This window comes from Hymenobacter sp. GOD-10R (assembly GCF_035609205.1).
In the GTDB taxonomy this organism is placed as follows: Bacteria; Bacteroidota; Bacteroidia; order Cytophagales; family Hymenobacteraceae; genus Hymenobacter.
On sequence record NZ_CP141184.1, the window covers coordinates 2,221,545 to 2,336,887 of the forward strand.

Here is a 115,343-nt window from a genome sequence, read left to right on the forward strand (position 1 = left end):
GCGGCGGGCAGGTCGATGGCAGGGTTGTGCAGGTTCATAGCGCAAAGGTAGGAGAGAAGGCAAGGAGGAAGGCCTAGCGCTAGATTAAACTAGCGCTAGGGTTAATAGCTCCCCTCCTTTTTTAAGGAGGGGGTTGGGGGTGGTCTGGCTAGAGCTAGAGAACTAAAGCTAGCCTATCGTTCAACGACAAGAAACCACCCCCAACCCCTCCTTAAAAAAGGAGGGGAGCTTTTTAGTTCTAGTCGAGTTTCTTAGCCAAACAACTCGTACGCTGTGCGAAACGTGTTGCAGTGCGCGTCCACGATGTCGCCGATGCGCTCGGAGTAGCCGCCGCCCATGCTCACGGCTACCGGCAGTTGGTGCTGGCGGCACAGGCCAAGTACGAACGCATCACGCTGGCGGCAGCCCTCTTTTGTGAGGGCTAGCTTGCCGAGCTTATCGGTAGCTAATACATCGACGCCCGCCTGAAAGAAGATGAAATCGGGCTGCACCTGCTCCAAAAGGCTTGGCAGTGTCGCGTGGAGTTGGGCTAGATAAGCCGCATCGCCCATGCCCAGAGGCAGTTCTACATCGAGGTCCGATTGCTCTTTGCGCAGTGGGTAATTGGCGCCGGCGTGCATGGAGAACGTGAACACCCTAGGTTCGTGGCGGAAGATGCTAGCTGTGCCGTCGCCCTGGTGCACGTCCAAATCCACGACCAGTACCTGGCGTGCTAGACCGTGGTGCAGCAGGTGCATGGCCGCAATAGCAATGTCATTGAACACGCAGAACCCCTCGCCGCGGTCTGCAAAGGCATGGTGCGTGCCGCCGGCTAGGTTCAGGGCCACCCCGTCGCGCAGGGCGTGCCGCGCCGATTGCAGCGTGCCGGCGCTGCTGCTCAACGAGCGTAACACCAACCGCTCGCTCTGCGGCAAGCCGAGGCGGCGTACTTCGGCGGGAGAAAGCTGTTGATCACGCACTTTATGCCAATACTCTAGTGTGTGCACGCGTAACAGGTCTTCCTCAGCACACAGGCCGGGGTCGTAGAAGTCGGTGAGCGGCGCGATGCCTTGCCACAACAGCTGCTGATGAATCAGCTCGTACTTAGTGATGGGGAAGCGGTGGCCGGCAGGCAGATCGAGAACGTACCGGTCGGAGGTGGCAAGGCAGGGCATGCGGCAATAAGCAAAACGGCCGGCAGATCAGCGAAGAACCCCGTGCCTGGCTACGATAACAAGCAGACATACGCAGCGAAGCTAGGGAAGGTGGGTGAGCGGCACAGCCAAACCTTTGCCTATAGTAAGCTTCAGGCTGTTTCACTTGCCTGAACGATGTAGAGACGCAACACTTTGCGTCTTGTCGTTGCGGATGTTGTTTGCCTAGGTTACGCTGACCTGGTTGTTCAACGAGGAGACGCAAAGTATTGCGTCTCTACATCGTTTATCCATGCATGAATGAACTCCAACCGCTTTTAGGAGTTGTCCAGAACCGGACAATAGCTGTTCACTTGTGGACGAAGTTAAAAACTGATAATCAATGTAATATGCTGGATGTAAGGTGGTTTAGCGGGTGGCATGGCTATTGGATTACGACCTCTACACGTTCATACTAAAACACCATAAAATGAAATTCTTATTCGCGCTGCTCGTGGTCTGTTTCCTATTCCCACGTTCCGGATGGAGCCAAGAAAAACCTACCCAGATCATGCTACTCGGCTGCGACCATCTGCGGCAGACGTATAAGAAGGATAACCCGAACACCGACGTATTCACGGCCCGTCGGCAGCAGGAACTAGCCGACTTAATTAGTCGCATTCGCAAGTTTCAACCCGACCTGATTGTGGTCGAGCGGGTGCCTGAAGGCCAAGCGGCCCTCGACAGCACCTACGCGCTTTATGTGGCCAACAAACTCCAACTCGCTGATATGGAGGATGGTCGGGGCGAGGAGTATCAACTAGGTTTCGCGCTCGGCAAGCAGCTAGGCCTAAAAAGGATTGTGGGCGTGAATGCGCCCGGCGGCACTTCGCAAAGCATTCTGAGCAATGGCCAAAACATCGACCTCTACAAAGAAGAAGGCGTGCAGATGCGCACCTTCTCCAAAGCCAAGCAAGAAGAGCTAGCTTCTGGGAAGCTGACCCTCACCGAGTATTTCACCTTTCTAAATCAACCCGCTGTTACGCAGATGATTTACCACCTGCGCTACATCACCCCCGCCCGCGTTACCAACGGCCACTTCACCAACCCCGACGCCATGGTGGACACAGCCTTCGTCAACCCCCGCTACATCGGCGCCGAACTGACTTCCGTCTTCAAAAACCGCGACTACAAGATCTACTCCAACATTGTGACCACGCAGATGGCCGAGAAAGCGAAAAGGGTACTGGTGCTTATTGGGGGAGCTCACATTGGCTCCCTACAAAGTATTTTTCGCGATGATCCAGCTTACCAGTTGGTGCCCGCTACTACCTACCTAGGTAAGACGCGCGTGTCAACCAGCGCCGTGCAATAACCCCTTGATTATCGTTGAACGTCACGCTTCGGCAAGCGCATCATGACAAAACTAAAATCATAAATAGGCACACATTTTAAATAGCGAGCAGGGGAGAGTTAATTAGTTATTCTAGAAGAATCCTGTTCGTTTTTGGATTCTGTAATTTACGTTAATAAAAAAAAGTAAAAATATTTTTTGATAGATATTGACTTTAAGAAAATAACCTTTCTATATTTGTCACGTTCAAAGCACAAAACTTAACCAGACTTCTTAGTCAATCCTCGTCATGCGGCGCCACGAATCAAATTTCTGCCCCACGCAAAGTCAGCTGAAGCGCGATGTTCAGCCGGGGTTCGGCGCGTATGAAATGAGGTAGGTTTACCTGATAGAAACCAACCATATGAAACGCCCGAACCCACCAAGGTTCGGGCGTTTTTCTTTTTCCTCTATCCTAAGCAGTTACTTCCATGACGTCTTCTCATCACTCCTCCTTTTGCTTGGCAGCCACATATCCAGCCCAAGTGCTAGGGTCGTGGTGTGACGCCCTGGACCAGCTACGAAAGCCAAACGGCTGGCGAAAACGTAGCTAAGAGTACCGGTTTATTTACGGTTCGTGAATTTCTAAATCGGTTTTATTCTCGGGTTGTATTTTCTGTTTTAATCGTCAGTAAATGACGATGCGGAAAAGTATTGCCTAAAGTTTTTGCTTCGATAATAATTTATTAACGGCAATTAATTCCGCTGGAATTGCCGAACGGATGGTTACACCCTTTTTCTTCTACGGCCATGTACGAAATCTTTAGACTATCATTTAGTAATTCAGCACCTACTTCATTAGCTGATTTATCACATAGCAAACAATCGCGCTCGGATTCGAAAAATAGCCATCCCAACGCCAAACTTGACTCCGTTAAATCGGTCAAGCCACTCAAAACCTAGCCTTTTATTCCGAAGCCTCGCTTCTCTTTACCCGATTACGCTTTCCTGTTATGCGCTTCAACTTCAACTTCCGCAAAAACGAATCGGTGCCGGTGGTTAACCACGAAGGCGCCGCTGCTTACCAGCTTACGCCCCAACTCGAACTGTACGCCGCCGTGGCTACCGCCGCGCTCAGCGACCAGTTTTATGAAAAGGCCGATACGCGGCTGGCACGATTGCGCGAGTTGGTAGCGCAAAACGAGCCCTTATTTGTAGCACAACTGGCGGTGTATGCCCGCGAAAAGCTCTACTTACGCTCGGTCCCTTTGGTGCTGACTGTGGAGCTAGCCCGCCTGCACCGCGGCGATAATCTCGTGAGCCGCCTCGTGGCTCGTGTGGTGCAGCGCCCCGACGAAATCACGGAGTTGCTGGCTTTCTACGCCGTCGCCAATGAGCGCCAAGGCACGAACGGCAAAGCACCCGTGAAAACCCTCAACCGCCTTTCCAAGCAGTTGCAGAAAGGCCTAGCGCTCAGCTTCAACCGCTTCGATGGCTACCAGCTCGCCAAGTACGACCGCGCTGGTCAAGTGCGTCTCCGCGACGCCTTGTTCCTGGTGCACCCCCAAGCTAAAGACGCGGCCCAACAAGCATTGTTCGACCAACTAGTGCGCGGTGAACTCGCCACGCCCTATACCTGGGAAACGGAGCTGTCGGCCCAAGGGCAATAGTCGTTTGCTAGTGCCGCGGAGCGTCAAGCGGTCTTCAAAGCCAAGTGGGAAGAGCTGATTGCCAGCGGCAAGCTAGGCTACATGGCCTTGCTACGAAACCTGCGCAACATCATCGAAGTCGATGTGTCGGCCGATGCGGTGCAGACGGTATGTGCTACGCTTGCCAACCGGGCAGCGGTGGCGCGCAGCAAGCAGTTGCCGTTCCGCTTCTTGGCGGCTTACCGCGAGGTGCTGGAGTTGAAGTTGGGGCGCGTACCCGGCGTGTTAGCGGCATTGGAAACGGCCATCGGCCACTCCGTCGCCAACTTGCGCGGCTTCGATGCTAACACCCGTGTGCTCTTGGCCTGCGACGTGTCGGGCTCCATGCAACAACCCATATCAGCGCGCAGCAAAGTGCTGCTCTATGACATCGGGCTGGTGTTGGCTATGCTCCTGCAAAGCCGCTGTCAGCATGTCGTAACGGGCATGTTTGGCGATAAATGGAAGCGCATCAGCTTGCCCACTGGGCAGGTGTTGCGCAACGTGCAGGAGATGTACCGCCGGGAAGGGGAGGTGGGCTACAGCACCAACGGCCACTTGGTCGTCTACGACTTGCGGCAGCGCCGTGAGGTAGTAGATAAGGTGATGATCTTCACCGACTGCCAGCTGTGGGACAGCACTGGTCGGGCCGGCTCGCTGGCCGCCGAGTGGCGCGAATATCGCCGCACGGTAGCGCCGCAAGCGCAGCTCTACCTCTTCGACCTAGCCGGTCACGGCACCGCGCCGCTGCAAGTGCGTCGCGAAGATGGTGTAGCGCTGGTCGCGGGCTGGTCGGACAAAGTGTTCGACGTACTGGCCGCGCTGGAAGACGGTGGCTCCGCCCTGACGGAGATTGAAAAGGTTGAGTTCTAATTCAATAAAGCGGTCCAGGAGCGGCAGATAGAAAAGCGGCTGCCGCTCCCTCGCTAATAGGTAAAAGGATCTTCTGAAACAGGTTACATGAAACATAATTAAACAACACTTCCCAACTAGCCTACAAGGTGCCGTAAGCGGGCGCTACTTCGTGGTCCGTTTTCGACTTCACCATGTGGAGTCTCGCAGGTTCGAACCCTGCTCCCCGGCCTGAAGGCTTGGGGGATGAAAACATGCGCTTGCTGCTTGTTGTCCTTGCTAGGTTGGTTGCGGAAAGGTATTCCGTCGGGTGTCGTAGCGGCGTGTTACTTCGGGTCGCAGGTTCGAGCCCTGCCTTTCAGGTTTGCCTGAGAGTAGCTCAGTTGGTAGAGCAGAGCGGTTTCGGTCGTGTCTTTCGCGCCGTGCTTTTTACCCCGACGGATTTCTTCTTACCTCACTGGGTGCCGTAGTTCAGCCATACTTCGCACTTTGATTGCCCGGGTCGCGGGTTCGAGCCCCGCCAACTGGTCCTAGCTAGGTTCAGTTGTAGCTCAGTTGGTTAGAGCAGGATACAGAGGCTGGGCGCTTGTTGCCCCGGTGAGAAAAGTACCTGACAGGTGCCGTAGCAAAGTCTTACTTCGCCTTGGACGCTGGGGTCGCGGGTTCGAGTCCCGCTCATCCTTCGGGGTGGTAGCTCAGTTGGTTAGAGCACAGAGACTTGCGGTTGTTGCCCTGTCAGCTTATAGGAATGCCAGAAGGTGCCGTAGGGTAGTCTTACTTCGACTGAAAATCCAACGTGACTACTCGGCTGTCGCCCTTCTTACATTCCTCTCAACCTAGCCGGATGCCGTAGGGCAGCGTTTCTTCGACTTTTATTCGCAAACAGACTGCTGTCCATTTGTTGCTCCGGCTAGCTAGGGTTGGGCTTCGTGTAAACGCTTCATCAACATAATAGTATGGAACCAAGATTTACGCTTAGCCCATTCGGGAGAAGAGTTCTGCGGCTTTTCGCCAAGCACTTGCACCGGTTCGCCGCGCTGAATTGCTTGGATCGATAAGAAAGTGTCAGCAGATAGTAGCAGTATCCGTTTGGAACGCCTCCTGTTTGCCAACGCTTGCTTGGTCCGACGCCCTAGGTGTTCGACCGGTATCGGTGAACAGGCTTCGTGCGGGCGTTTACAAACAGATTAGTATTTAACACAGACATCAGCAACGATACCGGTCAGGCGACTCACGCCTTCGGACCAGTGCCGTGCGGAAACACAAGGTCGTTGGTTTACCAAAAACCAACGCCAAAATAGCAAACCAGATCATGGCTCAACAACTACGTGGCAACGACCTCCGCCAACTCGGATTTCCGGAAGGGCGTGCCATTGGCTTGGCGCTGGCTCAATTGCAGCGCAAGCACTTAAAAAAACTCTCCCACACGGAGCAGCTGAATCTGCTCCAAACCTTACTACATAGCCCCAAAGAGTACTTGACCGACCTCGACTGGAGCCACACGGCCGCCGCGCTGCTGCCGCCACCCAGCCGCCATATTGCTCTGGCCGAGCGCAAGGAATACGCCGTGTTCGGCCCCGAGTACATCGACCAAGGTGCCATTCACCAGATGGAAACGGCCATGAAGCTGCCCATCACGGTCGCCGGCGCCCTCATGCCCGACGCTCACCACGGCTACGGCTTGCCTATCGGCGGCGTACTGGCCACAGACAACGCTGTGATTCCTTACGCCGTGGGCGTGGACATCGGGTGCCGGATGGCGCTGTCGGTGTACGCGCTGCCGCCCAAACACTTGGAGCAGCGCGTACAGGAGTTGCGCAAGATCTTGCTCGACAACACCAAGTTCGGCAACCGCGACGTGTTCCGCTACGGCCAAAAGCTAGATCACGCCGTGTTGGAGCGCGATGAGTTCTTGAGCATCCCTTTCCTTCGCAACAAGCAGGAAACGGCGGCCGCACAGATCGGCACTTCGGGTGGCGGCAACCACTTTGTGGAGTTCGGCGTGGTCGACATCACCGATCCGCAAAACGAGCTAGGCGTACCGGTGGGCCAATACCTAGGTCTGCTCTCGCACTCCGGCTCCCGCGGCCTCGGCGCGAGCATCGCCAACCACTACACCAAGCTGGCGAAAGACGTTTGCCAACTGCCCGCCGAAGCCCAACACCTAGCTTGGCTTTCGCTCGACACGGAAGCGGGGCAGGAGTACTGGGCTGCCATGAATTTGGCCGGTGACTACGCCTCCGCCTGTCACCACCAGATTCACCAACGCATTGCCAAAGCGTTGGGCGAACGGCCCCTAGGAAAAGTGGAAAACCACCACAACTTCGCCTGGAAGGAACGCCTAGCTGATGGTCGCAACGTGGTGGTGCACCGCAAGGGCGCTACGCCGGCCGGCGCGGGGGTGCTCGGCATCATTCCCGGCTCGATGACGGCTCCCGGCTTCATCGTGCGCGGGCGAGGCGAAGCGACGTCGCTAGCTTCGGCCTCGCACGGCGCTGGGCGGGCCATGTCGCGGACGCGGGCCAAGCAGGAGCTAGGCGAAGCCGAAGTGCGCCAGTACCTAGCCGACGCGGGCGTGTCGCTCATCGGTGGCGGCGTGGACGAAGCGCCCCAGGCTTACAAGGACATTTTCGCCGTGATGCGCAGCCAGCAGGAGCTCGTGGACGTGCTCGGCACGTTCACCCCGCGCATCGTGCGGATGGAAGGGGCTACCACGTGATACTACCTCCCGTTGTGAAGATGAGATCTTCTCGTTTTCACAACGGGAGGTTATGGTTGAATCCTTGCCTGCACGGCTAAGCGAGACCGAGTACTGTCGGGTATAACTCCCTTGTATTTGGTTAGGATTGCTTTGGCTATTTCTTGTTGTTGCGCTGGCGTGAGCTTGGTCAGAGGACCATCCGCCGGACGATTCGTCGTGCGATACTGGTGCAAGTAGCGGCTCAATTCGTAGTAGTTGCTCCGGCCAGGAGCGGCAAAGTCGGCCTTGGCAAAGTAGCTTTGGGCATTCGCTGCTTCGCCGTTTAAGAGCTTGATATAGCCTTGCACGGCCAGACTATCTGCTTTTTGCCGGGCGTGGCCCAGTGCCTGACTGGCTTCATTGGCGATGTTCTTCGCGACGGCGCCCACCGCTTGCGTGGGTAGTTGTACATTTTGTTTAAGCTGGGCGAAGCGTATTTCCTGCTGCTGCCGCCGGGCCGAGTCTGACGAGGCTAGCGTCGAGGAAGGAAGTGCCGCCGGAATAATGCTCTTGCGTTGAGCTAAGGTATTCAGGGTATTATTCATCGCCTTAGCAAACGTGGGATCTTGCGCCAGCAACGTACGGGTGAGATTAGCCGTGTTGAGCAAAACGGGCGTGGAACCGTCGGCGAGGGCTTTGCTGTAGAGGTCGGCGGCTAGCTTGGCGCGTTCTACTTTGGCTTTCTCCTCTTCGTTATGGTTGGTAGCATTATAGGTGATGAGTGCAATGCAAAGCGTGAGCAAAGGTGTTAGGGCCGATACCGACAGCTGAACATACGCCGTCCAGCGTGTGGTTTTCTTCAAGTCGTCGAGCTGAGTGCCTAGGTCGCGGAGCTTATCGGTGCCGTAGAAACTGCGAAATTCCTGCATTTCCTGTTGCAGCGCTTCGTAGTTACGCTTGAGCTGATCGTAGTCATCCTGAGCCATCATGAGTAGGAATAGTAGCACAAAAGGGTAATGCTATGCATTGGACGACCAGCGTACATCCGTACCAGCACGGAATTTTGCGAAGGGCCATCGACTTACCCGGTAAGGCCTAGGTCTTCTCCGATGTTTTATTAGAAAGGCAGCATAACTCAGCGTTGTGCTGCCTTTTTTCGTGCTTGAACTCAAGGAAAATAAATGCTGTCCACGTTGTGATAAGCGCCTAACATGATCCTTTTGTTATCGTTAGGTTACCTTTTGAGTGACAACTTGCGGCTATCTTCGCCGCCGTTTGCTGCCTACTTTTCCCTCAAGCCTATTCCTTTCATGACTAAATCATTACTCATTGCGGCCTCAGTGCTGGTGTTGGTAAGTAACAGCCGTGTAGCCCATGCTCAAACTCCTGCTAACCCCGTTTTGCCGTGGGGCACCTGGTTTATCGGAACGGCACAACTGGTAGGTAGCCCCGAGAAGAAGTGGGGTGCGTGGGCCGAAGTGCAAGCCCGCACTGATGGGGTGTTTAAGCGCTATTTCTACAACGAGCTGAAGGGCGGCCTGACGTACGACCTAGATAAGAATTCGTACGTGCTGCTCGGTGGGGGGCGATATAGCACTTCCGACTACCGGGAGCTTAGCGACGGGCCGCTCAACGTAGAGAAGCGCCTCTGGCTGCAACTAGTACAAAACCAGTTCATCGGGCGGGTGAAGCTTGAACACCGCTACCGGGTAGAGCGGCGCTGGTTTGCCTACCGCGGGGATAGTAGCGAGGTGCGCCACCGCATCCGCTACCGGCTGAACACGTTCATCCCTCTGAACAAACCAACCATGACGGGCAAAACGGTCTTCCTGTCGGTTTACGACGAGATATTCCTCAACCCTAAAGGGCCCGTTTTTGAGCGTAACCGCGTATATGGTGGCCTAGGTTATCAGTTCAATGATCATTGGGTGGTGCAGGCAGGGTGGGTGCATCAGGCTAATTACAATCTGCCGGTGGTTATGCAGAACCAGTTTATTCCTCAGAATACGTCGGCCAAAAACAACGTGGTGCTAAGCGCGTTCTACCGTCTACGGCACCGCAACGATACGTCGCCGGTTAACCGCCTGCCCTCGCAGCCCGACTAAGCAGGTGGCGCAAAGCGCAGATTAAGTCCTACATTTCGCTTCGATCGTCACGTTGCTACCTTCCCTATCCCATCTGTCTGCGCCTTGAAAATTCTCCTCGTTGAAGACGAAGTCAGCCTAGCTTCCTTTATCCGCAAGGGTATTGAAAGCGAAAACTACGAGCTAGCAGTAGCTTACGACGGCCTGATGGGGCAGCGCCTGTTTGAGCAGCAGCCCTACGACGTGGTGATTCTGGACGTGAACCTGCCCGTGCTCAACGGCTTCGAGCTGTGCCGCTACATCAAGCAGCACTCGCCGCGCCAGGCCGTGCTTATGCTCACGGCTCTGGATAGCCTGCAGGACAAGGAAAGCGGCTTCGGGGCGGGCGCCGACGATTACCTCGTCAAGCCTTTTGTCTTTCGGGAGCTGCTGCTCCGCATTCGGGCACTCGCCCGTCGCAGCTCTTCTTACGCCGGGCAGCACGCCGTTTTACAAGTGGCCGACCTTGAAATGGATACCGATGCGCGCATAGTACGCCGGGCCGGACAGCGTATCGAACTCACCACCCGCGAGTATGCCTTGCTCGAATACCTGATGGTAAACCGCGGCAAAACGGTGAGTCGCGTTGACATTGCTGAGAAGGTCTGGGACTTGCACTTTGATACCAATACCAACGTCATTGACGTGTACGTCAACTACCTGCGCAAGAAAATTGACAAAAACTACGACCAAAAGCTCTTGCATACGGTGGTCGGGATGGGGTATTTACTGCAAGGCTGATGATGGCGCGGCTCCAGATTAAGCACAAGCTACTGCTGTGGTTTAGTAGTCTGGTGGGCCTGATCTTGCTGGCGTTCTCCACCTATGTGTACCTGAACTATGTCGACTATCGGCATGACTCCTTTGTCAGGCGCCTGACGCGCAAAGCGAAGGTCGCGCCCGAGGCATTCTACGAATCGGGGATGAGCCCAGTGCTCGCTTCCTTGCCCGAGCAAGCCGAATACCTTTACGCGCCCGATAACACGCCGCTTTACGCCAGCCTGCACGGCCAAGACTTTCAGGCGACTCCCGAAATGCTAGCCCACGCTCGCCGGGAGAAAGAGCACGCATTTGCTTTCAGAAGCTCCGGCCACCGCTTCCCCAAAGATGGCGTAGCAGTGGTGTACCACATGCCCAACAAGCCTGGTGATTACGTGAGCATTGTAACTGCCTACGACAACGCGGGCTATTCGCGCCAGCACGACTTGCTCCGTTCGCTGCTCTACGGCAACCTGATGGCAGTGGTATTGGTTGGGGGGCTAGGTCTGCTGTTTGCCAGCCGTGCCCTCGCCCCGCTCAATTTTCTCATTCGCCAGCTGCGCGCCCCCGGTGCCCAAACGCGCGACTTCCGGCTGCGCGCCCTCAACAGCCACGACGAAGTGGGGGTGCTAGCTGCTGCCTTCAACGACTTGCTGGCCCGCCAAGAGGCGCTGTCGGAAAGTCAGCAGGCCTTTATTGCCCAGGCTTCGCACGAGTTGCGCACGCCCCTCACCACCATCAAAGGCTGGTTGGAAACGTCCCTCGACTACGATTCGGACGTGGCTAGCCTGAAGGAAGGCATCAGCCAAGCCGCGCAGGAGCTCGATAAACTCACTGCGCTGACGAACGGGCTACTGCACCTAGCGCGCCTGGGCGGGTTCAGTGGCCCCTTGGAGCGCCAGCCTTTGGAGCTGATGGATGTGCTGCTGGATGTAATTGATACGGTGCAGCGCCAGCACCCCGGGCAGCGCCTTTCGTTGGCGGTGAGTGAAGGCGTGGAGCGCCAACTCACGGCGCCGGTTGTGCTCGGCAACGCCCATCTGTTGCGCACGGCCCTAGTAAACCTGGTTGATAATGCCTGCAAGTACTCCGCGGGGCAGCCCGTTGCACTGTGCTTGGAAATGAACACCGACGAAGGCGTGCGCCTGCGCATCGAAGACCGCGGCATCGGCATTGCCTCCGCCGATATAGAGCGCATCTTTCAGCCCCTGATTCGTGGTAGCAACGTGCAAAACATCAATGGCTTCGGGATCGGCCTGACGCTGGCCGGCCAGATCTTACAACTACACCAAGCGCAGCTGCGCTTACATCCCCGCGCCGGTGGCGGCACCGTAGCGGAAGTAGATCTGCCCCTTGTGAAGAGTGTATAGGGAGGCTAGTCGATAAAAAAATGGTAGGAAAGCGTCCCTAGCACGACTCATACCACCTCTCTAATAACTTCTAATCTGTTGCTAATACCAGTCTAATACCGGCGGGGGAGCTTTGCGTTCACTATGCTAGCTGCCCTTTCAATAAGTATTACAGGTATTCATTGCCGCCGTGGCCTGCTGCTGGCGGCAGTTGGCTTGCTTAGCCAACAAGCTGCCGTGGGGCAAACCGTGCCGACTACCCCACTTACTCTTCCTCAGGTGCTGGAGGTGGCCCAAACCACTTACCCGACGCTACGGGCGCGCCAAGCCGCCGTGGAAGCCGCCGCAGCCGACGTGCGCACGACGCGCGCCAACTACCTGCCCCAAATAACCATGCAGGCCCAGGCGCTGAATGGCACTTCCAACCAAGTGCGCGGCGCGGCGCTTGGGGGTGGGGCTATTCCTATTTCCGGTGTGCGGCCCGATTTCAGCAGCCAAACCACTTGGACCAGCCAGGCTGGCCTAGCGGTGGAGTGGCCCGTGCTGACCTTTGGGCGCTACCAGGCCCTTGTGCAGCGCGCCAACACCGGCGTTGCGCAGGCCCAGGCCGACTACGAAAAGGAGCTGTTTGCGCGCCAAGTGCAGGTAGCTGATGCGTACTTGTTGGCGCTAGTAGCCCAAAAATCGGTGGCTTTGCAAGCGGCAAACTTGAAACGGGCGCAGGCACTGCGTACCGTTATCCGAGCCGGCGCACTGTCGGGCATCCGGGCTGGTATCGATAGCTCGGTGACCAATGCCGAAACCTCGCGGGCGCAGCTACAGCTGCTGACGAGTCAGCAGCAAGCCTTGCAGCAGCGGGTGCGGCTGGCGGGTTTGCTAGGTGTGCCCACGCAAGCCATTCAGCTCGATTCGATGCAGTTCTATACCAAGCTGCCCAATACGGCACCAGCCATTAGTTCCGACACCACGCGGCTGCCACCGATTTTGCGGGCGTATCAGCAGCGCATTCGGGCCAGCGAAGCCCAAACCAACGCATTGCGCATGAACACGCGCCCAACGTTGTCGTTGGTGGGTGCTACCTGGGGGCGGGGCTCAGGTATCGGCAACCGCGCCGGCGAGAATGGTGCGTTTGCCATTGATCCGGCATTGAGCGCAGGCATTCCTTTTAAGGCCTACAACTACGTGCTAGGTGCGTCTTTGAGCTGGAACGTGACCGAGCTGTGGCGCACGAAATATGCCACCGCCGCCCAACAGCAACGGGTAAACCAAGCCCAGGCTGAGTACGCTCAACAAACGCTACAGCTGCAAATGGAGCGGCAAAACGCCGTGCTGCAACTGGAGCTAGCCCGCCAAACGACCAAAGAAGCACCCTTGCAGCTCGATGCCGCCAAGCGCGCCTACGTGCAAGCCAAAGCCCGCTACGACGCCGGCCTTGACAACCTCGTGGTGCTCACGCAAGCCGCCGTGGTGCTCAACCGCGCCGAAACTGACCAGGCCCTGGCCGTGAACAACCTATGGCGCGCCCTGCTGCTACGCGCCGCTACCAACGGCAGCCTAAGTGTGCTACTGGACCAACTGTAGTCGAGTGACTGAGTGGCTGAGTGACTGAGTGAGAAGTCAAGAACAAACACTCAGCCACTCAGCCACTCCAGCGAAGCCACTCAACGAAGTTAAAAATCACCATTTCGCTTATGATTAAAGCTGCCTTAGCCAAACCCGTTGCTGTGATAGTGGCGCTGCTTGGCATCCTGGTATTCGCGGTATTGGCCCTAGGGCGCATTCCAGTAGATATCTTTCCCCGTCTTAATCTGCCGACGATCTACATCGCGCAGCCCTACGGCGGCATGGCGCCGGCCCAGATGGAGGGCTTCATTGCCACACGCTACCAAAACCAGATGCTCTACGTGTCGGGGATTAAAGACGTGGAAGTGAAGAACATCCAGGGGCTTTGCCTGGTGAAATGCACCTTCTACGAAGACGCCAATATGGCGCAAGCGGCTGGGGAGGTGGCCAACCAGGTAAGCCGGGTGCTGAACTACTTGCCGCCCGGCTCGGTGCCCCCCACCGTCGTGCGCTTCGATGCTTCCAGTTTGCCGGTCGGGCAGCTGGTGTTTAGCAGCCGCTCAGCCTCGCTCGGGCAAATGCAGGACCTAGCTTCGACCCGCATCCGACCACTGTTCTCGCAGATTCCGGGCGCGTCGGCGCCTTCGCCGTTTGGCGGCAACGAGCGCACCATCGTGATTCGGGTGAACCCCGAGCGCATGAAAAGCTATGAGCTGACGCCCGATCAGATTGTGGCAGCGGTAGTGAAGAATAACCAGATAGCGCCCGCCGGCTCGGTTGGCATCGGCGACTACATGATTATGACGCCCAGCAACGCCGTGATGGAAAAGGTGAGCGAATTCCTCGACGTTCCTTTGCGCCAGGGAGTGGGGCCTACCGTGTTCCTGCGCGACCTAGCTACCGTGGAAGACGCCACCGATGTGCCCGTGGGCTACGCTCTCATCAACGGCAAACGTTCGGTGTACATTCCGGTGACCAAGTCAGCCGAGGCCTCCACCATGAACGTGGTGAATGCGCTGAAAGCCAAGCTACCGGAAATGCAGTCGTTACTGCCCGACAACATTCACCTGAGCTACGAGTTTGATCAGTCGGTGTACGTGACCCAGGCCGTGCACAGCCTCGTGGTGGAAGGCGGTATCGGGGCGCTGCTCACGGGGCTGGTGGTGCTGCTGTTTCTGGGCGACTTCCGCAGCTCTATCATTGTGATTCTGACCATTCCGGTGTCGCTGCTCGCGGCTGTGCTCCTGCTACAGCTCACGGGGCAAACCATCAACATCATGACGCTAAGCGGCCTAGCACTGGCCATTGGCATTCTGGTCGATCAAGCCACGGTCGTCATTGAGAACATTCACCAGCACTTGGAAATGGGCAAGCCCAAGGCTAGGGCCATTCTGGATGCTTCCAAGGAGGTGTCGTTTCCGTTGTTGCTCATCACCATCAGCATTCTGGCCGTGTTCGCGCCGGCCTTCCTGATGACGGGCGTGCCACGGGGCATGTTCATTCCATTGTCGCTGTCGGTGGGCTTTTCCATCATTGTCTCTTACCTTCTGTCTCAAACCTTTGTGCCGGTGGTAGCCAACTGGTGGCTGAAAAATCATCCGCACGAACCTAGCTTGGCGCACACGTCGGCGGAACCTAGCTCCGACTACGATCAGCCCGAAAAAGTAAGCGGGTTTGAGCGCGTAAAGCGTGGTTACCTGCGTACGCTTGACGGCCTGCTAGCCCGGCGGGCGCTCGTCCTGACGATTTATGGCGTGGTATGCGCGGCCCTGATCGGGTGGGGCTTTACCAATATTGGCCAGGATATGATGCCGAATATTACGCACGCCAAGCAGTTTCAGCTCCGCATCCTAGCACCCCAGGGCATGCGCATCGAGCGCACCGAGCAACGCACCAAAGAGGTTATCCAGTTGATTGAGCAGATTGTGGGTCCCAAAAACGTGGCCATCACGTCGGCGTTCGTCGGTATGACGCCCTCTAGCTACGGCACCAGCGCCCTGTACGTGTTCAATGCCGGCCCCAACGAAGCCGACTTGCAGGTAAATCTGGCCGAAGACTACGAAGTGAAATCGTTGGACGCGCTGAAGGAGCAAATCCGCGCCGCCGTGCGCGAGCACCTGCCCGACGTGAAAATTACTTTTGAGCCGATCAGTCTCACTGACAAGATTATGAGCCAAGGCGCTCAGACGCCCATCGAGATTCTGGTGGGCGGCAAAGACCTAGGCGAAGGGGCGCAGTACGCCGAAAAGCTCGTGCGGCAGCTGAAAAAAGTGCCCTCGTTGCGCGATGTGCGCGTCAACCAGCCGCTGAGCTACCCGACCATGCAGATCCAGATTGACCGTGAGCGAGCCGCACAGTTTGGTCTCACCCCTGATCAGATTTCGCGGTCGTTGGTGGCGGCCACGTCGAGTAGCCGCTTCACGGCCAAAAACCTGTGGCTCGACCGCAGCAAGGGCTTTGCCTACCAAGTGCAAGTGCAGATGGAGCCCCAGCAAATGCGCTCAACGGCGGATATGCAGAACATTCCGCTGGTGCCCGGCCAACTGCGCCCGACCCTGGCCGACGTAGCTACCCTGCGCCCCGCCACCGAGCCCGGCGAGTACGACCGCATCGGTCCGCGCCGCATCGTAACGGTGTCGGCCAACATCAACCAGCAGGACCTAGGCTCGGCCACCCGCGCCGTGCAGGCCGCCATCGATGAAGTGGGCGCGCCGCCCAAAGGTTCGGTGGTGGAGATGCGCGGCCTCTCAAAGCTGCTGCAAGAAACCATGAGCAGCTTGCAAACGGGCCTAGGTCTGGCCGTGGTAGTGATTTTCTTGCTGCTGGCTGCCAACTACCAGTCCCTTAAAGTGGCTGGCGTAGTGCTCGTGACGGTGCCGGCGGTGCTGGTGGGCGCGCTGTTGCTGCTGCTCGGCACAGGGCAGACGCTGAACCTGCAATCGTATATGGGCCTGATTATGTCGGTGGGCGTGTCGGTGGCCAATGCGGTGCTGGTCGTAACGAATGCCGAGGGCTTGCGCCTGCGCTACCGCGACGCTGTGTCGGCGGCGCGAGCAGCCGGGGCGACGCGTCTGCGGCCCATCCTGATGACTTCTATTGCCATGATTTTCGGCATGATTCCAATGGCTTCGGGCCTAGGTGAATCGGGCGAGCAAACAGCGCCGCTGGGCCGGGCCGTTATCGGCGGCCTGCTTGCCTCAACGCTGGCGGCGCTGTTTATCCTGCCCGTGGCGTTTGCCGCCGTGCAGCGCAAAACCTCCTTCGATTCCGTTTCGCTCGACCCCGATGACCCCGAGAGCAGCACTTACGATGGCGACGAATTGGCTGCACTAGCCGAGCACAACGCCGAGCCCGTGCACGCCTAGGTCGCCTGCCGGTCCGACGCCCTAGGCGCCCGACTGGTTACCGTCAGAACGATACGCCAGAACAACCCACCCGTGCAGCCGTCAGCAAGCGGCAACCGGTCGGACGCCCTAGGCGTCCGACCGGAGTACGACTTCAAAACAGATTCTCACACAGGTATGAATATCACTCGTCATTTCTTGCAAAGCACCCTTGGAGCCTGTCTGCTCACGGGCCTGGGGCTACTCACCGGCTGCAACAACGACCCTACCAAGGAGGTCGTCACGGAGGAGCCGGCCAAAGACATGCCTTACGATGCGGTACAGGTCACAGGCGCACAGCCGACCCAGTCGCTCAGCTTGCCCGGCGAGCTAGATAGCTACTACCAAACCGACATCTATCCGCGCGTGAGCAGCTACATCAAGCGCCTCCACGCGGATATCGGCGACCCGGTGCGGCCGGGGCAGTTGCTCGCCGAGCTGGAAGCGCCGGAGCTTACGTCGGCCCTGAGCGAGGCCTTGTCGCAACTGAAAGCGTCGCAGGCTAGCTACAGCTCTAGCCGGGCCGCCTACCACCGCTTGCTGGTCACGAGCCGCACGGCCGGAGCCGTATCGCCCCTGAACCTCGAGCAGGCACACGCCAAAGCCTTGTCCGACAGCCTGATGGTAGCGGCCGGCCGGGCGCACTACCAATCCGCTAACCAGATGGCGAGCTACTTGCGCATCACGGCCCCATTCGCGGGCGTCGTGACGGAGCGTAACCTAGCGCCGGGTGCTTTCGTGGGGCCGGGCGGCCAAACGGCGTTGCCCATCTTCAAGATTCGGCAGCTCAGCCGCCTGCGCCTACGCTTGGCTGTGCCGGAAGCCTACGTAGGCAGCATCCATCTGCACGATTCGGTGGGCTTTATGGTACGCACGTTTCCGGGCGAGACCTTCACCGGCGTCATCAACCGCTTGGCAAACAGCGTACGACCCGAAACCCGCTCCGAGCAGATCGAAATCGACGTGCCGAACCCCAAGAACCGGCTGCGACCGGGCATGTTTGCTACGGCCACGTTGCCCGTGAATATTGCCAAGAGCAGCCTGTTTGTGCCCCGTTCGGCCGTGGTCAGCACCGCCGAGCGAACTTATGTCATTCGGATAACAAAGGGCCGCGCCGAGCTGGTTGACGTGCAAAAAGGCGACGAAACCGCCGGCCAAATTCAGGTATTCGGTACGTTGAAAATAGGCGATGTAGTGCTAAAAGCTGGCAACGAGGAAATCACCAACCACGAGCCCTTACAGGTAGAGCTAGCGAGTCGATAACCGGTGAACCATAGCGCGGAAATCCGTTCTGCGCCGAACAACGCGAGTTCTGCCGCTTGGACACTCGCGTTGCTCGGAGCAGAACGGATTTCCGCACTACATTTAAGCACGTTATTCGGCGCTCCTCGTTGCTTCGCTACTTCTCCTACATGACTCACTTTCTCTACGCTTCTGCGCTGGTATTTGCGCTAGGTTTATCAACCAACAGCTCCGCGCAGCGCGCTCCGGTTTCCGCCCAGGATTCTGCCTTCGTTCGCCAAAACTACCGCAAGCTCGACCGCGAGATTACTATGCGTGACGGCGCCAAGCTGTACACGGTCATCTACGTGCCTACGGATGCGTCGGCGCAAAAGCAGTACCCGTTTCTGCTGGAGCGCACGCCGTACTCCGCGGCACCTTACGGCGAAAGCAACTACCGTAAGCGCGGCCCCGGCCCTAGCCGAGAATTATCAGAGGAGAAGTACATTTTCGTGTACCAAGATGTGCGCGGGCGCTACAAGAGCGAAGGACAGTTTGAGGAAATGACCCCCAACGTGCCCGGCAATACGGGTAAGCAAACCGACGAAAGCGCGGATACTTACGATACTATTGAGTGGTTGCTCAAGAACGTGACCGGCAACAACGGCCGCGTGGGCCTGATGGGCATTTCGTATCCCGGCTTCTACGCCACCGCAGCTTTACCCGACGCCCACCCAGCTCTCAAGGCGGTGTCGCCCCAAGCACCTGTGACAGACGAATTCATGGGGGATGACGCCAACCACAAAGGCGCATTCTACCTGCTCGATAACTTCGAGTTTATGAACTACTTCGACTCGCCCCGCCAAGGCCCGACGGAGAAGTACAGCGAGGTTTTCGCCGCTGCACCAAAGGATTTATACAAGTTCTTCCTGGAGCTAGGTCCGCTCAAAAACAGCAACAGTGCGCAGTATTTTAACAACCGCGCTAAGATTTGGAACGAGTATCTGGCTCACCCAACCTACGATGCGTACTGGCAAGCCCGCAATATTCGCCCGGCGCTAAACAACGTAAAGCCCGCAGTGCTCGTGGTAGGCGGGTGGTTTGATGCCGAAGATTTGTATGGGGCGTTGAACACCTATAAAGCCATTGAAAAGCAGAGCACGAGCACCAACAACCGCCTCGTGATGGGTCCGTGGACGCACGGTGCCTGGGCACGGCCAGAGTGGAGCAAGTTTGGTCCGCTGAATTTCGGACAGAACACGGCCAAATACTTCCGCGACAACCTGGAAACCAAGTTCTTCAACTACTACCTCAAAGACAAAGGCGACTTTAAGCCCGCTGAGGCCACAGTGTTCAACACCGGTAACAACGAGTGGAAAACCTACGACGCCTGGCCCCCAAAAGCCACGAAGTCGCAGATGTTTTACTTGCAGGAAGGCAACCGCTTGGCGCTGACCAAACCAACCGCTGCTGAAAGTCTGAACGAATACGTCAGTGACCCGGCCAACCCGGTGCCGTACACCAACGGCGTATATGCTCACCGCAACAACGAGTACATGATTGAGGATCAGCGCTTCGCTGCCAAGCGTCCCGACGTACTTACCTTTCAAACTGAGCCTTTAACGGAAGACCTAACCCTTGCTGGTCCGCTCACTGCCGGTCTGTTTGTGTCGACAACTGGTACCGATGCCGACTTCATCGTGAAGCTCATTGACGTGGCGCCTGCTGACGGGAAAGCTAGCTCCGCAAACGACGGTTACCAGCGGCTCGTGCGCGCCGAACCAATTCGGGGCAAATTTCGCAACAGCTTTGAGAAGCCGGAGCCGTTTACGCCGGGCCAAGTAGCCGAGGTGAAATATGAACTGCCCGACGTGCTGCACACCTTCAAGAAAGGTCACCGCGTGATGGTACAGGTGCAAAGCTCCTGGTTTCCACTGGTCGACCGCAATCCTCAGACATTCACCAATATTCCCCAAGCTGACGTCAAAGACTTCCAGAAAGCCACCATTCGCCTGTTCCACGATGCCAAGCGGCCATCAGGACTGGGAGTGAATGTGTTATAATGAATGTGGCTCGTGCCTGCCGGTCCGACGCCCTAGGCGTCCGACCGGTTGTCGGCCGCGACGTCTGCAAGAGCTAGGTGCACGCAAGTCGTTCTAGCATCTCGTTTTCACGATAACCGATCGGACGTCTAGGGCGTCAGACTGGCAGGCGCGAGTTGTTCTGTACTGCGCGCTACAGCGTACCTAGCACCGTGCCACTGACTTCCCCAAAGCCAATGCGCAACCCATCCTTCTCAGCGTAGCCGCACATGATTACCGTGTCGCCGTCGAGCAGGAAGCCGCGCTCCGTGCCCTCCGACAAGGGCACCGGCCGAGTGCCGGCTAGGGTAAGCTCCAGTAAAGAGCCGAGCGAATCGGGGGTGGGGCCGCTGATCGTGCCGCTGGCATATAGGTCACCGACTTGCAGGTTGCAGCCGTTGCTAGTTTGGTGAGCGAGCTGCTGGGCCATGCTCCAATACAGATGCCGGGAGTTGGAATGGGTGACGACCGTGGCAGGGCCGTCGGCAGGCTGAATTTTCACTTCCAGCTGAATGTCAAAATGATGCGGATCGATAGTGCGCAGGTAGAGTAGCGGTTCGGGCTCTTGCACCGGCCCCGCGACGCGGAACGGCTCCAACGCGTCCAGCGTAACCACCCACGGTGAAATGCTACTCGCGAAGCTTTTACCTAGGAAAGGACCCAGGGGCGTGGTTTCCCAACTCTGAATGTCGCGGGCGCTCCAGTCGTTGAACAGCACTAGCCCAAAAATGGCATCTTCGGCGTGCTGAACTGGCACCGGGTGCCCTAGCTCCGTGGTCCGCCCCGAAATGAAGGCCATCTCCAACTCGAAATCTAGTTGCTGCGACGGGCCGAACGTAGGTGCCACGGCGTCGGGAGCTTTGCGCTGCCCGTTCGGCCGCCGCACCTCGGTGCCCGATACCACGATGCTGCTGGCCCGGCCGTGGTAGCCGATAGGCAAATGGCGCCAGTTGGGCGGTAATGGGTTCGTGGGGTCGCGGAAGAGGCGGCCGACGTTGGCGGCGTGCTCCAGGCTAGAATAAAAATCGGTGTAGTTGCCGGGCCTCACGGGGCGTAGCATTTGCACGTCGCGCTGGCGCACGAGACAAGCCTGCATGGTCTCGTCGTCGCGGAGGACGGGGTTATCGTGGCGCAGCAGCTCGCTGGCCCGCTGGCGCACCGCCCGCCACGTCGTGCGGCCTTGGGCAATGAAGCTGTTCAGCGAGCGGCGGCGAAACATCTTAGGCTCGTGCGGACCTAGGTCGAGGTCGTCGAAGAAGCCGCGCTGACTCAGTGCGTACAGGTCCAGCACGTAGTCGCCAATGGCTACGCCCACGCGCGGGCCGCGCTCCGGGGTTTCAAACACGCCAAAAGGTAAGTTTTGGATAGGAAAGTGGCTGGTAGTGGCAATGTCGATCCAGGAGCGGAGGTCAGGATTGTTGGCGGAGAGCATGGCGAAGGAGAAGCGTTTGTCGGAAAGGTAAGGAGCAGAAAGGAACGTAAAACCGATTACGTTCGGCAAGCTCCGCCGTTGTTGCCAAACGCGTATTTGCCGATGGTACCCGCACTTAGGTCGACGAACTTGTTCCGTTCTGATGGCTTAGGTGTTCGACTGGTTGTCTTCTGCACAAGTCAGGTAGACGAGAGTCGTTTCAGTGGCCTGTACTGCCGGTAACTGGTCGGACGCCTAGGGCGTCGGACCGGCAGGCGTCCGCGGACGGTAAGAATTTGCTAGGCTATCCTTCGTGTGATTGGTAGCTACAGTCTAAAAATGAGAAGGTCTGCTTTCCGTGCGGAAAGCAGACCTTTGTATAGCTCTCTGAATTGTAAGTTGTTAGCTGACAGCTAAACCTTAAAACTCTGGCGTTGGAACAGGAGTGGGGGGTAACGGATGACCTGGCTGACCGGCGGGCTGTCCTTGCATGGGCGTCACGTTAATGGCTTCCACGGAGCGAATCTCAGGTACGGCTTTCTTTACTGATTCCTCTACCCCAGCTTTCAGCGTCATTGGCGACATAGGGCAGGTGCCACACGCACCGAGCAGCTCCAGTCGAAGCACCATATCATCCGTGATATCGAGCACGCGCACGTTGCCCCCGTCTGCCGCCAGATAGGGGCGGATGCCATCCAGCGCCTGCTCGATGCGGGATAACAGAGGATGATCTTCTACGACTGCGGGATACGACATGAGGTGATGAATAATGTGCTGGTAAGTGGGAATTGGCTGATCTGCTGCTGAGTAACTACTTAACAAATCAGAATGTTAAACTTTGCCAGAATGAACCGATCTGCTGGGGCTTTGAGGTACGAGTTTAGGTATTTATTCCTGAACTACTCTGCGCCTTTACCTACTGGCTTCTCGGTGCATCGACAAACTAGCGAGTCATTTCTACAATCTGCGTGCGGCCTTGGGTAGCGTTGCGGATTGAGATTTGACGGGCTAGCTCCTCGGCGAGCTGTTCAAATAACTCCGCTGGGGCACTGCCTGGTTCCAAAATGGCCGGTGTACCCTGGTCGCCGTTCTCACGAATGCTTTGTATCAGCGGAATCTGACCCAGCAGCGGCACCTCGTGCTTGTCGGCCAGCGCCTTGCCGCCGCCTTGGCCGAAGATGTAGTACTTATTTTCGGGCAACTCAGCGGGTGTAAACCACGCCATGTTCTCCACAACACCTAGCACTGGCACGTTGATCTGAGGCTGGCGGAACATCTGCAAGCCTTTCTGGGCGTCGGCGAGGGCCACTTTCTGTGGCGTCGTCACGATAAGGGCACCGGTTACGGGCACGGTTTGTACCAGCGTGAGGTGAATGTCGGAGGTGCCAGGCGGCAAATCGAGCAGCAGGTAGTCGAGCTCGCCCCAGTCCACTTCCGTGATGAACTGCTTCAGCGCCGACGAAGCCATTGGGCCACGCCATACGATAGCGCTTTCAGCAGGAGCTAGGAAGCCAATGCTCATCAGCTTCACGCCGTATTGCACGACGGGCTGGATCAGGTTTTTGCCTTCGGGCGTCTGGAAAACGTGGGGGCGGGCATCTTCCACGCCAAACATCGTCGGCATGGAGGGGCCGGAAATATCGGCGTCTACGAGGCCTACTTTGGCGCCGGTGCGAGCTAGCGCGAGGGCTAGGTTAGCCGTCACGGTGCTCTTGCCCACGCCGCCTTTACCAGAGGCAATGGCAATAATATTCTTCACGCCATTCAGCACGGCGGCATTGGCAGCACGCGCCGTGGTAACACGTGAGGTCAGATTTACATTTACCACTGCGTCTTTGTCGACCATCGTGTGGATGGCGCGGACGCAGGCGTTGTGAATCAGCTCCTTCAGCGGACAAGCAGGCGTGGTGAGAATGACAGAAAACGATACGTTCAAGCCATCAATCTTCACGTCCTCAATCATGTTGAGCGTCACGAGGTCTTTGCCTAGGTCGGGCTCTTCCACGTAGCTCAGCGCGCGCAGAACGTCTTCTTGGGTAATAGCCATAAGTCAGGGTTTCAAAGTGCAAAGATAACCCGGAAATGCGGGTAGAAGTTGCCTGAAATCGGAACCAAGGTGAAAAAGGCGTTTGTCATTCCGAGCAACGCGAGGAATCTGACTTAGGGTCTACCTACTCCGCCAATAGCGTTAAGTAAATTCTAAATCAGATTCCTCGCGTTGCTCGGAATGACAATGGCTGTCGTTGCTACTTCCTTTATTGCACTTCCGTGCGCGGGTCGGGCTTAGGCTTCATTTCGTAATCATGTGGGGGCTGAGCGCCGGCTAGGTTCTGCACGAAGTAGTCCCAGCGGCGGCGCGTCATGTAAGGAGAGTAGGCCCCGTAGCCGTGCTGGGCGTTTGGAAACACCACTAAGTCATAGCTCTTGTTGGCTTTCGTGAGGGCCTCCACTACCAGCATGGTGTTGTAGGGTGGCACGTTGTCGTCCATGAGGCCGTGGGCCAGCATCAGCTTGCCTTTGAGGTTCTTGGCGAAGGTGGCGTTGGCTTGGTTGTCGTAGTTGGTGGTGCCGTCGGAGTTAGTTTTGAGTAGGCCGATATAGCGCTCCGCCCAGTCGTCCTCGTAGTTGCGGTTTTCGTGGTTACCCGACTCCGAAATGCCCACTTTGAAGAAGTCGGGGTAGCGGAACATGGCCGCTGCCGTGGCGTAGCCGCCGCCCGAGTGCCCCCAGATGCCAGCCCGTTCCAGATCAATGTACGGGTACTTTTGCGCCAACTGCCGCATACCAGTCACTTGGTCCGATAACGTGTTTTCGGCCATGTTGCCATAGCAAACGTCGTGGTAGCTCTTGGAACGCAGCGGGTTACAGCTGCCCTCAATCACTACCACCACGAAACCTAGCTCAGCCAACGCTTGGTTGTCGCCCCGCGCCGCCGAAAAAGACCAGCTACCCACGCCGCCGCCCTGCGGACCGGGGTAGATGTAGTTAATAATCGGGTACTTCTTGGCTGGGTCCAGCGTCGTGGGCGTGAACATTAGGCCGTAGAGGTCATTCTTGCCGTCCTGATCCTTCACTGTAATAGGCGTCGGCGCCTTCCAGCCGGTAGCCGTGAGGCGCGAAATATCAGTCTTCTCTAGGGTCGAAACGAGCTTGCCGTCGGCCCCGCGCAGCACCGTCGCGCCCGGCTTGTCGGGCTGCGAATAAGTGTCGATGAAGTAGCGGCCCGAGGGCGCCAGCATCACTTGGTGGTTGCCGGCTTCGGGCGTGAGCAGGGTCAGGTTCTTGCCATCCAGCCCAATGCGGTAAAGGTGGGTAAAGTAAGGGTTGCCCGCCTCGCGTCCATCGGCCAGGAAGTAGAGCTGGCGCTTCGCCTCGTCTACTTTCAGCAGTTGCGTCACTACGAAATTGCCCTTCGTAATCTGGTTCTTCACCTTGCCGGTGCCCGCATCGTAGAGGTACAAGTGGCCCCAATTGTCGCGCTCCGAGTACCAGATAACTTCTTTGGTTTTGGGCAAATAGCGCCAGTTGATAGTACGCTGACCTGATTCGTACTGCGTTGCCACGGTTTCTTCAAACACTTCACGCACCGCGCCGGTAGTAGCATCCGCCACGCGTAGCTTTTCCTGCTTGTGGTCGCGCGAAGTGGATACGAAAGCTAGCTGCTTGGCGTCGGGGCTCCAATCTACGTCGTCGAAGGTGCCGCTGCTCGAAATGTCGTCCGATAGTGACCCACGGTGCGGATCAGGCGCCACTTGCAGGCGCACCACTTTCGGGCTGTTCACTTCCACTATCACCCGCTCAATCATGGCAATGTCCTTGTCGCCGGGCAGCGGATATTTCCATGACTCCAACCTAGGATGGCCGATGTTGGTGGTCACCAGGTACATGTCGCCCACCTGGCGCTGGTCTTGCCGGAAGGTGGCGATTTTGCGCGAATCGGGCGACCAGCGCAGCACCGGCGCGTCGCTGTGGGTCCAGCCGGCGTTGTCGGTGGCGTAACCGTAGTCCTTTATGCCGTCGGTGGTGAGCTGGGTGCTCTGGCCTGTTTCCGTGTTGCGCACCCACAGGTTGTAGTCCTTGATGTAGGCGGCGAGCTGACCATCGGGCGATACTACTTCGTTCCGGGCGTTAGGGCTAGGTTGGGCGGCGCCCGTAGCATTGGGGCTCAGCTGCCCATTGCCTAAGTCGTACTTCCAACCTTTGCCGCTCGCGGCGAAAAAAACCGACTTTCCATCGGGCGAAAACATGAGGTCCCGAAAGGGCAGCCGGTTGGCCTCGTAGGTTTTACCGCTGGCCGTGGAAAGCGCGGCAGCTAGCTTGGCGTGGTCGAAGGCCGCGGTGCGGGTTTTACGGGCCGGGTCTACCAGTACGTATTCGCTTCCCCGGGCCGTCAGCACGCGGTACCAAAACCGGTCGCCGGCAAGCCAGTGGGGCTGCCCGGCACTACCGTCTATCAGCGGCTGGGTGTTGTAGCCCATAAACCGCTCGGCGCGGGCATAATCCTGGTCGGTGAGGACGGGCCGTTGCTGGGCCATCACTGCTTCTGAAACGCAAAAAGCCGTCGCAGTGAGGGTCAGTAAATACTTGTGCATAGACTAGGTAAGAAACAGACTAAAGGTCAGAATAAGTGTGCCTGTAAGGTAGTAGGAAATGCGCAACGAGGCGTTATATTGGCACGACCTAGGTATTCAAGTGCCTGCTGTGTAAGTGAATAGAGCGTCAGGAGTTCAACTCTTATTTGCGCCAATTCTCAAAAGGCTGTATTATCAGCTTCGCGCTTGATACCAAGCTAGGTACGGCGTGTTTCGGCTGCTGCGGATACACTGACCTAAGAACTACCTGGGTGGTTGCTACACAGGTAAGCAAGTCGCTCAGGTGCTCACTCCTCTAGTTTTATAAAGCCAGGCAACGGCTAGCCTTTTTTATGCATCTGACTACCTGAACGCCAACTCTAAAACCCTTTCCGATGAAAACGACGACTGCTCTCCAACTCTGCACGCTGACCTTGGGCCTAGGTCTGGTTTCCTGCTCCGCTTCCGCACAGGAAAAGCAAACGCGTCAAACCGGCGATTTTCGTGCGATTAAGGCAAGCGGCGCGGTCAACATCATTTTGAAGCAGGGCGCCAAGACGTCGGTGGTGCTGGAAGCGCAGGATGAGATGCTGAGCCACATTCGCACCGAAGTGGAGAATGGCACCTTGCGTATTTATCGGGATAAAGATGGTGGCAGCCTACGCAGTTTGCTAGGTGGCAAAAGCGACAAAGTTGTGGCCTACATCACCACGCCTCAACTAACTGGCTTAGAGCTAAGTGGTGCCAGCGACGTGAAAAGCGAATCGGTTTTCTCCGCTGATCATTTTACCATTAAAGCCAGTGGTGCCAGCGACGTAACCCTAGGGGTGAAAGCCAGCACGCTCAACGTGGAAGCCAGCGGCGCCAGCGACATTCGCCTGACCGGCCAAGTGGAAAGCCAGCAAGTGCACATCAGCGGCAGCAGCGACTATCGCGCCTCTGAGCTGCTAAGCAAGCGCGCCACCGTAGAAGCCTCTGGCGCCAGCGACGCGTACGTATCGGCTGAGAGCTTGTCCTCGCACGCCTCTGGGGCGAGTGATGTGCACAATAAAAGCAAGTCGGTAGGGGCACGTTAAGCTGTTAGCCGCTCCAAACTAGGTTCATAAAAAAGCCTCATCCAGAATCGGATGAGGCTTTTTGCTTGGTTGCCGATAATTAAAAAAGTCATGCTGAGCTTGTCGAAGCATCTCGCGTGCAATGGTAATCCTGATACTAGCTCAACAAAGCAGGCGAGATGCTTCGACAAGCTCAGCATGACGTTCTACTTACTACTTCATCTCCATCGTTGCCGTACCGACTTTCTTGAGCGTCACCGTCTTCGGATCCACCGTGATTTCACCCAGGCGCTTGGCAACGGCGGGCGTCATGCTTTCCTGGTAGCGGCCGTGCAGGTAGCTAGCCATGAATTTCTCGGATGCGGCTATCATGGCTAGGTTGTTCACGGGGCGGGCAAAGCCGTGGCCTTCGTCGGGGGCGAGCAGGTATTGTACGGGGTAGTTCCGGTCGCGCAGGGCTACCACGATTTGGTCGGCTTCAGCCTTGTTCACGCGCGGGTCGTTGGCACCCTGCACCACCATCAGCGGCGTCTTGATCTTATCGGCCGAGTTCAAGGGCGACTGGCGGAACATCTGCGCTTTGCCAGCTTCCGTGTTGGGGTCGCCCATGCGGGCGTACATCTGCTTGCGGCCGGCTTCCCAGTACGGCGGAATGGCGTTGAGCAGCGTTATCAGGTTAGAAGGCGCCACGATGGCCACCGCTGCCGAATACACATCGGGCGTGAAGGCGACGCCGGCTAGGGTCGCGTAGCCACCGTAGGAGCCACCCATGATGCCGACGCGCTTCGGGTCGGCAATGCCTTGCTCCACCAGGTACTTCACGCCCCAGGTCAGGTCGTCCTGCATTTTCTGGCCCCATTCGTTGTTGCCGGCTTCCAAAAACTTCTTGCCGTAGCCGGTGGAGGCGCGGAAGTTTGGCGACAGCACCGCGTAGCCGCGGTTGGCCAAAAACTGATGATAGGCATTGAACCCGTACATGTCACGGGCCCACGGTCCGCCATGCGGGAAAATTACCACGGGCAAGTTCTTGGGATCAACACCTTTAGGCAAAGTCAGGTACGCGGGAATTTCTAAACCATCCGACGATTTGTAGCGCACTACCGTCATCGTAGCTAGGTCGGCGACGGGCAGTTTGGGCCGCGTTTCGTACTGTTTGGTGAGTTGCTTGGTTTGGCGGTCGAACAGGTAAGCGACGCTAGGGTGCGTGGCATCAGTAGCCGACAGCAGCCACAGGCGCTCATCAGTTGTGTGCGACGTGGGGTACACGTCGAGGTTCGGGAGCTTAGCAGCAACGGTTTTAAAGTCTTGCTCAAAGCTTTTGTCCAGCCACACGCGCCGCATCCGGTCATCGTTGTAGTCAATGAGAACGGGCTCGTGCGTTTTCTCCGAAATTTCCAGCGCACCTACATCGACGCGGTGCTGCGGATCGGCAGCAAACATGGTTTCCTGACTTGTGGCCGGGTCCATCAGCACAATTTCCGATAGGTTGCGGTCGGCACCCTTGTTAGTCGTTAGGTAAACGTGCTGATTGTCCTTTGCAAAGCCGACTACTTCGCTTTCTTCATCGAGTGAGGTTTTGTAGAACGGTGTCATCTGGTCGCCGTTCACACGCAGCCACTCGGTGCTGCCGTCGGCGTTCGAGCGGGCTGCTAGGCGGAGTTGGTCTTTCCAGTCGAAAATCCAACCTGAAATTCGGTCGGTATTCTTGCGCACCAGCGTTTTCGCGCCGGTAGCTAGGTTTAGTTTGTAGAGGTCGTGCCAAGCTTTGTCGCGGTCGTTGAGGCCGATGTAGAGCGTGTTGGGGTCGGTGAGGGGCACGTTATAAATAGCCACGCGCACGCCTTTGAGGCCGGTCAGGTCGCGGGCGGCGGGCACTTCTTGGCCAGTAGCCGGCTTTTCAGCGGGGTTCACGGCGTAGATGTTGAAGTTCTCATCGCCGCCTTTATCCTGCACGTAGAGCAGGTACTTGCCGTCGCGGCTCCAGAAGTAGTTGCGTACCGGCCGTGTCTGGTCGTTGGTCATAGGCCTAGCTTTATCGAACGGCTCCTTCAGGCCCTTCACCCAGATGTTGCGGGTGCCTTTATACGGTTTTATAAAGGACAGAAATCGGCCATCCGGTGAAAGCTGCCCGCCCGAAATCTCGGGGTCTCCGAAGAGCAATTCTCGATCAATGAGCGGCGGCAGGCCTTTTTGCGCCGATGCAACCCAAGGCAGCAATGCCAAGAGCAAGCAGAGAATAGTAGCATTTTTTTTCATCGATAGGATGTTGTAAAGTTCTGGTTTGAAGTAGGTTGTAATGAATGAATAAGTACAGCTATAGCTAGGTTAAATGCAAGTTTGTAGCGGACTATTTGAAGCCAAAGTAGAACCATACATCACTCAGATCAGATACCACCCCAGCGGCTCCTCGACCCGTAACGCTAGCCGAAGCGGAACGATGTAGCGCTAAGCTCCTGCTTGGCGCACGAGCAGCGCGAGTAATCGGAACTGCACCACCTAGCCCAAACGCGTAGGAACTCGCGTTGCTCGTGCGCCAAGCGGGAGCTTAGCGCTACTGTTATTTAGTACTACTTCTAGGTAGTGCACGTACCTTTGCTACATGGCCCGCATCCCCAAAGAAACCGTTGATCAGATTATACACCTCGCCGACATTGTGGAGGTGGTAGGCGACTTCGTGACCCTGAAGCGCAAAGGCCAGAATATGTGGGCCTGCTGCCCGTTTCACCACGAGAAGTCGCCGTCGTTTTCGGTAGCGCCGGCTAAGGGGCTATACAAGTGCTTTGGCTGCGGCAAGGCTGGTGGCGTGATTCAGTTCATCATGGACATCGAGGGCACCAGCTACGTGGAGGCTCTGAAGTACCTAGCCAAGAAGTACGGCGTTGATATTCAGGAAGAAGAAAAGACGCCGGAAGAACAGCTCATTCAGAACGATAAGGACTCGCAGTACATCGTTTCGAACTGGGCCAAGGATCATTACCACAAGCTGCTCACCGACACCGACGAGGGCCAAAGCATTGGCCTGAGCTACCTGCGCCAGCGCGGCCTCAACCAGCAGACCATCAAAACCTTCGAGCTAGGTTACTCGCTCGACCAGTGGGACGACCTGCTGAAATCGGCGGAGAAAGCGGGTTTTGAGCGCAAGTATTTAGAAAAGACGGGTCTCGCTATTGAGCGTAAGGACGACCAAGGCAAGGACACCGGCCGCCGCTACGACCGATTCCGCGGCCGGGTGATGTTCCCGATCCACAATATTTCGGGTCGCGTGATTGGCTTCGGCGCGCGCACGCTCAAGGCCAACGATAAGAGCGCCAAGTACCTGAACTCGCCTGAATCGGATATTTACCATAAATCCGACGTGCTATATGGCCTGTACCAAGCTAGGCAGGCCATTCGGAATGAGGAACTGTGCTATTTGGTGGAAGGCTACTTGGATGTGCTGAGCTTGCACCAGGGCAGCATCCGCAACGTAGTGGCCTCGTCGGGCACTTCGCTCACGGAGAGCCAGATACGTTTAATTGGTCGTTACACCGACAACGTGACGGTGCTCTACGATGGCGACGCGGCCGGTATTCGGGCGTCGTTGCGCGGCATTGACCTGATTCTGGAAGGCGGGCTGAATGTGCGTGTGGTGCTCTTCCCCGACGGCGATGATCCCGACAGCTACATCCGCAAAGTTGGCGACCAGCGCTTTAAAGAGTATCTGGATAATAATAGCCAGGACTTTATCAGTTTCAAAACCAATCTGGTAGCGAAGGAAGCGGCCCACGACCCCGTGAAGAAGGCCGAAGCTATCCGCGACGTGTTGCAAAGCATTGCCAAAGTGCCTGATCCGATCAAGCGGCAGGTGTTTTTGCAGCAAACCAGCGGCACCTTCGGCATCGATGAGCAAGTGCTCATTACGGAGTATAATAAGCTGGTAAAGAACAGCTCATCGAAAGCGGCAGGAGGGACGCCACCTAGCAGTAGTAGCACAGCGGCAAGGCCAGCATCTTTGCCGACGCCTAGCAGAGGTCCGCAGCTACAACCTGAACTCAGCCCTGAGGATGAAGCCGCTATGTACGGTGCTACCGAGGAGCTGTTTGGCCCGTCGGGTACCGGCTCAGCGGCCGATCCGGATGCCGAGCCGGTACCTGATGTGCTGCAAGCCTGCGAGCGGGAAGTGGTGCGCCTGTTGCTGCTTTATGCCGCGCAGCCGCTCTCTGATGACGTTAGCGTAGCACAATACCTACTTAGCCAACTGGATGAAACGCCACTCCGCACGCCCATCTACGCCGATATGCTGCACCTGTGCCAGGAGGAAATGAACCAGGGCCGCTGGCCCGAGGTGCGCACCTTTATTCAGCACGGCCGCGGCGACATTCGTGCGCTGGTCAGCGACCTAGCTACGGAGAAGTATGAGCTAAGCCCCAACTGGAGCACCCACCAAATCTACGTGCCCCGCGAGCTGGATCAGCTGCAACAAGCCTGCGACAACGCTATTCTGCGCTTTAACAAGGTAAATGTGCAACGCGAGCTAGCCGCCCGCCTCGACTCGTTGCGTGAGCCGCTGGATGAGGAAACGTTGATGGAAACCCTGCACGCCGTGAAGCTGCTCAAGCAAATGGATGACCAGCTCGGTACTATGCTCGGTACAGTGATTCCAAGGGGGGCGTAAGCTAGGTGGTTGTAAAAGTAGGGCAGGAGCCAACAAAATTGATTAGGTGCTGGTGGCGCCATGATCCAATTACCTTACAGCAGGTTGAAGCACAAGTGCTTCTTGAGGCTACAGGCTATGGCGCGTACTTAACCAGCAAGCCTTATCTCGACCTAGCTTGCTGATCACACTCGTTTTCGTATGACGCCACACGAGACTCTGCTTACTGTTATTCGCCGCTTCGTGCCGCTTACCCCAGCCGAGGAGGAACTGATTATCCCGTGGTTCGTGGCCGAGGAGCTACCCAAGGGTGGCTTCTTCCTGCGCCCGGGGGAGGTGAGCCGTAAAGTTGCTTTCATCGTGGAGGGCGTGTTTCACAACTTTCGCAACCGCGACGGGCAGGAACACACCTTCTACTTTGGCCGCGAGCAGGAGTTTATCGGCGACTACAGCAGCTTCTTGCCCGCTCAGCCTGCTGTGCACGCCATCCAGGCCCTGGAGCCGGCCCGCCTGCTCTCCATCTCCTATGATAACCTAGAGCGCCTCTACCGCCAGGTGCAGCAAGGCGAGCGGTTTGGCCGCTTGGTAGCGGAGATGTTGTTTGTGGACGTGTTGGGGCAACTCACCTCTTTCTACGAAGAGACACCCGAGGAGCGCTACGCCCGCTTTGTGCGCACCTACCCCGACCTGCAGCAGCGCATTCCCCAGTACTACATCGCCTCCTACGTGGGCGTGAAGCCCCAGTCGCTGAGCCGTATTCGGGGCCGCGCGATGTTGTAAGCCGCCGTGCCTTTATGCACTTGAGTGAATGACTGGCTGGTCAGGGCCACTGCACCTTTGTGCAGTACTTAACCCCGCTAACCTCCTGGTCATGACACAACGCAACATCACCCGCAGCCTGAGCCTACTTCTGGGCCTAGGCATGATCTTCATTGGCGCCCGTTTTCTGCTGGCACCCCGCGCGGGAGCGGAAGGCTTTGGCGTGTTTTTGCCGGCCGACAGCAATTACGCTTTTCATTACGCGAAAGGGATCCGCGACGTCTTCTCGGGTCTGTTGCTGGCGCTCTTCGCCGGGCTCGGGTACGACCGCCCCTTGGCTTGGGTCACACTATTGGGCGCGCTGATTCCTTGTGTAGACCTAGCCATCGTGCTGGCCCAGCCCACCGGCTCGCTCGCGTTGGCCACCCCGCACCTGTTGGCCATTGTCCTGCTGCTAGCGTTGACGGTGTCGCTTTTCACGCTGACTCGGCCCGCTTCCACTAACACTAAATAGACTCCTTCTGAGGGCTATAATAAGTAGGCTCTTCAGCGCGCTCTTCAACTGCCAGTCCGTAGCTTTTGTGGTTTTACGTCCGCAATGAAAGGCGTCTCCTTTGGAAGCCTTACCACGGGCACGTGGCTGGGGCAGGAAAGTATTCTTCACTGAAGAACTTACCGGTTGGGCCATCCGGACCTAGCAGCGCGTACTTTACGATGCGCTGCCCGGCCTCCGCTACCGTGCTAGTGCCTTGGTAGCCCGTGAAGTCGGTTTTGGTGTAGCCAGGGCATACTGCGTTAACTTTGAAGGGCGTGTCGCGCAGTTCATAGGCTAGGTTGAGGGTGTACATGTTCAAGGCCGTCTTCGACGCCTGGTACACCGGAAACCGGTAGGCAAAATGCTCGTCGTCGAAGTTGGCGTATGAGGTGAGGGACGCCATGGCTGTGCTCACATTAACGATGCGCGGCTGTGGCGACTTCTCCAGCAGGTCGAGGAAGGCCTGTGTGACCCCAGCCACGCCGAATACGTTCGTTTCAAACACGTCTCGGAACTGCTCTCGCGTGGCGTGGCGGGCCGGCTGGTACATACCGCCGGAAATACCGGCATTGTTGACCAGCACATCCAGAACCGGTGTTTTCTCACCAATCGTGGCCCGAGCGGCCCGGATAGAGTCGGGATTGGTAACGTCTAATTGGATGGCAGCGAGGGTTGTGAGTCCGGCGGCCTGGAGCTGTTGAACTGCGGCTTCGCCGCTCTCCAGATTACGGCTGCCGAGATACACGAAATAGCCTTGCTGGGCGAGTTGTTTGGCGACTTCTAGGCCAATGCCTTTGTTGGCACCGGTGACTAATGCTGATTGCATGGGGGTTGAACTATGTGAATAGGTGAAGGAAAATGAGCCGGTGAACCCTTTCAGCCGGACAACTTGGGGCAGGGCGGGCATAGCCCTAGCCGGAAGGCACTAATGGGTGCCTTTTATGCATTTGTGTTTAGTAGGAACAGCGCGCTATGGGGCGCTTATTTGCTGATCTATCTCAGCTGTTTTCAACAGGCGCTGCTGGTTTCAGTGGCTTGCTGTTTCAACCTGTTAGCAACCGGTCGCTAGCCCCGGATCCGGCTAGAGCGGTAGGGGGATAGCCATATTGCTTTTTAAATGCATAAGAGAAGTGCGCCAGATTCTCAAAGCCTACCTCCAAGTACAGGTCCACGGGTTTTCTCCTTTTTTCCGCTAACTGGTAGTGAGCCAACTCCAATCGTTTCTGCGTGAGCCAGCGCTGAGGGGACAGTTGAAACGCTTTTTGGAAGTCCCGCTTGAAAGTAGTGAGGCTACGGCCGGTCAGGTAGCTGAACCGGGTCAAGGGCAGATTGAACTGATAGTTGGCTTCCATAAACTCTACTAGGTTCACTTTTCCGGGCGCGGAAAAATCGGCCAGCACCCCGTCGCTCTGCGAGTCGAGGCTACGTAAGATTTCGATGACCTCCGTTATTTTCACTTCAAGGAGCTTTTCCGGTAGGTGCTGTTCCAGTTCCAGGTAGGGGAGAAGGGAAGCGAAGAGACTCTGTAGGAGTAGGCTTTTGGGAAACAGCAACAGGCCAGCGGCCACAGGCTGGGTAGGTTCCGCCGGATGTTGTGTGTAATACGCCCGCACCAGGTCTGTGGGCAGCTTGAGGATAACGGCTTGATATGCAGCCCTATCTTTCGGGTACTTCAGCAGCGTTGTTGGTTGGTTTCGGCGCAACAGCACCGTGTCACCCGCTGTGGCATAGTGCATGCGGTCGGCCTGCACTACTTTCAACTCGCCAGCAAGCACACGGATCAGGACATTATCAACGAAGGTTTTCTCTCCTCCGTAGCGTTGGTCGCCACTACAAACTGCCACTAGGTCTGCGTAGGGATTTATCTGCTTGACGTTCATGGGGGAGTGTGGTTTAACAGCTTACTCAACCGCTTGCTTCAGCGTTGAGTGCTTGTTAACTATGCAAAAGTAAACAGTACTGACCCGGTCTACTTTGTTGACAAGGCCGAATATGCTTTGTTCAGCGGCCCACCCTAGCATGATCCAATTTGTCCTCGCGTGTAGCGGTATTCTCTCGAAAGCCTGCTGGGCGCATCTTGTCACTGCTGATCATGCATGAGCACGGCGAAGTTTCATCATGACATTTGCCGAGCAAGGTCCCAGAAGGATTGTAGGCTCAGTTGAGCTCCCAAGCAGAGCTTAAATGACAACTAGATGCGTGGCTTATGGCAAGCGCACGGCCTGTGCTCGGATCGTCCGGCGGTGTACGAACCAGGCCGCGAGCAAGCCTAGCATGCCTATTCCCACACAGATACCTAGCCAGAGCAGCAGGTTGTAAACGTCAGTCAGAGTTCGGTAGATGGCCGTGTAGAGAAAGAGCACCAGGCCCACCATTTCCCATAAACGGCTTCGGTACAAAGCGGAGGTAGGCACCGTTAGCAATGGCTGCTGCACCAACACGCGCAATATATTCCAGTCCCACACCAGCAGCCCCACCGTAGCGAGCAGCATGCCCGCGGTGATGATATAGGTGTAGCCAAATGGGTAGGAAATGGTGATGACGTAGATGTTGGCGATGATAGGTAAAAAGGCCAAGGCGCCGGCTAAGGCATAGCGCTGGGTCATTAGCAAGAAGCCCGCGACAAGCTGCCCTAGCCCAATGAATTGCCAGTACAGGCCCGACTGGTACATTGTTTCAAAGAAGTGCGCTGCGCTGTGAAACGGGCTGCCCTCCCCACTGATGCTCGTAAAGCGATGCCCTTTGAGCTTAATTAAGCTGGCAAAGACAAATGTACCGCCAAGCAGATAGCGGGTATAAATAACGGCGAGTTGTAACCATACCTTTTCTTTCAGAGCGGACAGCGACATAGCTAGGATAAGCGTTAAGAAACACGACTACTATCAAGTGGAAAGCTAAGCAAGGAACCTGCTGTTTTTCAAGAATTTCTTGATAACGCCGTGGCTGTTGTAATGCTAGACAACCACATAAAGCAGCCGCAATTAGACTGAAGAAGCGGTTTGTATAAAGTACGAAATATTTCGTGTTTCTTAAGTAAGTTTGTCGGCATCCTTCTGCCACTTTGCTTCTTGTCGTATGAAAACCTGGCTACTAGTGTTGTTACTAGTAAGTGCCCGTAGCTGGGCTGTCGCTCAAGCTACGGTGACCACCGCTTATGATTCAGCGGCACGCTACTCAGTGACCCAAATGCGCGCTGACCTAGCCTATGTGCGTCGAGCGCTGGAAGAAGTGCATCCGGCCCTTTACTGGTACACTTCACAGGATACGCTTAACCGGGCTTTTTCTCGTGCGGAAGCGGCGCTCACGCGCCCGTTGAGCGAGCCGGAGTTTTGGCGTCAGTTGCAAGCCTTGGTGGTGCAAGTGCATTGTGGCCACACGCGGATACGGCACTCGGCTGCCTACCAAGCGTGGTTTCGGCGGCAGCCTCATTCGTACCTACCTTTCTTGGTGGTCGTTCGGCAAAACAGGCTGTTCATTACGGATAATCAGAGCGCTACGCCGGATTTGCGCCCTGGCACCGAGGTGCTCGCCATTGACGGACACCCCACGGCCGAGCTGCTGCCGCGCCTACGCTCTCTTATTGCCGCCGACGGCTACGGAACACAGTTCCAGAACCAAGAGTTGGCCGCAGGCTTTTTCGACGAGTATTACTGGAATTTCTATCCCAGCCGCTCCGTGTACCCGCTGCTGGTAGCCGACAGCACCGGCCAGCCGCAACAGCTAACCCCGCAGCCCCGCCCGGCTACCCCGCGTCCGGCATCGGCGCCGCTTACGCCCGACCAGCAACGAACCCGCAAGCTGGAGCGGCTGCGCTCGGTCAGTTACCTCGGACAGCTGCCGGGCACAGCCGTGCTACGTATCCGCGAGTTCAGCTACGACGAGCTGGAAGACTACCGAACCTTTCATGCGCAGACGTTTGCCGAGTTGAAGCAGCGCCAGGTCAAGCGGTTAGTGCTGGACTTGCGCGGTAACGGAGGTGGTAACCTGAACCTAGCCAACGACCTGCTGAAGTATCTACTTAAGCGGGACTTTTACCTAAGCAAGAGCGGGCGGGGCCGCGTGTTTCTGCCCTCCTTCATGCAGCCCGACTCGACCCAGGCTGCCTATTTCGATACCACCAGTGTGCGGCGTCTACCAGGCGGCGGGTTTGCGAAAGTCAGTAGCAGCCTGGGCCAGCAGCATCCGTACCGGGGAAGCTATTTTCGGGGGCAAGTGGTGGTGCTAGTTGATGGTGGTACCTTTTCGGCCGCGTCCCAGCTAGCCGCTAGTTTACGGGCGCAACGGCGGGTGGTCGTCATCGGTCAAGAAACTGGGGGCGGCGAGGCCGGGTGCAATGGGGGTACTCTCTCCGAGTTGGAACTACCCAACACCCACCTAGTTCTGCAACTACCGCACTTCCAAATGCTATCGGCTTGCCCTCGCCCGCACCTAGGTCGTGGCGTGCAGCCCGACGTGGAAGTACTACCTACGCCTCAGCAGGTGGCCGTTCACGCCGACCCCATCTTGGAGCAGCTGCCGTTGTTGTTACAAAGGCACTAGCATGCGCGTAGTTGAAGCTAGGCCCATGGCCTTCGACTTAGTAAGAAACACGCGGTAGGGGTGCGAGCCGATTTGCTCGATTATTTTGCTGTGACGGTTGCGGAACGCAGGGTCAGATGCTCCGTTATCTTGCAGCCCAATTAGCTAACTCTCTTCTTTTCCCTAATCCTCCGAAAAGAAGAGAGTTAGTTTTGGATTCAGGTAGGCTACCAGCGCTAGCTTTAAATGAAATAGAAGCTAGCTTTGAAGCTAGGCCGCTTGGCTAGGAAGCAAGGCACGTCGAACACAACTAGAACCCCCATGTGGAAGCGCGCTGCTGCTTTGAACCGCTTTATGGTGTCGTTGGTGCTGGCCTTGGCCAGCCTTACCATCGGGGTCATTGGCTTCATCCTGATTGAGCACTATAGCCTGCTCGACGCCTTCTACATGACCATCACCACCATTTCGACGGTGGGATACGGGGAGCTGCATCCATTTTCGCCGGCGGGGCGGCTGTTCGTTTCGGTTTATATCTTCTTTAACCTGCTTTTTGTTGCCTACTTAATATCCCAACTCACCACGTATATCTTCAACGGGGAGCTGAGCACGCTGTTTAATATGTACCGGACCGACCAGGAAATCAAAGGGTTTACGAATCACGTCATTGTGTGTGGCTTCGGGCGCAATGGCAGCAAGGCCTGCGCCGAACTCCTGGCCAATGGTGCGCAAGTAGTCGTGGTAGAGCAAGACCAGGAGCTGCTGCGGGCAGCCACCGAAAGCGGCCTAGGACCTATTGCGGCTATTCTCGGCGATGCTACTGCCGACGAAACGTTGTTACAAGCCGGCGTTGAACGCGCTCAGGCGCTCATCTCGGCCCTACCCAAAGATGCCGACAATGTGTTTGTAGCCCTCACAGCCCGTGGCCTCAATCCGACGCTCAAGATCATTGCCCGGGCCAGCATCAAAACCAGCGAGAGCAAGTTGCTGCGTGCTGGGGTCGATTCGGTGGTGATGCCGGAGGAAATCGGCGGCTCGCACATGGCCAACCTGATTATGCGGCCGGAAGTAATCCGCTTCCTAGATATGATGAGCGGCCTAGGTCCTAACAAGTTGCGATTGGAAGAGCTACGCTACCAGGAGTTTCGCCGCGAGTGGCAAGGCCGCAGTATTCGGGAGCTAGATGTCCGCTCCCGCACCGGCGCCACCATCATTGGCTTGCGTCTGCAAAGCGGGGAAGTGCTCGTCAGCCCGAGCGCTGATACCCGCCCCGCGCCCGGCGACGTGCTGCTGATTTTGGGCACCGACGAACAGGTGCGCGCCATGTTGCAGCAGTTTCACGTATAAGACCTAGGAGCCGAGTAACGGAGTAACTAAGTAAGTTTGCTACACGATAGTAGACCGTTGCTCCGTTACTCTGTCACTCAGTTACTCTTTCGTGCATATTCTTCAGCTTTGCTTCCGCGTACCATTTCCGCCAACCGATGGTGGCGCCATTGCCATGTATGACGTTACGGCGGGGTTGGTGCAAGCGGGTCACCGCGTGACCGTCGTAGCGCCCAATACTCACAAGCACTGGCAAGAAGCAGATGTGCTCGACCACCTAGGTCCCCAGGTGCGCTTAGTGCCGGTGCCCGTCGATACGCGCCTCTCGCCCTGGAAGGCCCTGAAAAATTTGCTGGTGGGCAAGCTGCCCTACAACGTTGAGCGGTTCGTTAGTCCTGCTCTGGCCGCCACCTTGACGGACATAGTCCGAACCGAGCAGATCGATGTCGTGCAGATAGAAGGCACGTTTGTAGCCTGGTACCTCGATATTATTAAGCAGGTAAAGCCCGCTTTGCCAGTGGTGCTGCGGGCGCATAACGTGGAATACACCATCTGGCAGATGCTAGCTGAGCGAGCGTCCAACCCGATGCGGCGCTTTTACTTGCTGCACCTTGCTAGAGGCGTCAAGCAGTTTGAAGCCGCGTATCTGCCGCGCTTCGATGCTGTTGCGGCCATCACGGAGCCTGATCAGCGCCGGTTGCGCGCAATGGGTTGCAAAGAGCCCGTGGTATTTATCCCGGCCGGAGTCAACTTGGAGCGCATTCACCCCAACCTAGCTATTCAGCCCAAACCCAAAACGCTGTTCATGATCGGCTCCCTGGATTGGATGCCGAACTTGGAAGGACTCGATTGGTTTCTGACGAACGTGTGGCCTACTGTGCAGGAACGCTTGCCAGACGTGGAGCTGCATATTGCCGGCAAAAACCCGCCCGAGCGCTTACAGCGTTTGAAAGCCAAAAACGTGTTTATGCATGGCTTTGTCGAGTCGGCTACGGAGTTTATGCAGCAGTATGAGATGATGCTGGTGCCACTGCTGTCGGGTGGGGGCATGCGAATCAAGATTATTGAGGGCATGGCCATGGGTAAGTGCATCTTGAGCACGGGGCTAGGCTCCGAAGGCATTCACGCCTCCAACAACGAAGATATTCTCGTGTGCGACGAACCCAGCGAGTGGATCGACCGCATCGAGCGCTACTACCACGGCGACATTGACTACGTGAAGATCGGGCAGACGGCGGCGCAAACCGTCGGCCGGCTATATGACAATCGCCGCGTAGTAGAGCGTTTTCTGGAGCTTTATCACCGCTTTACGCCCGCTACGGTATGATAGAGGTTGTGGCGATAATTGTGCTCTGGGGGAGCTTGTTACTAGTGGCGCACACCTATGCGCTGTTTCCGGTGCTGCTCGGTAAGCTGGCGAAAGGACGGCAGCCAAACACCAACGTGTTTGCACCAAACGCCCGCGATTTGCCCGCTGTCGATATTCTGCTAGCGGTACACAACGAGGAGCAAGTGATTGAGGAGAAGATTCGCAGCACCTTTCAAACCACGTACCCGCTCGACCGGCTCACGCTTTATATTGGCTCCGACAACTCTCAGGATCAAACCAACTCCTTGGTCGAGCGGCTCACAGCCAAATATCCCGGTGTGCAGTTTCGGCCTTTCTACCAGCGCACCGGCAAGCCGGGCGTAATAGAGGCCCTAGCCCAAGAAGCCACGGCGCCTGTACTGGTGCTCACCGATGCCAACGTGTTTTTCGCGCCCGACACGATCTATCAGTTGGTCAAGCACTTTCGCAATCCAGTCATCGGACAAGTTGGAGGCAACATCATCAATCCGGAACACCGGCAAGAGGGCATTTCGGGGCAGGAAAAAGCTTACTTGGAGCGCGAGAACCTAATTAAGTACCAAGAAGGAGTGGTGTGGGGCGCCATGATTGGGGCGTTTGGGGGCTGCTTTGCCGTGCGGCGCAGTGCTTACCACCCCGCTCCAGCCTCTTTCCTGGTTGACGACTTCTACATCTCGATGGCCGTGTTGCGCGACGGCTACCAGGCCATCAACGAGCTAGATGCCGTGTGCTACGAAGATGTATCGGACCGCGTGACGGAGGAGTTCCGCCGCAAGGCACGCATTTCAGCGGGTAATTTTCAGAATCTAAGCGCATTCCGTGGGCTGTTACTGCCGCCCTGGAATGGTCGTGCTTTCGCGTTGTGGTCGCACAAGGTGTTACGCTGGTACACGCCGCAACTGTTGCTGCTCATGCTGCTGGCCAATGTGGTGTTGGTGGTGCGCGGCGCCGGCTGGTTTTACCAGCTCTCCTTGCTAGGGCAGGTGGGCATGCTGGCGCTGGTAGGGTTCGATTGGCTGATGCGCCGCGTAGGATTTCACTCACGCATCCTGCGCTTTATCACGCACTTCTACAGTATGAATGCGGCCTTGCTGCTCGGCTACTGGCGTTATCTGCGCGGTATCAAAACGACGGTGTGGCAGCCCACCCAGCGCTTTCAACAAGCGAAATAACAGGTGTAGTGCGAAGCCCCTGCTTCGCACCTCGTTGAACGTCTCCACTGTACTAACCTAGGTTAATGCAACAATTTCGCTCAACGAGGCGCGAAGCCAGAGCTTCGCGCTACAGCCGCACTTTTGCAATGCTAGGTAAGTCTCAGTAGGTTTAAGCAGCTGTGCTGGTACAATGTCGCACCCCACCTAGCTTCCCCTCAGCCTTATGAACTTCACCAAAATCGTTTTGGGTGCCAGCCTGCTTGGCACCGCACTCGGCAGCTTTTCCTGCTCGCAGCAAAGCAAAGAAGCCCCTGCCACCGCTTCAGCCTCCACCTACTTTGCGCAGGATAGCACAGGCGGCGTGCAGACGGGTGGCGTGCAAGTCGTTCCTGTCACAACGCCCAAAGGCACGTTCAACGTCTGGACCAAGCGCTTCGGCAATAACCCGCGTATCAAGCTGCTGTTGCTCAACGGCGGGCCGGGCGCTACACACGAGTATTTCGAGTGTATGGAAAGCTTTCTACCTGCCGAGGGCATCGAGTTCATTTACTACGACCAGCTCGGCTGCGGCAATTCCGACACCCCTAAGGACACCGCTATGTGGAGTTTGCCGCGCTACGTGGAGGAAGTGGAGCAAGTGCGCCAGGCCCTACACCTCGATAAGCACAACTTCTATCTGCTAGGTCACTCTTGGGGTGGCATCCTGGCGGCTGAGTACGCATTTAAATACCAGCAAAATCTCAAGGGCCTTATCATCTCGAATATGATGATGAGCTGCCCCGACTACGGCAAATACGCCGACAACGTGCTGGCCAAGCAGATGAAGCCCGAAGTGCTGGCCGAAATCCGGCAGATCGAAGCCAAGAAGGACTTCAGCAATCCTCGGTACATGGGCCTGCTCGAACCTAATTTCTATGCGGAGCACCTGTGTCGTATTGTGCCTAACCCCGAGCCCATTACCCGCGCCATGAGCAAAATCAACCAGTCGCTTTACGTGACGATGCAGGGACCAAGCGAGTTCGGCATTTCGGGCAAGCTCACCAACTGGGACCGGACCAAAGACTTGCCCAAGCTCAGCGTGCCGGTGCTCTCCATCGGCGGCAAGTACGACACCATGGATCCCGAGCATATGCGCTGGATTGCTACGCAAGTACAAAATGGGACGGCGCTCACTTGCCCGCAGGGCAGTCACATGAGCATGTACGACGACCAGCAAACCTACATGAAAGGCCTCACCAAGTTTATCTTAGGCGTCGACAAGGGCGAGAAAAAGGTAGCGCTGTAGCGTGACTGAATGGCTCAGTAACTGAGCGGCTAAGTGACGTTCAACGACTCACTCAGTCGCTCAGCCACTCCGTCACTCTTTCGTGTGTAACTTCGCGGGGCCACTGTTGGTTATTCAGGCTGAGCAGGCCCTTATACTGCTCGCACATTTTTATGCTTGACTCAATTGAAGATGCTATTGCCGATATCCGCGCCGGCAAAGTGGTGATTGTGGTAGACGACGAAGACCGCGAAAACGAAGGTGATTTTATCTGCGCGGCGCGTTGCGCTACCCCCGAGGTAATCAACTTCATGGCCACCCACGGCCGGGGGCTCGTGTGCGCTCCGCTCACCGAAGAGCGCTGCGACGAGCTAGGGTTGGAGCTGATGGTAGGACGCAACACGGCTTTGCACGCGACGCCCTTCACCGTATCGGTCGACTTGCTGAAGAACGGCGTCACGACCGGCATTTCGGCTTCCGACCGCAGCAAAACCATTCTGGCCCTCATCGACCCGGAAACCAAACCCGCTGACCTAGGTCGGCCGGGCCACATATTCCCGCTGAAAGCCCGGAAGGAAGGCGTGTTACGGCGGGCCGGCCACACCGAGGCCGCAGTCGACCTAGCCCGTTTGGCTGGTTTTGAGCCGGCTGGCGTGCTGGTCGAGATTCTAAAGGAAGACGGGGAAATGGCCCGCGTACCCGACCTGGAGCAAGTAGCCCAGCGCTGGAATCTGAAGCTGATTTCGGTGCAAGATCTCATCAAGTACCGCTTGAAAGCGGAAAGCCTCATCTCCCGCGACATCTCCGTGAAGATGCCCACCGAATGGGGCGATTTTGACTTGTACTCGTTTACCCAGCGTTCCAACGGCGCCCAGCACCTAGCCCTTGTGAAAGGCGACGTTAGCGGTACCGAGCCGGTACTGGTGCGCGTGCACAGCTCCTGCGTTACCGGTGATATCTTCGGCTCCTGCCGCTGCGATTGTGGTCCGCAACTGCACCGCGCCATGCAGCAAATCGACCGCGAAGGCCGCGGCGTGGTGGTGTACATGAACCAGGAAGGCCGCGGTATCGGCTTGCTCAATAAGCTTCGGGCCTATAAGCTTCAGGAGCAAGGCCGCGACACGGTAGAGGCTAACCTAGAGCTAGGCTTCGGCATGGATGAGCGCGACTACGGCGTAGGCGCCTCTATTCTGCGCGACCTAGGCATCACCCAAATGCGCCTGCTTACCAACAACCCGCGCAAGCGCACGGGCCTGATGGGCTACGGCCTCGAAATCGTGGAAACGGTACCCATCGAGATTGAACCCAATCAGCATAACCAAAGTTACCTGGCTACGAAGCGTGATAAGCTTGGTCACACAATTTTGACTAAAATGCGGCCAGTGGCGTCCTCGTCCGGTACGGTGGCAAACGAGTCGTAACCAGCGCCGGGCCGAACGCGTTTTCGGGTTATCTATACTTTGGCTATGAAACGCATGCGTACCGTTTTCAGCACTAGCGCATTTGCGCTGGTGCTCAATTTGCTGGTAGCTGGCGCTGCCTGGGCGCAGCGAACCAGTTCCTCCTTCGTACAACAGTTTGCGGGCGGCACTGTGCTGCTCGCAAACGGCGACACGATAGAAGGCCCGCTGGCGCTGCACCGCAACGAAGACGTAATTTTGGTTTCGTTGCCTAACAACACCGTGAGCACACTGTCGGCGGTGGCGGTGCAGAGCTTTGCCGTGAAAGGCGAACGGCTCGACCGCAACCGTAACCAGTACGACGACTTCTACGACGCCCGGATGGGCTACTACTACGGCAGCCCCATCTACGGCTACACCCCGCGCGCGCGCCGCACAACCCCTGACACGAGCTTGGTACGCGTGTTCCGGGTGTTCCGCTGGAACCACGACAACGACTACAGTGACTTCAAGTCGCCGGCGTTTTTTGAGCAGCTCAGCAGTGGTCCCACAATCCTGCTGCGCCGAGAGTCGCTGGTGCAGCGGCCCGTGAATTATGGTTCGCCTTATGGATTTGGAGGGTATGGTGGCTACGGCTACCCCTATGGCGTGCCACGCACCATGGGTTACTACACCGAAATCAAAGACAACTTTTACCTAGGTACGCCCAACGGCGCGATTATCTCGCTGCGCAATCCGAAGAAAGATCTGCTAGCCGCTTTCCGACAACAGTCGAAACAGATTGAGAAGTATGCGAAGGAAAACCAGCTGGATTACACCAATGCCCGCGAGCTAGCTTTCCTTGTAAACTACGCTAACTCTCTGCAAAGTCAGCCCAGGCAATAGCCTTTAGCAGTGCACTAATTCTCTCTTACTTATTACCGAAAAGGGCCTCACATACGTGAGGCCCTTTCCTTTTATAGCTACAAAAATTTATGTGTTAACATTGGCGTAACATATGAGTGAAATAAGTATATTTCATAAGTGGCACAAGTATTTGTCGTTTTACAAGCAACCTAGGTTATGTGGAAATATTGGAAGAATACTATCGTAGTTATTTTTTGTTTAATAACGAACTACGCCGTTCAGGCGCAAGCGCTCGGCTATGCCCAGCAGTACAACGACGGCGCTGTGGTGCTTACCGACGGCACCAAGTTGCGCGGTGTGGTAATGCTTTATCCGAGCAAGGGAGTCGTGCAAGTAAAAACACCCAACGACTCCGTTTGTACCTTTCAGGCGCAGGCCGTGCAGTACGTGGCGGTGGAAGAGCACCGAGAGCGAATCACGGCCGACAAGCTGGTATCTCCGCTCCGCGTTTTTCGTCCGTACTACGTGATGAGTAAAAACCCCACGGGGCCGATTTGGGCCTTCTTCGAGCAGATCAGCGACGGCCCCGTCAGGCTGTTGCGCCACCAGCGGTTTATGCTTGACGCAGCCATGAGCACTTCGTATACCCCTAGCACCGACAACTTTTTTCTGGCGCTCGGGTCCAACGGCGTGGTACCGTTGCGCTACCCGCGCAAGGATGTGCTGTCCTTCTTCAAAAAACAAGCGCCCCAAATTGAGCAATACGCCAAGGAAAATGATTTGCGCTACACCAATGCGCGGGAGCTGTCTTTCATTGTGAACTACGCCAACTCCTTGCAAAACGCTTCTGGGCAGTAAAAAGCTAGCTGCTCATTATTCTGATGATTAGTTCGTACTGAAAAAGAAAAGAGCCTCGTTCAAACGAGGCTCTTTTCTTTTTCAGTTATTAAGATTTATAGCTTACCGTGTAGCCGGTATAGACACCAGCTAGGTATCTTTAGCGGGTTAGTCTAAGCGTCTGTTTTCTTGTCCTACAACAATGCAGATTATGTGGAAGTCCTGGAAGGTTACTGTTATCATTATCCTGAGCTTGCTCTTGAGTCAAGCGGCGCAAGCGCAACTATTCGGCTACCCACAGCAGTACAAAGTGGGCGCCATCGTACTCTCCAACGGGAGCCAGCTGCGCGGCACCATCATGCTTTATCCGGCGACGGGAGTGGTGCAGGTGAAAATGGCCAATGACACGATTTACACCTATCCGGCCAATATTGTGAACTGTGTGGCGGTAGAAGAGGAGCAGGAGCGAATCAGGGCCGACAAGCTGGTGTCGACGCTGCGTGTATTCCGGCCTTACTATGTTGTGAGCAAGAGCACGTTGCAACCTACTTGGGCCTTTTTCGAGCAAATCAGCGATGGGCCTATCGTGCTGTTGCGGTATCAGCGGCCTTCCACCATCTTCACGGGCAGCATGATACGCATGTCGAGCTTAGACAACTTCTTTTTAGCGTCTGGCACCAACAACGTGCTGCCGCTGAAATCCCCTCGCAAAGACTTGCTCGCCTTTTTTAAGCACCAAGCCTCCCGGATTGAGCAGTATGTCAAAGAGAATGACTTGCGTTACACCAATGCGCGGGAGCTAGCTTTCATCGTGAACTACGCTAATTCCTTGACCCCTTCGAAGCCGTAATACGTATACTGATCAGGAAGAAAAAGCTACTGTTCAGGCATATGCATACTACTCTACGCATTGCGGCAATACTCGCGGGCTTGTCACTGAGTCTCAAGACGCAGGCGCAAGGGCTACCCTTCACGATGAACGCCGGGCAATTCTCGGAAGGCGCCGTGATGCTCACGAGTGGGGCGGTGGTGAAGGGAGAAATCAGCTTGGACCGGGCGAGTAATAAGCTAGCCTTGAAGGCAAATGACACCATCTACACGCTGCCCACCCAAACCGTGCGGGTCTTTGCCATGCGCGGCGAACAGACTCCGCAAAAGCGGGGACAGTACGTGGCGCTTACCCGCATTTTTCACTCGTACTCTTATCCCTGGTCGACAAAGAAAGCGCCTGACTTCAAAATGTGGGCTTTTTTCGAGCAGCTCAGCGAAGGTCCGACCATCCTGTTACGTCGCGAAGAGCCTATTCAGTACAGCTACACGTCGGCTCCAATCGGCAACCAACGGCCGCGCTATTATACCAATACCGAATTACGGACTACGTTTTACTTAAATACAAACGAAGGCAAACTCGTGACGTTGCAGAAGCCCAAACGGGACTTGCTGACCTTCTTTGCGAAGCAAGCGTCCCTAATCAAGGCTTACGCAAAAGAAAATGACTTGAGCTTCAAAGATGCTCGGGGGCTAGCTTTCCTAGTAAACTATGCCAACTCCCTGCAAGCAGAGCAACTGTACCAAGAGCCCGCGCTGCCCACCGAGTAAGCCATCTATTATCTATTGTTCGACGGGTAGCGCCCCGCCCTGCCAGCGCACGACTGGGTAGCGCAAGTGTGACTTCTCGTAGTACGGTGAGTGACGATACACAAAGTCGAGTTGGGCGGCACCATTTTTCGCAAACGTCGGGTCGGCTTGGCGGCGGGCCTCGAGCTGCTGACGCAACTGTGGGTCACGCTTGAGTAGCTCGGCAGCTAGGTCCTCAAAGATGTAATCGGAGAAGTATTCTTTCTGCTGCAAAATGCTGTCGAAGAAGCCCCAGGCGAAAAATGAGTCGGTGCCTTGAGGCTCCAGCGTCTCCACGAGGTAGCGCACGGCGGGCTGGTCGAGGTAGGCTACGTAGTCGCCCCGCCGGAAGGGTAGGGTTTGCTGCTCCGTGCGGAGTTTTACCTGGCTGTGCAAGTAGTGGCCTTCGTAGGGGCGCGGCGCGGTTTTGTAATCTTCCACGTAGTATATGTCGGCGGTGAGCGTGGTGTCTCGGCGCAGGCGCTGTAAGCGCACGTTGCTAAGCCGCAACCGGTCGAGCACTTCGCCCCATGCCTGCGGAATCAAATAAGCCACTGGGCGCCGCACCGTGGTGGTCGGCCGGTAGGTGTTATAGAACTTAACGGGCCGCGTGAAAGGCGCTTTGCGGTCGTATGATAAGCGCGGCTGCCCACTGACTTCGCTTGTTTTGGTGCGGCCCTCGTAGCCCCGGAAGTTTACCTGCTCCGCACTCGTGGTGTCGAGCCGCCACCCCAAGGGGAAGTCCATTTGGGCACGTAGCTGCTGCTCGGCCGTGGCGCGGGCCTGGGCTAGCTGCGCGGCGTCGCGGTGAGCTAGGTGAATTAGCAGATCCAGAAAATCATATGTGGCGCGCACCCGCGGTGTGAAGGGCTTCCACATGTGCGTTTCGGTGATAAAGCCGATGGTGTTGAACAGCGTAGTGTAGCCTGTGGAGTAGCGTGGTGTTTCCAGGAAACCGCGCAAGCCGCTTTCGGGCGTGCGACCCTCAAAATCAACGTAAGGTGTTAGGGGCCACTTCTTCTTGCTCATGCCGCTGTACAAATCCGGCAGCATAGTTTTCTGCAAGTACTGGCTCAGGGCAGGGTGCAGCTTGTCTTTCTGCGTATCAATGAGCGTCATGACGTACTGGTAATCGGCGCCGTTGGAGGTGTGCGTATCGACGAACAGGTCAGGTTGCCAGCGCTGAAAAAGCTGCGCAAAGGAGCGGGCATTGCGCGAATCTTCCTTGATGTAGTCGCGGTTCAGGTCCAGGTTGCGCGCGTTGCCGCGGAAGCCGTACTCGCGCGGGCCGTTCTGGTTGGCACGGCTCGTGGCCGAGCGGTTCAGCATGCCGTCGATGTTGTAGGCCGGAATAATCACTAGCGTGACGTTCTCTAGTTGCTGCCGCAGCTCTTTCTTCTGCACGTAATCGCGGGCCAGCATCATGGATGCATCGATGCCTTCTGGCTCGCCAGGGTGAATTCCATTCTGGATGAACACCACGCGCCGGTTCTTGCCGCGTACCGAAGCTGGGTCCGCGTCGCCGTCGATTGAAATAACTACCTCGTGCAGATGCTGTCCGATGTCGGTCGGGCCCGCCTCGCGCATGCTGATTTCGGGGTACGCTGCATCGAGCTGCTGGTAATAGGCGATGCACTCAGCGTAGGTAGTGGTTGTGTTGCCGTCGCCTTTTTCGAAGGGCGTGCGCCAGTCAGTTTTAGGTGTTGGCGCAGCGGCAAGGAGCGTAGAAAGTAGAAGAGCGAGCATGAAAGAAGTATAGGGCTAGGTTGCAAAGCTAGGCCAGCGCCGGAATTTGCGACATACACCCGCGTTTCTCCGCAAAGAAAAGTAAGCTTAGGAAGCCATTAAGCACGCCTATTCCTCCCATTCAGGCTCAGGGGGGAATAGCAGCTGATCGACGCTGTACTTACCAGGGCCGGCGAAAAGTAGCCCTAGGAATAAAAAGGCCGCTTCCAGCGCATGCGAGTAGGTATTGAAGTCGTCACCTTTCATGACGTGCATGGCCGTAGCAATGATCATTGTGCCCAGTAGCAGGATGCAAGCAAAACGAAAAAACAACCCGAAAGCCAGCAGCTGCCCGCCAATAGCTTCCGCCGCCGCGGCCAAAAAGCCCCACATAACTGGCGCAGAGCTAATACCAAACATACTCATTACGCCCCCGATTTCGGTCCATTTCTCTGGTCCCCCAATAAGCTTCGGATAGCCGTGAATGGAGAACATAATACCAATGCCAACGCGAAGCAGAAGCATACCTAGGTCGTGGGTGCGGTAACGATTTTCGAGCAAGGCCATCGTAATTTACAAGGGGTGGAATTTGGGTGAAAGCGGAAAAGAGTCGGGTGCGGGCGAGTTGTGAGCTAGGGTTTTTGGGCACCAGCCACGGTAAGGAGCTGCTTAAAAAAGAATGACGCCCTTGATACGCGTAGCCGTCGGTATTTCGGCGGTAGCCATATCGCTGGGGTGCTTGGCGGGCAAGGAATTTTCATCGAGTAGCCACGCCATGCGCGTCTGGCGCGACACGGCCGCGAAGCCTTCCGGCGTCATGCGCACCCGCGAGAGGCCAAAGGCTTGGCGAGCCACCCCAAACGGCGAACCTACCCCAATGCCTTCGCCCGTACGGTACTGTGGATCGGTGATGATGATACGGCGCAAGCGAAAGCCTTTTTGCTCACTGCCAGCCATTTCGAGGATCGTAACGGGGGCGCTAGGTTGTTGCGCATCGCGCATTTCATACGCCGGGTACGTGCTGTCGCCCACGGTACGCGTGATTTTATGAAGCTGCTCGGCCGATACACGCGACAGCAGCAGTTTCTCAGGCATCCGGATGAGCAAGCGCCCTGCTTGTCCTGGGCTGAGTAGGTGCAGGGAGTCGGCTACGTTGGGGTTGGCGGCAATGCGCTGCGCGGCGGCCGAAGGATCGGTAGCGGTGGAGTTGCCTGCAAATGGAGTATCGCCACTGGAAGCTGCGGGCGAACGGTTATCAGAAGAATTGCAACCAACAAGAGCGACTAGCAGCAACAGCGCACCAACGGCAGATCGGGGAGAAGCTAGGTGTTTCATGTTGTGCAGTACGGCACAGGCTAGCTCCTCGTTGAGGCGGGCACCGGGTAATCAAAACTTTACGTCCGCAACTCGTTGGCTTCCGTACCTTGACCTAGGTTTTTATCACTAAAACATAAGCTTGTGACTGCTAAATCTCGCAAACCGCTGATTCTAATTTCAAACGATGATGGTATCACTGCGCCGGGCATTGCCGTGCTGGTGCGCGTGATGAAGCGTATTGGCGAAGTAGTGGTAGTGGCGCCCGATTCGCCGCAGTCGGGTATGGGGCACGCCATTACCATCGGCAACCCCTTGCGCCTCGACCCAAGCACTATCTTCGACGACATCGAGGCCTACGAGTGCAGCGGCACGCCCGCCGACTGCGTGAAGCTAGCCAAGCACTTCGTGCTGCGCGACCGACAAGCCGATCTGGTGGTGTCGGGCATTAATCATGGCTCCAATTCTTCCGTGAACGTGCTGTACTCGGGCACTATGTCGGCGGCCATTGAGGCCGCAATTGAAGGATTGCCCGCCATTGGTTTTTCGCTCTGTGACTACGGTCACTTAGCCGATTTCTCCCATATCGAGGAGTGGGTAGAGCACCTCACACGCCAGGCCTTGGAGCATGGCATCCCAACGGGTACCGCGCTGAACATCAACTTCCCTAAAAAGTCGGAAAACCTTATTGCTGGGGCGCGTATTTGCCGGCAGGCACGAGCTAAGTGGCAGGAAGAGTTTGACCTGCGCTACGATCCTTACCAGCGCCCTTACTATTGGTTAATCGGTAACTTCGTGAACGAAGACAAAGGCGAAGATACCGACGAATGGGCGCTGGCGCACAACTACATTTCCGTGGTGCCCTGCCAATACGATCTGACGGCCCAGCACGGTTTGCCCCAGCTCAACGAGCAGTGGACCTTATCCCTTGATGCTACCCAACCGGCCGACAATCCTGTGCACGAGGAAGCAGCCACCGATGCAGTGCTGCCCGCCAAAAGCAAGAAAAAGCAGAAGTAGCAGGCGCAAGTACTCGATGAAAAAGTGTGGTGGGCTGGGGTAAACTGCTGAACAAGTGGTTATGTACCGGTTCAACGACGTAGTGAAAAACAAAAAAGGCCAGCTGCATAGCTGGCCTTTTTTTCGGAGATGTTAGTTTATAATTGGTCGTTGGCGGTTGGTTTTACAACCAAGACACGTTTAGGACGGCGAGCAGTGGCCGATTTATGGATGCGGCTGTGCTGCTGCAATACCGCAAAGTGGCTTGTTAGAGCTACTTGTTGCCTCAGGATAGCCGCTTTCTTGGTCGACAATAGGTAGACAAGTAGCCCGAGGAGTAACAGCAGGGCAGTGAACAGCAACGTGAAGTACGACCTGCGAGAAGAAGAGACTAATCGGGTGGGCATAGCCCGAAAGTAGGCCCATCAACATGAATTCAGAGTGAAAATGCTGGCGTTCCTGTTGCAAGCCAGCAGGAAGCTAGCTGAATAGTAGAGCGAACGTAGTTCCCTTTCCCACAACAGACTCCACGACCAGCTCGGCGCGGTGGAATTCGGCAATCGTTTTGGCGATGGGTAAGCCTAGGCCGTAGCCCTCCGGCGAGGCCCCACCCTTGTGGAAGCGCCGGAATCGGTCGAACAGATGCGGGATGTTTTCGGGCGCGATGCCAGGACCGGTGTCAGTGACGGCGAGGCGGTAGCCGCCTTCGGGGCGCGTCTTCCCCTGGATAATAATGTCGCCGCCCCAGTTATTGTACTTAATGGCGTTGCTAATCAGGTTGAATAGCAGTGTAAACAGCAGCGTGCGGTTGGCTGCCGGCAGCACATAATCAGGCTGAAGCTCTTCTAGCAACCGAATTTCACGTTGCGCCAAGCGGTCCTCTAGCTCATTGATGACGTCGGCTAGCACGGTAGCTACCGACACCGATTCGTCGCGCAGATACTGCTCATTTTCGATGTTGGCGATGAGCAGCAGTGTCTTTACCGTATTGCGCAGCCGATAGAGCGTCTTCTGCGAGTCTACGATCTTGAGCGAATGAGCCTCATTCAGTTCCGGGTCTTGCAGCATGTTCTCGAAGCGCGACTGCAAAATGCTGACGGGCGTGAGTAGCTCGTGCGACACGTTCGACATGAACTCCCGCTCCTTTTCAAAGGCCGATTGAATCTGGCGCATCATGCGCGAGAGGCTGGTGTCGAGGCGCCGGAAGTCGATGGTGTCCGTCGGAATGGCTTCGAAGGAAAACACCGACGGATGGTGCACGCCGCGCAGCTTGCGCTGAATGAGCTCCCGCAGGGGTCGCAACAGGTAATGCACAAAGGCCGCGTCGGTGAGAATAGTAAGCAGCGCTCCCACAATCAGCACCCACAGCGCGGTGCTGCGCAGCGTAGCCGTAAGCAGCTCCACCGTCGCTAGGCTGCTCCCGATTTCGAGGTGATAGGTGCGAGTGCCGCGGTTTGGCAGCGTATAACTCAGAATTCGAAAGTCCTCAATCTCATTATCTACCTGCCGCGTTTCGTCGAAGATGCGAATGACACCCGGGTGACTCGCCCGGGTAGCAATAGGAGTGAGGGTGATGTATTCTTGCTTGAGAAGGTTGTAGTCGGCGTAGGCTTCGTCGTGCTCGGTGCGCACAAAGGCCGTGATACCGTCGCGCCGAATCAGGTTGAGCACCTCGCCCATCTTCTCGTGCAGGCGCTGATCGGTGTGCGAAATAGCCACCCGGCTCACCACCGGCGGAATCACTAAGGCCCCCGTCAGCAGCAGTAGCAGCTTCGATAAAGCGTTGAACAAGGCCAATTTGGCCTCCAGGCGCATCTTCACTTCGCTTTGCTCTGTTGAGTGACTGAGTGACTGAGCGACTGAGTGCGAAAAATCCTGTCCTTCTTATTAATTGCTATTTGATGCATAAACTATTCGTCGGCTTGATTTTGGAGTTTGAACAAAGATCAATGTACAAGCTATGACATTCTTTGAGCACTCTAGTAGTACAAAAGCTGAGCAGAACGAAGCATTTCGGGTACGTACCAAAGCTGCCGCTTTACGCGTTATTCGATTATATCAACAACTACCGCGCAGCGGAGAAGCAGAAATACTTGGTAAGCAGTTACTACGAAGTGCTACCTCTGTAGCAGCCAACTACCGAGCTGCCTGTCGCGGGCGTTCGGCCGCTGAGTTCTTTGCAAAGCTTAGTATTTGCGTCGAAGAAGCAGATGAAGTGCAACTCTGGTTGGAGCTATTAGGCGATGCCGGCATTGTTCCGAAAGCTCGCCTAGTTGAGTTAGAAAAGGAATACGCTGAAATCTTAATCGTCTTAGCAAAAGCCCGAAAAACAGCTTCGCACTAAAGAGTGACTGAGTGGCTTCGCACTGAGTGACGTTCAACGATTCACTCAGTCACTCTGCTGAAGCTACTCGGTACCCGATGCCGCGCACTGTTTCCAGGAAATCGGCGGGGGCAAAGTGACCTAGCTTTTTGCGGATGTTCTTGATGTGCACGTCGATGTAGTTCGAGTCGGAATCGTCTTCCAGCACGTTGCCCCACAGGTGTTCGCCGAGTTGCAGGCGCGTGAGTACGCGGTTTTTGTGCAGTAATAGGTAGTGCAGCAGGTCGAACTCCTTCTTGGTGAGCGGGACTTCGGCGCCTTCGTAGCGCAAGGTGCGACCCGTCACGTCGAGGTGGAAGCCGTTGCCGAATACCATTTCCTGGCGCTTCAACCCAAACTTTAGTCGTGTGATGGCCTGCATGCGGCTCAGCAGCTCCAGCAAAGAGAACGGCTTGGGTAGATAGTCATCGGCACCTAGGTCGAGGCCTTTGATACGGTCGTCGATGGCGCCGCGGGCGGTCAGGATGATGAACGAGGCTTCCTGGCGCTCGTTCTGCTTAGCTTCGCGCAGCAGTTGCAGTCCGTCGCCATCCGGCAGACCTAGGTCGAGCAGCACGAAGTCGTAGCTGTTTACAAAGATTTTCTCGGAGGCTTCAGCAAAGGTGAAAGCCGAGTCACAGAGGTACTGTGCCTGGATCAGAAACTGCCGCACTTCCTGGTGCAGGCTTCTTTCGTCTTCTACAATGAGAACGTGCATGACAATGGCGGGATGAGCGGCGTAGAAATCGGTAGGGAGAGATAGACAATGCAACAATACAAAACCCTGCCTGAAGAGTCTATGAAGGCTAACGTTTACGGCTGCCCAAGCTGGCGTAAAGTTTCGGTGTGCAGCGCGTGCTTGCCAGCAAAGCGAATAACTTCGGGCTCAATGCCGTAGCTGCGCAAAAATGTAAGCTGCTTTTTCAGTTCTTCCGCACTAACAAACGGGTCATCATCGCCACAAACCACCGTAACCAGAAATTGATGCAGCAAATGCGTGCCCACCTCCACGTCCATATCGGGCGGAAAAGCGCCGGCCCACAAAATCAGCCGCGCCGGCCGAAACGAAGCTTGCGTCAACCAGCGGCTGACGGTAGCGGCACCTTGCGAGAAACCTAGCACGGTGACTGCAACCTCGGGCGGACACAAGGTTAGGATCTTGGTGGCCAGTTGGTTCAGATAACTTACGTAATCCGCTATTTCCGTTAGTCTGTCTTCCCTTGTCATCCAGGTAGCCCCAATCCGGCCGCTCGTGCCGTTGAGGTAGAACTTCGATAAGCCTTCCGGGGCGACAATGACCAGGGTAGGATCGGCTTCCGCCAGAAAGGCAAAATGTCGGATAAAGTAGGCCGCGAGCTGCCCGTAGCCATGGGCCACAAACCACACACGCCGCGTAGCCGCCGACAGTTCGCCGAGCTGAAAATAACGTGCTGAGCGACTGACAATGAGATGGTTTTCTTGCGCAGCAGGCATAAGAAGAAGTATTGCGCGAAACGCAGTTAAAGCTAGCCCGCGTCCGCTGGGCTGACGGCTGAACGCTATCAGGCAGCGGCGCGGGCTGTGCTCCGCGAAACTTGGAGCAGCTAGACCTAGCTATTCTCGCGGAGGCAAATTCTCTTTCGTGAACTGAAACGGCAGCAAGTCGGCCAAGGAGCGGAAGCGGTAGATGGTATCATCGGGGCCGAGCAGCAGCAGCGGAATTGGCTGGCCCTGACGTACTTCGTAGTCCGTCATGACTTGGCGGCAGGCGCCGCAGGGCATTCCTACCACGAAGTCGCCATTCTTGGGGCGCGCCGCTACGGCCATACCAACGATGCGGCGCTCTGGCTGGCTAACGGCCAAGCCAAACATGGCGGTGCGCTCGGCACAAAGCCCAGAGGGGTAGGCAGGGTTTTCTTGATTGTTGCCTTGAAAAACGGAACCGTCGTCGAGAAGGAGCGCGGCGCCCACGTGAAACTGCGAGAAGGGCGCGTATGCATTGTTCGTAGCAGCACGAGCTTGCTGCCAGGTAAGAGCCTCGTCGGGGGTGAGTTCGGCGGGGGAAAGGACGTCGACCTGAATGGTCACGTTAAGTAATTGAGCCATTGCTGCGGATAAGAATAAAAAGCTAGTCCAGGCACCCAACGGCAGCCCCGACAGCGTGAGGGGGCGGTGAATGTACGTTGCATTTATCATATAATCATTACCTCTCCCAATAATTGGCAGACGGCTAGCTGCCCTACCTAGGGGGCAAGAGAAATAGCTTACGCCAAGGCGCGATAGTGCCCACTGTGTTCGTTACGCTGATTTTAGCGATTATTGACCGCTAAGCATCCTTGCATGGCTGATAGCAAGAGTTAACCGATACCTGATACTTGATATATGACTCGTCTGTTGCTTCTGGGTGCGGGCCGTTCGGCGGCTTCGCTCCTGCACTACTTGCTCCGCTATGCCCCAACGGAAGGTTGGTTCTTGACCATCGCCGACGTAAACCCGGCACACCTAGCTCCGGTGCTGGCAGCGCACAGCGAGTATGCCCGCGCCGTACCGTTTGATGTGCAGCAAGAGGATAGGTTGGAAGGTCTTGTGGAGCAGGCTGATATCGTCATCTCTATGCTGCCGGCGAGCTTCCACCCGCGGGTAGCTGCGGCGTGCGTTCAGCACCGGCGCCACCTAGCCACGGCGAGCTATGCCACCGACGAAATTCGCCGGTTTCACGCCGACGCAGTGGAGGCTGGCCTCACCATTCTGATGGAATGCGGCCTCGATCCAGGCCTCGACCATATGTCGGCCATGAAAGCACTGAAGGAAATTCGAGCGAAAGGAGGGAAGCTAACGTCCTTCAAATCGTATTGCGGCGGGCTACTAGCACCCGATTCGGAAGGGGGTAACCCATGGAAGTATAAGTTCACCTGGAATCCCCGCAACGTGGTGTTGGCAGGTCAGAGTACGGCCAAATTTCTGGAAGCCGGGCGCTTACGCTTCATTCCGTACCAACAGATTTTCGCCCGCCACGAAACGCTGGAGGTGCCCGGCTATGGCGCGTTTGAAGGCTACGCCAACCGCGACTCGCTTAGCTACCGCGCCCCCTATGGCCTCGACGACATCCCGACAATGCTGCGCGGCACCTTGCGCCGGCCCGGCTACTGCGCCGCGTGGCACGCGCTAGTGAAGCTAGGGCTTACAGATGACACCGTGCAGCTCGGTAACTCGTCGGGGCTTCCGTGGCGCGAATTGGTGGCCGCGTACCTGCCACGTGTGCCCGACGACTTCGATATAGCCGCGCACCTAGCTGCCTGCCTAGGTCTTGACCCCGAGGGCGAAGAAATGCGGCGTCTGACGTGGCTAGGTCTGTTCAGCGACAAGCCGGTGGGGCACGCCAACGCCACGCCCGCGCAATTGCTGGAGCGATTACTAGCGGAGAAGTGGCAGCTTGAACCGCACGACCATGATATGATCGTGATGCAGCACTTATTCGAGTATGAGCTTGATGGCGAGGAATATACTCGAACCGCTTCGCTCATTGTGCTCGGCGAAGATGCCACACATACGGCGATGGCCAAGACAGTCGGGTTGCCCCTGGGCATGGCAGTGCGGCGGTTAGTGCGGGGCGAAGTAACGCAGCGCGGTGTTGTCATTCCTACCCACGCCGACTTGTACGAGCCGATTTTGGCGGAACTGGAGCAAGACTACCAGATCACGTTTGTGGAGGAAGAAGGACCCAGTACTCGCAACGCACTTGCTGATTAGCAGCATCTCATGCGGGAAATACAACATTACCTAGGTCTGCGGTGGAAAGTGCTGGCCCGGCAACTCGCCGAAGTCGGCTGGCTACGGCTTCTGTTGCTCGGACCCATGTTCGTGGCTGCTCTGGGGCAAGGCATCCGGATGAGCGGCCGGTACCCAGTGGGGCAATGGCTCCTACCATTCCTAGGGGCCAGCATGTGCTTATCGGCACACCGGCAGCGCCGCGACCTAGCTTTTCTACAAAGTGTCGCCCCGAACTATCGGCGCTTGTTGCTGGCGGAGTATGCGCTGTGGCAGCTTCCTTTTTGGGCCGTGCTCATAGTGTATCAAGCATGGCTGCCGCTGCTAGTGGGCTTGGTTCTGCTGCCGCTGATACCATACCTGACCAAGCCGCGAGCGGAACGAGGCGGCGCACGGCGCAAGAGCCTGCTGCGCAGCGAGCTATTTGAGTGGGTGAGTGGCTACCGCCGCACCGGCGCTTGGCTGGTGTGGGCAGTGGGCCTAGGTGTGGCGATTTGGCAACGGCACAACACCATCGCGGCCTTAGTGCCAGTGCTATGGGCATTGCTGCTTACCTCCTTTTACACGCTGCCCGAAGATGCGGTGATGCTACTTAAATATCCACTGAGACTGAACGCCTTTTTGCGGCGTAAAGTAGGCCTAGCTCTCGCGGGGTACTTGCTGAGTAGTCTGCCGTTTTTGCTGCTGCTCGGTACCGGAGCCGTTGGGTGGGGTGGAGCGCTGGCTGTGCTGCTGTGGGGCGGCATGGTGCTAACGATGATGGTGCTGGCGAAGTATGCGTTTTATCCGCATGCTAGCTTAGTGCAGGGAGGCGTAGTTGCGTTGGCGCTGCTGATGGTCGTGAATTCCGTTTACGTGGCATTGCTGGCCGCGGCATTCGCGGGTTTAATTTGGAAGAGCCGGCGTCATTTACTTCAGTATCGTTGGCATGATTAGCGTTCGAGAACTAAGTCGTGCGTTCGGCTCGCACCAAGTGCTGCACGGGGTAAACCTAGACCTAGCTCCCAGTGCTATCCACGGGCTAGTGGGCGCGAATGGGGCCGGCAAAACCACCCTAATCAACTGCCTATTCGGGCTGGATACTGGCTATACGGGCTCTGTGCGCGAAACGTCGGGTCAAGCCGTGCGCCAAGTCACGGGATTACTACCGTATGAGCCGTTCTTCTACCCCAAAATCACCGGCCGCGAGTACTTGGTGTTCTGCCTGCAAGCCCGCCGCCAGCCACTAGTCGACTTTTCAAGCTGGAACCAGCTGCTCGAATTGCCCCTCGATCAGTATGCCGAGGAATATTCAGCGGGCATGAAGAAGAAGCTAGCCTTGCTAGCCTTATTGGTCCAAGACTTTCGCTACCTCATTTTGGATGAGCCATTTAATGGCCTCGACCTAGGTACCAACTTGCTGCTCAAAGAAATACTGCTGCGCTTGCGCCAACGTGGCACGGGTATTCTGCTGACCTCGCACCTACTGGGCGCCCTCACTGAAACGTGCGACGAGATAACCCTGCTAGCGGGTGGCACCGTGCAGCGCCATTACCTTGCCGCTGATTTTGGTAATCTTGCTACCGACCTGCTAGACACCTTGTACCAGGATAAGCTAGCTCAAATTGCCCGGCTGCTACCCTAATCAGTAGCCGGTAGCAATGCCGAGCCAGTGCTATCTACCAATCAAGAACCTCCTTTTTTTCCGATGGATACCATTCAAGAGCAATTCGACGCTGTTTCGCAGAAGTACGATAGCCAGCGGCACTACCTGATTCCCTGTTACCAGGATTTCTACACGGCCTGCTTTCCGCTAATTAAGCTGCTGCCACAAGCAAAGACGGTGTTAGATATTGGCGCAGGTACTGGCCTGTTCTCGTACTTTCTCTATCAACTTCGGCCTGAGCTGCACTTCACACTCGTAGACCTCTCGCCGGAAATGCTGAACGTGGCCAAGCAACGCTTCGCCGAGCTGCCGAACTTTGCGTATCAGCAGCTCGACTTCTCGGCGGCTAGCCTGCCAGGACAATACGACATCATCATCTCGTCCTTGGCTATTCATCATTTAGAGGACGAGGCCAAGAGCCAGCTGTACCAGAACGTATATGCCGCCTTGAATCCGGGTGGGCTCTTCATCAACGCCGATCAGGTGGCAGGGCGTACCATCGGATTTGACACGTTCTATAAGCAAAACTGGAAAGAAACCGTCACCACATCGGGCCTCGATGAAGATGCGATTCAGCGCGCCTTCGAGCGCATCAAGCTAGATAAGTTTGCCACCTTGGAAGCACAGCTCCAAATGCTAGAGCGCGCCGGCTTCACCGACGTCGACTGCATTTACAAGAACCTGAACTTTGTCGTGTTCGGCGGTACGAAAGGTGCGCTGACGCTGTAAGGGGGTAGAAGCTAGGTAGTAACGTCGCCTAATCCGTCACGCTGAGCTTGTCGAAGTATCTCTACTACTTCGTTGCAGAAGCTAGAACGGTGTAGAGACGCAACACTTTGCGTCTCGTCGTTGAACGACCCACCTAGAACAACCTAGGAAACAACATCAGCAACGACAAGACGCAAAGTATTGCGTCTCTACACTGTTCAGTATGACCCTACAAGTACAGGTAAAAGGGGCTCAGAAGCCTTTGAAAATCGTCAGAGTAAACCTCTGCGTGATCGGCGTAAATGGCTAGGTTTTGCTGCGTTATAGCTTGCGGCTGATGGCTGAACGTGGTGATGTGCCGCAGCGGTTTGCTGCCTGCTCGGTGGTGTACCACTAAGCGAGATACTGGGTAAAGGCTAGCCACCGCGGCAGCACGCTCAAACTGCTGCATTTCGGGAGGCGGAAGGAGTACTGTCAGTTTACCATCAGGCGTAAGGAACCGGTGCGCAAACTCCGTGATTTCTTCAAAAGCTAGAGTGTCGTCGGCGGTATGGCGGGCCGTGGTACGCGCAGCATCCGGCGAGCGGAGGGCGTTGCGGAAGAACGGCGGATTGCAGAGAATATGGTCGAAAGCTGCGGGTTGAGTTGCGGCGAAGGCGCGCAGGCTTTGCGCGTGTATCGTCAGGCGGCTCGCCCACGGACTCGCGGCAATGTTGGCGGCGGCTTGGGCAGCGGCAGCTTCGTCTATTTCCACCGCTTCGATGTAGGCGCTGGGGTTGCGCTGGGCCACCATTAGGGCTAGCAGACCAGTTCCCGTACCGATATCGAGTAGGCGCGTGGCGCTGGCTACGTCGGCAGTGGCACCTAGCACGCAGGCGTCGGTGCACACCTTCATGGCGCATTGGTCTTGCTCGATGCGAAATTGCTTGAACTGAAAATAAGAATTCGCCATCTGAGCAGGAGCCTAGCCTCGCTTGGCCTCAATCAGCTCGTAGCCATCATCGATGAGCAAGGGGCCGCGGGTGGCGCTGGCTACCGCGAGTTGGTCGCAGCGCTCATTCTCCGCGTGTCCGTTGTGGCCGCGTACCCAGTGAAAACGCACGTTGCGCTGCTTGTATACTTTCAGGAAACGGCGCCACAAATCTTCGTTGGCTTTCTTGCCAAAGTCGGGCTTGTTGGCCCAGCCGAACACCCACTTTTTTTCCACCGCATCGACCACATACTTCGAGTCGGTGGTGATGGTAACGGGAATTTCGGGCCGCGTAATAGCTTCCAGCCCCACAATCACCGCTAGCAATTCCATGCGATTATTGGTGGTGAGGCGGAAGCCTTGGGTAATTTCTTTTTCGTGCGGCCCATAGCGTAAAATGGCGCCGTAGCCCCCAGGCCCCGGATTGCCGCGCGACGAACCGTCGGTGAAGAGATGAATCAATGGGCGATTAGTTAAATGGCTGAAGGATGATTGTTAAATGGGTCTCAGTTGACTAGATGCGGTGCTGATAATCAGCAAACAACCATTTAATAATCAACCATTCAGCCTTCAAAAATTCTGTTTGAACAGCTTAATGGCAATGGCTAGCAGAATGACGCCGAACACGCGGCGCAGAATGTCCTCGCCAGCTTTACCTAGCTTTCCTTCTATCCAGGCGCTGCTTTTGAGCACGACGTACACAAACACCAAGTTCACTCCGATACCCACCAGCACGTTCGGCAGCGAGTAGGCTGACCGCAAGGAAAGCAAAGTCGTCATGGTGCCAGCTCCCACGATGAGCGGAAACGCCAGCGGCACAATGGAGCCGCTCGTGGCAGCCGGGTCGTTTTTGAACAGCTCAATGCCGAGAATCATCTCCATCCCGATGAGGAAGATAATAATCGCACCTGCCAAAGCAAACGATTGGAAGTCAACACCAAAGAGTGCTAGGATGCTTTGCCCTAGGAAGAGAAAAATAACCATCAGCAGCCCCGCAACCAAGGTGGCCTTCTCGGAGTGAATCTTGCCCTCGCGCTGTCGAATTTGGATGATAATCGGAATGGAACCCAGAATATCAATGACTGCGAAAAGAGTAAGCGTAACCGAGAAAATTTCTTTGAGGCTGAACATAGCGGAACGAGTGACGGAGTGGCCGAGCGACGGAGTGGTTGAATGACCAGTTCACCAACTTCACTCTGTCGCTCAGCCACTCAGTTGCTCATTTTAGGCGAATTCGCGGGCGAAGAACTGCACGAGCTGCTCGTAGGCCGCATCTGGGATGGCCGGGAAGTTAGCGATGCGTAGCGTGTTGGGTTTCCAGTTGCCGTAGCCGTTGCCGAGCTGTAAGCCTTGCTCCTTGGCGCGGCGCTTCACCTCGTCGATGAGAGCGGGCGGGCCTTGCAGACCAATAACCGTGGTCGAACGCGTTTCAGGGTTCGTGACGAGTGGCGTAAGCTGGGTGGCGTTGTCGAAGTAATCGTAGAGCTTGGTAGCGCGGTCGAGCAAATGCTGGTGCACCGTCTTGATCGGCTGCCGGTCTTGTAGTACGCGGCTCAATAGGTAGATATCCAACACGTTAGGCGTGTGGGTTGTCTGGTAGTTGAGCATCTTCTCGTACTGCGATACGAGGCTGTTGTAGTGCGCCCGCTCGTTGATTTGGCGGAAACGCGCCACGGCCCGCGGCGACAAAATCATCAGCCCTAGGCCGGCGGGCAAACCAAAGCACTTCTGCACCGAGCCAAACCAGATATCTGCCTTGATCATCTTGAGCTGGATGCCGCCCAACGAAGACGTGGCATCCACGGCCAGCAAGGAGTTAGGGCCTAGCTTGTTGTATAAGTTCAGAACGAAGCCGTCGCGCAGCTGGGTAGCGTTGGAGGTTTCGTTCTGGGTAATGCACACGAGGTCAGCGTCCTGCGGGATCTTGTCGAGGCTAGGTAGCTCATCCACGCCGAACGACTGGCCGGTGCTGGCCGGGCGCAGGGCCTTGGCGTACTCCAACCATTTCTCGCCGAAAGCGCCGCTGTAGAGGTGGAAGCTTTTGGTAGGCGTCAGACTTTGGGCCAGCACTTCCCAGCACTCGGTAGCCGAATTGAGGAAGAAAATAGTGTAGTCTTGGGGGATGTTGAGCTTGGTTTTCATGTCGGCAATTACTTGCCGTACCAAGCCCGTGAAACGCTCGCCGCGGTGGGGTGCCGAGAGCCAACCCTCGTCAAAAGCGGCCGTGAGGTACGTACGAACCTCGGCGTAAACTTCTGAGGGGCCCGGATTGAAAGTATACATAGGAGTCGAAAGTCAGTTTGGAGCCGCAAAGGTACGAGAGTGACTGACTGACTGCGTGACTGAGGGAGTCGCGAAATATTTATTTTTCAAATTATCCCCTCTGACTTCACCAATAACTTCGCCACTCAGCTGCGTTGGCTGACGCTATACTTTGAAGCCGACGCGCTTAGGACGCAGGCCTTCGAAGTAGTGCAAAGCTAGGCGGTAGCTGTCGAGCTTGAAGCCCGTGATGGTACCCACGCACACGCGGCTGATGTAGCTGTGCTGCCGAAATTCTTCGCGGGCGGCCACGTTGGAAAGGTGCACCTCAATAACAGGCGTGGCAATGCCAGCAATGGCGTCGGCGAGGGCTAGGCTGGTGTGCGTGAAAGCGCCAGCGTTCAGCACGATACCGTGGTAGGTGAAGCCCACCTCGTGCAGCTTGTCGAGCAGCTCGCCTTCGTGGTTGCTCTGGAAGTATTCGAGCTGAAAGTCGGGGAAGGCTTCTTGTAACTCGGGAAAGTAGGCGTCGAAGGAGCGCGTGCCGTAGATGCCCGGCTCGCGGCGACCGAGCAAGTTGAGGTTGGGGCCGTTGATGATGAGAATTTGCATGGAATATAAAGCTAGGATCTGCAAGTTAGACGGCCCGGCGTAAGATTGGGCAGAAAGCTAGCGTCTAGGTTTTTCTATTCCATGTAAATAGGCTGTATAGAATATTTGTCTAACCTGAATGACTGCCTGCTTGTAAAATCATAGTTATCCTGGACGTGTGAAGGACCTTAGCACATTTGTGAGCGTTGCCTGTTTTAGCATAATGAGGTCCTTCGCAAGCTCAGGATGCCAGAGAGGAAAGGATTTAGTTGCCCAAGCTTCTCTTAGAAAAAGCGGAGTAGTTAGGTTTCTACCGCAACCTTCGCTCAGGCCGTCTAACTTGCGGCTTCTAATCCTCGCATCTCCGAATAGTGAACTGGTCCGTCAGCATTAAGCAATTTGAAGGCTATCTACAGCTCGAGAAATCACTAGCTGCCAATTCGGTGGAAGCCTATGTGCGCGACATCCATAAGCTGCGGCAGTACCTAGAAATCTCAAAGCTGCCCGCCGGACCCGACAAAGTAACTACGCGCCTATTACGCGACTTTCTGACCTGGCTTGGGGAGCTAGGTATGACCTCGACTAGCCAAGCGCGGACGCTGTCGGGCATCAAGGCCTTCTACAACTTCCTGATTATGGAAGATATGCTGCTGCTCGACCCCACCGATACGCTGGAAGCTCCCAAGATTGGCCGCAAGCTGCCCGATACGCTGAGCTACGAGGAAATTACGCAGCTGTTGGAGGCCATTGATATGAGTACCAACGAGGGCACCCGCAACCGAGCCATCATCGAGGTGTTGTACTCGTCGGGCCTGCGGGTGTCGGAGTTGACGGAGCTGCGCCTCTCCAACCTTTACGTCGAGCAGGGCTTTGTGCGTGTGACGGGCAAAGGCAACAAGGAACGCCTCGTGCCCATCGGCCGCGATGCCCTCAAGCACCTAGGTTTCTACCTCACGGGCGTGCGAACTCACCTCGAGATTAAGCCCGGCAACGAAGACATTGTGTTTCTGAACCGGCGTGGCACGGGCCTGTCGCGCATCATGATTTTCAATGTCATCAAGGACCTAGCTGCCCGCGCTGGTATCCGCAAAACCATTAGTCCGCACACATTCCGCCATTCGTTTGCCACCCACCTCATCGAAGGTGGTGCCGACCTGCGCGCCGTGCAGGAAATGCTAGGCCACGAGAGTATCACCACCACCGAAATCTACACCCACCTCGACCGCGACTACCTCAAGCAAGTTATTACCGAGTTTCACCCGCGGAGCTAGCGAGTAGGTCGTACATGCTGGGTTTTCTCTCGCCACTGAGTAGAGAAAATAAATGGCACGCCTACTTCTTTTGGCAGGACTTCAGCCATTCCTGCGCTTCTGCAACCTGCCGAAAGATTTGAAGCTCGAAAGGAATACGGTCGGGGTGACGCATGGCTACCGTAGTGATATCGGCGTTGGCGTCGGGAGGCATTACGTGGGCCACGTAGCGTAACCCTAGGTTGGTGGCTTGGGGCACCCACACTTGCTCCAGCCACTCCACCGAATCGAACCAGGGGCCTACCAGTTGGCTGTTGTCGTTGAGCAGGTAGGGCGTGTGCGTAGCACGAATGACTTTAAGGGTTTCCGTTGCTCCTTGGGTAGCATCTTGGTTGGTAATGAATCCTTTCCAAGTGGCGCATAGCCACTGGTTTTCTTCATCATATTCGTTTGTACAAGTGTTCTGCGAATCGAGAAAAGTAAGTGTGTGATGAAACATACTGGAAAAGGAAAGTACTACAGGCCTCTGAAAGTCAGAGTAAAAAAGCAAAATAGAGCGTAGCAGCAAATACAGCGTAAACCACTAACAAGACCAGCCCGGTAAGATTGGTGAAAGTAGAATAGCTATAATCGGGCTATAAAAATATGAGTTCCTACATGAATCGGAAGCTCAGCAAGACATAATAAATCTTGGAGGAAGAGTTGCCACAAGCCGGCGACTACCTTTGCAAGAACTTGCTGAGTTATGCCTGCTTTCTCTCGTTTCGTGTCGCCGCTGCTAGTGGCATTATTGGGTTTGGGGTTATTTCTGTTGCCCTTTCTGGTGCTTGGGCCGCGGAGCTACATCCTTCTCGACGACAACCTCGACGCGGAAATTAGCATTCCGTACTTGCTCACGCATCATCACCTCACCCTCGACTATCGGCCCGAGGCCGTTGTGAGGCCCATCATGAATGGGTTACCGCGCAACGCATTGCGCTCGGGCCTGAGCATGACCATGCCGCTGTTTGCCGCGTTGCCGCCGCTGTGGGCGTACCTAGGGCACGAGGCGCTCGTGCGCCTAATAGGGCTTCTCGGGATGTATGCGCTGCTCCGGCGGCACCTGCTGACTGGTGCTGAAGCGCGGAGCCGATGGCTGGCGGCGGGAGTAGCGTTGGCTTGGGCGGTGCTGCCGCTTTATGTTATCTACGGGTTGTCGATAGCTGGGCAGCCGTGGGTGCTACTAGCCCTGCTGAACCTGCGCCAAGGCCGTGGCCGCTGGACGGACTGGCTGTTGCTCGTCCTGTTTCCGTTTTGGTCGATGTTTGTGTTCGTAGGCCCGTTTGTGGTGGCGGGCATGGCGGGGCTGTTGCTCTGGGATGCGTGGCAGGGTAGGGGCATAGCGTGGTGCGTAGTAGCCGGCCTAGCGTTGCTTACGGCCGTGTATGTAGTGGTCGAGTACCCGCTGTTCTACTCTTTGCTGGTAGCCAAGCAGTTTGTGCCGCACCGCCTGGAGTTCGACCTCGCTCGGCTGGGGCCACACGGGTGGAAGGCGGGGCTGAAGAGCGCAGGCCAGTATTTCCTGATGGGGCAGTATCACGCTAGCTTGTTCTTCCGCGGTGCGGTGTTGCTTGCCGTGGGAGCGGGGCTGGTGCTAGCGCCAACGGCAGGGCGGCGCACGCTGCGGCGCGAGTTGGTGCCGCTACTCGTGGTGCTGGCTGGTATAGCTTTGTTTTGCGGTTTCTATCCGCAGCTGGTGGAGCTGGTGCAAGACCGAGTGCCCGCGCTTCGAACGTTCAACCTGAGCCGCTTCCACTTCCTGACGCCGCTGTTGTGGTTTGTGGTGTTGGTGCTTTGCCTGCGGCAACTACCTAGCTCCAAGCTGTGCGCGGCCTTGGTTGGTTTGCAACTGCTCACTGGGTTAAGCATGAACACCGAATGGCTGGCCAATTTGCGTACGTTGGCGGGGCGTGCTAGCCCCAGTGAACCTAGCTACCAGGCTTTCGTAGCCCCGACGCTCTTTGCAAAAGTGCAGCAACATATTCGGCAGCAAACCGGGCAGGAGCCCGCCCAATACCGCGTAGTCTGCCTAGGTTTGCCGCCCAGCGTGGCGCAGCTGAACGGGTTTTACACGTTAGATAGTTACCAGAACAATTATCCGCTTTCCTACAAGCATCACTTCCGTTCTCTGATTGCAGGCGAGCTAGCCAAAAGCCCTCTGCTGCGCACGTACTTCGATGATTGGGGCAACCGCTGCTATGTGGTAGCGGCTGAGCTAGGCAAGAATTTCCGCGTGCCAGCGTTACCTGCTCGCACGGTGCAAGATTTTGCTTTCGATGCGGCGGCTTTTCGGCGGCTTGGCGGGCGCTATATCCTATCGGCTGTGCGGCTCGCTGCGCCAGATCGGAGCGGGCTGCACTTAGTAAGCCAATTTCAGGATTCAACTGTTTACTGGCAGTTGTATCTTTATGAGGTAACGCGTAACGAAGTAGCTGACTAACTGCGTAACTTAACCTTCGTTGCCGCTTCAGCAGCTTTCGGTGGCGCAGATGTAATTCCCTGTCGTGGCTACGCTGCTACTGCCCAGAAGTAAGGCTTCTTCTTAATAAAAAGACACCCGCAACTTGTACGGAGCATAGATTTTCTAGCTACTTACTTAGCGACTCTCTTACCCAGTTACTCCTTGGAAATAGCTAGATTTGGCTTTTTGGTGCGTGAGAATGGCTAAAAACACATATAAACAGAATACGACCCCGCCAAGCCGGAGCAACGAGCCACGGCCCGCGCGCAATACGGCGCGTCCGGCGGAGGAGCCCGTACGTGAGCCCCGACGGAACGAGGCTAGCCCGCGGCCCGTAGCAGCGAAATCAGCCGCGACAAAAGTAACCAAGCCGCCGCGTCGGCCTTTGAAGCTACCAACTGTATCGTTCAGTGGCCTGTTCGGTTTTCTGCGCGACCGACGCTTTCAACTTTTCCTGGGGTTCTTCTTCCTGCTAGGATCTATCTACCTCACCATCGCCTTTGTGTCATTTGTGTTCACGGGGCACTCCGACCAGAGCGTAGTGGAAGGCGTGAGCAACACACAGGTGAAGGAAGCCGGTCAGGAGTCAGGCAATTGGCTGGGATTGGTCGGAGCTATTTTAGCGCAAGTGCTGATCTATAAAGGCTTTGGAGTAGCGGCGTTTGCCGTAATTCCCATTGTTTTTTTCCTGGGCTATAAGATTGTCTTTCGTCGGCCGGGCCTGTCGCTGAGCTATGTGCTAGCCCTATGCCTGTTTGCTATGGTGTGGCTCAGTGTGCTGCTAGGCTACGTGGTTCTGAGTCTGGAAGCTCCCGATTCTGATCCGGCTCTAGCGCACAGCCTTGACTTTTTGAGCGGGGGTGTTGGCTACGAAACCGCCCTCTGGCTTGATAGCCTAATCGGTTGGGGCACGGTGCTACTGCTCGCTTTCTTCCTGATTTCCTTTGTCGTGTTCTTCTTCAACGTGACAAGCTTGAACCTGCGTCATGCAGGGGCCGACGACGAGGACGAAGCATTTGATGCCCAGGATGCAGGCACGTACGAACACACTGGCCTTGGGGTAAACCGCGCTGCTAACCCAACGGCTTCGCTAGACAACCAAGAGGAGGAAGAAGAAGCACCTCTAGGAATGACGTTGCGCCGTGTAGGACCTGTGGTAACACCGACAGCGCCGGTCCGCCCACAACCGCAGCCCCAGTTTGAGGCGGCCGATGAAGAAGAGGAACTAGACGAAGAGGAGGATGACGACGCGCCTATCGTAACCGCAGGACCCGTCAGCAAACCAGCATTTAGTGTAGCTGCTGATACGACGGCTCCGGTAGCAACGGGTGTAATGGCAAGTGCGGCTGCGGTGCCCCTATCCGTGGCGCCGGTAGCCGCTGCTGTAACCACCGCCGCAGCCACTGTTGCGGCCGCTGCTTCCAACGGACCTAGCTTCTCCATCGAAGCGCCCGTTGCGGAGCCGCCGATGACGGTAGCTCCGCGTGTACCTACGCCGTTGTCGTTGGCCGATTTGGCTGATTCTAACGCGCCACTGCCCACGCCTTCACCAGTGCCTGTTGCCCGCGAAACGCCTACGCCGGCCTTGGAAATCGAAGTGACGCCCGGCGAGCTAGACCCCGCTGCGGGCGCTGACATGGCCGCTATTGCCGAAGTTGATGAGGAAGCCGAAGTAATGCCCACGGTCAATTACGACCCTACTTTGGACCTGCCGCGCTACCAGTATCCTACCCTAGAGCTGTTGAATGACTACGGTCAAGCCCGCGCCCAGGTAACTAAGGAAGAGCTAGAGGCCAACAAAGACCGTATTGTGGAGACCCTAGGTCACTACGGCATCAACATCGCTAGCATCAAAGCCACTATCGGCCCGACGGTGACGCTTTACGAAATCGTGCCCGATGCTGGTGTGCGTATCTCCAAGATCAAGAGCCTGGAAGATGATATTGCCTTGAGCCTCGCTGCCCTTGGTATTCGTATCATCGCTCCGATTCCGGGTAAGGGTACTATTGGTATTGAGGTGCCAAATGCCAAGAAGGAAATGGTGAGCATCCGCTCGGTGTTCAGCACGGATAAGTTCGTGAACAGCGAGATGGATTTGCCAGTGGCCTTTGGTCGTACCATTACCAACGAAGTGTTTGTGGCCGACCTCGCCAAAATGCCGCACTTACTTATGGCCGGTGCTACGGGTCAGGGTAAATCGGTGGGCTTGAACGTGATTCTGGCTTCGTTGCTCTACAAGCGTCACCCTTCACAGTTGAAGTTTGTGCTCGTCGACCCGAAAAAGGTGGAACTGAGCATTTTCAACAAGATCGAGCGTCACTTTCTAGCTAAGTTGCCCGATACCGAAGAAGCCATCATTACCGACACTAAGAAGGTAGTGAACACGCTGAACTCGCTGTGTATGGAAATGGACCGGCGCTACGATTTGCTGAAAGATGCTGGCTGCCGCAACCTCAAGGAGTACAACCGCAAGTTTGTGGAGCGCCGCCTGAACCCTAAGAAAGGGCACCGCTTCATGCCATTCATTGTGTTGGTTATCGACGAGCTAGCCGACTTGATGATGACGGCCGGCAAGGAAGTGGAAACACCAATTGCCCGCCTCGCGCAGCTAGCCCGTGCCATTGGTATTCACCTCATTGTAGCCACGCAGCGCCCCTCTGTAAACGTTATTACGGGTATCATCAAGGCCAACTTTCCTTGCCGTATTTCCTTCAAGGTGACTTCCAAAATCGACTCGCGGACCATCCTCGATACGGGCGGCGCCGATCAGTTGGTGGGCCAAGGCGACATGCTGTTTTCGGCCGGATCTGACCTGATCCGGGTGCAGTGTGCCTTCATCGACACGCCCGAAGTCGACCGTTTGTGCGACTATGTGGGTGAGCAGCAAGGCTACCCCGAAGCCTACGCCTTGCCTGAAGTGGCCGGCGAGGATGGCGGCAACGGTGGCGAAGACTTCGACCCTTCAGACCGCGACAGTATGTTTGAGGAAGCAGCTCGTGTTATCGTGACGCATCAGCAAGGCAGCACGTCGCTACTACAGCGGCGCTTGAAGCTAGGTTATAACCGTGCCGGTCGCCTAATCGACCAACTTGAGCACGCTGGAATCGTAGGACCTTTTGAGGGCAGTAAAGCCCGCGAGGTGCTTATTCCAGATGAGTATAGTTTGGAACAGTTATTGAATAATCTCCCGAAAAGTTAGAAGTAAGCACAGAACGTACTGCTTGAGTTGGTGCTTAATACGTAATAGTTTAAACCAAAGACTCGCGGTTAGTGTCTTACTGCTTACTTAGCCAACACCACCCTTTTGTAATGAAGAAAACCATCGCCCTGCTCCTGTTCTCGGCTTCTCTCATCACTTCCGCCTCGGCTCAGCAGGACCCTAAAGCAGGTAAGATTCTGGATCAGATGAGCGCTAAGTATCAAGCGCTGAATGCCTTCAAAGCTACCTTTACGCAAACGTTGGAGAATGATGCGGCTAAGGTGAAGGACAATATGACCGGTGATATCACGGTAAGCGGCCAGAAGTTCCACTTGAAAATGAACGGTCAGGAGGTTATCAACAACGGCAAAACCGTGTGGACCTACATGAAGGCTGAGAACGAGGTAAATATTTCGGACTACGACCCAGAAGAGCAAGAAATTTCGCCTTCGCAAATCTATACGCTCTATAAGAAGGGCTATAAGTACACGTACGTGCAGGAAACCAAGGAAGCTGGTGAGCCCTGCGACATAATCGAATTGTCGCCCGAAGACCGTACGAACCAGATTTACAAAGTGCGCATGACGGTGAGCAAAGCCGATAAGTCAGTGAAAAGCTGGAAGATGTTCAAAAAGAATGGCAACCGTTATACGGTAGCTATTAAGAAGTTCCAGCCCAACCCACCAGTGGATGCCAATACATTTGCCTTCGACAAGACTAAATACAAAGGCGTAAAAGTCATCGACCTGCGCTAGGTTGTCGCTGACGATTTGTCCGGCCCGCTTTCACTTCGTGTGAAGGCGGGCCATTTTGTTTGACTAAGAAAAGTGAGAATAGAACTGCTTTTTATCCTGAGCCGAGAAGGATGTCTGAATAATATTCTTAAAACTCTTCCCCTGACAACTTAGCTAGCTTTAGCATGGCTCCTTCATGCCCGAAGCTAGCAGCTCGTTTATACCAGAAAATGGCATCAGGCAGCAACTGTAATTGCCCATCTCCGCGCTCAGCCATCACTCCTAAGTTGTAGGTAGCATGAGCATGGCCTAGCTCACTGGCCTGCTCATAATACCAGCGGGCCTTTGCTACGTCGGGTGAAGAGATAAGTTTATGGTAGCAATAGCCAAGACCCGTCAGCGCTTTGGTTTCGCCGGCATCTAACGCCTGATTATACCACTGCAATGCTAGTCGTGTATTCTGTTTTGTACCAACTCCTTTTTGATAACAACGAGCTAGATCATACATCGCTTTTGCAACACCTAGCTTTGCTGATCTCAGAAACCAATACCTAGCTTTAGAAGGATTGTAGTCGGTGCCTTCACCTGAAAGAAACATGTCACCAATAGCGTGCATTGCCTCTTTGTCACCTAGCTGGGCCGCTGACAAGAAAAAGGAGAAAGCCTTTACTCGATTAGTCTGAACTGAAAGACCGTTGTCGTAAACCACAGCTAAGTTGTGCATAGCTTTACGATTACCGCCTTTAGCTGCAACATGAAATAACTGCAACGCTCGTTGAGTATTTCTTGGAAGCCCCCAACCATCCCAACACAAAATCGCGAGCCAATAGCACGCATCTACATTACCATTTGTAACAAATACTTCAAGCGCAGAAGCTGCTTTTGGGATAGAGCGATTAGTAGCATGGTGGCCGAAATTGGCGCGATTGATGGTCTGAATTATTGCTTTTAGTAGATAGTGATCTTGGTTGCTAATCATGGATTACGGTTAAACGAGCTAGTTCTAGATCATAAATTATGCAAGAAGATTTTCTACACTATATCTGGCAGCATCAATACTTCGATAAAACCAATTTATACACGGAAGAAGGCGAACCAGTAACTGTATTACGTCCTGGTAACCGCAATGCCGATGCGGGTCCCGACTTCCTAGGTGCCCGTCTGCAAATAGGAGAAGTGGAGTGGAACGGCGCCGTAGAGATTCACCTGAGCGCCTCCGACTGGCCCCGCCACCAGCACCAAACCGACCCCAAATACGACCAAGTGGTACTGCACGTAGTGCACATTGCTGATCATATAGTGCGACGAACCAACAACACGCTAGTGCCAACTTTGGCGCTGGCCACGCGCATAGCGCCGGAGCTAGTACAGCGGTATCAGGCGCTGATAGCTGCTCCGCCTTCCGCCTTGCCTTGCGCGCCGTTCTTGGCACAGATCCCAACGATTACGCGTGCTATGATGGTAGAGCGCGCCCTGCTGGAGCGGGTAGAACAGAAGGCGACGAGCATGGAAACGCTGCATCAGCAGCTAGGTGGCGATTGGGAAGCCACCACGTACCATGCTCTAGCAGCAGCCTTTGGCTTTCAGAAAAATAGCGAGCCACTGGCTCGCTTAGCCAAAGCGCTACCCTTGAACGTTATGCGGCGTCACCGCCACGATGCGCGTCAATTGGAAGCGTTGGTGTTTGGGCAAGCGGGTTTTCTACACGAAACTGCTGAAACCGAATCGGACAGCTACCTTGCAAGCCTGCGGAACGAGTACACGTTTCTGGCTCACAAGTACACCCTAGCTGCTACTGCCTTGCCCGTACACGCCTGGAACTTCTTACGTCTGCGGCCTGCCAACTTCCCTACGGTGCGTTTGGCGCAGCTGGTTGCGCTGTTGCATGCCCGCCCTACACTGTTTGATGCTTTGCTCACTGCCGCTGACGTACTGACGCTGGAGCAGTTTTTTGCTGCGCCACTGTCGGAGTACTGGCGAGAACACTACCGGCCGGGACGGGTGGGCAAAGTGACTAGCCTGGGTCGAAGCAGCGCGCAGCTACTCATTATCAACGTGGTAGTGCCGCTGCGGGTAGCGTACGCTCGCTACGTAGGCCAGCCAGAACTCACCGAAACCGCCGTGGCACTGCTCAACCAACTGCCCGCTGAGCGCAACCACCTAACCGAACCCTACGAAGCGCTAGACTTCAGCCATCGGAGCGCGGCTGATTCGCAAGGGTTGCTGGCTTTAGGGCGAAGCTACTGCGAGCCGCGTCAGTGCTTGCGGTGCGCTATCGGCAGCCATGTGCTGCGCCAAAACCGAGTAGTGCGGTGAGGATAGTACTCGCACTTCTGCTGAACGCAGCGCTGTTGTTTGCACTTAGTCGTTGGCTACGTGCGCAGTATCAGCAGCCCACGTTGCGCGACTGGCTAGGCCTTTTGCTGCTGTTGAAGCTAGGCGTTACCGCCGTCACCTGGTGGCGGCTGACGGGCGATGCGGTACTTTTTCAGGGTTGGGCGAGCCTCCTGACAGAGCAACTTTGGGCGGCGCCAAGTGCTTGGTTGCAAACCCTAGGTAGCGAGACGTTCTCCTTTCAGAAATATCGATTGGTCTACCACGGGTTTTCCAACACATTCTTTCTGATCAAGCTGCTATCGGCGGTCAATCTGCTGTCGTTGGGAAATGCGCTGCTGAACGCGTGTTATCTCAGCCTGTTCTGTTTTGTCGGGAGCTGGCAGCTCGTGCGGGCGGTAGAGCAGGTTTTCCCGGCGGCACCTCGAGGGGCAGCGGTGGTGGCCTTTGGTCTGTGGCCCACGGTGCTCTACTGGTCGTCGGGTCTGACGAAGGAGAGTGTGCTCGTAGGGAGTTCCGCTTGGTTGTTGGCGCTGGTATTGCGCTGGTATTATGGCGGTGAGCCATTCCCAAGGTTACAGGTGTTGTGGCTGTTGGTGCTAGTCGTTTTGTTTTTCAAAATGCGTTTCTTCTTTGCAGCATTGCTGCTGGGAGCCTTGGCAGCCCTTGGCATCGTGCGGGTAGCGCAGCAGTTAGGAGGGCGCCTGTCGCGCTGGAGCCAAGTGGTGCTCATGGCTTTGGTGTTGAGTGCCGGGGCGTGGGCCACAAGCGAAGTACTCCCGACGTTCCGCTTCAATAAGTTTACCAGTCAGCTCATTCGCAACTATTCCGACCTGCGTGCTAATTCCCTGTCCCGGCCGCACATTGAATTTGACGACCTGGCGCCGACGGGGGCTAGTATTGCCCGCAACGCACCCTTGGCCATTGGTTACGCCCTGACCCGGCCCTGGCCTTGGGAGTTTCATAATCTTACGTATGTCGCCGCGGGGCTCGAGAATATGGCCTTACTGGTGCTGTTGGTTGTGGCCGGCGTGGCGTTGGTGCAAGGGCAGGGGAGGAGCGGTACGTTACCGTTTGCGCTAGTATTAGCGCTGCTGTTTTACTGCGTAGTGCTAGCCGCCCTTCTCGGGCTGAGTACCCCTAACTTAGGTACGCTCAGCCGCTACCGCGTGGTGCTGCTGCCGTATTTGCTGCTACTATTGCTTCAAAACCAGTACATCGCAAGCTGGCTGAACCGTTGGTTCCGCTGACGTGTTAGATGTACCCGATAGTGCCTAGCTTGGCCTTGGCCGACCTAGGGCGTATCTTTGCACCTCAACACAACCGGCCGCTCAGCGGCTGCTCGCTCTTCCGTATGGAAAATCCCGTAATCATTTTGGGCGCTCAAAACGTAGGCGTCACTGCCCTCGACGCTTTTCTCAGCAACGATGTGGTGGTGTACTGCCTGCTCGACGACGATGCCAAGCTGCAAAATACCGAGCTCAACGACATACCTGTGATGGGTAATACCGATGACAAGGAGCTGCTGAAGCTACTCGGCAAAAAGTGCGAAGTTTTCGTAGCAACCGAGGATACGGCCAGCCGCCGCAGCCTCACGAGTATGCTCCACGACGAGTATCAGGTGGCCCCCGTCAATGCACTGCATGCTCGCGCCAGCGTGTCGGAACATGCGTGGCTCGGTCATGGTATTTTGGCAGGTGCCAATGCAGTAGTCTCGAGCAACACGAAGGTGGGCAACGGCTGTGTAATCGGTCCGAACGCGGTGGTGGATGTGCGCGCCGAGCTAGGTGAGTACGTGCAGGTAGGAGCGGGCGCTATCCTCAATGCTGGCGTAACGGTGGGTGATCAGGCCTTTGTGGGTGCTGGCGCTGTCGTGGTAGCTGGCGTGAAAATCGGGAACAAAGCCCGCATTGGGGCTGGTTCGGTTGTTGTCGCTGATGTGCCTGCTAACCAAACGGTTTTTGGCAACCCCGCCGTGAAAGTTTAACTATAAAGGAACAACGAGCAATGAACAAGCTTGAGCTTAGACGCTCATCAAATTGATCATTGCTTATTGATAATTGCTCATTATTCTATGGATTACCGCGTTCTGCTTTACTACTGCTACACGCCCATTGAAGATGTGGAGGCGTTCCGTGAGGAGCACCATCGCTTGTGCTTGAGCCTCAATTTGCTAGGTCGCATCATTGTGGCACCTGAGGGGCTAAATGGAACCGTGTCGGGCCTGACGGCTGACTGTGAGGAGTACATGCGTATCGTGAAGGCCGATCTGCGCTTTGCGACGCTGGAGTTCAAGATAGAGCCCTCGGCTACTCATACTTTTCAGAAGCTGCACGTGCGCGTGAAGCCGGAGATTGTGCACGTGGGTTTGCCCGAAATCAAGCCGTATGAACGCACCGGCATCCACTTGTCGCCCCAAGAGTTTCGCGACATGAAGGACCAGGACGACGTGGTAATTCTAGACGTGCGCTCCGACTACGAGCACGAGCTAGGTCGTTTCAAAAATGCCGTGACGCTCGATATCGAGAACTTCCGCGAGTTTCCGGAAAAAGTTGACGAGCTAGCCCAGTACAAGGATAAGAAGATCCTAACCTATTGCACGGGCGGTATCAAGTGCGAGAAAGCCAGTGCTTTCCTGCTGGAAAAAGGCTTCGAGAACGTGTACCAGCTGCACGGTGGTATTATTAAGTACGGCCTGGAGGCGGGCGGCGAGGATTTCGAGGGCAAGTGCTATGTATTCGACGGTCGTGTTGCCGTGGACGTGAACAGCGTCAACCCAACGATTATCTCGACCTGTCATCACTGCCACACGCCCTCGGCGCGCATGATCAACTGCGCCAATCCGCACTGCAACGCCCACGTGCCGCTCTGCGAGAACTGCGGCGAACAGCTCGACGGTGCTTGCTCCGAAACTTGCCAGCAGCACCCGGAGAAGCGCCCGTATGATGGCACCGGCACCTACCCGAAGCTAAGCAACAACTACAACCCTGAGCAAGGCCTGCTCTCGTACCGGGCTCCGAAGCTAGCGTTGTAAGTAGGCGCTACCAGCTAGTTCACTAAAGCCTTCACACAAAACACCCGCGCAAGCTAGCTTGCGCGGGTGTTTTGTGTGAAGGCTTTAGTGTATCAACTGTGTTGATAGAAAGGCTAATCCTTTTACTGTCGCATACAATGCAACCGTGGATGGTTTGCCGGGAATAGGAACGTATGTAAGGTTGTCTTCCATAATTGCAAAGCAGCGCTTTTCACTGCCATTACAACTCACATAGCCTCACCCAAGGATTATTCGCGCATCAGCTATCACGTTATAAAAATCGATATCTTCCACGCCAACTAGCGCCTGAGAAACACGGATGCACTAGTGGGGTTAGCTGCATTATGCAACAAGGTTGCTAGATTGCCACCTGATCGTTTCTTAAGCTGTATTATTAAAATTTATGACTGCGCCTTCAACAGGACTCTTCGTTCACCACGTGTTGTTTTACGCTACTGCCAGCGAGGCAGACCAGGCCAAACTGCTGGAAGGTCTGCAGAAATTGGCGGGTATTCCGTCGATCAAAATGGCGCATATCGGCACGCCTGCTTCAACCAACCGCGACGTGATTGAGCGCACGTACACGTATTCTTGGCTGTGTCTATTCGAGAGTGCTGCGGAGGAGGAGGTATACCAGCAGCACCCGATTCACGATGAGTTTCGCAATCAGTACGCCCGCTATTGGGAGAAAGTGGTGATATACGACTCAGTTGGTTCACTAGCAAAAGAAGGCTAGCCTAGCATCAGTCTTTCCTCTTGTACTGTACGCAGGCTGGCTTAGTTGATGCGTTCTGCTTTGGTAACAGAGCGGTGCTAGTTGTCTGCGGCTATCAGTTTTACAACTGGCGCTATCAATTTCTTAGAGGCTACCGAATCTAAGTGCAAGCCATCTGCGGTCATGGTGTTGATATCCAAGCCCGGAGTTTTAAACCCGTTTACAAAAAGGCAGTGGTTCTGCTTTGCAACAGTTTTGAAGCTTTTACTCATAGCTTCTACTCGTTTGCCACCGCCACTATATTTCTGCTGCGCCTCGGCTTTTGCACCATAGGGCGGCGGTGATACCACGATGATTTTTGCTTTGTTGATCGTAGCATACTGGCAAGCCTTTATCCTTTTAATAAGCGTATCTAGGTTACGCGGTACTTCTTGCTGACGATCCGCAAAAACCGCTTTGGCGTCGTTGGTGCCCAGCTCCAAGACAATGAAGTTGTAAGGTTGCTGTTTCGTGAAGTCGGCTGCCTTTCTAAGGTTTTCATCAAGCACTAAGAGCGAATTCAGCGTGCTGTCCCCTAAATTCAGAAAGCCGATTGTTCTGCCCGATTTGCTGATGTTACACACTTGCGCATTCGGAAAAGCAAGCTTGAGCTGCTGCGGCCAACTATGAGGAAAAGTGCCGTTGCTGTCGCCAAGCGTAAGGATGTGAAGAGCCGTGCCAGACGAGACCTTAGGGTGCCCCAGCGGCATGAAAGGTAAGAGTAGCAAGATGGTGCATACGAATAGTACGTTGCTCTTCAGTGTCCTTTCTACTTTGTACATGATGTTGATGCATTTATTATTTCAAGCGGAGTTGCAAAGCTAGGGTACATTTTCAAGTACCCTAGGAGCAATCCGAGAATGCGCTCTAGCTACTTCGTTTACCCTCAACCCGTACATTTACCCAGCCTAAGCAACTTAATAAAACTGTTGCCTAGCTTCCCCGTACGTTGTACCCCACTAACTCGCAGCCAACATGACCGCCATACCCGACTCGGAGCTGATTCTTAACCGCGACGGCAGCATTTACCATCTCAATCTGCTGCCGGATCATATTTCTGATACCATCATCACCGTTGGCGACCCGGCGCGGGTGGCGCTGGTGAGCCAGCACTTCGATTCCATCGAGACCCAAATCCACAAGCGCGAGTTTGTGACCCATGTAGGCTACTACAAAGGCAAGCGCCTCACGGTGATTAGCACCGGCATGGGTACGGATAACATTGATATTCTACTCAATGAGCTGGATGCGCTGGTGAATATTGATTTCGTCACGCGCACGCCGCGCCCACATGAGGAGCGCATCACTTTGCGTATCGTTCGCGTAGGCACGAGTGGGTCGTTGCAGGCAGATATCCCGGTGGGTTCGCACCTTGTAACTGAGCACGCCGTTGGCCTCGATTCGCTGATGCAGTTCTATCCGCTGGTGGAGACTGGCTTGGAGGTGGAAGTTGGTGCAGGCGTGCAGCAAGCCCTCGGTCTCGACTATCGCCCATACTGCGTGCGCGGCTCTGACCTGCTCCGCGAACAGCTAGGAGCTGGCATGGTGGTCGGTAATACGCTTACTTGCCCAGGTTTTTACGGTCCGCAGGGGCGCGTGCTACGCCTCGATTTGCGCCAACCTGACCTAATCAGCCGTTTCCAAAACTTCCGCTACAACAGCGCTGAAGGGGAGTTCCGGCTTACCAATTTCGAAATGGAAACGGCTGGCTACTATGCCCTAGGTCGGATGCTAGGCCACGAGGTAACTTCTTTGAACGCCATTGTAGCAAACCGCGCCACCGGCGAGTTTGCCCCCGATTCAGAAGCAGTTGTAAATGATTTGATCAGCAAAACGCTCGATAGAGTATAAGCTGCTGTTAGCCGCTAGGCCGTGACAGAAAACAACAATCCCCAGGATGCTAGCTAAAAAGCTAGGCATCCTGGGGATTGTTGTAATAGTTATATTTTATGACGAGTACTTTGTTAAGAATTGTATTTAGTAAAAATCAAAGCCTAGCACGGCGCGCAGTGGAAGCGCTTTACCCGATTTAAGCGAGATGAATTCTGCGTCACTTGCCCAAACCGTTGTGTGGACGCGCTTCGTTGAGCCATCGGATGTTTGGAAGTAAATATTTACTTTGCTCTGATAACCATTGCCTAACACTGCTGCTCTTTCAGCTTGCCAGCGTCTTTGCTGGCGCTCGACTGTCGTTGTTAGAACATCAGAAGCGGGGAAACGGAGGGTCGAAATGGTTTCTCTTGTAACCACTTCGTTAGGTAACGTATACATAAGCGGGCAGGAATGATAAATGGATTATTTCCTGCTAATCTGCATTTAATATATATTATAAACAATACTCGTAACTGAGAAAAGTCAAAGATTATTTGATCTGTTATGTGTGTTCTTGTCTATGTGCTGCACAGGCGCAAAAAAGGCTGTTATGACAACACAAGTGCTATCATAACAGCCTCTTACTATTTCATCAAAGCGTGATTAGGTGCAGCTCTTAGTAAGCACAGCTGGGCGCAGGTCAATGGGCAAAGAGAGCGCCTAAAAAGTAAAACCTAGCACCGCCCGTAGCGGGATGGTAATTCCTGACTTGAGCGTAATGTATTGTTCATGCGTTGCCCACACAGAGGTGTTCACGCATTTAGTGGCGCCATCATCTGTCTGGAAATAGATGCTCACTTTGTTGTGGTACGCGTTGCCAAGGGCGGTGGCGCGCTCCGCATCATGACGGCGTTGGTTCTGCTCGACTGGGTCAGACAAGACGTCATCGGGTGGGAAATGTAGGGTCGGAATACTTTCTTTCTCGACAAGCTCTACATCTTGTTGCTCAAGAGGTTGCATAGGCGACTAGGATGCTGGTAAGTGTAATAGAAAAGGCGTGCGAGGGGAAAGTCGAAAGCCCCAACGAGAAGCTAGGATGCGCTTCTCGTTGGGATTTGTTACTGTACTACGCTATTCCGGCTAAAAAGGCCATGGTGTCTACTCCATCGGCATAGTCGCTCACGGTAGGGTGTTGGGCTTGCCCGAACCCAAAGCTATCCGCGAACCAGCCGTTATCAGACACGATGCACTGGGTTTGAGGTGCTACGGCAGTCAGTTGGGCAGCTAGGTCGGCTTCGTTGGAGTAAGTGCCATAGTGCAGCACCGAAATCGGCGATACTAATGGCTTATTTTCGGTGAGTAGCAGAAAACCCGTGTCGAAGTGTGGCACGCGGTTCACTAACAAGATGCTCTTGTTGTAGTCGTAGTTGTTTTGGTACTTATGGTGATTAAGCACCCTATTCCAAGGCTGAAGTTCATCGAGCAGCGGACTAAAGGCATAGTCTTCCGGCACAAGAAGCTTGGAGACGTTGCGGCAGCCTAAACCGTAGTACTGAAAAATGTCAGGACCTAACTTGGCGAGTTCTTCCCGTATTTCCTGGCCGGTCAACACGGCCAGGCTGGTGCGGTTGCGGCGGATAAGGTTTGGCTTCTTCCCAAAATAATATTCAAAGTAGCGGGATGTGTTGTCGGAGCCCGTGGCAATAAATGCGTCGGCTGCATTGAGGCGCGGCACGAATGCTAAGCGCTCCGCAAAGCGAGGCTCAATACGAACGAGTTCATCTGCTACCCAGCGCATGAGCACGGTGTCATCGGCACTGGGCTTAGCCAGCAGCTGATGGCCGCTGAGTAGCACGCAGAGCAGATCGTGAAAACCAACCAGCGGGATATTGCCAGCCATTACCACCCCCACGCGCCGCGACGCGCTAGGTTCGGCGGGGTAACGCGCTGACCAGGCCCGCAAGGGCTCTTCGGTTAGTAAGTCGGTGATGCCACGCAGGGCTGCCGTTACGTTAGGTGCGTCAAACCACGCGTTGGTGTTGCGGGCCTTAATGGCAAGCGTCTGAATTTCATCGTCGGTAAGCTGTTCTAAACGGCGCCCCAGGGCCACAAAAGCGGCGAGGCGTTCGGAATGGGTCATAGCAGGAGCAGAAACAAGAGGGTGATTCAGCAAAAAACTCGCAAGGCTACGGGTTAGTTTCTACTTTTGCTTAGTTAAGCCGGGCCACGCCCGCCTTTTTTGCGTATTTATCGTCATTCACCGAAATAAAACCAGAGGAAAACGGCTATGGCCATCATGATAACGGACGAGTGCATCAACTGTGGTGCCTGCGAACCTGAATGCCCCAATACCGCTATTTACGAAGGCGGCGCCCAATGGCGCTGGGCCGATGGCACCACCTTGAAAGAAGTAGAAGTCGACGGCGGCACGGTAGTGTCGGGCACCGCTCCCCAAACGCCGGTTTCTGACGAGTACTACTACATCGTTTCGGACAAGTGCACTGAGTGCATGGGTTTTCACGAGGAACCGCAGTGCGCGGCCGTGTGCCCCGTCGATTGCTGCGTCGATGACCCCGACTACCGCGAATCGGAAGAGAAGCTGCTGGCGAAGAAAGACTGGCTACACGCGAGCTAGGTCGTTAGCACAAGGTACGACGACTGAAAAGGCCGCTCCATCCCGGAGCGGCCTTTTCAGTTGCTGCCATACTGCCTGAAAGCTAGGTGCCGCAGTTGAAATACTTGTCGTATGCCGATTCTGGTAGTAAGTTAAATTGACTCAGTACTTTGATCGGCCAGCGTAACAAGCGGATCAAGCTGTAGTTGTTCGGGTAGTCGCGGAAGGTTTTAGGCGGCGTAGCTACAATCTGGTCGAACTCGGCGCGGGTGAGGCCTAGGCGTTTGATGCACAGATCAATAACTCGCTCATCCTCGATAGAGTTGACGTGGCTGGTGCGCTCCAGGGCTGTTTCGCGCGACATTTGTCCTGAGCGCACAAGCGCCGAGTAGTTGAATAAGCGCCGGTCGATATTGAACTTGGTGCGGTTCAGGTAATAGATAACGCTTTGGTAGAGGTCGTCGAAATAGTGGGCACCGGGGTTCTTCCAGTCTAGCTCCCGCTCCAGCAGCTCATCCACGTCAGCACGTACGTAATCAACGTGATAGAGCAGGGTAACGGTCTTAATACGGCGCAGGAACGTGTAGTAGAACATTTCCTTCAGATCCAGATTGAAGCCAGGGTCGTTGGGCGACCAAGGCCGCAGTGGTACCGTGCCGAACTGCTTATGCACCGCTTTCAGGTATTTGCCGTCCAGATAGTTCCAGGAAAGCGGCGCGATGCCCTCCGTGCGAAACGACTGCCCAATAACAATACGCTGAATCCCTTCTTTGGCTGCGACGCCGTACAGCGCCGTGGCAATACCTAGGTCAGTGCCTTCCTCCATGTCGGGCGTGGAGGCTTTCAGAAACGTAATCTTCAGGTCCTTCGACTCGCGCCAGTCGGAGGTGATGGTGCGCATTTCTACGCCGAGCTTGCGGCAGGCTTTCACCATGTTTTCGCCCGCCACGGGGTTGCCGAAACCATCGTTGAAGTGCACGGCCAAAGGGCGGAGCTTGAGCTGCGTAACGCAATACCACAGCGTGAAGGAGCTGTCGCGCCCCCCACTCACGCCCAGCACGCAGTCGTACTTTTTGCCCTGACCTAGGTGCCTGATGTCGTTGGCTATTTCCTGTACTTTTTGCCGGCCGGCCTCACCCAGCGGGAAAGCACGGTCCATCTTGTCATGCAGCACACAGAAGTTACATTCGCCTTTGCTGTCGAAGTGAATGCCCGGTACAGTGGTATCCATGATGCAGCGCACGCAGCGCTGATGCTCTTTGGTCATAGCAAAACGGCGGGGCGACGCGCCGGCAAGGGTAGGTTCCCCAGATGGGATATGCTGCATAGGTGTGGCGGAAAGTCAGCGTAGAAAGTAAAAGCAAGAAAAAGCGGCCTGTTTGCGCTACAAAGACCTAGGCAGTTGATCGAATTGATACCCCTTGCGCAGCAGCATGTCGCCAATGGCGGTGCCTTTCTCCGCTCGGACCGGACGAGGTACTTCAGCTATGATTAGCTCGCCAGCAAATTCGTTGAACGTGCCCTGCGCCCGAATGCCACTCGCGTCGATAGCCAGTGAGCAGCCAATGCTTTTCTTGCCTTCGTAGGGGCCACCTACAATGTAGCCTACCGAAGTGGTGCTCACCACGGCCACGTTGTAAAGTTGGGCTAGGATGCTGAACGGCTTCACCCACTTTTCCTGATAAGGGTCGTGTTCCTCGGTGATGGAGTAATCGACCGTCCAGGACGCGGGAGCCAGAATGAATTCGGCGCCCATGCGCGCTAGCGTATGCCCAATCGATAGGCCATCGATGTAGTTATCGGCGCATACGTTCACGCCAATTTTGCCGAGCGGCGTATCTACTACGTTGAGCGTCTGTCCGACGCTGTAGAAGGGCTGCTCGACGGTGAGCAGATTGATCTTATGGTATTTGACGATAATCTCGCCTGCGGGGTTGATCAGCAGAGCCGTATTGTAGTTATGGCCGTTAAGCTTTTCCGTTAGTCCCGCACAGATATAGATGTTATGCTTAAGCGCTTCCTCGCACAGGCGGTTACTGAACGCGCCCGGGATAGGCTGCGCCTCGGTTAGGGCGCTCGGGTGCGTCCAGGCAAAATCCAGGGTTTCGGGGAGCAGCACTAGGTCGCAGCCCCGCTCGGCGGCCTCGGCAATCATGCGGGCGGCGCGGTCGAGGTTGCGATGTGGTTCGCCCCCTTCTACCAATAACTGGCCCATCCCAATACGAACAGTTTCGGTGGAAGTCGGGGCGAGATTACCTGCTCCTGGCATCGGAGCAATTAGCGGGTGCAAAGCCGGATCGGTAGACTTCTTTCGAAGAAGCGAGAAAAGAGAACCCATGGAATAGCGCGTGAGAGAGAAAGCAGAGGTTCGGGTTTAATCCAAAGTTATCAAGGAAATCTATTAAAAATAGCTAGATCCTCCTCAAAAAACTATGGTTGCGATTCGGCATACTGCAAACATATTACGCAATTATCGCAAAAGATTAGCCGTGACGAAAGAATGCGTAGCTAGCTGCGCACTTACCGCCACGCCTCACGACCACTGACAGTGCTGAAGGACCTAGGTCCAAAAGTAGCCTGTACTAGCGAAGGTCACTACGTGCGCGAGGCATCATAACCTGCATATCTGTCCATACAGAAGGCAAGCGTGTAACAGTAATTGCCTTATATTTGATTTATACAACAAACAGCTATGAAGCCTGATTCGCCCGAAACAGTATATACCAAGCTAGCTTCTAGGGGCCGTGCAGAGGCCAGTACACTGCTGCCACTCGGTTTTCAGCAAGAAGTTGGGCGTTTTAACATCTGCAACGTGGCGGATTTGATGCTCACGTACCCAAGCCGGCCGCCGATGAGCTTCGACCGGCGACCGTTCTACAAAGTCAGCTTGGTTTGCGGGAGAAGTCGGGTTGAGAGCGCCGACCAAGTATTGGAAATTGAACACAAAGGCTTGTGGTTTGCCACCTCTAAGGTTCCCTATCGTTGGCAGCCCCACGACCTAAACCAGACCGGATACTTCTGCCTTTTTACCGACGATTTTCTGCTGCCGGTCAGGGGTGGAGTAGTGCTGGAAGAACTACCGATTTTTCAACTGGGAGGTTGTCCTGCGTGGGAGTTGACGGATTCGGAATATAGGACAGTAGAGGCTCTTTTTGAGAAGATGGCCCAGGAAATAACTTCTGGCTATACCTACAAGTATGACCTGTTGCGTGCTTACTTGTTAGAGCTTATCCACCTGGGGCAGAAGCTGCAGCCTACTCCAGTTGCGGCACCCATCCATAATGCATCGACGCGGCTAGCAGCGCTGTTTGCTGAGTTGTTGGAGCGGCAGTTTCCGCTGGCCACCCCGCAGCAGCAGCTGCGCTTGCGCACGGCCAAAGATTACGCCGACCAGCTGGCCGTGCACGTAAACCATCTTAATAGAACGCTAAAGGAAATTACCGGCCAGACCACTACTGCGCTCATTAGTAGTCGGGTAGTGCAGGAGGCAAAGATCCTGCTGAAGCAAACGAATTGGACTGTTTCTGAAATTGCCGATAGCCTAGGTTTTACAGATGTGGCGCACTTCTGCACCTTCTTCAAGCGGCAGACGGGCTTAGTTCCCGGCTCCTTGCGAAGCTAGCTTGATTGTTTGAATTATGAAGTAACGGGTTTTGTCCGCGCAGACTTTCCAGGGGCAAATCGTGAGACCTGTGTGGGCTGGTAGAAGGGTGGTAGCTGTTAAAGTGGTAGCAAATTGAGACATAACCACTTCTTCCAAACAGAGCCGTGTCGGTTTAATAAGCTGTTAAAAGTCAGGGTGCTACAGGGCCAAGAAGGCTCGGCCGCTGTACGAACCAGAGAACCGGGGAAGTGACTTTGGAAAGAGCGTTCATTCTAATCCGAATTGCCCTTCACCGCCAAGGTTTCCCACCCCGCTTCGAATTGCCTACTTTTGTAGTGATTCTGAACCGATTTTACCCGCCGATGGCCCTCGCCAAAACCTACACGCCCGCCGACGTTGAAGCCAAATGGTACCAGCGCTGGCAGGAGCAAGGCTTCTTTAAAGCCAAACCGAACCCCCGCAAACCGGCTTATTCTGTGGTCATTCCGCCGCCCAACGTTACGGGTGTGCTGCACATGGGCCACATGCTCAACAATACCATTCAGGACGTGCTGGTGCGCCGTGCCCGCATGCAGGGCAAAGAAGCGTGCTGGGTGCCCGGCACCGACCACGCCTCTATTGCCACGGAAGCCAAAGTGGTAGCTCTGCTCAAGGAAAAAGGCATCAACAAGCGCGACCTTACCCGTGAGGAGTTCTTGAAGCACGCCTGGGACTGGAAAGAAAAGTACGGCGGTATCATTCTGGAACAGCTCAAAAAGCTAGGTGCCAGCTGCGACTGGGACCGGACGCGCTTCACCATGGAGCCCGAGCTGACAGAAGCCGTGATGCGCGTGTTCGTAGATCTGTACCGCAAGGGCCAAATCTACCGCGGCGTGCGCATGGTGAACTGGGACCCGCAGGGCCAAACCGCCATCAGCGACGAAGAGGTAATTGCCAAGGATACTACCGGCAAAATGTACCACTTGCGCTACGAAGTAGTAGGGCAGGAGGGGCAGTACTTGACGGTAGCTACTTCGCGCCCCGAAACCATTATGGCCGACGTGGCGGTGGCATTGAACCCAAACGATGGGCGCTACAGCCACCTGCACGGGCAGAAGGTGCGTATTCCGCTGCTCGGCCGCGAGATTCCAATCATTCTGGATGAGTACGTAGCCATTGACTTCGGAACGGGGGCGCTGAAAGTGACCCCAGCCCACGACTTGAACGACTACGAGCTAGGCCTAAAGCACAACCTAGCTGTTATCGACATCCTGAACGACGACGGCACGCTCAATGAGAAGGCTGTGCTGTATGTGGGCCAGGACCGTTTTGCCGCGCGCAAGCAGATTGCCAAGGATTTGCAGGAAGCTGGTTTGCTCGACAAAATCGAGGAGTATGCTAGCGTGTTGCAAACGTCGGAGCGCACCGGAGCTGTTATTGAGCCGCGCCTGTCGCTACAATGGTTCTGCAAAATGGACCAGATGGCGAAGCCGGCCCTAGAAGCGGTGGAGACCGATGAAATCAAGCTGCACCCGCCCAAGTTCAAGAACATGTACCGGGTGTGGATGGAGAACGTGCGCGATTGGTGCATTTCGCGCCAGCTGTGGTGGGGCCAGCGCATTCCGGCCTGGTACCTGCCCGATGGCTCGTTCGTAGTGGCCTTGAACGAAGACGAAGCCCTGAAGCTAGCGCAGCAAAAATCTGGCAACGAAAACCTAGCCCTCACCGACCTGCGCCAGGACGAAGACGTGCTGGATACGTGGTTCTCGTCGTGGCTGTGGCCGATTTCAGTGTTCGATGGGTTCAAGGACCCAGATAACGCCGACGTCAACTACTTCTACCCAACCAATGACCTCGTAACGGCGCCCGAAATCCTGTTTTTCTGGGTGGCTCGTATGATCATGGCTGGGCTGGAATACCGCAAGGAAGTGCCGTTTAAAAACGTGTACCTCACTGGTATCGTGCGCGACGACCAAGGCCGCAAGATGAGCAAGCAGCTCGGCAACTCGCCCGACCCGCTCGACCTCATTGCGCAGTACGGCGCCGATGGCGTACGTACCGGCATGCTGTTCTCGGCCCCGGCCGGCAACGACTTGCTCTTCGACATCAAACTTGTAGAGCAGGGCCGCAACTTCACCAACAAGCTCTGGAACGCCTTCCGCCTTACGCAGGGCTGGGAAGTGAGCCAAGACCTGCCCTTCGCCAGCGAAAAGGCGGTGGAGTGGTTCGGGGCTAGGTTGCAGGAAACCGTAGCGCAGCTCGACGAGCACTTCGACAAGTTTCGCATGAACGATGCGCTGCTGACCGTGTACAAGCTCGTATGGGACGATTTCTGCTCGGTGTATCTGGAAATGGTAAAGCCTGCTTATCAGCAACCGATTGATGCGGAGACGCTGAAGCACACCATTGGCTACTTCGAAACGCTGCTGAAGTTGCTGCACCCATTCATGCCCTTCATCACGGAGGAGCTGTGGCACGAGCTAGCTCCGCGCGGCGCGAAGGAGTACATCTGTGTGGCGGCTTGGCCCAAGCTGACACCTGTTGCCGACAGTGCTGACATTCTCAGCCGCATGACAACGGTACTAGACGTAGTAGCAGGCATCCGCAACGTGCGCAACCAGAAGAACATCGGGCCAAGCAAGCCGCTGGTGGTGGCCGCCAAAACGGACGAGCAGGAGCTATTAGCTGCCTACGTGTCTATCATTAAAAAGCTAGCTAACGTGAGCGAACTGAGCTTCGTGCACGAAGCGCTAACCGGCGCCGTGAGCTTCGTACAGGGCGCCAGCGAGTTCTTCATTCCGTTGGAAGGCCACATCGACCTAGCAGCCGAGCGGGCCCGCATCGAGAAGGAAATTGAGTACAACCGCGGCTTCCTCGAATCAGTGTTGAAAAAGCTCAGCAACGAGAAATTCGTACAGAATGCCAAGCCCGACGTGATTGAGCGCGAGCGGCAGAAGCAAGCCGATGCTGAAGCCAAGATTGCAGCGTTGGAGCAAAGCCTAGCTTCGCTATAGGCTAGGTAGTAGAGTGCATCAAAAAGGCCATCCTCACCACAGGATGGCCTTTTTGCTTTGGGAACGTGCCGTGGTGCGTTTCTACAGTACTATTTTTCATCAGATAGTGCAGCTAAACCCGATTCCCTTGTTTCTTTGAAGGTAGCGCAAAGCAGTGCTGGTTTATTCGTCTTCCATTTTGCATCCCAAACACATGAAAAAGCTTAACCCTTTATTGGTGGGTGCCAGCGTGCTAGCCTTAGGCTCGGCGCAGGCGCAGCAGGGCAATCCGCCTGTCGCGACCATCAAACCCAAGCAGCTGACCACCCTAGGTAACACGCGCACTGATAATTATTACTGGCTCAACGAGCGCGAAAACCCGGAGGTAATTAAGTACCTGAACGCCGAAAACGCCTACTTCAATGAGAAGATGGCACCAGCCAAAGCCGTGGAAGGCAAGATTTTCAACGAAATCAAAGGCCGCATCAAGGAGCAGGATGAGTCGGTGCCGTACCGCGATAATGGCTACTATTACTACACGCGTTATGAAACGGGTGGGGAATATCCGATCTACTGCCGCAAGAAGGGCGACCTAAAAGCCCCCGAGGAAGTATTGCTCAACGCCAACCAGATGGGCAAAGGCAAGAGCTACTTTGCCATCGGCGGCTACGAAGTGAGTGACAACAACCAGATCATGGCCTATGGTGCTGATACGGTGAGTCGCCGCTTGTACACGCTGCGTTTCAAGGACTTGAAGACTGGTAAGGTGTACCCCGAAGCCATTCCGAACACCAGCGGCAACGCCGTATGGGCTACCGACAACAAGACGGTGTTCTATGCCAAGAAAGACGTCACGACGCTGCTGCCGTATCAGCTGTATCGCCACACCCTAGGCACTGATCCGAAGGAGGATAAACTGATTTACGAAGAGAAGGACAACACCTTCAACCTAGGAGTAGGCCGCTCCAAGTCGAAGAAGTACATCTACCTGGTAGTCGGCAGCTCACTCTCCAATGAGTTTCGTTACCTCGATGCTGCCAACCCAGCCGGTGAGTTCAAGGTGTTTCTGCCCCGCGAGAAGGACCATCTATACGACATCGAGCACATGGGCGATAATTTTTACGTGCGTACCAACTGGCAAGCACCTAACTATCGTCTGATGGTGACGCCGACCAGCAACACCGCAAAAACGGCTTGGAAAGATGTAATTCCAGCTCGTAAGGACGCATTTATCAATGGCTTCGATCTGTTCCGCGACTTCCTCGTGGTGAATGAGCGAAAAAACGGCTTGCTCCAAATGCGCGTGATCGACTGGAAAAGCAAGCAGGAGCATTACCTCAAGTTTGACGAACCAGCCTACATGGCCACATTTGGGGCTAATGCCGAATTCGATACGCCAGTACTGCGCTACGTGTACACCTCGTTTACCACGCCGCCTTCCACCTACGACTACGACATGAACACCCACAAGAGCACCCTGCGCAAGCAGCAGGAAGTGCTAGGTGGCTTCAAGAAGGAAGATTACGTGACGGAGCGCACCTTCGTGAAAGCCCGCGACGGCGCCATGGTGCCGATTGCCATTGTCTACAAGAAAGGGTTCAAGAAGGATGGCAACGCGCCACTTTTGCAGTACGCTTACGGCTCCTATGGCTACTCGCAAGACCCGACCTTCAGCGCAGCTCGCCTGAGCTTGCTCGACCGCGGTTTTGCCTACGTGCTTTGCCACATCCGCGGCGGACAGGAGATGGGCCGACAGTGGTTCGAAGACGGCCGTATGCTGCACAAAATCAATAGCTTCAATGACTTCATCGATTGCTCCGAGTACCTGATCAAGGAGAAGTACACTTCGCCGGCCAAGCTGTTTGCCTCCGGCGCCAGCGCAGGTGGACTATTGATGGGTGCCGTAGTGAACATGCGCCCCGATCTTTACAAGGGCATCATTGCTGGCGTACCTTTCGTGGATGTGGTGACCACCATGCTCGACGAAAGCATTCCGCTAACCACCGGCGAGTACGACCAATGGGGCAACCCCAACCAAAAGCAGTACTACGACTACATGCTCTCGTATTCGCCCTATGACAACGTGAAAAAGCAAGCCTACCCTAACATGCTCGTCACTACCGGCCTGCACGATTCGCAGGTGCAGTACTTCGAGCCTGCTAAGTGGGTAGCCAAGCTGCGCACCATGAAAACCGACAACAACCTGTTGCTGCTCCACACCGATATGGCCGCCGGCCACGGAGGTGCATCGGGCCGCTTCAAGTCCATTAACGACACGGCCCGTCAGTACGCCTTCATGCTGATGCTGTTAGGGTTGAACTCATAAGCAAGCAGCACGAAGCAGAAGCTACACGCTGCAGTCCAAAGAAAAAGCCCCGTCGATCGACGGGGCTTTTTCTTTGGACCTGACCTAGGTGGTTATTCGCCGGACAAAGAGTCAGCCGCTGCGTTCTGAGAGCCGCGAGGCGTAATGCCCTGCTTTTGCATTTGCAGTTGGAAGGTTACCTGTTCACAGTCGGCGAAGCGCTTTTCGGCTAGCTTAAGAGCCTGCTCCGTGGTCGAGAGCTGACGATACAAGTAAAGAATGGTCCCCAGCGCAATGAGCAGCGTGAGGAGAAAAAGAAGGTTTTTCATGCGTACGAACAGCGCTGACGTGACTCGAAGCGCCGCTGCTTAAATCGTGGTATTAGGGTCGAATTGCTCTAGGTAATCGGCTACTTTGCGCACAAACATGCCACCTAGTGAACCATCAACCACGCGGTGATCATAAGAGTGCGACAAGAACATAAAGTGCCGAACACCAATTAGGTCGCCCTGTGGAGTTTCGATGACGGCAGGCTTTTTCTTGATGGCACCTAGGGCCATGATGGCTACTTGCGGCTGCACAATAATCGGGGTACCCATCACATTGCCGAACGAACCCACGTTGGACACGGTATAGGTGCCACCTTCTAGGTCTTCTGGCTTCAACTTATTGATACGGGCCCGGTTAGCTAGGTCGTTTATGCGCTTGCTCAGGCCATTAAGGTTCAGCTCGTCGGCTTTGTGAATAACGGGCACAATGAGGTTGCCGGAAGGCAGTGCTACCGCTAAGCCAATGTTGATGTCGCGCTTCTTGATAATGTAATCCCCCTCTATCGATACGTTGATGTTGGGGAAATCCTTAATAGCTCGCACAATCGCCTGCACCAGAATGGGTGTGAACGTTAGGTTTTCCCCTTCGCGCTGCTTGTAAGCATCCTTGTGCTTGTTGCGCCAGTTCACGATTTCAGTCACGTCCGCTTCCACGAAAGAAGTAACGTGGGGTGAAATGCGCTTGGAATCCACCATCCGCTGCGCGATTAGCTTGCGCATGCGGTCCATCTCGATTAGCTCATCGCCGCCACTAACGGAAGGTGCTGGTTTGCTAGGCGCCGGTGCGCTGCTAGCTTTTGGTGCGGGCGCGGGAGTCTCGGTGGCTGGCGCAGCGGGTTGTGGCTCGGGCGTTGGGGCCGGTGCAGCTTTGGGGGCAGAAGCTTCTGGTTGTGTTGCTGCCGTGGGAGCTGGTTCTGAAGCCGAAGCAGCAGGTGCTGGGGCGCTGGGCGCAGCAGGTTCAGGCTGCGCGAGTGGCTTCTTTCCGTCGGCCACGTACGTGAGGATATCCTTCTTGGTAACGCGGTTATCCTGACCCGTGCCGGGGATTTGCTCTAAATCGGCGAGGGAAATACCTTCCTGCCGGGCAATGTTTAGCACCAATGGCGAATAGAAGCGGCCCGGCTGCGCTACGCTAGCGTGGGCTGCATGCGCTGGTTGGGTAGTTGCAGGCTTAGTATTGGTGGCAGCAGGGAGGTAAGGCACTGCAATAGGCTCTGCTTCTTCCTCTTCTTGCTCAGCTGGTTCCGAAGCGGCGGGTGCCGTAGTGGGAGCTGGTGCTTGCGCCGTAGTAACCTCTGTTTCTAGCACGGCTATGGGAGCTCCTACGGCAACTACCTGACCTTCTGGCGCCAATATTTCCTGCAACACACCAGCATGAATGGCGGGTACTTCTGTGTCTACTTTATCAGTAGCTACTTCCAGTACCGATTCGTCTTGCTCAATGATATCACCTACTTGTTTGAGCCATTTCAGAATGGTGCCTTCCATAATGCTTTCGCCCATTTTGGGCATCACCATTTCTACTCGTGCCATGCAGTTATTGGGGTTGGGTTGAATTATTGATTGGGTGGGGTGCGGAATTCTGGCCCAAAGGTAATAGGAAAGTCAGGGTGCGACCCTATGCCAGTGGCGGCAGACTCACGCGCAGCAGGTTCAGGATGGTAGTGGTGGTGTACTCGACGTTGATTTGGCGGCCGCGGTTGAAGGTGAATTGGCGGCTCACGGTTTGGTGCTGATCGGCGTAGGCAATACAGATTGTGCCGACTGGCTTATCAGGTGTGCCACCATCTGGGCCCGCAATACCGCTGGTAGCCAGCGCTACATCGACCCCTAGCTTCTGGCGCAAACCCTCCGCCATTTCGCGCACTGTCGCTTCACTCACGGCGCCATGTGCCGCCAGTGTCTCCGGGTTTACGCCCAGCTGGTTGATCTTAATATCATTGGAATACGCTACTACGCTACCCATAAAATAACGCGAGCTGCCGGGTACGCTTGTAAGCTTATGCGCCAAAAAGCCCCCAGTGCAACTCTCCGCAGTGCCAATGGTCAGATTGCGGGCCGCGAGCAAACGGCCTACAGCGGCTTCCAGCGGAATATCTTCTTCCGCAAAAATATACTCGCCGATGCGCGCGCGCAGGGCCGGTAGCAGCGCCTGCATGCGGCCACGCAAATCGGGCTGGCCGTCGTTGGTGCCGGTGAGGCGCAAGCGTACATTGCCGAGGGAGGGCAGGTAAGCTAGCTTTACGTTGGTTGGTAGCGCGCTTTCCCAGTCTTCAATCATCTCCGCCAAAAACGACTCGCCGATGCCGGCGGTTTGCACAACCACGTGTTCAATAGCCGGCGTTTGGAAGTGCGCCTGCAGCTTAGGCAACACGATGTCGGTCATCATGCGCTTCATTTCGAATGGCACGCCTGGCATCGACACGAATACCGTGCCTTGGTCCTCAAACCACATTCCCGGCGCTGTACCTACCGCGTTGAACACCACCTCACAGTTGGCGGGCACCAACGCTTGTTGCCGGTTTACTTCCAACATGGGGCGGTTGAAGCGGGCGAAAATACCCTCGACATGGCGCAGGGTAGACTCGTCCATCACTAGCTCTGTTTTGAAATAGCCAGCCAAAACGTGTTTGGTGAGGTCGTCTTTTGTCGGACCTAGGCCGCCGGTTATGAGCACGACCTGGGCGCGCTGCCGCGCTTGGTCGAGGGCCGTAATAATTTCGCTGGCCCGGTCGGATACGCTACTGATCTGGCGTACGCGCAAGCCGATTTTGGCTAGCTCCTGGCCCATAAAGGCAGAGTTGGTATCGATAACCTGCCCATAGAGCAGCTCATCGCCAATGGTCATGATTTCAACGTCGGGAAGGAGGGGCATGGAGCTGAGAGTAGAGGATGGAGGAATTGGCGTAATTTGTGGTCACGATGGATAAGACCGCCACAAGGGCCGTCTGGTTTTTGTCTTTTTGCTTATGCCCGCATTTCGTACTCTTCTTATTGCTGCTGCCCTAGGTCTGGCTAGTGCCTACACGGCTTCGGCGCAAACCAAAACTACCACCGCCAAAGCCAAGACGACGACAAAGGCTAAAGCAACGACCACGAAAAAAACGACGGCTAAGACCGCTACGAAAACCACGGCCAAAACGACGACAACCAAAGCGGCTACTCCAGCACCCGCGCCGGCTCCCGTCGTAAAGGCTCCACTCACGGATGCCGAAGCTTCGAGCGGCATGAAGGAAACCCTGGTGCAAAGCGTGACCAACAGCGTCGAGCAAGCCAGCCAAGCCGACGGCTTCAACGGCAACGCTGATATCCGGATTCCTTTCCCCCCTGAGGCCGAAATGGTGTCGGCTACGCTTCGCAAGCTGCGGATGGGAGCCTTGGTCGACAATTTTGAAGTAGCCCTGAACCGCAGCGCCGAAACCGCTTCGGCTCAAGCCAAACCTATTTTTCTCAACGCCATTCAGAACTTAAGCTTTGCCGATGCCATGAGCATCGTGACGAGCAAGGAAGATGACGCCGCGACAACCTACTTGTACAACAAAACGGCCGACCAGCTGAAAACTGCTTTGCAGCCCATCATCCAGCAGTCGTTGCAGCAGACTGGCGCTACCAAGCTCTACGCCGAGATGGCCTCCAAGTACAACAAGATTCCGATGGTGACGCCACTCACCAAAGAGCTGGAGCCTTATGCGACCCAGAAAACCGTCGATGGCTTGTTTACACTGATTGCTGAGCAAGAAGGTAAAATCCGGACCAATCCAGCTGCAGCCGGCAGCGAAATCCTGAAGCGCGTGTTTGGGAAATAAACACAAGCTCTGACCGTTTGGCCACAGAGCTAGCTTACCAAAAGCCGTTGGTTGCCTAGACAGCCAACGGCTTTGCTTTTTCACTCTGCCAACAAAAAGTATAGTTGTTGCTGGCTTGCGTGGCCAGACTAAGGGCTGATTTGGTCTGATTTATGTCTTAATCGCTACATACGGCACTCAAAGCCGCTGTTCTTTTGTTCCGCTGTCTTATGAACGTATTCCGTCATTCCTTGATCCTTACCGCGTTGCTAGGGCTTAGCTTCTCGGCCTCCGCACAGATTAAGCTAGGAAAGCTAGGGGATGTGCTGAAGTCTCAGCTCCCCAAAACCACTACTTCTTCTTCAGCGGGCACTGGTACCGTTAGCCAAACGGAAGCTGCTAACGGCTTGAAAGAAGCCCTGGTGCAGGGCATCAGCAAAGGCACCGATCAAGCCTCCAAAACCGACGGCTTCTACCTGAATAAGCTCATCCGCATTCCGTTCCCGCCCGATGCGCAGCGGGTCGCCAACACCCTGCGTACCATTGGCTTGGGTGCGCAAGTCGACAAGTTTGAGTTGTCGCTCAACCGCGGCGCCGAGGATGCCGCTAAAAGTGCTAAACCTATCTTCTTGTCTGCCATCAAAAGCTTGACGTTCAGAGATGTGTGGGGTATTCTGACGGGTGAAAAAGACGCCGCCACTAGCTACCTAAAGCGCACGACGACTACGCAGTTGACTACTGCGTTCAAGCCGATTATTCAACAGTCGCTGGACAAAGTAAGCGCCACCCGCTACTACACCGACCTGACAACGCGCTACAACAAAATCCCGCTCGTGACGCCTGTCAATACCGACTTGAATGATTATGCCACTGGCAAAGCCATTGATGGTCTATTCACGCTCGTGGCCCAGGAAGAGGCCAACATTCGCGAAAACCCTGTTGCCCGCACCACCGATTTGCTCAAGCGCGTGTTTGGCAAAAGCTAGGTGCATACCATTGTAACGAAAAAGCCCCCGCCTGATAGAATCGGGCGGGGGCTTTTTCGTGCTATTCGCGTAGTCAGCTTAGCAGTGCCTTAAAAGTCGTCGTCTTCGTTGTAGCGCGTGCTGCGGCCGCGACCTGTGCGGTGGCTGCCGTAGTCATCGTCTTCATCGTCAAGGTCGTCGTTGCCGAAGTCATCATCGTCATCAAGGCTCGAAAAGCCACTACTATCGGGGTCTTCTGCTGCTTCGGCCGCGGTGAATTCCTCCTCCGTCATGCTAGCTAGGTCGAGGGCCTCGTCGTGCGAAGAGCCTGTGTCGCGCCACATTAAGTAATCAGCGTATTTGGCGCTTAGCTGATCTTCAGCACTGCCACTGGACTTGCCGCCGCCTTTCTTAGCGTAGCTATCCAGTTCGTCATCGTCGAAATCGTCGTCGAGGTCGTCGTATTGTCTCATAGCCGGGTGAGGGCAGGTAATGGTGAACAGTTAGGTGTGGTTACCGGAGCGAAGATACGGCAGGAACAGCTTTTGCGTTGGGGACAAAACCGGATTTTTACTAGGCTGCTTTCTACTGTTTAGCTTTGCAGCCGGCCTTGAGCTCACGGCCCGTACTCTTGAAGCATGGAGTTCTCGCGATGCAAGAAGCTGATGCAAGGGCTTGCAAAGCACCTTACCCTAGGTGTAAGTAAATATAGATAAGCGACAAGGCTTGCGAACCTAAGCTACCAACTTACCGGGCTGGTCGGGCGAAGCTAGTCACGTCGAGCTGCGTGGTGCAGAAGTCGTACTCTTCCGCCACATTGGAGCTGATGAGGACCAAGCGGTTAGCAGCCGTGGCTCGCACATGCTCGCGGTACCACTCTACGCCCGTGCGGTCGAGGTTGGTGGTGGGTTCATCTAGCAGCAGGAGCGGGGCAGCCGCGTACAACGCCAGACCTAGCTTCAGACGCTGCTTCATGCCCGAGGAGAAGTCGCGCACGAATTTGTGGCGCGACTTCTCTAGGTACATGCGTTCAATGAGACCCTCTATGCTCAGGCCCGTCTGAAGCGGTTTGAAGCGGGTGTGAAAGTGCAAGAGCTCTGTAAGTGTTAGCTCTTCAATCAGTTCTAAATAAGGTGCGCAGTAGGCAAGTAGCTGCGGTACTTCTTCAACCACCACCGATTTTCCTTGGTAGGAGTACGTGAGGGTTCCTTCCGTAGACAGTAATTGTCCCGAAAGCGTATTGAGCAACGTACTCTTACCCGACCCATTCGGACCTAAGATGGCCGTTGCGGTATTAGGTTCAAAGGTGTGTGTTAGACCTCGAAAGATCCAGTCGCGGTGAAAGCGCTTGCCTAGGCCGGTTGCCTCAATCTGCATTAGTCGCCACTGTCGCCGTTGCGCGAATATCCTTTGATGATGCCTCGGCCCGAGTTGCGCACAAAGTTCACGACCTCGTCGCGCTCAGGGTTAGAGGGTAGATCGAGTTCTATCTGATCCAGCGCGTCGCTGGTATTCAGACCGCTCATAAACAGCAAACGGTAGCACTGCTGAATTTGCAAGATGGCTGCATCCGAGTAGCCCCGGCGGCGCAGCCCCACGGAGTTGACTCCGGCGTAGGTTAGCGGTTCGCGCGCCGTCTTCACGAAGGGAGGAACATCTTTCCGCACTAGCGAACCCCCGCCAATGAACGAATGCTGCCCGATGCGAACAAACTGGTGCACGGCCGAGGTACCCCCAATAATAGCCCAATCGCCAACTTCAACGTGACCAGCAATTTGCACGGAGTTAGAAATGACGCAGTTATCGCCCACGATACAATCGTGAGCAATGTGCACGTACGCTTGCAGCAGACAGTTGCGGCCTACCACCGTTCGCATACGATCTACCGTGCCGCGGTTTACTGTGACGCACTCACGAATAACCGTGTAATCGCCGATGTGTACCGTTGTTACTTCGCCGGCAAACTTCAAATCCTGCGGAATAGCCGAAATAACAGCGCCAGGAAATATCTTACAGTTCTTGCCAATGCGGGCTCCCGACATGATGGTCACGTTGGGCCCGATCCAGGTGCCTTCCCCGATTTCAACGTCCTTATCAATTGTAGTAAAAGGTTCTACTACAACGTTCTGGGCAATTTTAGCTTCGGGGTGAATATAGGCGAGCGGCTGGTTCATTATTTTCAATTATCAATTATCGCTTAACAATTATCAGTTTCATCTCTATAGCCACAAGTCAACGTGAGAGAGGGCCGTGGCATTGTCAGATGCTAGAGGTTAATTGCTAATTGAAACTAAGCGGTTTTTCGAACGATGCTGGCTGACATTTCGGCTTCCATCACCACTTTTCCATTCACGTAGGCTTTGCCACTCATTTTGGCGATGCCTCGCTTAATGGGGGCTAGCAGCTGGCAGCGGAAGATAATGGTGTCGCCCGGTTTAACCATGCGCCGGAAACGGCAGCTCTCGATACCCATAAAATAGGTCCAGTAATTCTCCGGGTCGGGTACCGAGTTGAGCACCAGAATGCCACCCGTTTGTGCCATGGCCTCAATTTGAATGACGCCAGGCATCACCGGATTACCGGGGAAGTGACCTTGGAAGAAGGGCTCATTCATGGTCACGTTTTTCACGCCCGTCACCATTTCCGAATCAAGATGAATGATCTTGTCGATGAGTAGGAAAGGGTAGCGGTGCGGTAGCGTCTGGCTGATCTGGTTGATGTCCATCACCGGCGTGCGCGCTGGGTCGTACGTCGGTACAGCGTTAGCATTCACCTCCATCATCTTCTTCTTGATGCGCTTAGCAAATGCTACGTTGGCTGCGTGCCCTGGACGAGCAGCCAGGATCTGGCCTTTTAGCGGTCGACCAACCAAAGCTAGGTCACCTACCAGGTCGAGCAGCTTGTGGCGGGCGGGTTCGTTCTTGTGGCGCAGGTCCACGTTGTTCAGAATGCCTTCTTTCTTAACGGCTACTTTAGGCTTGCCGAGCATGTTGGCTAGGTCCGTCAACTCGTCGTCGGTTACTACTCGGTCAACTACCACAATGGCATTGCTCAAGTCGCCGCCTTTGATCAGGTTCTGCTTGTAGAGCATTTCTAGCTCGTGCAGAAAACAGAAGGTGCGCGAGGAAGCAATTTCCCCCGGGAACTGCGAAATGTCCGTCAGCGAGGCATGCTGCGAGCCAAGCACCGGTGAGTTGTAGTCCACCATTACCGTGAGGCGGTAGTTGTTGAGTGGCAACGCGGCAATTTCGACGGCGCGGCTATTATCTACGTAGCGAATCTCGTCGGGAATCTCGAAGTAGTTGCGCAGCGCATTCTGCTCTTCCAGACCTACTTCCTGCAACGGCTTGATGAACTCGTAAGAGGAGCCATCCATGATGGGCGGTTCGGGGCCGTCCAGCTGAATCAGAACGTTGTCAATCTCCAGGCCCACCAACGCAGCTAGCGTGTGCTCCACTGTATTGATGCGGGCGCCGTTCTGCTCAATGGTTGTGCCGCGGGAGAGGTCTACTACGTTGTCAACGTCAGCGTTGACAATCGGCTGGCCCGGTAAATCGACGCGTTGAAACTTATAACCGTGGTTAATAGGAGCCGGGCAAAAGGTCATGGTGGCCTGGGCGCCTGTGTGCAGACCAATGCCACTGACGGTCACCGGTGCCTTAATAGTATGTTGCTTATCGTTCATTAGAAGCTGTTAGCTGTTGGCTGCTAGCTATTAGCTGACGGTTAAACGTTGAATCTAAATCCGCGCAGAAGTGAAGAAAAAAGACAAAAGCTAGGAGCTAACTGCTAGCAGCCAACAGCTCTTTCAAGATGCAAAGCTAGGGCTTTTCCGGTTCGATCCGGCTGCGTTCCAATTGGGTGAGGCGGCGCTCTAGGTCAGGTAGGTGGCGGAAGATAGCATTAGCCCGTAAACTGTCGCGCAAATTGAAGGCTGGAGAGCCCTGCAGGAACTCGCCTTCTACCTTAATCGACTTGCCAACGCCCGACTGTGCTGTGACGGTAGTACGATTCGCCAAGCTCAGGTGACCAGCCAGTCCTACTTGTCCTGCCAGCACGCAGAAGTCACCAATTTTAGTGGAACCTGACACGCCCGCGTGAGCCGCAATAACGGTATGACGACCTACCTCGACGTTGTGCGCAAGTTGAACTAGGTTATCGATTTTAACTCCCTCTCGAATGAGAGTAGCGCCCATCGTCGCGCAGTCAATGGTCGTATTGGCGCCAATGCGCACGTCGTCTTCTAGTATCACGTTGCCAGTCTGCGGAATGGCCCGGTAGGAGCCATCAAGCTGCGGTGCGAAGCCGAACCCCTCGGAACCTAACACCGCTCCGGCGTGAATGGTGCAGCGAGCACCTACCACCGTATCGGCATAGAGCTTAGCCCCAGCATAAATAATGGTGCCGTCGCCGATGGTGCACCGGTCGCCAATGTAGGCATGCGGAAAAATCAGCACGTTCTGGCCAATGCGGCAGTTCTGGCCGATGTAAGAGAAGGCGCCCCGGTAATGGTTCTCCCCGATGACACTACCCGAACCTAAGTAAGCCGGTTCTTCTACGCCGCGTTTTCCCGTGCGTGTGCTCTGCTGGTAAAACTCCAGCAGGGTGGTAAAGCTAGAGTAAGGATCATCTACGCGGATAAGGCTGGCCTGCACCGGCTGGCGCAGCACCAGCCCGCGGCTGACAATGATAACGCTGGCACCCGTGGTGTACAGGTACGGCTCATACTTCAGGTTGGCCAGAAAAGTAAGCGAACCAGCCTGGGCTTCCTCAATTTTTGCCAGTCGATCGACGCGTTGCGCGGCGTCGCCTTCAACCTCACCGCGGAGAGCCTCCGCAATCTGACCTACCGTAAATTCCATCGGGCAAAAGTATAGAAAATTGGGGCTTCGATTTTAGTGCTTTATGTGTAGTGCCTAGCGCCTAATGCTTAGTTGTTGAGACCTAGGGTATTCAAGCATATTCGAGAAAGAGCTAGCGGCCCAAACTACCTAGTATTTGCTTACGAAAACAAAGGGTGGGTATGCAAAGCTAGCTACTATGGCGGAGCCCAAACGCCAAGTACTACATGCTATTGAATAATTTCTTTCGGATAGCAGATGTAGTACTTCTCAACGCGTTTGCTGAGGGCGCGGATATTTGGCAAGTCGGAAGCCTCCGCTACGTTTACAACGTGCCCGCTCTTGGTGAGTACATCAATGGTTTCGTCGTGGGAGTCGTAAGCATTGTTGCTAATGCGGCCACTGAGCATCAACAGCTTGGCCTCGTCCATGGGTAAGCTGAACTTCTCGCTGATGAGCTCCGTGACACCTAGCTTTAAGTCTTCGTCAAACGGTTCGCTCTGAAGTGTGATCTTGAACAAGTGCCGGTCGAGGATGCTGCGCGACATGTAGCTGAGCACCTTGTCGGGATGGCCGGCCCACATTTTTACGGCGCCCCAAATATCGTAGTCGTCGAGCTGCACGAAACGCTGCAAGATGCTTTCGTCCTGCTCAAAGTCAGTGATACTGACCGGCTTGGAGAGAAAAAAGTGCAGGTCAGGCGACGCGGGCACGCGGTGACCAGCGCGGGTGAGGTCGCGGGCACGTTGCACAATGCGGATGATCATCTGCTCGGCGCTGGTAACGGCTTTGTGCAAATACACTTGCCAGTACATCAGGCGGCGACTCACCAAGAAGTTCTCGATGCTATAAATGGCTTTTTCCTCCAGCACCAGCCGTTCGTTCACCACCGTCAGCATCTTGATGAGGCGGTCAGCACCTGGGCGACCTTCCTGCACGCCTGTGTAGAAGGAGTCTCGGTTGAGGTAATCCAGCCGGTCCATATCCAGCTGACTGCTCACAAGCTGGTGGAAAAACGGTCGGTGGTAGCTGCCCTGAAAAATCTCAATAGCTAGGTCGAGGGCGCCGTGGTGCTCCCGGTTGAGGCGCTGCATCAGCTGCAACGACAGCCGCTCGTGCGGTACTTCGTGGAAAATAGCCGTTTCTAGGGCGTGGGAGAGAGGACCGTGCCCGACGTCGTGAAGCAGAATAGCCGCCAGCGCCGCTTGGCCTTCGGCCGCCGAAATCTTTACGTGTTTGTCTTTGAGCGTCCGCAAGGCCATGCTCATCAGGTGCATGGCCCCGAGGGCATGGTGAAAGCGCGTGTGCAGCGCCCCAGGGTAAACAAACCCCGTGAGACCTAGCTGCTGAATTCGGCGCAGCCGCTGAAAGTAGGGGTGCTCAATCAGGTCAAATAGCAGCTCCGTTGGAATGGTGACAAAGCCATAGACCGGATCGTTGAATATTTTCTTTTTGTTCATGTATGCAGGGGCACCAATCATGCGTTTAGTGCCTTAATACGCTAGTCGCTGTAAACTGCCTTTCGGTCGACGAAATGGCATGGACGGTCCAGATGAGGCTTTCCCCACCGTAATTTTCGGTTTCTTTACGACAGAACAGTGGAAGATCATAATTTTTGCAAACCTAAACGCGGCCTTTGGCAGTAAAGCTACTACCGAATTCTTAGCCTTCTCCTAGCGGGGTGCATCGCCCCTGCACCGCTCAATTGCAACTGCTGGAGTGCTTTTAGGGCTTCTTATTCCACAAAACCTAGGCAAATGCTTAGTGTTTCTTACTCTCACCCCCTATGCAACGATACTCCATTCTTTGGGCTGACGACGAAATTGATTTGCTCAAGCCCCATATTTTATTTCTGAAAGAAAAAGGCTACGACGTGACCGGCGTAAATTCTGGTGCTGATGCCATTGAGCAAGTTCAGGAACAAACGTACGACCTGGTTTTTCTAGACGAAAACATGCCCGGTTTGACTGGACTGGAAACGTTGACCGAAATCAAGGCAGCGCGCCCCACCACGCCCGTGATAATGATTACCAAGAGCGAGGAAGAGCATATTATGGAAGAGGCCATCGGCTCTAAGATTGCCGATTACCTCATCAAGCCCGTAAACCCGAACCAGATTCTGCTGTCGGTGAAGAAGGTGCTGGATAACAAGCGTCTCGTTAGTGAAAAAACCAACAGCGGCTACCAGCGTGACTTCCGCCAGCTAGGTATGCAACTTGGCGACCGGCTTTCGCCCTCGGAGTGGGCCGATGTTTATAAGAAGCTGGTGTTCTGGGAGCTAGAAATTGACGAGACGGAAGGCAAAAGTATGGCCGACGTCTTCAACATGCAGAAGGACGAGGCCAACACGTACTTCGGTCGCTTCATCACTGAGAACTACGAAGATTGGGTCAATGGCGACGACGATGATGCGCCGCTGATGTCGCACCAGCTTTTCAAGGAGCGGGTGTTCCCTATGCTGAAGGCCACCGGCGACACGCCCGTGTACTTCGTGCTTATCGACAACCTGCGCTACGATCAGTGGAAAATTCTGGAGCCTATCATTGCCGAACTGTTCACCGTGGATCAGGAGGAAATGTATTACTCCATTCTGCCGACTACCACTGCCTACGCCCGCAATGCCATCTTCTCGGGCATGATGCCCGGCGATATTCAGAAGAAGTATCCTAACCTGTGGGTGAATGATGACGATGATGAGGGTAAAAACCTGCATGAGCAGGACTTCATGGAAATCATGTTCCAGAAGGCCAATCAGAAATATAAGTACAGCTATAACAAGGTAACCAACTTACAGGCGGGCAAAGACTTGCTTGGGAAGATGGCCAACCTGCACAACAACCATAAGCTGAACGTCATCGTCTACAACTTCGTGGACATGCTCTCGCACGCCCGCACCGACATGGCCATGATTCGGGAGCTAGCCGCCGACGAATCAGCGTACCGCTCGCTTACCCGGTCGTGGTTCCTGCATTCGCCGCTGTATGAAATGCTCCAGCAGATTGCCGAGAAGAAGGGTAAACTCATCATCACCACCGACCACGGTACCATTCGGGTGAAACGTCCCTACAAAATTGTGGGCGACCGGAATACCAATACCAACTTGCGTTATAAGCACGGCAAAAACCTAGGTTTCGATGACTCGCGCGACGTGTACACCGTGCGCAAGCCGGAGCGTATCTTCCTGCCCCGCGAAAACGTGAGCACCGCCTACGTCTTCACCATCGGCGACTACTTCTTCGCCTATCCCAACAACTACAACTACTACGTGAACTACTACAAGGACACGTTCCAGCACGGAGGCATCTCGTTAGAAGAGTGTATTATCCCATTCATCACTCTGACGCCAAAAGGTGCTTAGGGCTGCTGCCAAGTACATACACCCCACGAAAAAGGCCAGTCATACGACTGGCCTTTTTCGTGAACTGACGGAATTGCTTCATCTACATCAAAGGCAGATGGAGTAGCATTCTGAGAGACGGGCAAGCATTTTGCAAACAAAGAACTGATCTATTTTTTATAGGCTAAATTGTATATGTCGAAGATGTTTGCTGTGTTATTTAAATGCTTGATCGAGTTTTTTGTCCATTCTATAGAAAAGTATCTAGATTATCATATGGTTTAAGCTAGATTTGCATATTACCAATTCGTATCGCACGAGTTTGATGAGGTTGATTATAAGGTTGAATTGGTATTGTTGTTCTGTTTTGTAGTTAAAGTAAGTTTCACTTCCTACCATGTCCTTCGAAAATACTGCGCCTTCTAAGACTCTAACTTGCGCTATCCTCGACGATAATGAAATCAATCGGCTAACGCTGGAGCATTATATTGAAATGAACAGCTCTTTGCAGCTGGTAGCTTCGCTGGCTGGTAGCATAGAAGGACTGGAGTTCTTCAGCGTGGGACGTCAGGTTGATGTTTTGTTTCTGGATGTAGAGATGCCCGATCTGAATGGGCTAGATATGCTCCGCTTACTGCCAGAGCCACCACAAGTAGTGTTGACCACTGCCCATGAGAACTTCGGCAGTGATGCTTTTGAACTACGCGTTGCCGATTACCTAGTGAAGCCGTTTGATTACAACTGTTTTTGCCGCGCCGTAGAGCGTGTATCTGAGCGTCTTAGTTCCGGTGACAATATTATCCACTTAGCTGCAAGTCCGCATCACTAAGACTTGCAATAGAACTAAGCAAAGAAGTGAGTTAGATTAAAACAAGTATAAGGTAAAACTGAATAAATAGTACTTTACTTGTTTTAAAGTATCGATTCAGATAAGGTAAGTTGCTGTAATATACAAAATCGGCGCACAAGGTGATTCTAGAATCACTTTGTGCGCCGATTTGAATTATTTAGTGGTAAAAGCTTCGTTGGCAATAGCCACTGTACGCCACTGCTGTAGCTCTTGTAGTAGTTGAGGTAGTAAGCTAACAACGCACGTGGCAGCGTCTGTGCGGGCCTCCACAGTAGCTGTAGCATCTTGCAGCGTCAGTGCAGGTTCGGTAAGCTTGTGTACTTGCAGCATTTTCAAAGAGGGTTTGAGGCGATGCGCAATTTGCCCGACCAGTTTCCAATCATTGGTGGCAACGGCTTGCTGAAAGTTCGTGAGCTCAGTTGGTGTATGCGTGAGGAAAGAGTCCAGAATTCGCAGAACAAAGCTTGATTTGCCGTGCGCCATCCGGTGCACATCAGCTAGGTTGAACAAGGGCGTAGGTTGCTGAGCCGCCGCCTCATGAGCTATCGTAATTTTGCGCAGCAACTCCAGCTCATCAAACGGTTTCGCAATACAGTCATTAATACCCGCGGCCAGATACCGCTCATTATCGGAGCGGAAGGCATTTGCAGTCAAGGCAATAATGGGTGTGTGCGCCCGTACTGTATCCGGGTGACAGCGCATTTTGGCCGTCACTTCTAGTCCGCTCATGCCGGGCATCTGAATGTCCATCAGAATAACATCGTAGACAGCTTGCTGGAAGAGAAGTAACGCAGCGTTGCCATCGGCAGCACTATCGACATGTACCCCAAAGTTTTCTAGCACTAGTTGAGCTAGCTGCCGGTTCACTTCGTGGTCTTCGACAAGCAATACTCGTAAGCCTGCCACTGCCTGGCCCGCCTCGGCCGTTAGGAAGTCTTCCCGATCTTGGTCCATGGCAGTATTAGCTGTTAGCAGGGCTTTCGTGAACGTAAGGGTAAAGCTGAAGGTGCTGCCTTGATTGGGTGCGCTATAGATAAACAGCCGGCCTCCAAGGCGTTCGACCAAGCTACTGCTGATGGTAAGGCCAAGGCCTGTACCCCCAAAGCGGCGGGTCGTATCGGTGTAGGCCTGCGAGAAGCTTTCAAAGATCTTTTCTTGCTTTTCCGCCGGAATGCCGATGCCAGTATCGCTGACCAGGAAAGTAATTGTAAGAGTCGTGTCTGTTTCGGCCCGAAGCTGGGTTGTGAGCCGGACGCTACCACGCTCCGTGAATTTGATAGCATTACCAAACAGATTGAGGAACACTTGCTTAAGGCGGTGCGGGTCGCTGACTACCATGGGGTGAGGCAGCGTCACAGGGTCCACGGTAAACTGAATGCCTTTTTCCATGGCTCGGAAGCCCAGGGTTTGGGCGGCCGTTTTGATGATGGTACCCAGGTCGAATGGCGTATTCTCTAGCTCTAGCTTGCCCGAGGTGATCTTGGCTACGTCTAGCACATCGTTAAGAACACTGAGCAGGTGGGCACCCGAATTGCGAATAATGCCTAGGTACTCGCGCTGTTGTGAGTTTAGCTCCGTGCGGGCAAGTAGGCCCGCCATACCTAGCACACCATTCATAGGCGTCCGAATCTCGTGGCTCATGTTCGCCAAGAAGTTCTCACGGGCCGTGACGGCGGCTTCGGCGGCTAGCTTAGCTCGCTCAAGTTCTTGCTCGGCTAGTACCCGGTTGGTAATATCTTGGCTGTAGGATATTACGTAAGCAGGTTGGCCCGGCTCATCGACTAGGCAATTGTGGTAGAGCAGGTAATGGGTATCGCCATTGGCAGTGAGCTGAAGCGGAAACAAGCCTGAAGTGTCGCCCTGCTCGGTAATCCTTGCCAAATACTGCTCGAACGTGTGCGGCGTGAGACCCGAAGGAGCCAGGATAAAGTTGCGACCCACAATTTGGTCAATTGGCATACCAATCAGCGTTGCCAGCGCTGGGTTAGCCGATAGAATAGTACCCTGCAAATCGTGCGTGCAAATGAGCACTTGCGTGTTGCGCATGAGCTCATGGTATTGCTTAGCGTTCTGCTCGAGGTTCCGGCGGATGCGCTTAACCTCTGTAATATCAGTGCCTACCGTGAGGACTTCTCTTGTGCCATTGGGGCGTATCAAAGGGCGCTTTACGATCTGAAATTGCAATGATTCGCCCGCTGCTAGCGTCATAGGGAGTTCATGCCGTAATTCCTGCTGGGTTTCGAGTACCTGATGGCTCCACGTTGTCAACTGCCGTAGCTCAGCTGCTTCGGGCGTGTCATTGGCAAGAGTAGCTTGTAAGTGGTTGGAGTTAAATGTGATACTATCGAAAGCTGCATTCGCAAAAACCACTTCCCCCTCTTGATTTGTCACATACAGGAAGTTAGGAATAGTGTCAACTACCTGGCGAATAAACTCTTGTTGCTCTTGGATAGCGGCTTCTGCCTGCCGCTGGCGCTCTTCTGCCAAGTAGCGCTCCGTAAGTTCCATGCCTGAGCCAATGACGATGTTCAAGGAGCCATCGGCGTGGAACACGGGGTAAATTGTGCGTCGCCAATGCCGTAGTCCGGTAGAGCTCTTGATCGTTTCCTCCCACGATACTTCCCGTCGCTCGCGCACGGCCTGCTCGCGTTGAGCATTGCGCAACTCGGCCATTCTAACCGGAAATTGCCGGTAGCTACAATACTCCTGGTCCGTTTTGCCAATAATCCATGCCCGAATTTGTGGGTCTTGAATACTGCTGGGATTGACATACAGGTAGCGGCCTTCGGAGTCGAACACGGCAGTGGCGCTCGGCGATTGGTTGAGGATGGTCTCGTAGAACGTCCGCTGTTCATCTAGCTGTTGCTCGGCGCGATAACGATCCGTGATATCTAGCCCGTAGGCGAGTACCATACGAAGGGTGCCCTCCGGCGTAAAGACGGGGTGATTGATCCGCAGCATACGCCGTGGACCAGTGGGCGAGTTGTGCGTCTCCTCAAAGCTAATTTGTCGCTGTTCGGCTACAATTTGTTCAAACATGGCTTGGCGCTTTTCTGCTAGCTCCACGGGGCGCTGGCGGTAGGCGCAATAGTCAAAATTTGTTTTGCCAATGATCCATTTCCGTAGCTCTTCGTCTTTGATGCCAACCGGATTAACGAACAGATACCGATTGTTAGCGTCAAAAACAGCTATATCAGCGGGCAGTTGATTTAAGATAGTTTCGTAGAACTCGCGTTGCTCGGTTAGCTTCTGTTCGGCCAAGTAGCGCTCCGTAATATTTGCTCCATACACAATCACCATCTTTAGCGAACCGTCGGGCGCAAACACGGGGTGCAGAATACGAAGTAAGTGCTGCGGACCACTCGAGGTGAAGAAGGTTTCCTCATAACTCACTTGCTGCCGTTCGGCCACCACTTGATTGAATACCGCTTCTCGTTTGTCGGCTAGCTCTATCGGATGCTGTCGACGGAGCATGTAGTCACGGCTAGTTTTGCCGATAATCCACTGCCGAATCTCCGCATCTTTGATGGCAACCGGGTTGACATAGAGGAAACGTTGCTGCGGATCAAGCGCTGCGATGTCGGATGGCAGGTTGTTGAGAATACCCTCGTAAAACTCGCGTTGCTTGGTGAGTTGCTGCTCGGCGTGAAAGCGCTCTGTGATGTCTAGGCCATAAGCTAGGACCATACTCACCGAACCATCAGTTGCGAGTACGGGGTGCAGACGCCGCAACAGGCGGCGTGGGCCTTTGGCGGACTCAATAGTCTCTTCGTAAGCTAGCTGCTGCCGTTCCGTCAATACTTGCTTGAAGATATTATCACGCTGCTCCGCTAGTTCTATAGGCCGCTGACTGTAGTGAAAGTACTCGAAATTGCTCTTGCCGATAATCCAGTGGCGGACGTCCGGATCTTTAATAGCCACTGGGTTCACGAACAGATACCGATGTTCAGGGTCGAGTACCGCTATATCGACGGGTAGCTGGTTCAGGATATTCTCGTAGAATTGGCGCTGCTGACCTAGCTTTTGTTCGCCCTGGTACCGTTCCGTGATGTTTACGCCGTAGATGATAACCATGCGCACCGCACCATCGGATGCTAACACGGGATGCAGGTAACGCAGCAAGCGCCGTGGCCCATCCGCGGCCATGAGCGTTTCTTCAAACTCAACTTGCTGCCGCTCGCTTATCATCTGAGCAAATTTGGCTTCTCGCCGCTCGATGAGTTCTTGAGAAAGATGGCGGTGATTCGCGTATTCAAGATTGGTTTTGCCAATAACCCATGCACGTAAAGCCGCATTGCTAATAGCCGCCGGATTGACATAGAGGAAGCGATGCTGTGCATCCACAACAGCCACATCCATAGGCAGCTGGTTCAAAATTGACTCGTAGAACTCATGTTGCTGCGCTAGCTTTTCTTCTGTCGCATATTTTTCGGTGATATCCATACCAGCACCCACTACCATCCGGACAGAACCATCAGGATTGAAGATGGGCTGATAAACCCGATCTAAGCGCTGCAAACCGGTGGGCTGTTGCACAGTTTCGTGCCAGGTTACCGCCTGCCGCTCTCGGATGGCTTGCTCGAACATCGCGGTGCGCTGCAAGGCTACTTCTATGGGGCGCTTCCGTTGGAGGCACGTTTCCATATTAGTTTTGCCGATCATCCACTCGCGCGTTTCGTCATCGGCCACCACCCACTTATTAATTAGCAGGTAGCGCTCCTGACTATCAAAGACGGCCACTCCAATAGGAAGTTGCTCCAGAATAGTGGTGTAAAAATCCTGTTGCTCCACCAGCGCTGTTTCGGCTCGGCGTTGCGCTGTGTTCTCCGTGAGGTATAGGTTTACGCACGAGCAGGCAACAGCAGGCATTGCAAGCACTGCATAGTGCCGGTCTGCCAAACGGAACTCTTGCTGCTGCGTGCCCGATTGCCGAGCCGTTTCTGCCCAGGTGCGGAGCTGTTGGTGGAAACCCTCAGTTTCCGGAGCTGCTGTTTCACGAGCTAGGGCTGATGCTGCCGGATTGATGCACGAGAGTTGCCCCTGTTCATCAAGTTGAAGAACAGGGGAGGGGCTTTGTGCGAGTACAAGCTGCGCTTGGTTCAAGGCATGTTGTAGCCTTGCTAGCTGCTGCTCGGCATGCTCCCGTTGCAAACGTTCCTGCCGGAGCGCCCGTTGTAGTTCCTTATAGGACTCTTCCAGCGAAAAAGAAGAGAATAGCTTACGCATAGTAAGAGTATAGAATAGACCTCGGTATGGTAGCTGATAGAGCTAAGTAGGCTTCTAGTCAGAATCTAACTTCTAACACTGAAATAATGCCACTTCTACACAGGCCAAATTGTGAAGCGGATGATAAAGCGTGGGCGAAACAGCAGATAACAGCGCAAGACCTTCTATAGCTGTTGTAACTTGTTGAAATACAAAAAGATCTCAACAGTGAGATGGATCTGGTAATTTCTGACTGTAGCCCAGGAGTACGTTGAAATTTGCACCTGCGCGTAGAAGAGACAGGACGATGATATGTAAGCTGGGCAGAAGAGTGCTAAACTTGTAGTTGGAAAAGTCGTCGTCATGCCTACTATTGAAATTCCAATTGCCAACCTAGCCGCTCTGCCTGCCGCGGCCGCACAGCTCCGAGGCCTGTTAGCTGATCATCGCATCGTGGCATTTGAAGGCGAAATGGGCGCGGGCAAGACTACCTTCATCAAGGCTTTGTGCGCTAGCCTAGGGGTGCCGGAGAACGAAGTAAGCAGCCCAACGTTCTCGCTGGTAAACGAGTATCGCGACGCGCAGAACCAGCCCATTTACCACTTTGACTTCTACCGCCTCGATGATGCGAGTGAAGCAATAGCGATGGGTGCCCTAGAGTACTTCGATTCTAGTTATCTTTGCCTGCTAGAATGGCCAAGCCGCGTGGAAGCCTTATTACCGCCTAATCATCTGCTTGTTACACTCTCTGTTACCGGACCAGAGTCAAGGATCCTCCAATTAATAAGTGAGAATTGAAAATTAAAAGGCAAAACATAATGTATTGAATATCAATAGTCGTGTTAGGCCAACTGTTTTTTCAAGTCGTCACTTTAGTTTTTAATCTCTTCCAATGCCTGAAGCAGTACCCCCAGGATTCGAGTCGTTGGCTACCAGCCGCGCCTTTTACCCCCAAGAATCCATGCTGGCTGTGGAGACGCGGCGCCGAAAACTCTTTATCGGGCTGCCACGCGAAACTTCGTTGCAGGAAAACCGTCTGGGTCTAACACCCGAAGCGGTAAAACACCTCGTGAACGAAGGCCACGAAGTGGTGCTGGAAAGTGGGGCCGGGGAGCCTAGCAAATATTCTGACCACGATTACTCGGAAGCGGGAGCGACCATTGCGTACTCGCAAAAGGAGGTATATGAGGCTGATATTATCTTGAAAGTGGCGCCCCCCACACAAGGTGAAATCGAGCATATGCGCGCCAACCAGACGCTTATCTCGGCGCTGCAATTTGGCTCGCTCACAGGCGAATACATTTCTGCCTTGGCGCGCAAGAAGGTGAATGCCATTTCGTTTGAGCTAATCAAGGACCCGTCGGGAGCCCGGCCTGTGGTACGCGCCATGAGCGAAATTGCGGGCTCGACCGTCATGCTTATCGCGGCTGAATATCTGTCGCGGGCGAATGAGGGCAAGGGTATCATTCTGGGTGGCATCACGGGGGTGCCGCCTTCGCAAGTCGTTATTTTGGGCGCTGGCACGGTGGCCGAGTACGCTGCCCGCGCCGCTACTGGCCTAGGTGCCGAAGTAAAGGTGTTCGACAACCATATTTATAAGCTGCGTCGCCTCAAGCAAAACCTAGGTACCCAGTTGTACACCAGTACGTTGGATACTTTTGTGCTTAACCAGCAGATCCGCCGCGCCGACGTAGTTATTGGTGCGCTGAATGTGGAAGAGGGGCGTATTCCGTTTATGGTGCCGGAAGACGTCGTGTCACAAATGTCGCCAGGCTCGGTAATTATTGACGTGAGTATCGACCAAGGCGGGTGTTTCGAAACTTCGGAGCTAACGAGTCATAACAAGCCCGTTTTCCGCAAGTACGACGTCATTCACTACTGCGTGCCCAACATCCCATCTAGGGTGCCGCGCACGGCAACCAACGCATTGAGCAACATCTTTACGCCCATTTTGCAGGAAATCAGCCAGCACGGCGGGGTCAACGAGGTACTGTTCACAAACGAGCATTTCCGCAGCGGTGTGTACATCTACAAAGGCTCGCTCACGAACGTAGCCATTGCGAAGCGATTTAATATGCGCTACAAAGAGCTAGGGTTGATGATTGCCGTACGCAACTAGTTCAGAGGGCGCTAGCACCTTACACTACCACGTGCGGCACGAATTCCGATAAGTTCGTGATGAACCCCGCGTCGCGGCGGAAGCCGATGGCGCAAGCAGCACCTGCCCAAAACACGCCCGCTTGGTAACGACGCCCTTGCGCATCTTGCGGTAGCTCCGCAAAGCGCTGGTTTATTTGTACTTGTTCGGCGAAATCTCCTTCGATGGTTTCGCCGGCTTGCTCGTCATTTATCTCCGTCACGTTTTGCCCCTCACGACCTAGCAATGGCTTGCGGACAACATGACCTGGTAGGTCTTGCAAAGAAGCTTCGAGCAGCAACGGGTGGTGCGGAAAGTTCTGCCACAGCCAAGCCAAGATGCCTTTACTCTGGAACAAAAGGGTATAAGCTGGATTGGCAATAATTAAGTCGCGGCTTTGGAGCAGCTGCGTGAGGTCGGTAGTGAGTTCAGGTTCTTCGTCAGCCAATATTTCCCAGGGCACGAGCTTGAACACAAAGGCAAAGCGTTGCCACTTGCCCGGTTCCACTTCCGCCCAGGCACCCCGATCTTGGCCTTGCACTGCTACTTGCATCGCATCGACGGAGCAAATGTGGGTTTGCGCAAAACCGGCCTCATTGGCTGCCTCCGCAACTACGGCACAGTTAGCCGCATCCTCTTCGCTATCAGGCAAGTGAATTAGCAGCAAAGTAGGCTCTAGGTCATTATTGAGCTCTAGCCACTGCGCTAATTGATTCTGTAGCCCCTCAAACAAGCCATTTACCTGCCGATCGTCATCGGCTTGGCCAGCAGCAACCAAGCTAGCCCATTGAACCACGGCCGTTTCGGGCAGGCTCGTGGCCGTGTCGGCATTGAATTCTAGCAGCTTAGGGCCATCGGTTGTTTCGGCTAGGTCAAATCGGCCGTAGAGATGCCAATGGCGGTCATCGTTCCAGGAGTGGCGCACGGCGGCCCACAGGTTCTGCGGAATAGCAAGCAGGCGCAACAGATCGTCGGGAATAGGATCGGGAATGCATTGTACCAGCATTTCGTAGAGCGTATCGGCGGCTTGCAGCAGCGCATCGGCGGAAGTCTCGGGAAGCTGCACGGCCTCGCGGGCTACGTAGTTCTGACAAGCATCTTCAAGGGCCCAATCCCAACCCAGGCCACGTACAGCCGGGGAAACATCGCCGGAAAGCGGTAAAAGCTTGATCATATAGCAGTCAACATGTAACAGGTATCAACAGCAGAACGTCATTCCGACAATAGGAGGAATGACGTTCTTTTATTAGTAGTAACAACTAACTGAAAATCAGCCGCCGAACCCACGGCTGCCGCGGCTCCCAAAGCCCGAGCTACGACCAGCTGGTGCGCTGCTGCGAATGCTGCTACGACCGAAGCCCGTGTTGCGGGTAACCGTAGAGCTAGGTCGAATGCCACTGGTGGGCGATGTGCGCCCCCCGGCGAAGCCCCGGCCGAAGAAGCCCCGGCCTTGGTTGCGCTCTTGCGCTACGCGGGCACGCCAAGAATTATTCTGTTGAACCACTCCCGGATTGGCATAAGCACCTAGGTTTGGCGTCAGAAAGCGGCCGGCCATGTAGCCAATACCGCCCCACATCAGAACGTCCATCATGCTGGTGCCGCCCACGCGGTTTTCGGAGTAGGTGCGGCTGTAGCTCTGCATCTGCTTTTGCAGCGCTTCGCCTTGGAGCGTATCCACTTTGCCGTCGAAGTGCTTGAGGACGGCCGCTATCTGCTCCTTACCGGCGGGACGCTCCGCTGTTATTTTCCACTCGCCCGGCTGAACCTCCGTCATTTCGGTAATAACGCCTTCGGAGTACGTCTCACCATTGCCATTTTTCCAGTCGCCTGTGTTGGTAGTGTAGTCCGAGTTGGAGTCGCTAGAGCAGGCAGGTAGGCCGATACCGAGGCTGGCTGCCGCGGCAATTAGTAAAACATTACGACGCCATTCGCCGAGCCGAAAGTAGGGTTTGTTCATAGCAGTAGATGGTTGTAGGGCAGTGTATTGTATTAGCAGTAAACACGCTAACGAAAAACGAGGTGTTTTGTATGAAGTAGATCAGATTTAACGACTTCGTTCTATGGTCTGTCCGCCAATAATAGCGTCTTCCACGCCTCTTGCACCAAGCCTTCTTCCAGATAATATTTGCCGAGCAGTATAAGCTGGCGGCGTTGTTCGGCTGGGTCGTCCTGGTGCTTGTGTAGCGTGTAAGCTACTAAGGGTTCGTTGTGAAAATCCTGCACCTGCTCAGGCGACGGAAGCGCCGTCGCCTCTACGTTGGCGAGTCGCCCGAGATTATTGCCCGTCAAGACGTCGCTGTGGCGGATGTGAGCCGGCAACTGATCGAAGCCTATACCTTGGTGGCGGTTGGGCCTAGGTACCTCCAGTAAGCTCTCGGAACTCACGCGGCAGTAGTAGTCACCGCCGAGACGCGCTACGGCCTCTAGCTTGTGCGGGTTTAGCCCCACGCCGTTATCGTTCAGCAATGCTTCGTGAAAATGAGCCTGTACTACCCGGCAAAGAACGAGGTTGCCCGCGCCACCCGTGCTACCTAAGGGAATAATCTGCTCCACTACGCATTCGTAGGCCGCTGGGCATTCCGCAGCGCGCGGTGGGCGCACGTGGTCGGACGCTATTTCCGTGAAGCCCGCTTTGGTGAATTCGTTAACGCCTTTCGAGTATTCTGTGCTTGTGAGCGACAGTTGTTCGACCAGCGGGTAGTTGGCAATGTTAATGACACACTCCGCCACTTCGCGCACATTCAGTAAGGTATCCTTGGGGCTGTTGTCGCGGGCTCGAGTGGTGGCCGAGAAGATGAGTATAGGCGGATTGGCACTGAACACGTTGAAGAAGCTGTACGGGCTAAGGTTGACCTCGCCCGCCGCCGAGATGGTGCTGACAAAGGCAATCGGCCGGGGCGCTACAGACGTAACCATAAACTGGTACCACTCGGCGGCGGGCAAGCTGCCGGGCGTGATGGTGCGGAAGGAGGGAAGGGGCATGGAAACTAGCTCTGTTGAATACCTAGGACCAGTGTAACACTTTAAACTGGTTTTTGGCCTAC

General features: G+C 55.2%; 97 protein-coding genes (2 of these 97 cut by a window edge). 51 read left to right on the forward strand and 46 right to left on the reverse strand.

The features are described 5' to 3' along the window. Positions 1–38, reverse strand: partial view of a J domain-containing protein gene (locus SD425_RS08975; protein ID WP_324677620.1) — the beginning only. It extends 946 nt beyond the left edge of the window; the window shows 38 of its 984 coding nt (coding positions 1–38); it begins with the start codon at positions 36–38; the stop codon falls past the left edge of the window. Positions 39–251: 213 nt separating this feature from the next. Next, a complete protein-coding gene (locus SD425_RS08980) occupies positions 252–1,154 on the reverse strand; it encodes a histone deacetylase (protein ID WP_324677622.1) in 903 nt (300 codons plus the stop codon). Positions 1,155–1,602: 448 nt separating this feature from the next. Between SD425_RS08980 and SD425_RS08985 the strand changes: the two genes are divergently transcribed. From SD425_RS08985 to SD425_RS09000, 4 genes are all read left to right on the forward strand, one after another. Next, the gene (locus SD425_RS08985) at positions 1,603–2,487 is read left to right on the forward strand and encodes a DUF5694 domain-containing protein (protein WP_324677624.1); all 885 of its coding nucleotides are present in this window, start codon (positions 1,603–1,605) and stop codon (positions 2,485–2,487) included. Positions 2,488–3,458: 971 nt separating this feature from the next. After that, positions 3,459–4,115: a TROVE domain-containing protein gene (locus SD425_RS08990; protein ID WP_324677626.1), complete on the forward strand. Its 657-nt coding sequence runs from the start codon at positions 3,459–3,461 to the stop codon at positions 4,113–4,115. An 81-nt stretch (positions 4,116–4,196) separates the two neighbouring features. Then, complete coding sequence (locus SD425_RS08995; protein WP_324677628.1) at positions 4,197–5,006, forward strand: TROVE domain-containing protein; 810 nt, start codon at positions 4,197–4,199, stop codon at positions 5,004–5,006. A gap of 1,291 nt (positions 5,007–6,297) precedes the next feature. Beyond that, complete coding sequence (locus tag SD425_RS09000) at positions 6,298–7,704, forward strand: RtcB family protein (protein ID WP_324677630.1); 1,407 nt, start codon at positions 6,298–6,300, stop codon at positions 7,702–7,704. A gap of 50 nt (positions 7,705–7,754) precedes the next feature. On the opposite strand, the gene SD425_RS09005 is transcribed toward SD425_RS09000, so the two are convergent. Continuing rightward, complete coding sequence (locus SD425_RS09005; RefSeq protein ID WP_324677632.1) at positions 7,755–8,672, reverse strand: hypothetical protein; 918 nt, start codon at positions 8,670–8,672, stop codon at positions 7,755–7,757. 303 nt (positions 8,673–8,975) lie between these two features. Here SD425_RS09005 and SD425_RS09010 point away from each other — a divergent pair, with 303 nt between their 5' ends. The 5 genes from SD425_RS09010 to SD425_RS09030 all read left to right on the forward strand — a co-directional run bounded on the left by SD425_RS09010 (position 8,976) and on the right by SD425_RS09030 (position 16,824). After that, the gene (locus tag SD425_RS09010; RefSeq protein ID WP_324677634.1) at positions 8,976–9,770 is read left to right on the forward strand and encodes a DUF2490 domain-containing protein; all 795 of its coding nucleotides are present in this window, start codon (positions 8,976–8,978) and stop codon (positions 9,768–9,770) included. An 84-nt stretch (positions 9,771–9,854) separates the two neighbouring features. Beyond that, entirely contained in the window at positions 9,855–10,529 is a 675-nt protein-coding gene (locus SD425_RS09015; protein ID WP_324677636.1) for a response regulator transcription factor, read from the forward strand. Then, entirely contained in the window at positions 10,529–11,917 is a 1,389-nt protein-coding gene (locus SD425_RS09020) for a HAMP domain-containing sensor histidine kinase (RefSeq protein WP_324677638.1), read from the forward strand. Before SD425_RS09015 ends, SD425_RS09020 begins: the two co-directional genes overlap by 1 nt. Before the next feature lie 123 nt (positions 11,918–12,040). Then, positions 12,041–13,477, forward strand: coding sequence for a TolC family protein (locus SD425_RS09025; protein WP_324677640.1), 1,437 nt, complete (start codon positions 12,041–12,043; stop codon positions 13,475–13,477). A gap of 110 nt (positions 13,478–13,587) precedes the next feature. Beyond that, a complete protein-coding gene (locus tag SD425_RS09030) occupies positions 13,588–16,824 on the forward strand; it encodes an efflux RND transporter permease subunit (RefSeq protein ID WP_324677642.1) in 3,237 nt (1,078 codons plus the stop codon). Here SD425_RS09030 and SD425_RS09035 read toward each other — a convergent pair. Next, entirely contained in the window at positions 16,821–16,961 is a 141-nt protein-coding gene (locus tag SD425_RS09035; protein WP_324677644.1) for a hypothetical protein, read from the reverse strand. The genes SD425_RS09030 and SD425_RS09035 overlap by 4 nt on opposite strands. 19 nt (positions 16,962–16,980) lie before the next feature. On the opposite strand from SD425_RS09035, the gene SD425_RS09040 reads away from it, so the two are divergent. Beyond that, entirely contained in the window at positions 16,981–18,105 is a 1,125-nt protein-coding gene (locus tag SD425_RS09040; RefSeq protein ID WP_324677646.1) for an efflux RND transporter periplasmic adaptor subunit, read from the forward strand. 149 nt (positions 18,106–18,254) lie between these two features. Continuing rightward, on the forward strand, positions 18,255–20,126 hold the full coding sequence (locus SD425_RS09045; protein ID WP_324677648.1) for a CocE/NonD family hydrolase: 1,872 nt from the start codon (positions 18,255–18,257) through the stop codon (positions 20,124–20,126). Positions 20,127–20,298: 172 nt separating this feature from the next. Here the strand turns inward: SD425_RS09045 and fahA are convergent, their stop codons facing one another. The 4 genes from fahA to SD425_RS09065 form a co-directional block, all read right to left on the reverse strand. Then, entirely contained in the window at positions 20,299–21,576 is a 1,278-nt protein-coding gene (gene fahA / locus SD425_RS09050; RefSeq protein ID WP_324679513.1) for a fumarylacetoacetase, read from the reverse strand. 399 nt (positions 21,577–21,975) lie between these two features. Then, positions 21,976–22,311: a NifU family protein gene (locus SD425_RS09055; RefSeq protein WP_324677650.1), complete on the reverse strand. Its 336-nt coding sequence runs from the start codon at positions 22,309–22,311 to the stop codon at positions 21,976–21,978. Between the two features lie 187 nt (positions 22,312–22,498). Then, positions 22,499–23,602, reverse strand: a complete 1,104-nt coding sequence (locus SD425_RS09060) for an Mrp/NBP35 family ATP-binding protein (RefSeq protein WP_324677652.1) — start codon at positions 23,600–23,602, stop codon at positions 22,499–22,501. A 208-nt stretch (positions 23,603–23,810) separates the two neighbouring features. Then, positions 23,811–26,147 (reverse strand): S9 family peptidase, encoded by a 2,337-nt coding sequence (locus tag SD425_RS09065; RefSeq protein ID WP_324677654.1) that lies wholly within the window; start codon positions 26,145–26,147, stop codon positions 23,811–23,813. A 374-nt stretch (positions 26,148–26,521) separates the two neighbouring features. Between SD425_RS09065 and SD425_RS09070 the strand changes: the two genes are divergently transcribed. Then, the gene (locus tag SD425_RS09070; RefSeq protein WP_324677656.1) at positions 26,522–27,202 is read left to right on the forward strand and encodes a head GIN domain-containing protein; all 681 of its coding nucleotides are present in this window, start codon (positions 26,522–26,524) and stop codon (positions 27,200–27,202) included. A 192-nt stretch (positions 27,203–27,394) separates the two neighbouring features. Here SD425_RS09070 and SD425_RS09075 read toward each other — a convergent pair whose 3' ends face one another. After that, positions 27,395–29,437 carry a S9 family peptidase gene (locus SD425_RS09075; RefSeq protein WP_324677658.1) on the reverse strand — a complete coding sequence of 681 codons (2,043 nt, stop codon included), beginning with the start codon at positions 29,435–29,437 and terminating at the stop codon, positions 27,395–27,397. A gap of 343 nt (positions 29,438–29,780) precedes the next feature. Between SD425_RS09075 and dnaG the strand changes: the two genes are divergently transcribed. The 3 genes from dnaG (at position 29,781) to SD425_RS09090 (ending at position 33,087) form a co-directional block, all read left to right on the forward strand. Further along, entirely contained in the window at positions 29,781–31,835 is a 2,055-nt protein-coding gene (dnaG, locus tag SD425_RS09080; protein ID WP_324677660.1) for a DNA primase, read from the forward strand. A gap of 180 nt (positions 31,836–32,015) precedes the next feature. Continuing rightward, on the forward strand, positions 32,016–32,594 hold the full coding sequence (locus SD425_RS09085; protein WP_324677662.1) for a Crp/Fnr family transcriptional regulator: 579 nt from the start codon (positions 32,016–32,018) through the stop codon (positions 32,592–32,594). A gap of 91 nt (positions 32,595–32,685) precedes the next feature. Further along, positions 32,686–33,087 carry a DUF4267 domain-containing protein gene (locus SD425_RS09090; RefSeq protein ID WP_324677664.1) on the forward strand — a complete coding sequence of 134 codons (402 nt, stop codon included), beginning with the start codon at positions 32,686–32,688 and terminating at the stop codon, positions 33,085–33,087. Positions 33,088–33,196: 109 nt separating this feature from the next. Here the strand turns inward: SD425_RS09090 and SD425_RS09095 are convergent, their stop codons facing one another. The 3 genes from SD425_RS09095 to SD425_RS09105 all read right to left on the reverse strand — a co-directional run bounded on the left by SD425_RS09095 (position 33,197) and on the right by SD425_RS09105 (position 35,957). Next, positions 33,197–33,934: an SDR family oxidoreductase gene (locus SD425_RS09095; protein ID WP_324677666.1), complete on the reverse strand. Its 738-nt coding sequence runs from the start codon at positions 33,932–33,934 to the stop codon at positions 33,197–33,199. A 217-nt stretch (positions 33,935–34,151) separates the two neighbouring features. Beyond that, the gene (locus tag SD425_RS09100) at positions 34,152–34,988 is read right to left on the reverse strand and encodes an AraC family transcriptional regulator (RefSeq protein WP_324677668.1); all 837 of its coding nucleotides are present in this window, start codon (positions 34,986–34,988) and stop codon (positions 34,152–34,154) included. A 324-nt stretch (positions 34,989–35,312) separates the two neighbouring features. Continuing rightward, complete coding sequence (locus SD425_RS09105) at positions 35,313–35,957, reverse strand: hypothetical protein (RefSeq protein WP_324677670.1); 645 nt, start codon at positions 35,955–35,957, stop codon at positions 35,313–35,315. 226 nt (positions 35,958–36,183) lie between these two features. Between SD425_RS09105 and SD425_RS09110 the strand changes: the two genes are divergently transcribed. From SD425_RS09110 to SD425_RS09155, 10 genes are all read left to right on the forward strand, one after another. Further along, on the forward strand, positions 36,184–37,647 hold the full coding sequence (locus SD425_RS09110; protein WP_324677672.1) for a S41 family peptidase: 1,464 nt from the start codon (positions 36,184–36,186) through the stop codon (positions 37,645–37,647). Positions 37,648–37,947: 300 nt separating this feature from the next. After that, positions 37,948–38,970 (forward strand): potassium channel protein, encoded by a 1,023-nt coding sequence (locus SD425_RS09115; RefSeq protein WP_324677675.1) that lies wholly within the window; start codon positions 37,948–37,950, stop codon positions 38,968–38,970. A gap of 91 nt (positions 38,971–39,061) precedes the next feature. Continuing rightward, positions 39,062–40,276: a glycosyltransferase family 4 protein gene (locus tag SD425_RS09120; RefSeq protein ID WP_324677677.1), complete on the forward strand. Its 1,215-nt coding sequence runs from the start codon at positions 39,062–39,064 to the stop codon at positions 40,274–40,276. Continuing rightward, on the forward strand, positions 40,273–41,469 hold the full coding sequence (locus tag SD425_RS09125; RefSeq protein WP_324677679.1) for a glycosyltransferase: 1,197 nt from the start codon (positions 40,273–40,275) through the stop codon (positions 41,467–41,469). Before SD425_RS09120 ends, SD425_RS09125 begins: the two co-directional genes overlap by 4 nt. A gap of 205 nt (positions 41,470–41,674) precedes the next feature. Beyond that, positions 41,675–42,736 (forward strand): proline iminopeptidase-family hydrolase, encoded by a 1,062-nt coding sequence (locus SD425_RS09130; RefSeq protein ID WP_324677681.1) that lies wholly within the window; start codon positions 41,675–41,677, stop codon positions 42,734–42,736. Positions 42,737–42,888: 152 nt separating this feature from the next. Further along, positions 42,889–44,136, forward strand: a complete 1,248-nt coding sequence (locus SD425_RS09135; RefSeq protein ID WP_324677683.1) for a bifunctional 3,4-dihydroxy-2-butanone-4-phosphate synthase/GTP cyclohydrolase II — start codon at positions 42,889–42,891, stop codon at positions 44,134–44,136. A gap of 54 nt (positions 44,137–44,190) precedes the next feature. Continuing rightward, on the forward strand, positions 44,191–45,000 hold the full coding sequence (locus SD425_RS09140; protein ID WP_324677685.1) for a hypothetical protein: 810 nt from the start codon (positions 44,191–44,193) through the stop codon (positions 44,998–45,000). A gap of 177 nt (positions 45,001–45,177) precedes the next feature. Further along, positions 45,178–45,819 (forward strand): hypothetical protein, encoded by a 642-nt coding sequence (locus SD425_RS09145; protein ID WP_324677687.1) that lies wholly within the window; start codon positions 45,178–45,180, stop codon positions 45,817–45,819. Positions 45,820–46,009: 190 nt separating this feature from the next. Next, positions 46,010–46,648 carry a hypothetical protein gene (locus SD425_RS09150; RefSeq protein WP_324677689.1) on the forward strand — a complete coding sequence of 213 codons (639 nt, stop codon included), beginning with the start codon at positions 46,010–46,012 and terminating at the stop codon, positions 46,646–46,648. Positions 46,649–46,689: 41 nt separating this feature from the next. Further along, on the forward strand, positions 46,690–47,397 hold the full coding sequence (locus tag SD425_RS09155; protein ID WP_324677691.1) for a hypothetical protein: 708 nt from the start codon (positions 46,690–46,692) through the stop codon (positions 47,395–47,397). Positions 47,398–47,409: 12 nt separating this feature from the next. On the opposite strand, the gene SD425_RS09160 is transcribed toward SD425_RS09155, so the two are convergent. From SD425_RS09160 to SD425_RS09170, 3 genes are all read right to left on the reverse strand, one after another. Further along, on the reverse strand, positions 47,410–49,161 hold the full coding sequence (locus SD425_RS09160) for a M14 family metallopeptidase (protein ID WP_324677693.1): 1,752 nt from the start codon (positions 49,159–49,161) through the stop codon (positions 47,410–47,412). 108 nt (positions 49,162–49,269) lie between these two features. Beyond that, positions 49,270–49,707: a DoxX family protein gene (locus SD425_RS09165; RefSeq protein ID WP_324677695.1), complete on the reverse strand. Its 438-nt coding sequence runs from the start codon at positions 49,705–49,707 to the stop codon at positions 49,270–49,272. Between the two features lie 102 nt (positions 49,708–49,809). Further along, positions 49,810–50,475, reverse strand: coding sequence for a hypothetical protein (locus SD425_RS09170; RefSeq protein ID WP_324677697.1), 666 nt, complete (start codon positions 50,473–50,475; stop codon positions 49,810–49,812). A 123-nt stretch (positions 50,476–50,598) separates the two neighbouring features. Between SD425_RS09170 and surE the strand changes: the two genes are divergently transcribed. Beyond that, on the forward strand, positions 50,599–51,474 hold the full coding sequence (surE, locus tag SD425_RS09175) for a 5'/3'-nucleotidase SurE (protein WP_324677699.1): 876 nt from the start codon (positions 50,599–50,601) through the stop codon (positions 51,472–51,474). A 459-nt stretch (positions 51,475–51,933) separates the two neighbouring features. On the opposite strand, the gene SD425_RS09180 is transcribed toward surE, so the two are convergent. Continuing rightward, a complete protein-coding gene (locus tag SD425_RS09180) occupies positions 51,934–53,268 on the reverse strand; it encodes a HAMP domain-containing sensor histidine kinase (protein WP_324677701.1) in 1,335 nt (444 codons plus the stop codon). A 145-nt stretch (positions 53,269–53,413) separates the two neighbouring features. Between SD425_RS09180 and SD425_RS09185 the strand changes: the two genes are divergently transcribed. Next, positions 53,414–53,797 (forward strand): four helix bundle protein, encoded by a 384-nt coding sequence (locus tag SD425_RS09185; protein WP_324677703.1) that lies wholly within the window; start codon positions 53,414–53,416, stop codon positions 53,795–53,797. A gap of 49 nt (positions 53,798–53,846) precedes the next feature. On the opposite strand, the gene SD425_RS09190 is transcribed toward SD425_RS09185, so the two are convergent. The 3 genes from SD425_RS09190 to SD425_RS09200 all read right to left on the reverse strand — a co-directional run bounded on the left by SD425_RS09190 (position 53,847) and on the right by SD425_RS09200 (position 55,900). After that, positions 53,847–54,533 carry a response regulator transcription factor gene (locus SD425_RS09190; RefSeq protein WP_324677705.1) on the reverse strand — a complete coding sequence of 229 codons (687 nt, stop codon included), beginning with the start codon at positions 54,531–54,533 and terminating at the stop codon, positions 53,847–53,849. 95 nt (positions 54,534–54,628) lie between these two features. After that, a complete protein-coding gene (locus tag SD425_RS09195; RefSeq protein ID WP_324677707.1) occupies positions 54,629–55,288 on the reverse strand; it encodes a phospholipase in 660 nt (219 codons plus the stop codon). Between the two features lie 120 nt (positions 55,289–55,408). Then, positions 55,409–55,900, reverse strand: a complete 492-nt coding sequence (locus SD425_RS09200; RefSeq protein WP_324677709.1) for a cytidine deaminase — start codon at positions 55,898–55,900, stop codon at positions 55,409–55,411. Between the two features lie 276 nt (positions 55,901–56,176). On the opposite strand from SD425_RS09200, the gene SD425_RS09205 reads away from it, so the two are divergent. From SD425_RS09205 to SD425_RS09220, 4 genes are all read left to right on the forward strand, one after another. Continuing rightward, positions 56,177–57,544 (forward strand): saccharopine dehydrogenase family protein, encoded by a 1,368-nt coding sequence (locus SD425_RS09205; RefSeq protein ID WP_324677711.1) that lies wholly within the window; start codon positions 56,177–56,179, stop codon positions 57,542–57,544. A gap of 9 nt (positions 57,545–57,553) precedes the next feature. Then, positions 57,554–58,498, forward strand: a complete 945-nt coding sequence (locus SD425_RS09210; protein WP_324677713.1) for a hypothetical protein — start codon at positions 57,554–57,556, stop codon at positions 58,496–58,498. Further along, positions 58,491–59,186, forward strand: coding sequence for an ATP-binding cassette domain-containing protein (locus SD425_RS09215; RefSeq protein ID WP_324677715.1), 696 nt, complete (start codon positions 58,491–58,493; stop codon positions 59,184–59,186). Before SD425_RS09210 ends, SD425_RS09215 begins: the two co-directional genes overlap by 8 nt. 63 nt (positions 59,187–59,249) lie before the next feature. Continuing rightward, positions 59,250–59,936, forward strand: coding sequence for a class I SAM-dependent methyltransferase (locus tag SD425_RS09220; RefSeq protein WP_324677717.1), 687 nt, complete (start codon positions 59,250–59,252; stop codon positions 59,934–59,936). 208 nt (positions 59,937–60,144) lie between these two features. Here SD425_RS09220 and SD425_RS09225 read toward each other — a convergent pair whose 3' ends face one another. From SD425_RS09225 to aroQ, 5 genes are all read right to left on the reverse strand, one after another. Continuing rightward, positions 60,145–60,867: a tRNA1(Val) (adenine(37)-N6)-methyltransferase gene (locus tag SD425_RS09225; RefSeq protein WP_324677719.1), complete on the reverse strand. Its 723-nt coding sequence runs from the start codon at positions 60,865–60,867 to the stop codon at positions 60,145–60,147. A 12-nt stretch (positions 60,868–60,879) separates the two neighbouring features. Next, a complete protein-coding gene (rnhA, locus tag SD425_RS09230; protein WP_324677721.1) occupies positions 60,880–61,347 on the reverse strand; it encodes a ribonuclease HI in 468 nt (155 codons plus the stop codon). 108 nt (positions 61,348–61,455) lie between these two features. Continuing rightward, positions 61,456–62,016, reverse strand: coding sequence for a MarC family protein (locus SD425_RS09235; protein ID WP_324677723.1), 561 nt, complete (start codon positions 62,014–62,016; stop codon positions 61,456–61,458). A gap of 93 nt (positions 62,017–62,109) precedes the next feature. Then, positions 62,110–63,168, reverse strand: a complete 1,059-nt coding sequence (locus SD425_RS09240; RefSeq protein ID WP_324677725.1) for an aminotransferase class V-fold PLP-dependent enzyme — start codon at positions 63,166–63,168, stop codon at positions 62,110–62,112. A gap of 144 nt (positions 63,169–63,312) precedes the next feature. Continuing rightward, a complete protein-coding gene (aroQ, locus tag SD425_RS09245; protein ID WP_324677727.1) occupies positions 63,313–63,759 on the reverse strand; it encodes a type II 3-dehydroquinate dehydratase in 447 nt (148 codons plus the stop codon). A 350-nt stretch (positions 63,760–64,109) separates the two neighbouring features. Between aroQ and xerD the strand changes: the two genes are divergently transcribed. Next, on the forward strand, positions 64,110–65,009 hold the full coding sequence (gene xerD / locus SD425_RS09250) for a site-specific tyrosine recombinase XerD (RefSeq protein WP_324677729.1): 900 nt from the start codon (positions 64,110–64,112) through the stop codon (positions 65,007–65,009). 61 nt (positions 65,010–65,070) lie between these two features. Here xerD and SD425_RS09255 read toward each other — a convergent pair whose 3' ends face one another. Then, complete coding sequence (locus SD425_RS09255) at positions 65,071–65,487, reverse strand: hypothetical protein (RefSeq protein ID WP_324677731.1); 417 nt, start codon at positions 65,485–65,487, stop codon at positions 65,071–65,073. Between the two features lie 246 nt (positions 65,488–65,733). Here SD425_RS09255 and SD425_RS09260 point away from each other — a divergent pair, with 246 nt between their 5' ends. From SD425_RS09260 to SD425_RS09270, 3 genes are all read left to right on the forward strand, one after another. Further along, on the forward strand, positions 65,734–67,467 hold the full coding sequence (locus tag SD425_RS09260) for a DUF6044 family protein (RefSeq protein WP_324677733.1): 1,734 nt from the start codon (positions 65,734–65,736) through the stop codon (positions 67,465–67,467). A 220-nt stretch (positions 67,468–67,687) separates the two neighbouring features. Beyond that, positions 67,688–70,687: a DNA translocase FtsK gene (locus SD425_RS09265; RefSeq protein WP_324677735.1), complete on the forward strand. Its 3,000-nt coding sequence runs from the start codon at positions 67,688–67,690 to the stop codon at positions 70,685–70,687. Between the two features lie 110 nt (positions 70,688–70,797). After that, a complete protein-coding gene (locus SD425_RS09270; protein WP_324677738.1) occupies positions 70,798–71,442 on the forward strand; it encodes an outer membrane lipoprotein carrier protein LolA in 645 nt (214 codons plus the stop codon). Between the two features lie 127 nt (positions 71,443–71,569). On the opposite strand, the gene SD425_RS09275 is transcribed toward SD425_RS09270, so the two are convergent. Next, positions 71,570–72,400, reverse strand: coding sequence for a tetratricopeptide repeat protein (locus SD425_RS09275; RefSeq protein WP_324677740.1), 831 nt, complete (start codon positions 72,398–72,400; stop codon positions 71,570–71,572). Between the two features lie 38 nt (positions 72,401–72,438). On the opposite strand from SD425_RS09275, the gene SD425_RS09280 reads away from it, so the two are divergent. The 5 genes from SD425_RS09280 (at position 72,439) to SD425_RS09300 (ending at position 77,525) form a co-directional block, all read left to right on the forward strand. After that, positions 72,439–73,737 carry a DUF2851 family protein gene (locus SD425_RS09280; RefSeq protein WP_324677742.1) on the forward strand — a complete coding sequence of 433 codons (1,299 nt, stop codon included), beginning with the start codon at positions 72,439–72,441 and terminating at the stop codon, positions 73,735–73,737. Further along, on the forward strand, positions 73,734–75,005 hold the full coding sequence (locus SD425_RS09285) for a hypothetical protein (RefSeq protein WP_324677744.1): 1,272 nt from the start codon (positions 73,734–73,736) through the stop codon (positions 75,003–75,005). Before SD425_RS09280 ends, SD425_RS09285 begins: the two co-directional genes overlap by 4 nt. Before the next feature lie 8 nt (positions 75,006–75,013). Further along, on the forward strand, positions 75,014–75,742 hold the full coding sequence (locus tag SD425_RS09290; RefSeq protein ID WP_324677746.1) for a NeuD/PglB/VioB family sugar acetyltransferase: 729 nt from the start codon (positions 75,014–75,016) through the stop codon (positions 75,740–75,742). Between the two features lie 87 nt (positions 75,743–75,829). Then, a complete protein-coding gene (locus SD425_RS09295; protein WP_324677748.1) occupies positions 75,830–76,789 on the forward strand; it encodes a rhodanese-related sulfurtransferase in 960 nt (319 codons plus the stop codon). A 403-nt stretch (positions 76,790–77,192) separates the two neighbouring features. After that, positions 77,193–77,525: a Dabb family protein gene (locus tag SD425_RS09300; RefSeq protein ID WP_324677750.1), complete on the forward strand. Its 333-nt coding sequence runs from the start codon at positions 77,193–77,195 to the stop codon at positions 77,523–77,525. Positions 77,526–77,602: 77 nt separating this feature from the next. Here the strand turns inward: SD425_RS09300 and SD425_RS09305 are convergent, their stop codons facing one another. Next, complete coding sequence (locus SD425_RS09305) at positions 77,603–78,253, reverse strand: SGNH/GDSL hydrolase family protein (RefSeq protein WP_324677752.1); 651 nt, start codon at positions 78,251–78,253, stop codon at positions 77,603–77,605. Between the two features lie 265 nt (positions 78,254–78,518). Between SD425_RS09305 and SD425_RS09310 the strand changes: the two genes are divergently transcribed. Continuing rightward, positions 78,519–79,394 (forward strand): nucleoside phosphorylase, encoded by an 876-nt coding sequence (locus SD425_RS09310; RefSeq protein WP_324677754.1) that lies wholly within the window; start codon positions 78,519–78,521, stop codon positions 79,392–79,394. A gap of 126 nt (positions 79,395–79,520) precedes the next feature. Here the strand turns inward: SD425_RS09310 and SD425_RS09315 are convergent, their stop codons facing one another. The 3 genes from SD425_RS09315 to SD425_RS09325 form a co-directional block, all read right to left on the reverse strand. Next, positions 79,521–79,814 carry a hypothetical protein gene (locus SD425_RS09315; protein ID WP_324677756.1) on the reverse strand — a complete coding sequence of 98 codons (294 nt, stop codon included), beginning with the start codon at positions 79,812–79,814 and terminating at the stop codon, positions 79,521–79,523. A 261-nt stretch (positions 79,815–80,075) separates the two neighbouring features. After that, positions 80,076–80,375, reverse strand: coding sequence for a hypothetical protein (locus SD425_RS09320; protein ID WP_324677758.1), 300 nt, complete (start codon positions 80,373–80,375; stop codon positions 80,076–80,078). 106 nt (positions 80,376–80,481) lie between these two features. Beyond that, positions 80,482–81,495, reverse strand: coding sequence for an acyl-CoA reductase (locus SD425_RS09325; protein ID WP_324677760.1), 1,014 nt, complete (start codon positions 81,493–81,495; stop codon positions 80,482–80,484). 147 nt (positions 81,496–81,642) lie between these two features. Between SD425_RS09325 and SD425_RS09330 the strand changes: the two genes are divergently transcribed. Then, positions 81,643–81,990: a 4Fe-4S dicluster domain-containing protein gene (locus tag SD425_RS09330; protein WP_324677762.1), complete on the forward strand. Its 348-nt coding sequence runs from the start codon at positions 81,643–81,645 to the stop codon at positions 81,988–81,990. Positions 81,991–82,072: 82 nt separating this feature from the next. On the opposite strand, the gene SD425_RS09335 is transcribed toward SD425_RS09330, so the two are convergent. Both SD425_RS09335 and SD425_RS09340 read right to left on the reverse strand, forming a co-directional pair. Continuing rightward, the gene (locus SD425_RS09335; protein WP_324677763.1) at positions 82,073–83,296 is read right to left on the reverse strand and encodes an N-acetyl sugar amidotransferase; all 1,224 of its coding nucleotides are present in this window, start codon (positions 83,294–83,296) and stop codon (positions 82,073–82,075) included. Between the two features lie 57 nt (positions 83,297–83,353). Continuing rightward, a complete protein-coding gene (locus SD425_RS09340; RefSeq protein WP_324677765.1) occupies positions 83,354–84,307 on the reverse strand; it encodes a carbon-nitrogen hydrolase family protein in 954 nt (317 codons plus the stop codon). A gap of 354 nt (positions 84,308–84,661) precedes the next feature. Here SD425_RS09340 and SD425_RS09345 point away from each other — a divergent pair, with 354 nt between their 5' ends. The 3 genes from SD425_RS09345 to SD425_RS09355 all read left to right on the forward strand — a co-directional run bounded on the left by SD425_RS09345 (position 84,662) and on the right by SD425_RS09355 (position 90,871). After that, positions 84,662–85,591 (forward strand): helix-turn-helix transcriptional regulator, encoded by a 930-nt coding sequence (locus SD425_RS09345; protein WP_324677767.1) that lies wholly within the window; start codon positions 84,662–84,664, stop codon positions 85,589–85,591. 344 nt (positions 85,592–85,935) lie between these two features. Continuing rightward, positions 85,936–88,566, forward strand: coding sequence for a valine--tRNA ligase (locus SD425_RS09350; RefSeq protein ID WP_324679515.1), 2,631 nt, complete (start codon positions 85,936–85,938; stop codon positions 88,564–88,566). Positions 88,567–88,759: 193 nt separating this feature from the next. Next, entirely contained in the window at positions 88,760–90,871 is a 2,112-nt protein-coding gene (locus SD425_RS09355; protein ID WP_324677769.1) for a S9 family peptidase, read from the forward strand. A 92-nt stretch (positions 90,872–90,963) separates the two neighbouring features. Here SD425_RS09355 and SD425_RS09360 read toward each other — a convergent pair whose 3' ends face one another. The 3 genes from SD425_RS09360 to SD425_RS09370 all read right to left on the reverse strand — a co-directional run bounded on the left by SD425_RS09360 (position 90,964) and on the right by SD425_RS09370 (position 94,054). Continuing rightward, entirely contained in the window at positions 90,964–91,179 is a 216-nt protein-coding gene (locus SD425_RS09360; protein WP_324677771.1) for a hypothetical protein, read from the reverse strand. Between the two features lie 39 nt (positions 91,180–91,218). Beyond that, positions 91,219–92,712 (reverse strand): dihydrolipoamide acetyltransferase family protein, encoded by a 1,494-nt coding sequence (locus tag SD425_RS09365; RefSeq protein ID WP_324677773.1) that lies wholly within the window; start codon positions 92,710–92,712, stop codon positions 91,219–91,221. Between the two features lie 85 nt (positions 92,713–92,797). Continuing rightward, positions 92,798–94,054: a competence/damage-inducible protein A gene (locus SD425_RS09370; RefSeq protein WP_324677775.1), complete on the reverse strand. Its 1,257-nt coding sequence runs from the start codon at positions 94,052–94,054 to the stop codon at positions 92,798–92,800. A gap of 94 nt (positions 94,055–94,148) precedes the next feature. Between SD425_RS09370 and SD425_RS09375 the strand changes: the two genes are divergently transcribed. Both SD425_RS09375 and SD425_RS09380 read left to right on the forward strand, forming a co-directional pair. Continuing rightward, positions 94,149–94,985 (forward strand): DUF4197 domain-containing protein, encoded by an 837-nt coding sequence (locus SD425_RS09375; RefSeq protein ID WP_324677777.1) that lies wholly within the window; start codon positions 94,149–94,151, stop codon positions 94,983–94,985. Between the two features lie 209 nt (positions 94,986–95,194). Next, positions 95,195–95,950 (forward strand): DUF4197 domain-containing protein, encoded by a 756-nt coding sequence (locus SD425_RS09380; protein ID WP_324677779.1) that lies wholly within the window; start codon positions 95,195–95,197, stop codon positions 95,948–95,950. Between the two features lie 89 nt (positions 95,951–96,039). On the opposite strand, the gene SD425_RS09385 is transcribed toward SD425_RS09380, so the two are convergent. From SD425_RS09385 to SD425_RS09410, 6 genes are all read right to left on the reverse strand, one after another. After that, positions 96,040–96,402, reverse strand: a complete 363-nt coding sequence (locus SD425_RS09385) for a hypothetical protein (RefSeq protein ID WP_324677781.1) — start codon at positions 96,400–96,402, stop codon at positions 96,040–96,042. A gap of 274 nt (positions 96,403–96,676) precedes the next feature. Continuing rightward, entirely contained in the window at positions 96,677–97,306 is a 630-nt protein-coding gene (locus tag SD425_RS09390) for an ABC transporter ATP-binding protein (RefSeq protein WP_324677783.1), read from the reverse strand. Then, positions 97,306–98,103 carry an acyl-ACP--UDP-N-acetylglucosamine O-acyltransferase gene (gene lpxA / locus SD425_RS09395; protein ID WP_324677785.1) on the reverse strand — a complete coding sequence of 266 codons (798 nt, stop codon included), beginning with the start codon at positions 98,101–98,103 and terminating at the stop codon, positions 97,306–97,308. Before lpxA ends, SD425_RS09390 begins: the two co-directional genes overlap by 1 nt. Before the next feature lie 116 nt (positions 98,104–98,219). Beyond that, positions 98,220–99,614, reverse strand: a complete 1,395-nt coding sequence (locus tag SD425_RS09400) for a bifunctional UDP-3-O-[3-hydroxymyristoyl] N-acetylglucosamine deacetylase/3-hydroxyacyl-ACP dehydratase (RefSeq protein WP_324677787.1) — start codon at positions 99,612–99,614, stop codon at positions 98,220–98,222. Positions 99,615–99,750: 136 nt separating this feature from the next. Further along, the gene (gene lpxD / locus SD425_RS09405; protein WP_324677790.1) at positions 99,751–100,791 is read right to left on the reverse strand and encodes a UDP-3-O-(3-hydroxymyristoyl)glucosamine N-acyltransferase; all 1,041 of its coding nucleotides are present in this window, start codon (positions 100,789–100,791) and stop codon (positions 99,751–99,753) included. A gap of 209 nt (positions 100,792–101,000) precedes the next feature. Then, positions 101,001–102,230, reverse strand: coding sequence for an HD domain-containing protein (locus tag SD425_RS09410; protein ID WP_324677792.1), 1,230 nt, complete (start codon positions 102,228–102,230; stop codon positions 101,001–101,003). 326 nt (positions 102,231–102,556) lie between these two features. Here SD425_RS09410 and SD425_RS09415 point away from each other — a divergent pair, with 326 nt between their 5' ends. Then, positions 102,557–104,128: a PglZ domain-containing protein gene (locus SD425_RS09415; protein ID WP_324677794.1), complete on the forward strand. Its 1,572-nt coding sequence runs from the start codon at positions 102,557–102,559 to the stop codon at positions 104,126–104,128. Between the two features lie 376 nt (positions 104,129–104,504). Next, positions 104,505–104,936: a LytR/AlgR family response regulator transcription factor gene (locus SD425_RS09420; RefSeq protein ID WP_324677796.1), complete on the forward strand. Its 432-nt coding sequence runs from the start codon at positions 104,505–104,507 to the stop codon at positions 104,934–104,936. 174 nt (positions 104,937–105,110) lie between these two features. On the opposite strand, the gene SD425_RS09425 is transcribed toward SD425_RS09420, so the two are convergent. Then, a complete protein-coding gene (locus SD425_RS09425; RefSeq protein ID WP_324677798.1) occupies positions 105,111–110,183 on the reverse strand; it encodes a PAS domain-containing protein in 5,073 nt (1,690 codons plus the stop codon). Between the two features lie 342 nt (positions 110,184–110,525). On the opposite strand from SD425_RS09425, the gene tsaE reads away from it, so the two are divergent. Together tsaE and SD425_RS09435 are read left to right on the forward strand one after the other, a co-directional pair. Continuing rightward, the gene (tsaE, locus tag SD425_RS09430; protein ID WP_324677800.1) at positions 110,526–110,960 is read left to right on the forward strand and encodes a tRNA (adenosine(37)-N6)-threonylcarbamoyltransferase complex ATPase subunit type 1 TsaE; all 435 of its coding nucleotides are present in this window, start codon (positions 110,526–110,528) and stop codon (positions 110,958–110,960) included. A gap of 94 nt (positions 110,961–111,054) precedes the next feature. Further along, complete coding sequence (locus SD425_RS09435) at positions 111,055–112,281, forward strand: alanine dehydrogenase (protein ID WP_324677802.1); 1,227 nt, start codon at positions 111,055–111,057, stop codon at positions 112,279–112,281. A 19-nt stretch (positions 112,282–112,300) separates the two neighbouring features. Here the strand turns inward: SD425_RS09435 and SD425_RS09440 are convergent, their stop codons facing one another. The 4 genes from SD425_RS09440 to SD425_RS09455 form a co-directional block, all read right to left on the reverse strand. Continuing rightward, a complete protein-coding gene (locus SD425_RS09440) occupies positions 112,301–113,473 on the reverse strand; it encodes a glutathionylspermidine synthase family protein (protein WP_324677804.1) in 1,173 nt (390 codons plus the stop codon). 96 nt (positions 113,474–113,569) lie between these two features. Then, positions 113,570–114,256, reverse strand: coding sequence for a hypothetical protein (locus tag SD425_RS09445; RefSeq protein WP_324677806.1), 687 nt, complete (start codon positions 114,254–114,256; stop codon positions 113,570–113,572). A gap of 101 nt (positions 114,257–114,357) precedes the next feature. Further along, on the reverse strand, positions 114,358–115,281 hold the full coding sequence (locus tag SD425_RS09450; RefSeq protein WP_324677808.1) for a flavin reductase family protein: 924 nt from the start codon (positions 115,279–115,281) through the stop codon (positions 114,358–114,360). Positions 115,282–115,322: 41 nt separating this feature from the next. Continuing rightward, on the reverse strand, positions 115,323–115,343 hold the 3' end of the coding sequence (locus tag SD425_RS09455; protein WP_324677810.1) for a hypothetical protein. The gene runs 474 nt beyond the window's last position; 21 of the gene's 495 nt are visible here — the last part of the coding sequence; its start codon lies beyond the right edge, outside the window; its stop codon occupies positions 115,323–115,325.

Coding starts and splice junctions, on each gene's coding strand:
- SD425_RS08980 (WP_324677622.1), bottom strand. CDS start 1,154: ATGCCCTGCCTTGCCACCTCCGACCGGTACGTTCTCGATCTGCCTGCC.
- SD425_RS08985 (WP_324677624.1), top strand. CDS start 1,603: ATGAAATTCTTATTCGCGCTGCTCGTGGTCTGTTTCCTATTCCCACGT.
- SD425_RS08990 (WP_324677626.1), top strand. CDS start 3,459: ATGCGCTTCAACTTCAACTTCCGCAAAAACGAATCGGTGCCGGTGGTT.
- SD425_RS08995 (WP_324677628.1), top strand. CDS start 4,197: ATGGCCTTGCTACGAAACCTGCGCAACATCATCGAAGTCGATGTGTCG.
- SD425_RS09000 (WP_324677630.1), top strand. CDS start 6,298: ATGGCTCAACAACTACGTGGCAACGACCTCCGCCAACTCGGATTTCCG.
- SD425_RS09010 (WP_324677634.1), top strand. CDS start 8,976: ATGACTAAATCATTACTCATTGCGGCCTCAGTGCTGGTGTTGGTAAGT.
- SD425_RS09020 (WP_324677638.1), top strand. CDS start 10,529: ATGATGGCGCGGCTCCAGATTAAGCACAAGCTACTGCTGTGGTTTAGT.
- SD425_RS09025 (WP_324677640.1), top strand. CDS start 12,041: ATGCTAGCTGCCCTTTCAATAAGTATTACAGGTATTCATTGCCGCCGT.
- SD425_RS09030 (WP_324677642.1), top strand. CDS start 13,588: ATGATTAAAGCTGCCTTAGCCAAACCCGTTGCTGTGATAGTGGCGCTG.
- SD425_RS09040 (WP_324677646.1), top strand. CDS start 16,981: ATGAATATCACTCGTCATTTCTTGCAAAGCACCCTTGGAGCCTGTCTG.
- SD425_RS09045 (WP_324677648.1), top strand. CDS start 18,255: ATGACTCACTTTCTCTACGCTTCTGCGCTGGTATTTGCGCTAGGTTTA.
- fahA (WP_324679513.1), bottom strand. CDS start 21,576: ATGCTCTCCGCCAACAATCCTGACCTCCGCTCCTGGATCGACATTGCC.
- SD425_RS09055 (WP_324677650.1), bottom strand. CDS start 22,311: ATGTCGTATCCCGCAGTCGTAGAAGATCATCCTCTGTTATCCCGCATC.
- SD425_RS09060 (WP_324677652.1), bottom strand. CDS start 23,602: ATGGCTATTACCCAAGAAGACGTTCTGCGCGCGCTGAGCTACGTGGAA.
- SD425_RS09065 (WP_324677654.1), bottom strand. CDS start 26,147: ATGCACAAGTATTTACTGACCCTCACTGCGACGGCTTTTTGCGTTTCA.
- SD425_RS09070 (WP_324677656.1), top strand. CDS start 26,522: ATGAAAACGACGACTGCTCTCCAACTCTGCACGCTGACCTTGGGCCTA.
- SD425_RS09075 (WP_324677658.1), bottom strand. CDS start 29,437: ATGAAAAAAAATGCTACTATTCTCTGCTTGCTCTTGGCATTGCTGCCT.
- dnaG (WP_324677660.1), top strand. CDS start 29,781: ATGGCCCGCATCCCCAAAGAAACCGTTGATCAGATTATACACCTCGCC.
- SD425_RS09085 (WP_324677662.1), top strand. CDS start 32,016: ATGACGCCACACGAGACTCTGCTTACTGTTATTCGCCGCTTCGTGCCG.
- SD425_RS09090 (WP_324677664.1), top strand. CDS start 32,686: ATGACACAACGCAACATCACCCGCAGCCTGAGCCTACTTCTGGGCCTA.
- SD425_RS09095 (WP_324677666.1), bottom strand. CDS start 33,934: ATGCAATCAGCATTAGTCACCGGTGCCAACAAAGGCATTGGCCTAGAA.
- SD425_RS09100 (WP_324677668.1), bottom strand. CDS start 34,988: ATGAACGTCAAGCAGATAAATCCCTACGCAGACCTAGTGGCAGTTTGT.
- SD425_RS09105 (WP_324677670.1), bottom strand. CDS start 35,957: ATGTCGCTGTCCGCTCTGAAAGAAAAGGTATGGTTACAACTCGCCGTT.
- SD425_RS09110 (WP_324677672.1), top strand. CDS start 36,184: ATGAAAACCTGGCTACTAGTGTTGTTACTAGTAAGTGCCCGTAGCTGG.
- SD425_RS09115 (WP_324677675.1), top strand. CDS start 37,948: ATGTGGAAGCGCGCTGCTGCTTTGAACCGCTTTATGGTGTCGTTGGTG.
- SD425_RS09125 (WP_324677679.1), top strand. CDS start 40,273: ATGATAGAGGTTGTGGCGATAATTGTGCTCTGGGGGAGCTTGTTACTA.
- SD425_RS09130 (WP_324677681.1), top strand. CDS start 41,675: ATGAACTTCACCAAAATCGTTTTGGGTGCCAGCCTGCTTGGCACCGCA.
- SD425_RS09135 (WP_324677683.1), top strand. CDS start 42,889: ATGCTTGACTCAATTGAAGATGCTATTGCCGATATCCGCGCCGGCAAA.
- SD425_RS09140 (WP_324677685.1), top strand. CDS start 44,191: ATGCGTACCGTTTTCAGCACTAGCGCATTTGCGCTGGTGCTCAATTTG.
- SD425_RS09145 (WP_324677687.1), top strand. CDS start 45,178: ATGTGGAAATATTGGAAGAATACTATCGTAGTTATTTTTTGTTTAATA.
- SD425_RS09150 (WP_324677689.1), top strand. CDS start 46,010: ATGTGGAAGTCCTGGAAGGTTACTGTTATCATTATCCTGAGCTTGCTC.
- SD425_RS09155 (WP_324677691.1), top strand. CDS start 46,690: ATGCATACTACTCTACGCATTGCGGCAATACTCGCGGGCTTGTCACTG.
- SD425_RS09160 (WP_324677693.1), bottom strand. CDS start 49,161: ATGCTCGCTCTTCTACTTTCTACGCTCCTTGCCGCTGCGCCAACACCT.
- SD425_RS09165 (WP_324677695.1), bottom strand. CDS start 49,707: ATGGCCTTGCTCGAAAATCGTTACCGCACCCACGACCTAGGTATGCTT.
- SD425_RS09170 (WP_324677697.1), bottom strand. CDS start 50,475: ATGAAACACCTAGCTTCTCCCCGATCTGCCGTTGGTGCGCTGTTGCTG.
- SD425_RS09180 (WP_324677701.1), bottom strand. CDS start 53,268: ATGCGCCTGGAGGCCAAATTGGCCTTGTTCAACGCTTTATCGAAGCTG.
- SD425_RS09185 (WP_324677703.1), top strand. CDS start 53,414: ATGACATTCTTTGAGCACTCTAGTAGTACAAAAGCTGAGCAGAACGAA.
- SD425_RS09190 (WP_324677705.1), bottom strand. CDS start 54,533: ATGCACGTTCTCATTGTAGAAGACGAAAGAAGCCTGCACCAGGAAGTG.
- SD425_RS09195 (WP_324677707.1), bottom strand. CDS start 55,288: ATGCCTGCTGCGCAAGAAAACCATCTCATTGTCAGTCGCTCAGCACGT.
- SD425_RS09200 (WP_324677709.1), bottom strand. CDS start 55,900: ATGGCTCAATTACTTAACGTGACCATTCAGGTCGACGTCCTTTCCCCC.
- SD425_RS09205 (WP_324677711.1), top strand. CDS start 56,177: ATGACTCGTCTGTTGCTTCTGGGTGCGGGCCGTTCGGCGGCTTCGCTC.
- SD425_RS09210 (WP_324677713.1), top strand. CDS start 57,554: ATGCGGGAAATACAACATTACCTAGGTCTGCGGTGGAAAGTGCTGGCC.
- SD425_RS09215 (WP_324677715.1), top strand. CDS start 58,491: ATGATTAGCGTTCGAGAACTAAGTCGTGCGTTCGGCTCGCACCAAGTG.
- SD425_RS09220 (WP_324677717.1), top strand. CDS start 59,250: ATGGATACCATTCAAGAGCAATTCGACGCTGTTTCGCAGAAGTACGAT.
- SD425_RS09225 (WP_324677719.1), bottom strand. CDS start 60,867: ATGGCGAATTCTTATTTTCAGTTCAAGCAATTTCGCATCGAGCAAGAC.
- SD425_RS09235 (WP_324677723.1), bottom strand. CDS start 62,016: ATGTTCAGCCTCAAAGAAATTTTCTCGGTTACGCTTACTCTTTTCGCA.
- SD425_RS09240 (WP_324677725.1), bottom strand. CDS start 63,168: ATGTATACTTTCAATCCGGGCCCCTCAGAAGTTTACGCCGAGGTTCGT.
- aroQ (WP_324677727.1), bottom strand. CDS start 63,759: ATGCAAATTCTCATCATCAACGGCCCCAACCTCAACTTGCTCGGTCGC.
- SD425_RS09255 (WP_324677731.1), bottom strand. CDS start 65,487: ATGTTTCATCACACACTTACTTTTCTCGATTCGCAGAACACTTGTACA.
- SD425_RS09260 (WP_324677733.1), top strand. CDS start 65,734: ATGCCTGCTTTCTCTCGTTTCGTGTCGCCGCTGCTAGTGGCATTATTG.
- SD425_RS09265 (WP_324677735.1), top strand. CDS start 67,688: ATGGCTAAAAACACATATAAACAGAATACGACCCCGCCAAGCCGGAGC.
- SD425_RS09270 (WP_324677738.1), top strand. CDS start 70,798: ATGAAGAAAACCATCGCCCTGCTCCTGTTCTCGGCTTCTCTCATCACT.
- SD425_RS09275 (WP_324677740.1), bottom strand. CDS start 72,400: ATGATTAGCAACCAAGATCACTATCTACTAAAAGCAATAATTCAGACC.
- SD425_RS09280 (WP_324677742.1), top strand. CDS start 72,439: ATGCAAGAAGATTTTCTACACTATATCTGGCAGCATCAATACTTCGAT.
- SD425_RS09290 (WP_324677746.1), top strand. CDS start 75,014: ATGTACCCGATAGTGCCTAGCTTGGCCTTGGCCGACCTAGGGCGTATC.
- SD425_RS09295 (WP_324677748.1), top strand. CDS start 75,830: ATGGATTACCGCGTTCTGCTTTACTACTGCTACACGCCCATTGAAGAT.
- SD425_RS09300 (WP_324677750.1), top strand. CDS start 77,193: ATGACTGCGCCTTCAACAGGACTCTTCGTTCACCACGTGTTGTTTTAC.
- SD425_RS09305 (WP_324677752.1), bottom strand. CDS start 78,253: ATGCCGCTGGGGCACCCTAAGGTCTCGTCTGGCACGGCTCTTCACATC.
- SD425_RS09310 (WP_324677754.1), top strand. CDS start 78,519: ATGACCGCCATACCCGACTCGGAGCTGATTCTTAACCGCGACGGCAGC.
- SD425_RS09315 (WP_324677756.1), bottom strand. CDS start 79,814: ATGTATACGTTACCTAACGAAGTGGTTACAAGAGAAACCATTTCGACC.
- SD425_RS09320 (WP_324677758.1), bottom strand. CDS start 80,375: ATGCAACCTCTTGAGCAACAAGATGTAGAGCTTGTCGAGAAAGAAAGT.
- SD425_RS09325 (WP_324677760.1), bottom strand. CDS start 81,495: ATGACCCATTCCGAACGCCTCGCCGCTTTTGTGGCCCTGGGGCGCCGT.
- SD425_RS09330 (WP_324677762.1), top strand. CDS start 81,643: ATGGCCATCATGATAACGGACGAGTGCATCAACTGTGGTGCCTGCGAA.
- SD425_RS09335 (WP_324677763.1), bottom strand. CDS start 83,296: ATGCAGCATATCCCATCTGGGGAACCTACCCTTGCCGGCGCGTCGCCC.
- SD425_RS09340 (WP_324677765.1), bottom strand. CDS start 84,307: ATGGGTTCTCTTTTCTCGCTTCTTCGAAAGAAGTCTACCGATCCGGCT.
- SD425_RS09345 (WP_324677767.1), top strand. CDS start 84,662: ATGAAGCCTGATTCGCCCGAAACAGTATATACCAAGCTAGCTTCTAGG.
- SD425_RS09350 (WP_324679515.1), top strand. CDS start 85,936: ATGGCCCTCGCCAAAACCTACACGCCCGCCGACGTTGAAGCCAAATGG.
- SD425_RS09355 (WP_324677769.1), top strand. CDS start 88,760: ATGAAAAAGCTTAACCCTTTATTGGTGGGTGCCAGCGTGCTAGCCTTA.
- SD425_RS09360 (WP_324677771.1), bottom strand. CDS start 91,179: ATGAAAAACCTTCTTTTTCTCCTCACGCTGCTCATTGCGCTGGGGACC.
- SD425_RS09365 (WP_324677773.1), bottom strand. CDS start 92,712: ATGGCACGAGTAGAAATGGTGATGCCCAAAATGGGCGAAAGCATTATG.
- SD425_RS09370 (WP_324677775.1), bottom strand. CDS start 94,054: ATGCCCCTCCTTCCCGACGTTGAAATCATGACCATTGGCGATGAGCTG.
- SD425_RS09375 (WP_324677777.1), top strand. CDS start 94,149: ATGCCCGCATTTCGTACTCTTCTTATTGCTGCTGCCCTAGGTCTGGCT.
- SD425_RS09380 (WP_324677779.1), top strand. CDS start 95,195: ATGAACGTATTCCGTCATTCCTTGATCCTTACCGCGTTGCTAGGGCTT.
- SD425_RS09385 (WP_324677781.1), bottom strand. CDS start 96,402: ATGAGACAATACGACGACCTCGACGACGATTTCGACGATGACGAACTG.
- SD425_RS09390 (WP_324677783.1), bottom strand. CDS start 97,306: ATGCAGATTGAGGCAACCGGCCTAGGCAAGCGCTTTCACCGCGACTGG.
- lpxA (WP_324677785.1), bottom strand. CDS start 98,103: ATGAACCAGCCGCTCGCCTATATTCACCCCGAAGCTAAAATTGCCCAG.
- SD425_RS09400 (WP_324677787.1), bottom strand. CDS start 99,614: ATGAACGATAAGCAACATACTATTAAGGCACCGGTGACCGTCAGTGGC.
- lpxD (WP_324677790.1), bottom strand. CDS start 100,791: ATGGAATTTACGGTAGGTCAGATTGCGGAGGCTCTCCGCGGTGAGGTT.
- SD425_RS09410 (WP_324677792.1), bottom strand. CDS start 102,230: ATGAACAAAAAGAAAATATTCAACGATCCGGTCTATGGCTTTGTCACC.
- SD425_RS09415 (WP_324677794.1), top strand. CDS start 102,557: ATGCAACGATACTCCATTCTTTGGGCTGACGACGAAATTGATTTGCTC.
- SD425_RS09420 (WP_324677796.1), top strand. CDS start 104,505: ATGTCCTTCGAAAATACTGCGCCTTCTAAGACTCTAACTTGCGCTATC.
- SD425_RS09425 (WP_324677798.1), bottom strand. CDS start 110,183: ATGCGTAAGCTATTCTCTTCTTTTTCGCTGGAAGAGTCCTATAAGGAA.
- tsaE (WP_324677800.1), top strand. CDS start 110,526: ATGCCTACTATTGAAATTCCAATTGCCAACCTAGCCGCTCTGCCTGCC.
- SD425_RS09435 (WP_324677802.1), top strand. CDS start 111,055: ATGCCTGAAGCAGTACCCCCAGGATTCGAGTCGTTGGCTACCAGCCGC.
- SD425_RS09440 (WP_324677804.1), bottom strand. CDS start 113,473: ATGATCAAGCTTTTACCGCTTTCCGGCGATGTTTCCCCGGCTGTACGT.
- SD425_RS09445 (WP_324677806.1), bottom strand. CDS start 114,256: ATGAACAAACCCTACTTTCGGCTCGGCGAATGGCGTCGTAATGTTTTA.
- SD425_RS09450 (WP_324677808.1), bottom strand. CDS start 115,281: ATGCCCCTTCCCTCCTTCCGCACCATCACGCCCGGCAGCTTGCCCGCC.